The sequence below is a fragment of the Streptomyces sp. NPDC088732 genome (assembly GCF_044751205.1).
Classification (GTDB): Bacteria; Actinomycetota; Actinomycetes; order Streptomycetales; family Streptomycetaceae; genus Actinacidiphila.
Genome location: NZ_JBIVLI010000026.1, coordinates 1 through 111,905, shown reverse-complemented (window position 1 = coordinate 111,905; position 111,905 = coordinate 1). Strand labels below are relative to the sequence as shown.

Genomic DNA, 111,905 nt, shown 5'->3' with positions numbered 1-111,905 from the left:
GTCCAGCGCCGGGGCACCCGGGCCCAGCGGCGGGGGGCCCATGAGGAAGGCCCCTTGGATCTGCTGCTCGTGGTGGTCCAGGAGCGCCACCATCAGCCCGGCGCGGTCGCCGAACCTCCGGAAGACCGTCCCTTTGCCGACCCCCGCGGCGGTGGCCACCGCCTCCATGGTCACGTTGGCGGCCCCGTGCTCGGTCGAGAGCTCGGCGGCCACCTCGAGCAGGCGCTGCCGGTTGCGCGCGGCGTCGGCCCGCAGGGGCGGCTGGTCGCCCGCCGGGGTCAGCGTGATCTCCGAGGCGGCGTCGAAGGCGGAACGGATGGCCGGGGGTGGGTCGGTCATGGCCATAGCGTAGCGGCGGGAATGAAAGTGGACCGCGGTCCGGTTAAGGTGCTACAAAGGAGAAACGGACCACGGTCCGCTTACCCCACCGCTCACCGGGAGTTCCTCACATGTCCGTCCGCATCCTCGCGCTCGTCGGCAGCCTCCGCGCCGGCTCCCACAACCGCCAGCTCGCCGAGGTCGCCCTCAAGCACGCCCCCGCGGGCGTCGAGATCGAGCTCTACGAGGGCCTTGCCGAGATCCCCTTCTACAACGAGGACCTCGACGTCGAGGGCACGCTGCCGGAGTCCGCGGCCCGCCTGCGCGCCGCCGTCCGCGAGGTCGACGCCCTCCTTCTCTTCTCGCCGGAGTACAACGGCACCATCCCGGCAGTGCTGAAGAACGCGATCGACTGGCTGTCCCGTCCGCACGGCCAGGGTGCGGTGACCGGCAAGACGCTCGCCGTCGTCGGCACCTCCTACGGCCAGTACGGCGGCCTGTGGGCGCAGGACGAGGCCCGCAAGGCGGCGCGCATCGCCGGTGCCGCGGTGCTGGAGGACGTCAAGCTCTCCATCCCCGGCTCGGTCGTCCGCTTCGCCGACACGCACCCCATCGAGGACGCCGAGGTGGTCGCGGGCCTGACCGAGGTGCTGGAGCGCCTCGGCTCCACGGCCGCCACCGCGGCCTGACACCCCCGTCCCCCGGGCGTCCACGGCGGCGCGACGCACTCCGTCGCGCCGCCGTCGCGCTTCCCCCGCACGTCGCGTCGGGACGCGGAAGCCGCCGCACGTGCTGCTACAAAGGGACAAAACGTCCACGCCGTGCGCATGGGAGCGAGGTCCCGCGTGGAGTACGCCCTCTCTGTCGGCGCGGGCCTGGCCGTGGGTGTCATGTACGGACTCCTGCGGGTCCGGACGCCCGCACCGCCGTTCGTCTGCCTCGTGGGCCTGGCCGGCATGCTCATCGGCTACGGAGTGCTGGAATCGTTCGCATGAGGGCCCTGCTCAAGCGCTGCGCCGTGTCCTTCTCCGCCGGATTCCTCGCGGGCGCGCTCTACTGGCTGATGGGCGTGCGGTCGCCCGCCCCGCCGTGGATCTCCCTCGCCGGCCTGCTGGGCATCCTGGTCGGCGAGTACGCCGTGCGGACGCTGCTGGACCGGCGGCGGGGCGGCCCGCCCCCTACCAGTACGGCGACCACGACGACTACGACGACTCCGCCGACGAACTGAACGACGACTCGGGACCGGGCCCCAGCCAGGTCGACAGCGCCCACCACCAGTGCAGCGCGGCCATCGGGCCGGCGGCGCCCTCCGGGGCGGGATCCGCGGGGGAGCCGCCCGTGATCTGCCGCAGCCGCGCGAGCCGGTAGCGGACGGTGTTGGGGTGCGTGAACAGGGCCGCCGCGGTCTGGTCCAGCCGCCGGCCGTGGTCGAGGAACGCCCGTGCGGTCAGGACGAGTTGCCGGTGGAAGTCGTCCGCCGGGTCGAGGCCGCCGAGCAGCCGCCCGCTCAGGTAGGCGCCCAGCAGCGGCTGCTCCGCCAGAGCCGTCTCCCCCGCGAGGTCGGTCAGGTCGAGCAGGCCGCGTCGTCCGCCGCGTACGGCGACGCGCAGTGCCCGCAGGCAGAGCCGGTACGCCGCGGCCGCCCCGGCCGGCGGGACGGCGGGGGAGACCACGGCCGCCGGTCCCGCGCCCCCGGCCGCATCCGCCGGACGGCACGGCAGCAGACCGACGAGCCGCCCCTCCACCACGGCGGCGATCCCGCGCGCCGGCAGTCGTACGGCACCGGGGTCACGGGTCTCCGCGACGAGGCAGTGGTATGCGCCGTCCGGCCGCAGGCCCGCCCCGGCCAGGTCCCCCGGGGCCGGCGGCACACCGTGCACGAGCAGCCGGCGCAGCAGCCGTGCCCCGGCCGCCCCCTCCGCCGTCGCCGGCATGCCGCGCTCCGCCGCGCGGTAGCCGTTGACGACATGGCGCTCGACCGCGTCGCCGTACTCCTTCAGCCGCAGGACGGCCGTCAGCAGCATCCCGTCGGGCACCCCGGCCGAGCGGCTGCGGTCGACGGTGATCTCCACCGCGCGGGTGAGGCCGGCCTGCACGCCGCGCAGTACGGAGGTCATGGGGACGCCCTGCACCGCCCGGTCCGTGCCGAGTCCCAGCGCGGCGGCGAAGTCCTGGTCGTCCACCGGGTCGAGGGTGCCGAGCCAGCCTCCGGCGGCGCGGACCATGGCGGTGACGTGCCGGCGGGTGTCGTCCTCGCCGAGTCGCGCCACGTCGGGGGAGTGCGTCCGTGCGGCGTGCACGAGTTCGCCCCGTACGTCCGCGTCGGCGGCCATGGCGCGCAGGATCCCGGCGACGGGCTCGCGCTGATCGGTGACGGTCAAGAGCCTCGCCCCTCTTCGTCCGTGCGCTGTGCGCGGGACACAACGCCGGTGCGGACGCGTTGACGCCGGGCGACTACCGCACCGGCGCGACCTCCTGGTTACCTGTGAGCTACCGAAGGTAACAGCAAGGTCACCGGGACAACAGAGCCTTCGTGCGTTCCGCCCCCCACCGCGTCCGGAAGGCACCCGTGAACAGCATGGACAGTACGGAAAGCACAGCGAGCACGGACAGATCGCCGCAGTCACCCCTGCCCAGCCGCCGCCACCTGCTGACGGTGGCCGGCGGAGTCCTCGCCGGCGCGGCCGCCTTCTCGCAGGCCGCACCCGCCTTCGGCGCGACGGCGGCGCAGGACGCCGACGCGATCGTCATCGGCCACGGCCTGGCCGGTCTGGTCGCGACGGCCGAACTCGCGGAAGCCGGGCGCAAGGTGCTGCTGCTCGACCAGGAGCCGGAGACCAACCTCGGCGGGCAGGCCTTCTGGTCGTTCGGCGGCCTCTTCCTGGTCGACTCCGCCGAGCAGCGCCTCATGGGGGTCAGGGACTCCCACGATCTGGCCTGGCAGGACTGGCAGGGCGCGGCCGGCTTCGACCGGGGCGTCGACGACCCCGCGGGGCACGACCACTGGGCCTACAAGTGGGCCCAGGCGTACGTGGACTTCGCCGCGGGGGAGAAGCGGTCCTGGCTCTACGGGCTGGGCGTGCGGTGGTTCCCGATCGTCGGCTGGGCCGAGCGCGGCGGCGGCCTCGCGGACGGCCACGGCAATTCGGTGCCGCGCTTCCATGTCACGTGGGGGACCGGGCCGGCCGTCGTCGAGCCCTTCGAGAAGAAGGTCCGCGCCGCCGTGGCGCGCGGCAAGGCGGCGTTCAGGTTCCGGCACCGCGTCGACGAGGTCGTACGGACCGGCGGGGTGGTCACGGGTGTGCGCGGGGCGGTGCTGGAGCCGAGCAACGCATCCCGGGGCACGCGCAGTTCGCGCACGGTCGTCGGCGAGTTCGAGTTCCGCGCCCCGGTGGTCGTCGTCACCTCCGGCGGTATCGGCGCCAACCACGACCTCGTCCGGCAGAACTGGCCGGCCCGCCTCGGCGCCCCGCCGAGGAACATGATCTCCGGGGTCCCGGAGCACGTCGACGGCCGCATGCTCGCCATCACGGAGGCGGCGGGCGGACGCATCGTCAACCCCGACCGCATGTGGCACTACACCGAGGGGCTCCAGAACTACGCCCCGATCTGGGCCAAGCACGGCATCCGCATCCTGCCCGGCCCCTCGTCGATGTGGTTCGACGCCACCGGCAGGCGCTTCTCCGCGCCGAATCTGCCGGGTTACGACACACTGAGCACCCTCCAGGCGATCACCGGCAGCGGCCACGACTACTCGTGGTTCGTCACGACGCAGAAGATCCTCGCCAAGGAGTTCGCGCTCTCCGGCTCCGAGCAGAACCCCGACCTCACCAACAAGGACATCCCGCTCACCCTCTCCCGGCTGTGGCAGACCCCGGAGCCCATCGAGCGGTTCAAGAAGAACGGCGCCGACTTCGTCGTGGCGACCAACCTGCCCGACCTCGTCGCGGGCATGAACCGGCTGACCGGGGAAGGGCTGATCGACCTCGCCGACCTGGAACGGCAGATCCGGGCCCGGGACCGGGAGACCGACCACCCTTACAGCAAGGACGCGCAGGTCATGGGGATCCGCAACGCCCTGGCCTACACGGGGGACTTCCTCAGCCGCACCGCCCAGGTGCACCGCATCCTCGACCCGGGCGCGGGCCCGCTGATCGCCGTGCGCCTCAACATCCTGACCCGCAAGACCCTCGGCGGCCTCCAGACCGATCTTTCCGGCCGGGTGCTGGACGCCGGAGGCACCCCCGTCCCCGGTCTCTACGCCGCCGGTGAGGTCTCCGGCTTCGGCGGCGGAGGGGTCCACGGCTACCGCTCCCTGGAGGGCACGTTCCTCGGCGGCTGCCTCTTCTCCGGCCGCCAGGCGGGCCGAGCGGCGGCGGCCGCCACGGCGACCTGACCGGCTCGGCGTCCGGCCGGCCCGGCGGCACCGGGCCGGTCCCCGTACGACCGCCGGCGGGCCGGGCCTCCCTGGCCCGGTCCGCCGGCCGGTCCGCATCTCCTCCCTCGCGGTCGTTCGCCGAAATCCCGTTGCGGCCGGGCCGCATGGGGGGCCACCATCCCCGGGTGCCGACCACCTCTCCGCCCGACGGCCGCGCCGGGATCGACGCCGACCTCGTACGGCGGCTCGTGAGCGCGCAGTTCCCCCAGTGGCGCGACCTGCCCGTGACGCCCGTCGAGAAGGACGGCTGGGACAACCGCACCTACCGCCTCGGCGACGCCATGACGGTGCGGCTGCCGACCGCCCCCGGATACGTTCCCGCCGTGGCCAAGGAAGACCAGTGGCTGCACCGGCTCGCACCCGGCCTGCCGGTCCCCGTTCCGCGGGTCCTGGCGACGGGCGTTCCCGGCGAGGGCTATCCCTTCCCGTGGTCCGTACGCCGCTGGCTGCCGGGGGAGACCGCCGAGCGCGGACGCGTCGACGACCCGGCGCGGTTCGCCGCCTCCCTGGCCGTGTTCCTGCGGGCCCTCCAGCGCTGCGACGCGTCCGGCGGGCCCGTCGCCGGCGAGCACAGCTGGTACCGGGGCGCGTCACCCGCCCACTACGACGACCAGACCCGCCGCTGCCTCGCCCTCCTCGACGGCCGCGTGGACACCGCCCGTGCCACCGCCGTCTGGGACGCCGCCCTCGCCGCGCGATGGCGGGGCGAACCCGTCTGGTTCCACGGCGACATCGCCGCCGGAAACCTTTTGGTGGACGAGGGCGACCTCGCGGCCGTCATCGACTTCGGCACCTCGGGCGTCGGGGACCCGGCCTGCGACCTCGTCATCACCTGGACGTACTTCTCCGGCGCCGGCCGCGAGGCGTTCCGCCGTGACGTCGCCATGGACGACGCGACCTGGGCCCGGGCGCGAGGGTGGGCACTGTGGAAGGCGCTGCTGGTGCTCACCGGTGTCATCGACGGTGATCCGGTGCGCGCCGCCGCGGAACAGCGGGTGATCCGGGAGGTGCTGGACGACCACGACCGGCACGCCTGAGGCGGGCGGCGACCCTGTCGGCGCGGCCGTTCCGGAGCAGCGCCAGGCATGACGTCGACGGCCACCGCGATCCGCGTCAGATCACCTCTGCCAGCTCGCCCCGCAGCCACGCCGCCTCGACGTCGCGCGCGACGGCCTGACCGAGCAGCATCCGCAGGACGAGCACGACGAGCGCGACACCCATGACGGCCACGGCACATCCGCCCATCAGGAGGACCAGGCCCGGGGGGACGGCCTCGCCCGGCGCCAGGAGCGCCCCGAGCGCGACGACCAGGAGGCCGGCGGCCACCATCGCCCCGATGACGACGTGCACGTACCGGAAGGCGGCGGGGGAGAACACCGTCCCGTGGCCCACCATCGTCACCAGTCGCCACACGCAGACCAGGACGACCTGGGCCGTCACGGCGCCCAGCACCGTGATCACGAGGAACGGGACGCGCAGGTACGCGAGGTCCGCGTCGAGCTGCCTCATGTCGATCGCCACCAGCGGCACCATCACGGTCTGCACGAACACCGAACCCGCGAGCAGCACCAGGAGCACCGCGCGCAGCGCGACCACCGTCAGCTTTCCCATCACCCCTCCATCCATCGAACAACGATGGAAAGCTATCGAGATTCGATAGCTCTGGCAAGGTGGACGTGCACGGCGGGTCGCGGATGCCGCTCTACGGCCCGATCCGCGCGAACTCGGCAGGATCGGGCAAGAGTCCGCGTCGATCGGCCTACCGGCCGGGACGCGCCGCGCGCTTCGATGGTCGGGACCGCTACGCAGACCGTTCCGACCTTCACGGGAGCATGTCCATGCCGCTCGACCAGTACGTCACCCTCGGCCGCTCCGGGCTGCGGGTCAGCCCGTTCGCCCTCGGCGCGATGACCTTCGGGGAGGATCCCGGCGGCGCCGGGTGCAGCGTCGAGGAGTCCGAGAAGATCCTCGCGACCTATCTCGACCTGGGCGGGAACTTCATCGACACCGCGAACTTCTACACCAACGGCCACGCGGAGAGCATTCTCGGCGACTTCTTCGCCGCGCGGCCCGGACGGCGCGAACGCACCGTGCTGGCCTCGAAGTTCTTCACCAACCTCCACCCCGGCGACCCCAACGGCGGCGGTGCGGGCCGCCGATCGGTCATCGCCCAGCTCGACGAGACCCTGCGCCGGCTGCGGACCGACTGGATCGACCTGTACTGGTTGCACAATTGGGACCGGAACACGCCGATCGAGGAGACGATGCGCACCCTCGACGACCTCGTCCGGGCCGGCAAGATCCGCTACATCGGCTTCTCCAACACCCCCGCCTGGGTGACCGCCCAGGCCCAGACGACCGCCCTGCTCAAGGGCTGGACCCCGCTGATCGCGCTCCAGGTCGAGTACTCGCTGCTGGCCCGCACCGTCGAGGGCGAACTCGCGCCGCTCGCACGCGACCAGGGCATGGCGCTGGTGCCCTGGAGCCCGCTGAAGAACGGCTTCCTGTCGGGCAAGTACCGGCGCGGCACGCGCACCGCCGACTCGGCCCGTACCTCCTTCGTCGGCGAGCCCACCGAGGAGGACTTCACGGTCATCGACGCGGTCACCGGGATCGCCGACGAGCTCGGGACCACCGCCGCGGCCGTCTCGCTCGCCTGGCTGCGCGCCCGCGAGGGCACGGTCGTGCCCATCGTCGGCGCCCGCCGCCTGGAGCACCTGGAGAGCAACCTCGCCGGTCTGGAGGTCGCCCTCACCCCCGGCCACCTGCGGCGGCTGGACGAGGTGTCGGCCCCCGTCCTCGGCTACCCGGCACCGCTGAACGGCGCGCTGCGGGCGATGCTGCAGTTCGGCGGCACCACCGTGGACGGCGAGTCCTCCACGGTGTATCCGCCCCTGCTCCAGAGCGACGTCCGCTACTGACGCAAGAGCTGACGCCCCGTCAGTCCTCGCGCTCCGCCGCGCTGCGCTCGACGCAGAACTCGTTGCCCTCGGGGTCGGCGAGGACCACCCAGCCCGTGCCGTCCGGGTTCCTGCGGTCGTCGACCAGCGCGGCGCCGAGGGCGAGCAGCCGCTCGACCTCCTCGTCCCGGGTGCGGTCCTGCGGCTGCACGTCCAGGTGCACCCGGTTCTTGACGGTCTTCGGCTCCGGCACCGTGATGAAGAGCAGCCCGGCCCCGTCGGTCCGCACCAGCGCCATCGGGTCCCCCGGTTCGTCCTCCTCGTGCAGCGGACGGTTCAGGACCAGGGACCAGAAGCTCGCCAGCCGGTGGGCATCGGCGCAGTCGATCGTCACATGGCGGATCGCGGAGGTCATGCGCCGAGTCTCGCCGCCCGTGCCGGGCTTCCGCAACGGGGGACCGCCGGCCCGGGCCCGGCCGGCCGCGTCAGTCCGACCGGCCGGTGGCCGCGACCGTGACCCCGAGGCCGATCATGGCGATGCCGCCCGCGCCGCCCAGCAGCGACAGGCGGCGCTCGGAGCGGCCGAGCCAGGCGCGGGCGGCGGAGGCGGTGAGGCCCCAGCAGGTGTCGGTGACCAGGCCGATCCCGATGGGGATGACGCCGAGGAGCAGCATCTGGGCAGGGAGATGGCCGGCCGCGGGATCGACGAACTGCGGGAGCACGGCCGCGAAGAAGACGATGCCCTTGGGGTTGGTGGCGCCGACGGTGAAGCCGTCGGCCACCGTCCGCAGGTCCCCGCGCGCCGCCGGGGCCCCGGCCGCGGGCTCCGCCGCGCCGACCGTCATCTCCCCGCGGTGCCGGAAGGCACGCACGCCGAGATGCACCAGGTAGGCGGCGCCCGCCAGTTTGACGGCCAGGAAGAGCGGCAGGGAACGCTCGAACAGCGAGCCGAGGCCGAGCGCGACGGCCACCACGAGCAGGTACGACCCCAGGAAGTTCCCCAGGACCGAGGCCATCGCGGTGCGCCGGCCGTGCGCGAGCGCCCTGCCGATCACGAAGAGCACGCTGGGACCCGGGATCACGATGACGATCAGGGACATGGCCGCGAACGCGAGCAGCCGGTCGGTGGACACCAATGTCCTCACCTCCGCGGGCCATTGAAGCAGCATCGTGACCCCTGGGGTCAGCGGTCGTCCGTCACTTCCGTACCGCCGCCTCCCCGTACGGGATCAGCCGGACCGGGCCCACGAGGCCGGTGCGCTGCGAGGCGGCGCCCCCGTACACCGACGGATCGCTGACGCGCAGCCGGTTGAGGAGCGTCGTGGCGACCTCGACCTCGACGGTGTTGCGGCCCCGGCGCAGCAGCGGGCCGAGGTCGACGACCGGGTCGATCAGGCTGGTGACCGGTGCGGGGCGGCCGTTGACGGTGACGCGGAAGGTGTCGGTGACCTCCCCGAGGTCGAGGAGGGCGCCGTACCCGCCGCTCCAGGGCCCGTCGAGGTCGACGGTGGCGCGGTAGCGCCCGATGCCGGAGGCGTCGGCGAGTTCGGGGATCGCGTTCCACGGGGCCAGCGCTTCCAGCTCGACCCGGTGGCGGACGACGACGGTGCGGTCCGGGTCGGCGCCCGGCCGCCAGTCCTCCGCGTCCAGTGTCCACGCGGTGAGCTCGCGTTCCGCGGGCACCTCGGCGACGACGGTCCGCACGGTGTCCCCGCCGGAGAGCGTCGTGGCGTAGGTGCCGGCCGTACGGGCGCGCAGCACCAGCCGCCCGCCGTCGAAACGTGCGTCGCCGGCGTCCGTGGCGGTCGCGTGGACGCGTCCGGGCCGGGCGCCGAGCCGCCCGGGCGGGGCGAACGCGACGACCATGGACTCGGCGGGCTGGAGTGCCACCCGGAAGGTGAACCGCTCGCCGTCGCGGCCGTACAGTGCGAGCGGCCGGGCCTCGCCTGTCCACGGATCCAGCAGGTACGGCACGGTGCCGGGGCGGGTGGCGCGCACCGTGATCTCGTGGTCGATCGCGGCGACCGGCGGCTTGACGGTCTCCGCGTGCTTGCCGTTGCACAGGTAGAACCAGTCGGTGCCGTCCTCGTACCGGTGCATCGTCAGCAGCGTCGAGGAGGCCGCGTAGCGGACGTCCGGCTCGACGCCGAGGTCCGCGAGCGCCTGGCCCACGGCCGTCTTGTCAGTGATCTGGCGGACCCGCGGCTGCGCCAGCAACTCGGCCACCACAGAGCGCAGCCCGGCCAGTTCCGCGGCGTCCGCGACACCCGGCGTGGTCACCGCGGACCAGTCCCCGAGCAGGACCACCGGCAGCCCCGCCCGGGTCAGCCGCAGCAGGTGCTCCGCGTCGCGGGGGGTGAGGGTGACGGCGGAGCCCGAGAAGAAGTCGGCCTCCACGAACAGCGCCCGGTACGCGGGCCCGTCGGGTGCCAGCCGCCCGTCCCGCACCCGGGCCGAGGGCAGGTCGAGCAGCGGCCCGCTGAGGAACTGGTGCGTCCAGCCCAGCGGAATCCCCGTCGAGGTGAACCAGGACGCCCCGATACCGGTGGCGGTGTAACCGGTCTGCCGGAACACCGCGACGTCCGCCCGTGCGGTGCCCCGCTGCGTCACGTGGTGCACGCGCGACAGATAGCCGGAGACGTCCCCGATGTGCCGCCACGTCGGATGGCGCGGCCCCCACGACTCGCCGTACCCGACCGTGCCGTTGTACGGCGTGAAGGCCGCGTAGCCCGGCCACTTCACCCCGGGGAGCGTGGCGTACGAGAAGCCGTGCACCACGGTCTGGTTGACGCCCGCGGCGTAGGCGCCGCCCATCGTGCGCAGGAACTTCTCCCAGGTCGTGCTGTAGGCGGAGCCGGTGTAGGCGCCCGCCTCGCACGACAGGACCGTGTGCCCGGCCATGTCGCGGCCGCCGGCCAGGCAGCGGAAGTCGTCCAGGTTCTTGAAGCCCAGCGACTCGCCCTCGGGGATGTCCAGCAGCGCGGCCGAGGCGATGGCGTCGGTCTGCAGTCCGTACGGCTGGGCGCGCAGCCCGAGGCCGAGCGGGTGCGCCCAGTCGCGCAGCGCGGTCAGATGGTGCGTGGTGTACAGCTCGCTGACGGTGTCCCAGAAATCGTGCCGGATCTGCCGGGTGGCGACGGTGTCGTACGCGTACACCTGGTTGCCGCCCGACATCGCGACGACGGGCAGCACGGGCAGCAGGGCGTAGCCGGTGCGCCTCTCGAACGCCGCGGGCAGTCCCGGGGTCCACGGCAGCGCCTTGGTCTCGATCTCCAGGGAGTCCTCGAACAGCATCCCGCCGGCGGCCCGCAGCAGTCCGCGGAACTCCTTTGTGAGCACGTTCCGTTCCCAGAAACCGGTGACGGCGGACGTGCCGGCCGCGCTGAAGTGGTCGACGACGTAGGCGGTCGGCGCGGTGTGCGGACCGCCCTCCGGGGTCTGGCCGGTGCCGCGCCGCCAGAAGGCCGTGAGCACCCAGTCGCCGCCTTCGGGCGCCGTCCAGCTCACGGTGCCGCCGCCGGCGGAGGCCGTCAGGTCCTGGGCGCTCGCGCGGTCCAGGCCGGTCTCCTTGCGCGTGGCGTTGGCGGGATCGACACGGGTGGCCAGCAGCGCTACGAGTTCCTGCCGCGTGACGCCGGAGGCGGGTGCCGCGGCGGGCGGCGGGACAGGGCCGTCGTACGCGGCGCCGGCCGCCACCGTGACGGCGCCGAGGGCGAGTTCCTGGACGGCGGCCTCGCTGTCCGGTGTGATGCCGGGGACGGCCGCGGGCCAACTGGGGCCGATCGTCAGGTCGATGGTGATGCCGCGGCGCCGGGCCTGGTCCAGCGCCGCGCGCACGCCCGCGGTCCACGCGGGGCTTCCCCACCCGTGGTGCTCGGTGTCGAGGACGGAGGTGTCCTTGACGCTGTGGTGGACGGCGGCGATCTCCGCCCCGCCGAAACCGGCGTCCGCGATCTGGTCGACCTCGCGTCTGATCTCGTCCGGGTCCACCAGCCCGTCCGGCCACCACCACCGGAACTTCGGCCGGACGGCCGCGCCGGGCCGCGCGAACGACCCGGCCGCGGCGGTCCCCTGGCCGCGGCCCGGGGCCTCGCCCCTGGCGGCCGGTGCGGCGTTCGCCGGGGCGGCGGGGGCGAGGGCGGCCGCCGTGCCCGCGACGGCGGTCGCTATGAGCAGGGTGCGCCGGGAGACCCCGGCGCCTTCGGGACGGTTCGTGTCGTCATGCATCGGTGCGCGGCTCCCGTGAGGGTGTTGAAACGTTTTAATCGTGAACCACGCGGAGGCTATCCCCCCGTTCCGGTGCCCGGCAAGATCCCCGCGCGCCGGCACCGCCGGGCAGCGGTGCGGGGGCGGGCAGGCGGGCGGCCGCATAGGATCCGGCCATGGCACTGCGACCCGTGCAGGTGAACATCAAGGCTCGTGATCACTTGGCGGTCGGCCGGTTCTGGGCGGAGGCGCTCGGCTGGAACGTCTTCCGGCCCGGCGCGACCACCTACGTCGGACCCGGCGAGGGCTTCGCCTGGCCGGACCCCGTCGCCGTCGGCATCGACGTCGTCCCCGTCCCCGAGCCCAAAACACCGGCGAAGAACCGGCTGCACCTGGATCTCGCCACCACGTCCGCCGCCCATCAGGAGGAGCTGGTCGCCCGCCTCCTGACGCTCGGCGCGACACGCGTCGACGTGGGCCAGGGGGACGTCCCGTGGGCGGTACTCGCCGACCCGGAGGGCAACGAGTTCTGCGTGCTGGAGCCCCGGGAGGTCTACCGGGACACCGGCCCGATCGCCGCCCTGGTCGTCGACTGCGCGGATCCCCGGGCCATGGCCCGGTTCTGGGGCGAGGCGGTGGACTGGACCCTGCGCGAGGTGAACGACGACCACGCGGTGCTGCGCTCCGCCACGGCCGGCGGTCCGTACCTCGACTTCTACCGCACGCCCGAACCGAAGACCGTGCCGGACCGCGTCCACCTCGACCTGCTGCCGTACCCCGGTGACGACAAGGCGGCGGAGGCGCAGCGGCTGCGGGCCCTCGGCGCCCGCGACCTCGACATCGGCCAGGGGGACGTCCCGTGGACCTGCCTGACCGACCCCGAGGGCCATGAGTTCTGCGTCCTCGCCCCGTCCTGATCCGGAGCCCCTGACGCGCTCGGCCGCCCTGTCCGGACGCAGCGGCGCGGCAGTACCCTGAGGTTCCGGGCCGCAGGGCTCCGGACTTCGTGATCAGGGAGGGAACGATGAGCGCACACCCCCACTCCCAGGTCCCGCGGCCCTCGCGCGACGACGACGCCGAGGCCGCTGTGGACGCCGCTCTGCGTGAGGCCCGTTTCGGCAGGCTGCCCGAGCGTGTCCCGCTGGAGAAGACCGTCGAGAGCCGGCCCGTCGCCGCCCCGAACGATCCCGGTTTCGGCCGGAACCCGGACACGGACTGGCTCATCCGCTACTGCGCGTGAGCGGCGGCTGAAGCCGGCCGCCAGGACATCAGACGACGATGAGGTCCCAGGCCGTCATCGCGTCCGCCAGCCGCAGATGGGGCCGCGCCTCCGCGCTGCGCCCCAGGCGCTCCAGCGAGCGGCCCAGCAGCAGGTGCGCGTGGGGGTCGTTCGGCTCGGTGCGCAGAATGTGCCGGAGTTCCTTCTCCGCCTTGGTGAACTGGGCGGAGTAGTAGTAGGACCGCGCCAGGAGCATGCGAACCGCCAGGTTGCGGGGCGCCGCCTCCACGATGCCGCTCAGTTCCTTCGCGGCCGCCCTGTAGTGCTGGCCGTTGAAGTAGAGCGTCGCTCGTTTGAACGTCTCCGCAGTCGAGCTGTTCATGCGGGGGCCCTTTCCGTTTCCGACGTCGCTGTCGTGACAGCGCCCCTCCGAGTGGTGGGTGGTCGCCGGTCCCACGACCGACAGGGGTGCCAACCGCCCGGAGTGTCCGTTTGTTCCGCCCTTGGGTCGGATCTGTCCTTGGCGAGGTGGCGTGTGTCACACGGGCGGCGGGGCGCGGCGCGCGCCGCGAGCCCCCCGTGGGGGGCGGCGGCCGGGAGGGCGCGGGGGGGCCCCGCCCGGTGCGGGTGCGGGGGCCCACCCGCCCGGTGTGTCGTTTGTTCCCGCCCTGGGGTCGTATCTGTCGTGGGGGTGGGGGGGTGTGACACCGGGGGGGGGGCGCGCGGCGCGCGCCGCGCGCCGCCGGTGGTCGGCGACGGCGTCGAGGGCGCGGGCGGCCACGTCCGTGAGCGTGAGCGTGCGGCCTCGGACGGCGCAGGCCCCTGCCGGGCGACGTGACCCGGACCGGACGTGGCCGGGCAATATGCCGCTTCGCTGCCCGCGTGCGCGCCGCGCGCCGGGCCCGCACGCGGAGCGCGCGATGAACCGCCCGCCGCTACCGCGTGGCGCATCGGTCCGCCCCGGAGAGCCCCGGCGAGCCGAGGTCGATCCATACGCCGTTCTCCGCGGAGCGCAGCCGCGCGGCGAGCCCCGCGTCGTCGAAGGCCCGGTCGATGTCGGCGCGGTCCTCGGTGAAGTGGGCCCAGCTGTCGCAGTGCGCGGGGACCACGAGGAGCGAGCCCAGGACGGAGGCCGCCGCGCTCGCGCGCTCCGCGGTCAGCGTCAGCGGGCGGTTGCGGCTGCGTACGGGCACCCGCGCGCCGCCCATGAAGAGCACGGCGATGTCGACGGGCGGCATGCGCCGGGCGATCTCGGCGACGACGCCGACGGAGGCGTTGTCGCCGCTGACGTACACCGTGGGCAGTCCCGTGCCGCTCACGACGAAGCCGGTGACCTCGCAGTTCACCTGGCCCTGCTCGTCCCGTTCGCCGTCGTCAGGACCGTGCTGCGCCGGCACCGCGTGAACGGTGACGGTGTCCCCGCCGGGCCGGGGCAACTCCACGCTCTCCCAGACCGCGAGACCGCGGGCGGGGTGCCCGAGCCGGCGCGCGGACGCGGGCCCGGTGAGCACCAGCGAGGACGCCAGGGCAAAGGCCCGGCCGCGCACGTCGAGGTTGTCGGGGTGGAGGTCGTGGCTGACCAGGACGGCGTCCACGGGGCCGAGTTCGTCCTCGTGGACGGCCGGCCCGGCGGTCTTGGTGAGGTATCCGTGCTCCCCGGCCTCGTCGAAGGTGGGGTCGGTCACCAGCCGCAGCCCCCCGATGTCGAGGACGACGGTGGGGCCGCCGACGACGCAGACCGCGCACGCCCGGCGCTCGGGACTGATGCGAGGGGCCACGGCGGCACCCGCCTCTCTTTCGCGGACCGGTGACCAGGCGGCCCTAGTAGGTCGAGAAGTCGGCCATCATGGCCATGTCCTCGTGCTCCAGGTTGTGGCAGTGGAGCATGAAGTGGCCGGTGTAGTCGGTGAAGCGGACGGCCACGTCGACGGTCTCCCCGGGCCCCATGGCGATCGTGTCCTTCCAGCCGTGGTCGAACGGCCCGGGTGCCTTGCCGTTGCGGGACACCACGCGGAAGGGGTCGAGGTGCACATGGATCGAGTGGAAGAAGACCGATCTGAAGCGCCAGATCTCCACGGTCCCGAGCTTCGCGCGGGTCAGTGAGCGGCCCGGCAGATAGGGCTTGCCGTTGATCGTCCAGCCCTTGCGGCCCGAGTGCCGGAACTCGAAGGTCCGGGTGGCGACTGCCTTCGCGGGGTCGAGGACGGTCTCGGCCCGCATCGCCAGCCGGTCGGGGACGCGGGCGTCGTCGTGGACGGCCCGCGTGGACGGCGAGACGTCGAAGCGCATGACGTCGGCGGTGGTCCGGCTGCCGAAGTGGTTCACCACCCGGACCTTGGTGCCGGGCCGGTAGCGGGAGAAGTCCACGACGATGTCGAAGCGCTCACCGGGTGCCAGCCGCAGGTTGTCGTGGGCGAGGGAGTGCTCCAGCAGGCCGCCGTCGCTGCCGATCTGCACCAGGCCCTTGCCGCCGGGCGGCGGCGGGTCGAGCGCGAGCTTGTAGTAGCGGACGTTGGAGGCGTTGAGCAACCGGAGCCGGTAGCGGCCGCGTTGGACCCGGTGCACGGGCCAGGGGGCCCCGTTGACCAGGATGACGTCGCCCTGGACGCCGGCGGTGTGGTTGCGCGAGACGCCGGGGGCGTGCATGCCCGGGTCGCCCGGGTACATCAGCGAACCGTCCGCCTCGAAGGCCCGGTCGGTGATCATGAGGGGGATGTCCCGCTCGCCGCGGGGGAGGGCGAGGGCGCCGTCCTCGTCGTCGCCGAGCAGGTGGAAGCCCGCCATGCCGTGCCAGACGGCCGATCCTGTGTAGCCCATGCGGTGGTCGTGATACCACATGGTGGACGCGCGCTGCTGCATGGGATACGTGTACGTGCGCTCGCCGTAGGCGATGTTGCCGTGCGTCTCGCCCATGTCGTCCATGCCCGCCATCGCGTCCTCGACGGACAGGCGGCTGTTGACGGGCATCGTCAGGTCGATCGGGTACCCGTCGCTCTCCGACGGGGTGTGGCCGCCGTGCAGATGGACGACGGTCGGCTGCGGCAGCTCGTTGCGGTGCCGCACGATGGTGCGCCGCCCGGCGCGGGACATGATCGTGGGCCCGGGGAAGGTGCCGTTGTACGTCCAGCAGCTCGTGCGCAGGCCCGGCAGGATCTCCAGCTTCGCCTCGCGTTGCACGATCTGGAACGTGTCGGTGCCGCCCGCGCTCTGCAGCGGCGGCGGCGCCGCGGGGATCGGCAGCGGCACCTGGTAGGGGCGGGGAAGCGGGGCCTTGCTCCGCAGGACGCCGCCTGGCGGCACGTCGGCGGGGGACAGGGCCGTGGCACGTGCCGCCACCCCCGCCCCGATGACCGCTGCCGCACCTGTGGCGAGAAAGCGGCGCCGGTCGATACCTCGGATCACGTTGGCTCCCATCCACGCCGATTTGATCGTTTTGCGGCTTTCGTCAGCATAGGGCTGCACCGTACACACGAAAGGGTGGGACACGCGTGCCAGGACGACACCCGTCCCGCCCGGCGAATAGACATATGAACGCACTAAAAGCCCCTGGTCCGGGCCCCGCTCGCGCGGGAACCCGGACCAGGGGCAGCGGTCGTACGGTGCCTCACGCCGACGGCGGGCGCTCCTCGGCCGCCGGGGCGAGGACCGGGCCCAGCAGGTCCGGCAGGCCGAGGCGGTGGTAGAAGCGCTCACGGATGTGGTCCGCGACGACCGACACGACCTCGGACCCGTCGTCGGCGGGGTCGATGTGGGTGCGGAAGGGGCGGCTGCCCGCGGGCAGGCCGACCACGCGGACGATCTCCCGTGCCACGTCGGCGACATCGGCGTCCTCGGGGGTCATCGCCGCGAGCGCCCGGCCGACCTGGTCCGTCATGCCCGCGTACCGCGCCTCGTACGCCTCCGCGACGGCACGGTCGGCGGCGTACCCCGCGTTGGCGAAGTGGTCGGTGCCGCTGGTGAAGGCACCCGGGACGACGATCGTCGACTCGATGCCGAAACGGGCGAGTTCGGCGGCGTAGCTCACGGCCAGCGCGTCCATGGCGGCCTTCGCCGCGAAGTACGGGGCGAGGTACGGCGGGGTGCCGCCGCGGGTGCTGGAGGAGCCGACCCACAGCAGCAGGCCGTGGCCCTGCTCGCGCAGCAGGGGCAGGGCGGCCCGGTTGACGCGCTGGGTGCCCAGCACATTGGTGTCGTAGACCTCGGCCAACTGCTGGGGGGTGAAGGCCTCCGCGGGGCCGAGCACCATGTGCCCGGCGTTGTGCACGAGCACGTCGAGCCGGCCGGTCTCCGCCACGACGCGGGCCACGGCACGGTCGGCGCTTCCCTGGTCGAGCACGTCGAGTTCGACCACGCGCAGGTCGATGCCCTCGCGGGCGGCGCGCTCGCGGACCGCCTCCGCGCGGGCGGCGTTGCGGCCCTCGATGTCGCGCATGCTCGCGTAGACGGTGTGGCCGGCGGCGGCCAGGGCGTGGGCGGTCAGTGCGCCGAATCCGGAGCCGGCGCCGGTGATGAGGATGGTGGAGGACATGTGAACGACTCCTTGGAGCGGGTGGGGCCCGGCCCCGGCGGCGGTGTGCCGGGGCCGGTGGGCGAGGGGGTGAAGGGGATGAAGGGATCGAGGGGTGCGACCGGTGGAGCGGGTCCGGCGGTGCGGGGGCCGTCAGATGGCTCCGCCGTTGGTGTAGATGACCTGGCCGTTGACCCAGCGGCCCGGTCCGGCGAGGAACGAGACGACCTCGGCGGCGTCCTGAGGGGTCCCCAGGCGCCCGAAGGCGGAGACCGAGGAGAGGCGGTCGATGGTGGCCTGGTCCTTGCCCTCCAGGAACAGCGGGCTGGCGGTCGGGCCGGGGGCGACGGCGTTGGCGGTGATGTCGCGGCCGCGCAATTCGCGGGCGAGGATCAGCGTCATGGCGTCCACCGCGCCCTTGGTGGCGGCGTAGGCGGTGTAGCCCGGCAGCGCGAGCTTGGTCACGCTGGTCGAGAAGTTGATGATGGCACCGCCGGCGCGCACGCGCCGCGCGGCCTGCTGGCTGACCACGAAGGTGCCGCGCACATTGGTGCGGTGCATCCGGTCGAAGTCGGCGAAGTCCAGTTCCGCCAGCGGGCTCAGCAGCATGACCCCGGCGGTGTTCACCACCACGTCGACGCCGCCGTAGGCCTGCTCGGCCTGGTCGAACAGGGCGGCGACCTCGTCCTCGTCCGCCACGTCGGCCCGGACGGCCATCGCGGTGCCGCCGGCGGCGACCACGGCCTCGACGGCCTCCTTGGCGCGGCCGGGGCCGCCCGCGTAGCCGATGACGACCTTCATGCCGTCGGCGGCGAGGCGCTCGGCCGCGGCCCGGCCGATACCACCGGAGCCACCGGTGACGATCGCGACCCGGTCGGTGGTGGAGGTGGCGGCGGCGGAGGTGGCGGAGGTGCTCATGGCAAGGGGTCCTTCCGGTGTGGGACTTCCGTGGCCGGGCGGCTGCGGAAGCGTTTTATGGACGCGAGGTCCATATAAGCACACATGTAGACGCTGCGTCCATATAAAATGTTCCCGAGACCCTGGACCGAGGAAGAGGACCGTCATGACATCAGCATCAGAGCCCGTCCGCCGCGGCCGCGGCCGCAGGCCGGCCGACGAAGTACGCGCCGACATCCTCGAGGCCGCGGGCAAGCTGCTGCTCGCCGACGGCATGGCCGCGTTCACCATCGAGCGGGTGGCCAACGCCGCCGGTGCCAGCAAGATGACCATCTACAAGTGGTGGCCCTCCAAGGGAGCGCTCGCGCTGGACGGCTACTTCGCCGCGGTCCGCGGCACGCTGGCCTTCCCCGACACCGGCGACATCGCCGCGGACCTCACCGCCCAGCTGCGTGCCTTCGTGCGCCTGATGACCGGCACCCGCGCCGGGCGGATCGTCGTCGAACTGGTCGGGCAGGCGCAGACCGACCCTGACCTGTCGGCGGCCTTCCGGGAGCACTACTCGGGCCCCCGGCGCGCGTTCGCCGCAGAGGCGATCGGCCGGGCGCAGCAGCGCGGCCAGATCCGCCCCGAGGTCGACCCGCAGGTCCTCGTCGACCAGCTGTGGGGAGCCTGCTACCACCGCCTGCTGATCCCCGACGAGCCCCTCACCGAGGAGTTCGCGGTCGCCCTGGTCGCCAATCTGATGGCCGGCATCGGAACCCGGGGCGGCGGTGCGTAGCGCCCCCGTCCCCGTCCTACGCTGAACCCCGCACCGCCACTGGACTGGACCGCTGCAGGCACCGGGAGCCGACATGCCGCTGTACTTCGAGGACTTCCACGCGGGCCAGGAGTTCACGACCCAGGGCCGTACGCTCACCGAGTCCGACGTGGCCTCCTTCGCCGCGTGGAGCTGGGACACCAACCCCGTCCACACCGACGCCGCCTTCGCCGCGGGCACGCGCTTCGGCGAGCGGATCGCCCACGGGCTGCTCGGCGTCTCCGTGGCGATGGGGCTCGCCTCGCGGCTGGGCGTCTTCGAGGGCAGCTCGATCGCCCTCCTCGGCATCGACGACTGGCGCTTCCGCAGGCCGCTGCTGGTCGGCGACACCGTGCGCTGCCGCGTCGCGATCCTGGCCACCCGCCTGACCGGCCGGGGCGACGCGGGCATCCTGAACCGCAGGTTCGCACTGCTCAATCAGCGCGACGAGGTGGCCCAGGAGGGGAACATCGACCTCATGGTCGCCTTGCGTCCCGCCGGGGACGGCGAGCACTGACGCCGTCCGCGGTGTTCTCGGGGTCCTCAGTGTTCTCGGCGTTCTCGGCGTTCTCGGCGTGCTTGCCTCGCGGCAGCAGCGCCGGCGCCTGCAGCAGCAGCCCGAGGGCGAGCAGCCCGGCACCGAAGCCGGTCAGCGCGTCCCAGCCGCCCAGGTGGTAGGCGACGGAGCCGAGTTGGGACCCCAGCGCGCCGCCGACGAAGAACACCGCGATGTACGCGCTGTTCAGCCGGGCACGGGCGGTGGGGGCGAGCTGGTAGACCGTGTGCTGACCGAGCACAAGGGAGGTCTGGACGGCCATGTCGATCAGTACGGCGGCTGGTGCGAGCAGCAGGATCTCGTGCCGGCCGAGACCGGCCAGGACGAACGCGAGCGCGCCGGTGGCGAAGGCGGCGGCCGTCATCGGCCGGGTCAGTCCGTGGTCTGCCCAGTGGCCGGCCAGGGGTGCCACGGCCGCGCCCCCCGCCCCGGCCAGCGCGAACAGGGCCACCCCGATCTGCGAGTAGTGGAAGGGCGGCCCGGTGAGCACGTACGAGACCGTCGTCCAGAACGCGCTGAACCCGCCGAACATCAGTGACTGGTACAGCGCCCGCCGGCGCAGGACCCCGTGCCGGCGCAGCAGCCCGGCGGTGGAGCGCAGCAGGCGCCCGTACGGCAGGGTGGCCGGCGGCGGCCGGCTGGGGAGCGCCCCGCGCAGTGTCACCGCGAGGACGGCCATCAGCCCCGCCGAGAGCAGGTAGACCGCACGCCACCCCGCGGCATCGGTGATCAGGCTGCTCAGGGTGCGGGAGAGCAGGATGCCGGTCAGCAGCCCGCTCATCACCCGGCCCACGACGCGCCCGCGCAGATGGTCCGGGGCGAGTCCGGCGGCGAAGGGCACCAGGATCTGGGCGACGACGGACACCGCGCCGGCGACCAGCAGCGCCCCGGCGAGTACCCCGAACCCGGGTGCCGTCCCCGCGGCGACGCACGCCGCCGTGGCGACGGCCAGCAGGATCGTGGTCAGCCGCCGGTTCTCGACGCGGTCGCCGAGCGGCACCAGGAGGATCATGCCGGCCGCGTAGCCCGCCTGGCCGACGGTGATCAGCGTGCCGGCCGTCAGCTCGCTGATGTGCAGCGACTGCCGCAGCACGGCCAGCAGCGGCTGGGCGTAGTAGAGATTGGCGACCGTCAGCCCGCACGCGGTCGCCAGGAGCAGGACGAGCCGTCCGGACGGGGCCTGCCCCGCCGCAGGCACGGCCCGGTCGCGCGGGCCGGCGCTGGGCCGGCCGCCGGGGCGGCCGGACGGGTCGGGCGGGTCGGGCGGGTCGGATCGGTGGGTGAGCGGCATCGGCACCTGGGAGGTGAGGGACGGGGCTATATAGGTGTAACAACCACATTCCCTCGGAACTGCCCCGTTACCCGTCCCCGGTGATGATGAGTGGGGCGGGTGCTCCGCTGGTCACCGCACCCTGTCGCCCCGCTGCCCCGCCGCCCGACCGCAAAGGTGCCCCGATGCCCGAGTTGCAGGTCATCGCCCGCTACACCGTCTCCGAGGGTCACGAGGACGAGGTGTTCGCCCTGCTCCCCGCGCTGGCCGAGGCGAGCCGCGCGGAACCGGGCAACATCTCCTTCGAGGTCTTCCACGCGCTCGGTGACGCGCGGGACGTCGTGCTCCTGGAGCGGTACGACTCCCCGCGGGCCTTCGCGGCCCACCGCGACTCCCTCCACTTCAAGGACTTGGTCCTGCGGCGGATCGCACCCCTGCTGGTCAGCCGGGTGGTCGCGACCTACGAGGCCGGCGAATAGCCCCGGGACGCCGTGTCAGGTCTGGAACTGGTTGATCCCGCCGTCCACGTAGATCTCGCCGCCGGTGGTGAAGGAACTGCGGTCGGACGCCAGGAAGAGCACCGCCTCCGCCACCTCCTCGGGCCGGCCGAGCCGGCCGAGGGGAACGCCCTGGGCCAGGGCGGACTGGAAGGCGTCCTTCTCGTTCGGGTCGGGCGCCAGGCCTCCGAGGCCCGGGGTCTCGACCGGGCCGGGGCTGACCGCGTTGACCCGGACGCCGCGGTGGCGCAGTTCGTTGGCGAGGGAGCGGGTGAGGGTGCGCAGCGCGCCCTTGGTGGCGGAGTAGACGCTCAGGCCCTCCTTGGCCGCGGTCCGCTCGGTGGAGGCGTTGATGACGATCGAGGCACCCCGGGGAAGGAGGGGCAGTGCCTTCTGGACGGTGAAGAACACGCCCTTGACGTTGGCGGCGAAGGTCGCGTCGAAGTACTCCTCGGTGACCTCCTCCAGCAGCAGCGTCCGGCCGGTGCCCGCGTTGGCGAAGATCACGTCCACCTGCCGGCCGCGCTCGGTGACGGCGGCGTACAGGCGGTCGATGTCGGCGAGATCGGACACGTCGCCGCGCACGCCCACGGTGTCGCCGCCGATCGCGGCGACGGCGGCGTCGAGGGCCTCCTGACGCCGGCCGGTGACGAAGACGAGGGCGCCCTCCTCCGCGAACCGCCGTGCCGTCGCCAGGCCGATGCCCGTCGTGCCGCCGGTGACGACCGCCGTCCTGCCGGTGAGTTCTCCCATGGTTCGCTCCCGTCCGCTCAGGGTCGGCCATCGCCTTCCCATCGTCGCAGCGGGTGCTGAGGACCGGCGACCGCGGCGGGCTCAGGAACGGGCGGCCGGGCCGGGGGCCGCCGTGCGCTGCCGGTGGCGTGCCGCCTTGGCGCTGTTGCCGCAGCGGTCCATGGAGCACCACTTGCGCGGCCTGCCCTTGCCGGCGCCGTTGTCGAGATAGATCATGCGGCAGATCTCCGCGTCGCAGGTCCGCAGCAGGGCCCGGGTGCGCGGATCGGCCATCACGGCGATCAGGTCGCGGGCCACGGCGGACAGCAGTTCCGCCGCCGTCAGCCGCGGAGCGGGCGGGTGTGCGAGCCGTCCCCGCGCGTCGGTCCGCAGCCGGGGCGCCGGCGGGGCGACCCGGGCCAGCGCGTTGACCAGGTCCACGGATTCCGGTCGCGGGGCGCGGTCGTCCAGGTGGGCCGTGACGACGTCGTGGGCGGCGCCGCGCAGTTCGCGCAGTGCGGCGAGGAGTGCGGCCGGGTCCTCCTCGTCCCTCGGGGCGAGGCCGACCCCCGCGCACCATTCGCGCAGGCGCTCGGGACCGTCGAGGCGTTCGACGGGCGTGCTGGGCCTGCGCCCGACGGTGGCGACCAGGTCGAGCGACAGCGAGCCGGAGTCGAACCGCAGGGACCTTGCCTTGGCGGTGATCCGGGTCCGCGGGGTGGCCGGGACTTCCACGCTCATGCGACAATAGTAACCGGAAAGACGGTTACCAAGGACGGACGATGCGATCCTGGATGCGCGCGGCCTCGGCGATGTTCGTCGTCGGCTGGGGCGCGAACCAGTTCTCGCCGCTGCTGCTGGTCTACCGCGCGGACAGCGGGGTGACCGCGAGCGTGGTCACCACCGCGTTCGCGGCCTACGCCGCCGGGCTGATCCCGGCGCTCCTGCTGGCGGCGCGCTTCGCGCAGCGCTTCGGACGGCGGCAGGTGGTGTGCGCCGCCCTGGTGCTGTCCGCCGTCGCCTCGGCGGTCCTGCTGGTGGGCGGAGACCATTTCTGGGCGCTGATGCTCGGGCGGCTGGTGGCCGGTGTCGCGTCCGGGGCGGCCTTCGGGCCGGGCACGGCATGGATCAAGGACCTGTCGGCGGACGCGGGCCCCGGCGCGGGCCCCGGCGCGGGCGCGCGGCGCGCCGCCGTCGCGCTGTCGGCGGGATTCGGCGGCGGCCCGCTCGTGGCGGGCATCCTCGCGCAGTGGCTGGCGGCGCCCGAGGCACTGCCCTATCTCGTGCACCTGTGCCTGACGGCGGCCGTGACACCGTTCGTGTGGAAGGCGCCCGATCCCGCCGTGCCCGATCCCGCCGTGCCCGGTCCCGCGGCGACCGTCGCCGGCGGTTCCCGGCAGTCACGCCCCCGGCTGCGGACCGCCCTGCTGCAACGGGAGTTCCGCTGGGAAGTCGCCCCCTCGGCACCGCTCGTCTTCGGCGCGCCCACCACGAGTTTCGCCGTGCTGCCCGCGCTCGTGCCGCTGCACGGCCCGGAGATCGCGGCGGGCGGCGGCATCGCCGGACTCACCCTCCTCACCGGCCTGCTCGTCCAGCCGCCGGCCCGCCGGCTGTCCCGTCGCGGGTCCCATGTGACCCGGCACTGGGGCCTCGTCGCCGCCGTCCTCGGGTTCCTCCTCGCCGCGGCGGCCGTCCGGCTGGCGGAACCCGCCCTGCTGATCCCGGCGGCGATGGCCCTCGGGGCCTGCTACGGGCTGCTCCTGGTGGCCGGGCTCAGCCAGGTGGAGGCCTGGGCCGCGCCGCGGGACCTCGCGGGCGCCGCGGCGGTGTTCTACTGCCTGGCCTACCTCGGGTTCGTCACGCCGCTCGTCGTGACCGCGCTGCGCGGCGTCCTGCCGCCCGCGCCCCTGTTCGTCTGCGCCGCCGCCACGGCGGCAATCCTCATCCCGGCGACCGCGCTGCTGCGCAGGGCATCGCCCGGGCACCCGAGTCACACCGGCTGAACCGGAAGGAAAGCACGTCATGCGCATCGTGGTTGTGGGAGCGGGCGGAGTCGGAGGCTACTTCGGCGCCCGGTTGGCCGAGGCGGGCCACGAGGTCACCTTCGTGGCGCGCGGCCGGCACCTGGCGGCCGTACGGGAACGGGGGGCGCTGCTGGTGCGCAGCCCGCTGGGGGACGTCCGGGTCGACGCCGGGCACTTCGCCGAGTCGCCGGCCGACGTGCACGAGGCCGATGTCGTCCTGGTCGCCGTGAAGCTGTGGGACACCGAGGACGTCGCGGCCGGGCTGCGCCATCTCACCGACCGCGGGGCCCGTGTGCTCTCCCTCCAGAACGGCGTGGAGAAGGACACGGTGCTGCGCCGCCACCTGCCGGACGACGCCGTGTGGGGCGGTGTCTGCTACATCGCGGCGGTAATCGAGGAGCCCGGCGTCGTCGTGCACCGCGGGACGCTGCAGCGGATCGTCCTCGGCGCCTACGAAGGGCGGCCGGCGGACGGCGTGGCCGAGTTCCAGCAGGCGTGCGTGAAGGCCGGCATCGACGCCGAGATCGGCGCGGACATCGCGCGGACGGTCTGGGAGAAGTACGTGTTCCTCACCGGGCTGTCCGCGACGACCACCGCCGTGCGGCAGCCGATCGGCGTCATCCGCCGCAACCCCGGCTCCCGCGAGCTGCTGCGCGAGGTGATGGCCGAGGCCGTCGCCGTCGGACGTGCCGCGGGCGTGGACCTCGACGAGGGGTTCGCCGACGCGCAGATGGCCGCCGTCGACAGCCTCCCGGCCGGCATGACCTCGTCCATGGCCCACGACCTGGAGCGCGGCAACCGGCTCGAAGTGCCCTGGCTCAGCGGCGGAGTCGTCTCCCTGGGACAGCGGCTCGGCGTGCCCACGCCGCGCAACCGGACGGTTGCCGACATCCTCGCCCCGTACGAACTCGGCCGCCCGGCGGCCCCGGACGCCTGACCCCGGCCGGCGGGCGGGATGTGTGCCGAAAGCCCCCGCCCCGGCCACCGCTGGGAGGTGGCCCAGGCACGGGACTCCCGCAGCCTTCGGACGAGGGAGTCGACACATCGTGCGAGGGAGCCGGCCACGCCGGCCACGGGACGACTCTCCCCCAGGTGCGATCCACCGCACCTGGGGGAGCCGTGCCGGGCGTGTCAGCCGGCGATCCGGACGGGCAGCTCGTACAGGTCGTTCTGGGTCACGACCGGCTTGTTGCGCAGCTCCGCGGCCGGGACCGCCAGGGACAGGCCGGGGAAGCGCGCGAACAGGGCCGGGAGGGCCACGCCCGCCTCCAGGCGGGACAGAGCCGCGCCGGGGCAGACGTGCGGGCCGTGGCCGAAGGCGATGTGCCGGATCGGCTCCCGCGTGATGTCGAACTCGCCCGCGGTCGGCCCGTGCTGGGCCTCGTCGCCGCCGATGGCCGCGTACGAGACGATCAGTGCCTCGCCCTTGGCGATGACCTTGTCGCCGACCGGGACGTCCTCGGTGGCGAAGCGGATCAGCACGTGCGAGGTCGGCGTGGAGTGCCGGAGCGTTTCCTCCACCACGGCCTCCCAGGCCACCTTGCCCGCCAGGACGAGCGCGAGCTGGTCCGGGTGGGTCAGCAGGTTGACCACCGCGTTCACGATCAGCGAGATGGTCGTCTCGTGACCGGCGGCGATCATCAGCTGCAGGGTGCTCTGGATCTCCGCGTCGGTGAGGTGGTCGCCGTCCTCGGAGGCCGCGATCAGGGCGCTCGTCAGGTCGTCGCCCGGCTCGGCGCGGCGGGCCGCGACCGTGCCGCCCATCATCTCCGCGAGCTCGCCCAGGGTGGCGAGCACCTCCTCGGGCGGGGTCTGGGTCGAGAAGAACTTCTCGAACAGCACCTTCAGCCTCGGCAGGTGCGCCTCGTCGATGCCCATCAGCTCCTGCACCACGTACATCGGCAGCGGGTACGCGAACTCGGCCTTGAGGTCGATCACTTCGGCGTCCTCGGCGGCCTTCGCCACCCGGTCCAGCAGACCCGCCGTCAGCTCCTCGATGCGCTCGCGCATGAGCTCCACCCGGCGGGGGGTCAGCGCCTGGGCCACCAGCGCGCGCAGTCGGCGGTGGTCCGCGCCGTCCACCGTCAGCATGGAGCGGCCCGGGTTGGCCAGGCCGATCAGCGCCCAGTCGGCCGGTATCTCACCGCGGGTGAACGCGTCCCAGTGGGCGATGTCCTTCACCAGCCGCGGGTCGGTGAGCAGCGCCCGCGCCTCCGCGTGGTGCGTGACGGCCCACACGGGTACGCCGCCGGGCAGTTCGACCGCCGCGAGCGGGCCCGCGTCGCGCAGCAGCGCGCTCTCCGCGGCCAGATCCTGGACCAGGGGGTCGAGCACGATGCGCGCGCCGTCGAGGGCGCTCGCTCCGGTGACGGGGCATTTCATGGACGTTCTCCAAGAGCCGGAGTGGGAGTGAAGCGCACGGGGAGTTCGGTCATTCCCCGCAGCCAGGGGGACGCACGCCGCACCAGGGTCTCCGGAGCGACGGCGAGATCGATGTCGGGCAGCCGGTCGAGCAGCACCTCGATCCCGGTCCGGGCGATCACCTCGGCGATCTCCTGGGCGGGGAACGGGCAGCGGTGCTCGCCGTGCCCGAAGGAGAAGAAGGCGCTGTTCCCGTGGGTCGGGCCGCCCGCCTCCAGATGCACCTGGGGGTCCGCGTTGGCCGCCGCGAAGCCGAGGATCAGCAGGTCGCCGGAGCGGATCTGGCGCCCGCCCACCCGGGTATCGCGCGTGGCCCACCGCCCGGCGATGTTCTGCGTGGGCGTGTCCTCCCACAGCACCTCGTTCATCGCCTGGCCCACGCTGTGCCGGCCGCCGGAGAACGACGCGGCGAAGCGGTCGTCGGTCAGCATCAGCCGCAGCGAGTTGCCGATCCAGTCCGCGGTCGGCTGGTGGCCCGCGACGGTCATCACCATCATGTCCTGCACGATCTCCTCGTCCGAGAAGTCGTACCGGTCGGCGAGCATGCGGGAGACGACGTCGGGGCCGGGCCGCCCCTTCTTCAGCTCCAGCAGCCCGGTCATGGCGGTGAAGACATGGGTCTGCCCGGCGATGGCGTCCTCGGTGCTGTCGACCAGGTCGTTGATCGCCTTGACCAGCGCCGGGCCCTGCTCGTCGGTGAAGCCGTAGAGGCGGGCCAGCACACGCACCGGCAGCAGCGTGGCGAACTCGCCCAGCAGGTCCGCCCGGCCGCGGCCGCAGAAGGAGTCGATGAGCCGGTCCGCGTACCGCTCGGCGGTGCGCCGCAGTTCGAACGGGTCGACCGCCTCCATGGCGTGGCTCATCATCGCGGCGCGCTGCCGGTGCCGTTCGCCGACCGTGTAGAGGATCGACGGCTGCTTGCGGCCGATCATCGGCAGCAGCGGCCAGTCGTCCGGGATGCGGTCCCACTGGTTCCACACGTCCGAGTCGCGGCTGAACAGCACCGCGTCGTTGGTGACGTGCAGCAGCTCGCGGTAGCCCAGCACCAGCCAGGCGGGCACGTCGCCGTCGAGCAGGACGGGGGCGACCGCGCCGTGGTCGCGCCGCATCTCCCGGTACAGCTGGGCGGGTTCGACGTGGAAGCGCGGTCCGCTGAAGGGCACGGCGCCCGCGAACGCGTCCTCGGTGGTCGATGGCTCGGTGGTCACGGTGCGGTCGTCTCCCGGGCGCGCGGGCTGGCTGCGGACAGGGTGTGCAGATGCCGGACGAGCGTGATCAGCACGTCCTTGGAGGACTGGCGCGAGCGCGCGTCGCACTCGATCAGCGGGATGCCGTCCGCGAGCGACAGCGCGTCCCGTACCTGCTCCTCGGTGTGCCGCGGGCCGCCGAAGTCGTTGCGGGCCACCACGAAGGGCGTCCCGTGGTGCTCCAGGCGGTCGATCGCGTACCAGGAGTCGTCCAGCCGGCGGGTGTCGACCAGGACGACGGCCCCGAGGGTGCCGCTGAACAGCCGGTCCCACAGGAACCAGAAGCGCTGCTGGCCGGGCGCGCCGAACAGGTACAGCACATTGCGGCGGTCCAGGCTGATCCGCCCGAAGTCGAAGGCCACGGTCGTGGAGGTCTTCGCCTGGACACCGGCGAGGTCGTCCACGGCCTCGCCCGCCTGCGTCATCGTCTCCTCGGTGTTCAGCGGGCGGATCTCGCTGACCGAGCGGACCATGGTCGTCTTGCCCACGCCGAACCCGCCCGTGATCACGATCTTCAGCCCGTTGTCGGCGGTGGCGCTGAGCGGCCGCCGGAACGGCGGACTGTGGTCAGAGGTTGCGTAGTCCAACGAGCACCTGCTCCAGGATCTCGGGGTCCGGCAGTTGGGCCGCCGTACGGACGGTTCGGGGGTGGCGGGCGCTGATCCTGCCGGTCTCCAGCAGATCGCCGAGCAGGACCTTGGTGATGCCGACCGGCAGCGCGAGGTCGGCGGCGAGTTCCACCACCGCCGTCGGCTGCCGGCAGACGCGCAGGATCAGCTGGTGCTCCGACTGCATCCCGGGCGCGGGATCGCACTCGGCGACCACCAGTGTCACCAGGTCGAACACGTCCGACTCGGGACGGCTGCGTCCTCCGGTGAGGGTGTAGAGCCGGTCCGGATCGTCGTCCCGGCCCGGGCGAGGGGTCATCCGAGGTCGCCGTCCGCGCCGGCCTCACGGGGCGGTGCGCTCAGGTGCTCCCCGAGCTGCTCGACCAGTTCGCTCATGTTGTGGCCGATCACGCCGACGTCGGAGTCCTCGCGGGCGACGACGGCCAGGTGGGCGCCGTCCCCGGCCTCCACGATGAAGAGGATGCCGCCGTAGAACTCGGCCATGGCCTGCCGGACGCCGCCGCTGCCGTCGCCGAACTCGACGGACGCGCCCTGCGACAGGCTTTGGATGCCGGCGGAGATCGCCGCGAGCTGGTCCGCCTGGTCCACGGAGAGTTCGGGGGTGCGGCACAGCTTGAGTCCGTCACGGGACAGGACCAGGGCGTGGCGGGCCCCGGGTGTCCGCTCGAGCAGGTTCTCCAGCAGCCAGTTGAGTCTCTCGTCGGTGCTGGTGCTGCTGCCGTGGGTGCTGCCGGCTGCGGTTGCGGTCATCAGGAATCGCTTTCTGGGTCCGTCGCGGTCTGCTGGTGGGGGGCCGCGGAGGGGGCTGATGCGGGGGAGGGCTTGCGCTTGAGGGCTCCCCGGAAGGTGCTGAAGCGGGCGGCGCGGGCCGCCGGCGTGTCGTCGTCGCGGGGGGCGGAGCGGCGGGTGACGACGGACGGTTCGGCGTGACGGGCGGCGGCCAGGGTGCGGCCGCGGCGGCGCTTGGGCAGGCCGCTCTCCCCGAACTCGGTGGGGTCGGCAGCCGTTTCGGTATCCGTGGCGGGCTCCGGCGCTGCCTCACCGGCATTCGCGCGCGAGGGCAGGTCCTCGGGGTCCGGGCGCGGCGCGACGGGCAGCGGGTCGGGGAGCAGGATCTCGGCGGAGTCGGCGTCCGCGGTGCCGCCGGGGCGCGGACGGGTGATCAGTTCCTGGGGGATCATCACCACGACGCCGGTGCCGCCGCGCGCCGAGGGCCGGAACGACACCTTCAGTCTGTGCTTGCGGGCGAGCCGACCGACGACCACGAGCCCGAGGCGCGTGCCGGACAGGCCCGTGAGGTGGTCCCAGCCGTTCGCCGCGACCGCGCCCTCGGCGCGGCGCAGCGCGACCTCGCCCATGACCAGTCCGCTGTCCTCGATGGTGATGACCGCGCCCGCGGGCACCTCCTCGACGTACACGTGGACCTCGGCGGTCGGCGGCGAGAAGTTGGCGGCGTTGTCCATGAGTTCGGCCAGGGCGTGCATCACGCCCTCGGCCGCGTGCCCGACGATCGCCACCTCGCTGCTGGAGTGCAGCCGCACGCGCTGGTAGCCGCTGATACGGCCCATCGCGCCGCGCAGGATCGACTCCATGCGGATCGGCTTGGCCCACCGGCGTCCCGAACGCGCGCCCGCCAGCACGGCGATGCTGTCGGCGAGCCGGCCGGCCTGCGCCGTGCGGTGGTCGAGGTGGAGGAGGTCGCCGAGGACTGCCGGGTCGCTGTGCCGGTGCTCCATCTCCCGCAGGTCGGCCAGCATGCTGGTGGTCAGTGCCTGCATGCGGCCCGCGGCGTTGGATCCGGCGGACATGGCCGCGGCGCGGCGCGACTCGCTGGTGGCCAGTTCCTCGGCGACCAGGGCCAGGGTCCGGCGCCGGGCCTCGTCCAGGGGCACGTCCACCGCGGCGAGGGCGGAGGCGGCGGAGTCGCCGTGCGTCAGCCGGTCGATCAGGGCGGGCAGCACCTCGTCGGCGAACCGGGCGGTGTCCGCTTCCTCTTGGGCGAGGTGCTCGCCCAGACGTCGCGCGCGCCAGGAGGACGTCGCCGCCACGACGGCCGCCGCCGCGAGGAGGACGACTCCTGCCGTGGCGCCGACCGCGGCGGGCACGCGCGCACCGTCGGCGGCGGACACCAGCCAGACTCCCGCCGATCCGGTGACGACCACCGGGGCGGCGACGGTCCGGGCCAGGTAGGGGAGCGGCGGACGCGGCGGCTCTGGCGCTGCTGCGTCGCGCGAACGCCCGGACCACAGGCGGGTGGGCGGGGTGTGCGCTGTCATGGATCGGTGACCTCGGGGCCGTGCGGACGGACGGTGCGGATCGGACGCGAAAGGAGGTAAAGGAGGTGAAGGGGGCAAGGGGGTAAAGGAGGTGATGTCACAAAAGAACACGCGTCCCGTCCGGCGGGGCCGGGGGCGCGTGAACTCCGGGTCACTATATGCGAGTTCCTGACCGTGGTTGATCGGTCTCGCGGTTACTTCTGTTCGCCGATGAGGTTTCGTGGCGGCATCGCGGTCGTGACCTGCTACGACGTCAGCGGGAGGCGCTGTCCAGGGCCGGGTTCGGCATGCGGCGGGGCGGTGAACCGGATGTCCGCGGTGATTACTCGTGTCCGGGGTGCTCCGAGATGTCCGGCGCAAGAGCGCATGGGGTGGTTCGCGTCATCGCGCTATTGACGGGTCCTTTCTTGGAGTGCGGTCGAGGGTGCGCTTTTGTTAAAACTTCGTACATCCGGGTCGACACGCGTAGATGAATGAGGCCAAATGGTGCATACGGCTTCCCGGAAACCCCATCGGCGCTGTTGCGGTCCTCTTGTGAGCGGTCTGTGAGCGGTGGTACGTTCGCGGACGTCAGCGGGGAGTGTGGGCGGAAATGCAGAAAAGGCAATCTGTCGACCAGGTGCAGGAAACGTCCGACGGACCCGGACCGGGTGCGTCATTCGATTCCGGGGAATTCAGTCCGAGGTTTCTCATGTTGGGGCCGGTTCGGATAGCGGACGGCGGCGACGTCATCGCACTTCAGCCGTCGAAACCCGCCAACCTCCTTGCCGCCCTTCTTTTACACCCCAATTCCACGGTGTCCGCGGACTTTCTCCAGCGCGTGGTGTGGGGGGAGGAGCGATCCGGCGGCGCCAAGTCCGCGCTGCACACCTGCGTGCAGCGGCTGCGGCAGCTGTTCGCCCGCTACGGCGTCGCGAGCCGGCTCATCGAGGCCGTCCCCGGCGGCTACCGCATCACCGCGGACGCCACGACGCTCGACCTCATCGCCTTCCGTGATCTGCTGCGCAGCGCCGACGCCGCGGCCGACCCGGAACAGGAGCTGCGCACCCTGCGGGCCGCGCTCGCCCTGTGGCAGGGGCCGCTGCTGGCCAACATCCACTCCGAGATCCTGCAGCGCGAGGTCGTGCCGCGGCTCACCGAGGAGCGGCTGCGCGCGATGGAGCGGGTCTTCGACCTCGAAGTCGCCCTCGGGCGCAGCCGCCAGGTGCTCGCCGAGCTGTGGCCCGCGGCCCGCTCGCACCCCGCCCACGAGCCGTTCTGGGTGCAGCTGGTGGCGGCCCTGCACCGCACGGGCCGCCGCGCGGACGCGCTGCGCGAGTACGGGGTGGTCAAGCGCTACCTGCGCACGGAGCTCGGGGTCGACCCCGGCCCCGCGCTGCAACGGCTGGAGCTCGCGGTGCTGCGGGGCGACGACCTCACGGCCGGTGCGCCCGGCGGCCGCGCCCTCCCGGCGGCCCGCGCCAATGGTCGAGACCATTTCCCCGCTCGTCCCGAATCCGGTGCCAAGGCCGGTGGCGCGGGAAAGTCCTTTCTGGCCGGCGGTGCGGCGCAGGTCCTCGAAACACTCGTCGGCGCGGGGCTGCTCGAAGAGGGCCCCGAAGGCCAGTACCGAATGCACGACTCACTGCGCATCCTCGCCAGGGGCGCACTCGAAATGCGTTCCGAGGCCACCGGCCCCGATATGTCCCCCGGCACGACCTGACCGGATTCCGGACGGTTTCCCCGACCGGCCCGGGAATCCGTGTGTCCCCATGACCGCGCCCCTGCAAGGGAGTAATACGGCATGACCGCTGCGTACGAGGAAGTCGCGCACTCGTATCCCCGTATCCGTCGTGATGTTCTTTTCACCGAGACGCCCGCCGGGGTGGTATTCCACAATGCCCACGGAGGCTTCAATCTCCAGGGCAGATCGGCCTACCGGTTCGCGTCGCTGATCGTGCCCCACCTCGACGGCACGCACCGCGTCGAGGAGATGTGCGCCGGCCTGGGCGACCAGCAGCGCGCCATGGTCGGCGAGCTGGTGGGCGCCCTGTACGGACGGGGCTTCGCCCGTGACGTCACGCCCGGCAGCGACGGCCTGGACCAGCTGGCGCCCGAGGTCGCGCGGCGCTTCGCCCCCCAGATCGACTACATCGACCACTATGCGGGGGAGGCGGGCGGCCGGTTCCGCCGCTTCCGTGAGACCCGCGTCGCGGTGCTCGGCGACGACGACGTCGCGCAGTGGTGCGCGCTGAGCCTGGTCCGCAACGGCTGCGCAGCGATCGCCGTACCCGCGGCCACGGGTGACGACCCGTTCGCCGCCGCCGTCGACGAGGCGGGCGCCCTGGCCGCCGACGGGTGCCCCGTCGGGATCGCCCGCAAGGACCTCGGGCCCGGAGCCGGGTGGGCGGACCTCGCCGGGTACGACGTGGTCGTCACCACGGGCGGCCCGCGCACCGTGCTCGGTCTGCTGGAGGCGGGCGTCCCCGAGGGCGTACGGCTGCTGCCCGCCTGGACGTTCGGCGGCCAGGCGGTGGCCGGCCCCGTCATGACCTCGGCCACGGCGGGCTGCTGGGCGTGCGCGGCGCTGCGGCTGGGCGCCAACGGCGACGCCGGTGCCGCGGCCGACCTCTGGAGCGGCGCGAGCCTGGGCGAGAGCGGCCGGTCCGCCACCGCCGGTGTGTCCGGGCCGCCCGCGGCCATGCTCGGCAACCTCCTGGCGTACGAGGTGTTCCGGCAGGTCACCGGTGTGCTCGCGCCGGAGACCGAGGGCCGCGTCGTCCTCCAGGACCTCGACTCCCTCGACGTCGTCACCGAGCCCCTGCTGCCGCATCCGCGCTGCCCCTTCTGCCGGGACGACGAGGACGGCCGACCGGAACCCGCGCCCGTCGACATGGACGTCGATCTGACGGTACGTCAAGGTGGCGGCGAGGTCGCCCCCGACGCCGACGCCGACGCCGACGCCGACGCGGCGATGGCCGCCTTGGACGCCCGGTCGGTGCTCACCCACCCCCGCGCCGGTGTGCTCGCCGCCTTCGCCGACGACGCATGGGAGCAGACGCCCCTCAAGGTCGGCACGGTACGGCTCGGCATAGGCCACCGAGGGCCGCGCGAGATCACCGCCTTCGACGTGCACCACGTCGCCGGGGCCCGGCTGCAGGCCCTGCACCTCGCCGCCGCGACCTACGCCGAGCACGTGGTGCCGCCGGCGGGCGCCGTACGCGGCGCCGCCCTGGAGGCCGCGCGGGAGAAGTGGCCGCTGCTCGCCCCCGCCACTCTGGACGTGGCCTCGGGCACCGGCGCCGGTGCCGGGCAGGTCCGCACCTGGCTGCCCGCGACCTCGCCGGCCTCGGGGCGCACCGCCCTGGTCCCGGCCGGCGCGGTGCGCACCTTCGGCCCCGACAACCACGACCGGATGTTCCAGCCCACGTCCGCCGGTTCGGCCGCCGCCGGGTCCCCGTCCGCGGCCGCCGCGCTCGGCCTGTACTCGGCGCTGACGCTGCACACCCTGGTCCTCGCGCTGCGCGGCCGCACGGCCGTCACCCTGCTCCCGGCCGGCCGGGAGGACGAGGACCGCGAACTGGTCTTCCTGCGCCGGTCGGCCGTGAACCTGGGCCTGGCCGCCGAACTCCTGGACCTCGGCGGTGCCGACGCGCCAGCGCCGGTGCTGCTCGCCCGCGCGGAGGACCCGCACACCGGGCGGACGCTCTGGGCGACCGGCGCCGGACCCTTGCGCCGCGGGGCCGCCGTCGCCGCGCTGCGCGACCTGCTCGGACTGGTCCAGCTGGGCCGCGAGTCCGCGTCCGCCGCGCTCCCCGACACCGGCGACCCGCTGCTGGGTGACCTCGACCCGATGACCCTCGCCGTCACCGGGGAGGCCGGGCTGCCCGTACGCGAGCAGGAGCCGGGCACGGGCGTTCTCGCCCGACTGGCCGGACACGGCCTGGACGCCTTTGTCGTGGAGACCGGTTCGGCCGACCTGCGGGCCGGCGGCGTGCACGTCGCCCGGGTCCTGCTCGCGCACGGGGCCGTGGATGCGTAACGACACGGCGCCGCGGCCCGCCGCCCCGCGGGGAGCGTCCGACGCCGACGCCGACGCGCCGGCGGTGGAGGCGCTGTTCACCCGCAGCCTGCGCCGCCACCTCGGCGGTGGCGCGAAGGTGCGCGTCGCGGTGCTCGGCCTGCGCGACGAGCAGGCCGCGGCCACCGGCCCCGCCGACGGAGCCCCCGCCGAGGGGGCCGCCGCCGTCCATCTCTACGGGCACCACGCCCTCGTCGGCCCCGCTCCGGCGGACCGGCGGGCGGCGCGGACGCCGTGCCCGCGCTGCCTGGCCCGCCGCTGGCAGGCCGTGCGGCCCGGCACCCTGCGCGACGCCCTCGAACTGGGCTCCGGCACCCGGGCGACGGGGGAGTGGCCCTTCACCACCGCCTTCGCCGTCGACGCGGTCGCCGCCCTGGCCGCGGCGGCCGGTGAACGTGCCCCGGAGCAGGGCCGGTTCGGGGCCGTCCATCTCCTCGACCTGGAGAGCCTCCAGGTCAACCGGGCCGTCCTCGTCCCCGACGCGGAGTGCCCGCACTGCGACCGCCGGGTCCCCGACACCGCCGAGGCGGCCACCGTCACCGTGGCCAGCGTCCCCAAGGCGGACCCGGCCGGCTTCCGCGGCCGGCACATCGACGACTACGACCTCCCGCTGGAGGCCTTCGTCAATCCGGTCACCGGCATGCTCGGCCCCTCCGTCGCCCCGGACCTCACCTCCGCGTCGACCGCCTCCACGGTGGGCTCGTTCACCCTGCGCTCGGGCAGCTACCTGCGCGAGTCCTACTGGGGCGGCCACACGGGCAGTTACGGACGCAGCGTCCGCGTCGGCGTGCTGGAGGGCATGGAGCGCTTCGCCGGCATGCGCGCCCGCGGCAAGCGCACCACCGTCGTCGCCTCCCTGGCCGAACTCGGCGACGACGCCCTGGACCCGCGCACCTGCGGCGTGTACTCCGACGCCTTCTACCGGCACCAGGACCTGGTCCGGCCCTTCGACCCGGACCGGCCCCACCCCTGGGTGTGGGGGTACTCGCTCCGCGACCGGCGGCCGCTGCTCGTCCCGGAAGTGCTCGCGTACTACCACGCACCCGGAGGGCTGGAGAACCGCTTCGTCCAGGAGAGCTCCAACGGCTGCGCCTCGGGCGGCAGTCTGGAGGAGGCCGTCCTGTTCGGGCTCATGGAGGCCGTCGAACGCGACGCCTTCCTCATCGCCTGGTACGCCGGCCTCCCCCTGCCCGAGATCGACCCCGCCACCAGCACCCGGCCCGCGACCCGGCACATGGTCGAACGGCTCGCGATGTACGGCTACCGGGCCCGGTTCTTCGACACCCGGATCACCTTCCCGGTCCCGGTCGTCACCGCCGTCGCCCAGCGCGCCGACGGCGGCACGGGCACCTTGTGTTTCGGCGCGGGCGCCTCCTGGGACCCCGAGGCGGCCCTGGCCGCGGGGCTCGCCGAGATCGCCACCGACGCCGTCAAGCTCCAGCGGCGCACCGAACGCGAGCGGGACCGGCTGGAGGCGATGGCCGCCGACTTCGGTTCCGTCCACGTCCTGCACGACCACCCGCTGCTGTACGGGCTGCCCTCCATGGCCCGGCACGCGGACTTCCTGCTGGACCCGCGGGACGGGCCCGCGGGACCGCCGCCGCGCCCCGTCGCCGCCCTGGCCACCGGCCGCCCGCCCGCCGCCGACCTGCGCGAGGACCTCGACGCCGCCGTGGCGGCCGTCACCGCGCACGGCTTCGACGTCGTCGTGGTGGACCAGACGATGCCCGAGCAGCGCGACGCCGGACTGCACACGGCCGCCGTCCTGGTGCCCGGCCTGATCCCCATCGACTTCGGCTGGCACCGCCAGCGCGCACTGCACATGCCCCGGCTGCGCACCGCCCCGCACACCGCAGGCCTCACCGGCCACGTCCTGCGGGACGAGGAACTCAACCTCGCCCCGCACCCCTTCCCGTGAACCAGCCGCCCACCCGGCGCGGCCGACGCCGCCACAGACAGACCACGGACAGAGAGGAACGGACATGGGGGACACCCATGAGTACGCGACCGCGGTGATGCGGCGCGGCCGGGTCGCGATGGAGCCCGCCGACTTCGTGCCCGACTGGGCGGACCGCCCCCGGAAGGAGAAGTTCTACCCCGGGGCCGAGCGCTTCCCGCTGCCCGACGGCGACTTCCCCGAGGACGCCGGCGTCGGCCGCGGCCTGACCGGTCCGCCCGGCGACGCACCCTTCACCCTGCCGCTGCTCGGCGGCATGCTCCGGGACTCCTACGGGCTGGTCGGCCGCCGCCTCGCCGTGCAGGCCAACACCGACCTGGGAACGCTGCCGATGTACACCCAGGCCAACTGGTCGCGCGGTACGGCCTCGGGCGGCGGCCTCTACCCCGTGGGCGTGCACTGGGTCTCCGGTGCCTCGGGCCCGCTGACCCCCGGCGTCCACCACTACTCGCCGCAGCACCACGCCGTGCAGCGGCTGCTGACCGGGGACGTCACCGGGGAGGTCAGGGCGGCGATCGGCGACGCCGGACTGCACCGGGACGCCGACCAGTTCCTCGTCCTCGGCGTCAAGTTCTGGCAGAACGCGTTCAAGTACAACAGCTTCGCCTACCACGTGGTGACGATGGACCTCGGCGCGCTGCTCCAGACCTGGAGCATGTGGGCGCGGGCCCGCGGCCTGCGGATCGACCCCGTCCTGTGGTTCGACGAGCCGCGGCTGGGCCGGCTGCTCGGCGCGGACGCGGACGACGAGGGCGTCTTCGCGGTCGTGCCGCTGCGCTGGGAGGGCGCCGTCCCCGCCCGCGACGGCATCCCGTCCGCCTCCCGCACCGCCGGTGTCCACCGCGCCGAGCAGGAGCGGTCCCGCCGGGTCATCGCCTTCGACACCGTGCGCACGGTGCACCGCGCCACCACCCGCCACGCGGCGGAGCGCCCCGCGCCCGGCGCGCTGGCGGAAGCCGCCGCCCCCGCGGTGCCCTCCGGCGGCGAACGGGTACCGCTGCCGCCCGCGGCGCCCATGGACCTGAGCGTCCGCCGCGCCCTGCGCTCCCGGCGCAGCAGCTTCGGGCGGTTCACCGGCCTGCGGCCGCTGTCGGCCGCCCACCTCACCGCCGCCCTGCGGGCCGCCGCGGCCGGAACGGAACTCACCACGGACGCCACCCCGCCCGGCGGGCCCCGGCTCGCGTCGCTGTACGTCTTCGTCAACCACGTCGAGGGCGTGCCTCAGGGCACCTACGCCTTCGACCCCGACACGGACGAACTGCGCCTGATCAAACCGGGCGCACCCGGGCCCTTCCTCCAGGCGCACTACTTCCTCAACAACTACAACCTGGAGCAGGCCGCCGCCGCCGTCGTCCCCGCGATCCGCACCCACCACGTGCTCGACGCCGTCGGCGAGCGCGGCTACCGGCTGGTCAGCGCCGCCATCGGGGCGGCCGCGCAGGCCGTCTACACCGCCGCGGCCGCCTCCGGCACCGCGTGCGGCGTGGCGCTCGGCTTCGACAGCGTGGCCTTCGCCGAGGAACTGGGCCTGACCGGGACGGGCGAACTGCCCCTGCTGCTGATGCTGGTGGGCAACGAGCGGCCGCGCCCGGCCGACTTCCACTACGACCTCGCCCACGACCCCGCGCAGCGCACTCAGCGCCCGACTCAGGAGGACGAGGGCCGGTGACCACCTCGCTCACCCCGCCGGGGCTCGTGCCCGCCGCGGCGCTCTCCCCGCGCTTCATGATGCGCCTGGCCGGCCTGCCCGTGGAGGCGGCCGAAGCGCTGCGCAGCCCTGCCGCCCGCGGCTGGGCCGACGAGGTGCTGGCCGAGGAGGCCCGCCTGCGGGAACTCGGCGCGCGCCTCAGCGACCCGCTCGCCGCGGTCGTCGACGGCAACGAGGACGAGGTCATGCGCCGCGAGGTGCTGCGCCTGCGGCGCGCCGTGTTCAACAACCGGCTCCCGCAGGACGTGCCCGCCGCGCTCGGCCTCGCCGCCCGCCTCGACGGTCCCGCGGGCCGCGACCTGGCCGACTGGCTGCATGAGCGCCGGAACCTGGCCGAACTGCACGCCAAGGGGCCCGGGTTGCTGGCGGAGGAGTTCGCCCGCGGGCGCGACGCACTGCGCGGACTCGCCGGCTCCGACCAGTTGCGCCTGGGCCTGCTGCTGGCCTCCCCGACGCTCGACGGGCAGCTCGACGCGTACATCCGGGGCGACGCGTCCGCGTCCGGCAAACGCGGCCGCAAGATCGAGCGGTCGCTGCTCGCCTACCTGTACCGCACGGCCTGCAAGACCAGCCCCTTCAGCACCTTCACCGGCGTCGCGCTCGGCGCGTTCGGGCCGGAGGCGGACCCTTCGGGCGGCATCGAGGTCGCCGAGCGCTGGACCGGGCACGCCCGCCTCAACGTCGTCGTCCTGCGCCGCATCGCCGAGGCCGTCGCGGCCGACCCCGAACGGCGCGGCGACCTGCTCGTCGGCCCGGCCTCGGGCTGGGAACTGGACGACGAACGGGTGCGCTTCGTCCGCCGGTCGGTGACCGCCGGCGACGACAGCGCCCCCGTCAGCTTCGACGCCGCCCGCGACCGGCTGTTCTTCCTGCGCCGCAGCGGCGCGCTCGAAGGGCTGCTCGCCCTGCTGCGCGAGCGGCCCCGGCTGCGCCACCGGGACCTCACGTCCTGGCTGACCACCGAGCGCGACGCCAGTCAGGAGGACGCCGAGCGCTACCTGTCGGCACTGCTGCAACTGGGCATGGTGCAGCTCGACGGCCTCTACCCCGACGTGCACAGCCCCGACCCGGTGCGGGCGTTCCAGGCCGCGCTGCGCGATGTCGGCCGCCCCTGGGCGCTGGACGTCGCCGCCCGCCTGGACGGCGTGGCCGCGGCCGTCGACGCCTACGCCGCCGCGCCGCTCGCCCGCCGCCGCGAACTGCTGGCGGGTCTCAGGCGGGACCTGCCCGCGCTCGTGGAGTCCCTCGGCGCTTCCGGCACGACCCTGCCGCAGACGCTGCTGTACGAGGACGCGCGAGCCGGCGCGGAACCCGTGACCGCCGACGCGCGCACCTGGACCGAGCTCGCCGCCGGCCCGCTGCGGTCGCTGGCGCGCATCCTGCCCGCCTTCGACGTCTCCCTGGCGCAGCGGCTCACGTTCAAGGGCTTCTTCCTGGCCCGTTACGGCAGCGGGGGCCGCTGCGACGACCTGCTGCGCCTCGTCCACGACTTCCACGAGGACCTCTTCGAGCAGTACCTGCTGTTCACCTCGCAACGCGGCCCGCACGACCCCGCGCAGGGCCACGCCCCGGAGGAGAACTGGCTCGGGCTGCCGCAGATCGCCGCCCTGGACCGGGCCCGCGCCGCCTTCGTGACCCGGATGCGCGCGCTGTGGCAGGACCTTCCACCGGGCGCGGGGGAACTGCGGCTGGACGAGGTGTTCGTGGCGGAGGTCGCGGCCGAACTCCTGCCGCTCGCCGAGGGCTTCGCCGCGCAGAGCCACTTCCTCCAGCTCGCCGCCCGGGAGGAGGACCCCCTCGTCGTCCTCAACGGCTCCTACGGCGGCCTCTGCTTCCCCTTCACCCGCTTCACCCACTGCTTCGACACCGCGGGCGACACCCCGGGACTGTCGGCGGCACTTCTGGCGGACCTGCGCGCGGCGCAGCCGGAGGGCGCGGTCTTCGCGGAGATCACCGCGGGCTCGGCGACCACGAACCTCAATCTCCACGGACGCATGACGGACTATCAGATCCTGTGTCCCGGCGAGACCGGCTCCGCCCCGCCCGAGCAGCGCATCCACCTGGACGACCTGTACGTGGAGCACGACGCCGCCGAGGACCGCCTCGTCGTGCGCTCCCGGCGGCTCGGCAAGGAGGTCCTCCCGCTCTACCTCGGCTACCTGGTGCCCATGGTGCTCCCGGAGATCCCCCGCACCCTGCTGCTGCTCTCCCCGACCTCCAAGACCGCCCTCGACGTGTGGACCGGCGTGCCCGAGGCGCCCGCCACCGGCGGGGTCACCGCCCGGCCCCGCGTACGGCACGGGTCCGTGGTGCTCAGCCGGCGCAGCTGGACCGCCGAGGCCGCAGCCCTGCCCGTCCGGCCCGCTGGGCAGGACGACTCCGGCTGGTTCCTGGCCTGGCAGCGCTGGCGGCGCGAACACGGCCTCCCCGCCCGGGTGTTCGCCACCGTGCACGCCCCGCGGGGCGCGGCGGGCGGCGGCTGGGCGGGCGGCGGCTCCAAGCCGCACTACGTCGACTTCGACAGCCCCCTGAGCCTGGTCGCCCTGGAGGGCCTGCTCAAGGAGCGCGCCGGACGCGTCGTCCTGGAGGAGATGCTGCCGGCGGAGGACGACCTCCACGTCCGCACCGCCCGCGGCCGGCACGTCGCCGAACTCGCCGTCGAGATGTTCCCCGCCGCCCCGGCACACCCCGTACCCGACGAGGAAGGACACGGTGAGCGGTCATGACCTCACCCGCGCAGACAGGTGCCGCCGCCACCGGGGCCGCCCCCGGCGAATGGCAGGCACTGCACGTCTTCTACGCCGCCAGCCCGCGCCCGCTGCTGCTGGACTGCGTCCGGCCGCTGGTCGCCGGACTCGAGTCCGAGGGGCTGCTGTCGGGGTGGTTCTTCATCAACTACTGGCTCCAGGGACCGCACGTGCGGCTGCGCCTGAAGCCGTCCTCCGAGGCCGTCGCCGAAGAGGTCGGCGAGCGCGCGCTGCGGGCCGTCCAGGACTTCCTCGCCACCCGCCCGGCCCTGTACGAGGTCAAGGCGGGCTTCCTCGCCGACCTGTACAACCAGCTGTTCGAGCTGGAGTACCCGCGCGAGCAGCGCGACCGGCTGGTCGGCCCGGACGGGCGGATGCTCCTGCGGGACAACAACTCCGCCGGCGTGGAGCCCTACGAGCCGGAGTACGGCAAGTACGGCGGCCCGGCGGGCGTCGCGCTCGCCGAATGGCACTTCCAGCGCTCCAGCGAGCTGGTGGTCGAGGCCCTGCGCACGATGAACCTGCATGTGCGCACCGTCCTGCTGGGCACGGCCGCGCAGCTCATGATGGTCATGTCGGCCTCCTTCCTGGCGGACGACGAGGAGCTGGCGCACTTCCTGGAGCGCTACCACGCCTTCTGGGACGGCGCGTTCTCCGAGACCGAGTTCACCGCCCGCAGGGGCTACGACCGCGCCTTCGGCGACATGGGCAGCGAACTCGGCCGCCGGTTCGCCGGGGTCCGGTCCGCCGTCGCCGCCGGCGCCGAGGACGAACTCCCCGGCTTCCTGCGCGGCTGGGCGCGGCACTGCCGTGAACTGGCGGACCGGGTGCGGGAGCTGGCCGCCGGTGGCGAGCTGGTCTTCCGGTCCTGGAGCGGCGACGAGGAGTTCGGGGTCACCGAGCCGGGCCGGGCGCTGGCGATGCTCATGTCCCCATACATGCACATGACCAACAACCGGCTCTCGGTCACCATTCGCGACGAGGCGTTCCTCGCCTACGTGCTCGCCCGCGCCCTGCGCGAGGGCACCGGCACGCCCGAGGGGGAGCGGTGACCGCACCGCCGGACCTGCCCGACCTGCTCGGGCTGCGGCCGCGGCGGCGGCCCGACCTGCTGATCGGGCCGTCCGTGCTGCGCGGCACGACGCCCGTCCACCCCCTCAAGGACCCGGTCGGCGGCCGCCGGTTCGAGCTGCGGCACAAGGAGTTCTTCGTCCTGTCCCGGCTCGACGGCGAACAGACCCTCGGCGCCATCGGCGAGGCCTACGCCCACGAGTTCGGCGCCCGCCTCGACGACGCCCGCTGGCAGCAGATCCTCGGGCTCTTCGGCGCGCGCCGGTTGCTGGACGGCGGCCCGCTCCCGGAACCGGCCGCGCCCGCCCCCGCCCCGCGCGTGCAGGACGGCAGGTCCACGCTGCTCAACGGCCATGTGCGCATGGCGTCCGACGCCGGCGCGCTCATCGAGACCCTGCACCGGCGCACCGCCTTCGCCCGCACCCCGGCCTTCCTGGGCACACTGCTGGTCCTGGTCCTCGGCATGCTCGTCCACCTGTCCGTGCGCCTGGGCACCCTCGTCCACGACGTGACCCAACTCGCTCAGCGCCCCGTGCTGCTGATGGCGGTCGGCGTCGTGCTGTGGGTGAGCCTGGCCCTGCACGAGCTCGCGCACGGCCTGGTGGGGCGGGCCTTCGGCGGCACCGTCGCGGAGATCGGGCTGCGCTGGCGGCTGCCCGTCACCTATCTGTACTGCCTCGTGCAGGACGTGGCGTTCTTCGCCAGGCGCCGCCACCAGGTGGCGACCGCCGCCGCGGGACCCGCGGCCAACCTTGTCTTCCTGCTGCCGTTCTGGCCGCTGTGGGCCTGGGCGCCGGACGACGGCCCCACCCACTACGCCCTCGGCGGGACGCTGCTCCTCGGCGTCGCGGTGGCGCTGGCCAACCTCGTCCCGCTGCCCCCGCTCGACGGCTACAAGCTGCTCGGCTACGCCCTCGGCATCGGGCAACTGGCCGCCGGCAGCCGCACCTTCCTCGCCCAGGCCGTGGCCGGACGGTTCGGTCGCGGGCCGGGCACGAACGCCTACCCGCGCCGGGCCCGGGCGGCCTACACGCTCTACGGACTGCTGGCCGGAGCCCTCACCACCGGCACGGCCGCGGCCGTCCTGGCCGCCGCCGGACGGTGGCTGGCCGACCGGTACGGTGCCCTGGCCGGCGCGGCCCCCGTGCTCCTCCTCGTGGCCGCCGCCGTGCTCCGGCGGCTCGGCCTGGCCGCCCGCGCCAGGCGTACCGCGCACACCTCCCAGGACGGGGAGCCGACGGCACCGGACGCCGCCGCGCCCCCCGGCACCAGCACCACCCCCTCCGGCGACGACCCCCACACGGCACACACAGCAAGGGAACGGCAGATGACGGCAGTGGACACGGCCCCCGAGGCCGTGGTGATCGACGACGTGCACAAACGCTACGGCCCAATCCAGGCCGTGGACGGGGTGTCGTTCACCGTGCACCGCGGCGAGTTCTTCGGCATCCTCGGGCCGAACGGCGCGGGGAAGACCACCCTCATCGAGATGGTCGAGGGACTGCGCCGCGCCGACAGCGGCACCGTCTCGGTCCTCGGTGCCTCCCCGTGGCCGCGCAACACCGCGCTGCTGCGGCGCCTGGGCGTCCAGACCCAGGCCTCCGCGTTCTTCACCCGGCTCACCGCCCTGGAGCACCTGGAGACCGTCGCCGTCCTCTACGGCCTCGGCCCCGAGGCCGCCGTCCGCGCCCTGGACCTGGTGGGCCTGTCCGCGCAGCCCCGCACCCGCGTCGACAACCTCTCCGGGGGCCAGCGCCAGCGGCTCGCCATCGCCACCGCGCTCGTCCACGACCCCGAACTCATCATGCTGGACGAGCCCACCGCCGCCCTCGACCCCGAGGCCCGCCGCTCGCTGTGGACCGTGCTGCGCGAGCTGAAGCGCGAGGGACGCACCATCGTCCACACCACCCACCACCTGGACGAGGCCGAGGCGCTCTGCGACCGTGTCGCGATCATGTCGGCCGGCAAGGTCATCGCGCTCGACACGCCCGCCAACCTGGTCCGCTCCCTGAAGGCCCCCACGCGGGTCCTGGTCCCCGCCGACCGCATCACCGTCGAACGCGCCCGCGCCATCGAGGGCGTGGACCGCGCCGAGGTCGAGGGCGGCGAGGTGGTCATGGAGACCCGCGTGGCCGGACAGGTCATCGTCGCCGTGAACGACATCGCGGGACCGGACGCGGTGCAGACCCGCACCGCGACCCTTGAGGACGCCTACCTCGCCCTGACCGGATCGGAGCACTGACCGTGAGCGCGTACGCAGCACTGACCAAGGCCAACTACCGCGCCTACGTCAGGGACCAGACCACCGTCTTCTTCACCTTCGCCTTCCCGCTGATCTTCCTCGTCGTGTTCGGGCTGATCTTCAAGGGCCAGACCGTCGAGGACGGCGGCCCCCCGTACATCAACTACATCGCGCCCGGCGTGCTGTCCTGGGGCGTCGGCAACGCGGCCATGTTCGGCGTGGCGTTCACGATGATGCACTGGCGCCGCGACGACATCCTCCGGCTGATCTGGCGCACGCCCACCTCGCTGCCGTCCGTGCTGGCCTCCCGCTACGCCATCGCCATCGGCGTGGGCCTGGTGCAGGCCGCGCTGTTCGTCGGCGTCGCCCTGCTGCCGCTGTTCGGGCTGAAACTCGCCTCCGGTTGGCCGCTGGTGATCCCGGTGCTGGTCCTCGGCATCACCACGTTCATGGCGCTGGGACTGGTCGTCGGCAGCCTCGCCAACACGCCCGAGGCCGTCGCCGCCATCGCCAACTGCATCATGGTGCCGATGGCGTTCCTGTCCGGGTCGTTCTACCCCAGCGACCTGATGCCCGGCTGGCTGCGGGACATCGCGCTCGCCCTGCCGCTGCGCTACTTCAACGACGGCATCCTGGGCGTGCTCTCGCAGACCCACCACGGCAGCGCCTCCGACCTCGGCCTCGCCTGCGCCGGACTCGTCGGCTTCGCCGTCCTGTTCGCGCTCGTCGCGGCCCGGATCTTCCGCTGGAGCAACCGGGGATGACCGCCGAACCCGCCGCCGCGCCCGCGGCCCCGCCGCCGGACCTGCCCGGCACGCCCACCGACACCGCGGCCCGCGCCCTGCGGGACGCCCTCGCCGCCCGCCTGCCCGCGGCCGTCCCGGACGTGGTGCCGCTCGGCGCCGTCGACACCCTCAACCCCGGCCGCGACCCCCACGGGGACCGCCGGCCCGGCGCCCGCGTCCACCTCGCCCACGACGCCGTCCTCATCGGCCCGTTCGGCGGCACCGACCCCGCCGAGGACGCCTGCGGACAGTGCCTGGCGATGCGCTGGCAGCGGCTGCGCACCCGCTCCGAGCGCGAGGCCTGGGAGACCGGCACCTCCGCGGGCGCGGCGGGGCGGTGGCCGGTGCTGCCGGAGTACGTCGTCGACGCCGTGGCGTCCCTGTACGCCGCCGCGTCAGCCCGCCGCGCCGACGGGCCCCTGCCCCGCGTCGTCCGGCTCGACCTGGCCACCCTCCAGGTCGCGGCGGTGCCGCTGCTGCGCGAACCGCTGTGCCCGCACTGCGCCCCGGCCGACGAGGCGGTGCCGGCGCCGATCGGCACCGTCCCCCGCCCCAAGCCCGCGCCGGACGCCTACCGCCTGCGCTCCCCGCGCTCGTACGAACTCCCCGCCCAGGCCCTCGCCAACCCGGTCTGCGGTGTGCTCGGCGCCGCGACCTGGACCGACGTCAAGTCCCCGACCACCGCGCCGGTCGCGGGCAGCGTCTTCATGCGCGGCTACGCGGGCCTGACCGACGTCACCTGGAGCGGCCAGGCCAACTCCTTCCGGGCCAGCCGCGACCTGGCCTTCCTGGAGGGCCTGGAACGCTACGCGGGCACCCACCGCCGGCGCCGCGCGCCACTCATCACCGCCGCCTGGGACACCCTCGGGGACCGCGCCCTCGACCCGCGCGAGTGCGGCCTGTACGCGCCGGAGACCTACCGCGACGACCCTCTGCTCAGCCCGTTCGCCCCCGACCGGCCGATCCCCTGGGTGGAGGGCTGGTCGCTGCGCGACGAACGGCCCGTCCTCGTCCCGGCCCGCCTGGTGCACTACAGCGCGGGCCTGGCCGCCGACAACTTCGTTTTCGAGTGCTCCAACGGCTGCGCCATCGGCAGCTGCCTGGAGGAGGCGATCCTGTTCGGGCTGCTCGAACTCATCGAGCGCGACGCCTTCCTGCTCGGATGGTACGGCAACGCGCCGCTGACCGAGATCGACCTCGGGTCGCTCGCCCGCGGCACGACCCGCGCCATGGTCGACCGGGCGGCGCTCCAGGGCTACGACGTGCACGTCTTCGACAACCGCGTCGACCTGCCGGTGCCGGTCGCCACCGGACTTGCGGTCCGCCGCGACGGCGGCCCCGGCACCCTGGCGTTCGCCGCGGGTGCCGCCTTCGACCCGGAGACGGCCGTGGAGTCCGCCGTCTCCGAGATCCTCACCTACATCCCGCACCTGCCCGGGCAGGTCCGCGAACGCCCGGACGAACTGGCCGCCATGGCAGAGGACTTCAGCCTCGTGCGCCGGCTGCCCGACCACGCGGCGCTGTTCGGGCTGCCCGATATGGCCCGGCATGCCGCGAGCTACCTCGAACCGGCCGCCGTACGGCCGCTGCGGGAGCTGCACACCGAATGGGAGCGGATGCGCCCGCGCACCGGCGACCTCCGCGACGACGTCGCGCTGTGCCGGGACCTGCTCGCCGGGGCGGGCTTCGACGTCATCGCCGTCGACCAGACCACACCCGAACAGGCGCGCATGGGCCTGCGGACGGTGTGCACGCTGGTGCCCGGCCTGCTGCCGATCGACTTCGGCTGGTCCCGGCAACGCGCCCTGCGCATGCCCCGGTTGCGTACGGCCTTCCGCCGGGCCGGGCTGCGGGAGACCGACCTCGCCGGCGCCGAACTGCGCCGCGTGCCGCACCCGTTCCCCTGATCGCCGGGGCGGGCACGGCGAAGCCCCCTGCCCGGCGGCGCGAACCGCCGGGCAGGGGGCCGAGGGCCGGGTCAGGCCGTGCAGCTGGTGGTGCTGGTGGTGCTGCTGCAGGTGCTGGTGCTGCTGCAGCTGGTGGACGAGCCCAGCATGACCTCGCTGGCGTCGGAGTAGTCGGTGATCTCGAAGGTCTCGGACTCGAGCTCCAGGATCTCGTCGGCAAGCGACGCGAGGGACTTCGGCTGCGGCGACATGGTGGTCCTCCTCAACGTGAACGTGGCGGGAGCGGCGGCCCAGGCCCGGGTGGGACGAGCGAACACCCGTGCGCTGTACCGGAGTCATTTCTAACGACCCCCACTGGCAGATCCGCCCACGTCCCGCTGTCACCTCGCTGTCAGGTCCCTTCAGCTCTACGTCTTCCTCAAGGAGCCCGGCGTGCACCCCACCGCCCCCGCCACCACCGCGGTCCTCGACGGCCTGCCCGGCGTGCTGCGCGCGGCCGTCGAGGACCATCTCGACATCCACCGCCACCCCGAGCTCTCCGGCGCCGAGGAGCGCACGGCGGCCCGCGTCGCCGCCCGCCTGACCGCCGCCGGCTACGAGACCGCCGGCGGCGTCGGCGGGCACGGCGTGGTGGGCCTGCTGCGCAACCGCCCCGGACCCGTGGTCATGCTCCGCGCCGAACTCGACGCGCTGCCCGTGCAGGAGAGCACCGGCCTCGCATGGGCCAGCGAGCGCCCCGGCGTCATGCACGCCTGCGGCCACGACCTGCACCTCGCCTGCCTGACGGGCACCGCGGACCTGCTGGCGGGCGCCGCGGCCCACTGGTCGGGCACGCTCATGGTCGTCGGCCAGCCCGCCGAGGAGACCCTGAGCGGCGCCCGCGCCCTGCTGGAGGACGGCCTGTACGAGCGGTTCGCCACCCCCGACGCCGTGCTCGCCCAGCACGCCGCGCCCCTGCCGGCCGGGATGGCCGCCCACGCCCCCGCGCACGGGCCGGTGCTGGCGGGCAGCCGCCTGCTGGAGGTGGTCGTGCACGGCTCCGGCGGGCACGCGGCCGCCCCGCATCTGGCGGTGGACCCGGTCGTCGCCGCCGCGGCGATCGTGCTGCGGCTGCAGACCGTGGTGTCCCGGGAGACCGCACCGGCCGAGCAGGTCGTGCTCACCGTCGGCTCCCTGCACGCCGGCGTCCGGGGCAACATCGTCCCGGACCGCGCGACGCTGGAGGTCTCGGTGCGGGCCTTCACCGATGCCGCCCTCGACCGCGTGGAGTCCGCCGTGCGGCGCATCGCCACCGCCGAGTGCGCGGCCTCTTGGTGCCCGCGCGAGCCGTCGGTCCGGGTGCTGGCCCAGTCGCCTCCCACCGTCCCGGACGCCGGGGCCGCGGAGACGGTGCGCCGCGCCCACGAACAGGCCCTCGGCGAACGGCGCGTGGCGCTGTGGCCCGCGTCGACGGCCACCGAGGACTTCCCGCTGTTCGGACCCGCCGGGGCCGCTCTGCACGGCGTCCCCGGTATCCGGACCGCCTACTGGATGTTCGGCTGCACCGGCCCCCGCCAGTGGGCGGGGACCCCCGGGGGCAGCGCCGCCGAGAAGATGGCGGCGCTGCCCCCGAACCACGCCCCGGACTTCCGCACCGACCCGCGGCTGGCCGTCCCCGCGGGCATCACCGCCCTGACGGCGGCCGCCCTGGCGTTCCTCGGCCCCGGGGTCACGCCGCGCTGATGGTCTTCTGCTCGACGTACTGGCCGAGGCCCGCGGCACCGAACTCGCGTCCGATGCCGCTGGTCTTGTAGCCGCCGAACGGACCGTCGAAGCCGCCGAAACCGCCGTTGACGGAGAACGTCCCGGTGCGGATGCGCCGCGCCACGGCGAGCCCGCGCTCGGTGTCCGCCGTCCACACCCCGCCGCTGAGGCCGTACGGGGAGTCGTTGGCGATGCGCACCGCGTCGTCCTCGTCGTCGAAGGGGATCACGACCAGGACCGGGCCGAAGATCTCCTCCTGCGCGATGCGCATGGAGTTGTCGACGTCCGCGAAGAGCGTGGGCCGCACGTAGTAGCCGTCCTCCAGGCCCTCCGGCATGCCGGGGCCGCCGGTCACCAGGCGGGCGCCCTCCTCAATCCCGAGGTCGATGTACGACCGCACGCGCGCCTGCTGGTCGGCGCGGACCATCGGGCCGAGATAGGTGGCCGGGTCGGAGGGGTCGCCGACGGTGATGCCCTCCATCATCGACGCCACCGCCGCGACGACCTCCTCGTACCGCGAGCGCGGCGCGAGGATGCGGGTGTGGGCGATGCAGGCCTCGCCGTTGTTGCCGAACGAGGCCGACTTCAGCCCCTCGGCGACGGTGGCGAGGTCCGCGTCCTCCAGGACGACGGCCGCGGACTTGCCGCCCAGTTCCAGGCTGACGCGCTTGAGCTGCTCGCCGGCGACGGAGGCGATCGCGCGGCCGGCCGCGGTGGAGCCGGTGAACGCGATCTTGTCCACGCCGGGGTGCGCGACCAGGTACGCGCTGGTCTCGCGCCCGGCGGGCAGGATGCTCAGCACGCCCTCGGGCAGCCCGGCCTCCGTGAACAGCTCGCCGAGCACCAGGGCGTCCACCGCGGTCTCGGGCGCGGCCTTGAGGATCACGGTGCACCCCGCGAGCAGCGCCGGGACGACCTTCGCCAGCGCCGACTGGTGCGGCGCGTTCCACGGGATGACCGCGGCGACGACGCCGACTGCCTCGCGCCGCACCAGGGTGCGGCCGGCGCCGGCGGAGGGCAGTTCCTCCTCCCAGCCGAACGCCTCCGAGGCCCGCAGGTACGCGGCCGTCTGCTCGGCGATGCCGCCGTTGTGCAGCCAGTGGGTGAACCACAGGGGCGAGCCGTTCTCGGCGGTGACGAGCGCGGCCAGCTCCTCGCCGCGCGCGGTGTGCAGTTCGTTGAAGCGGCTGATCACCGCGCGGCGCTCGGCGGGCGTCGTCAGCGGCCAGGGCCCGTGGTCGAAGGCCTCGCGGGCGGCGGCCACGGCCCGGTCGACATCGGCGGGGACGGCCTCGGGGACGACGCCGACCAGGCGCCCGTCGTGCGGCGAGCGGACCTCGATGGTGCCGTCGCCGGCGGGGGCGGTCCAGCGGCCGCCGATGAACAGCCGGTCGAAGGAGGTGGCGGACGGGGTTGCGGTCATGGGAGTTCGCTCCTGAGGGGAGGGTGCGCCGCAGCCGTCCCAAATAACGGGACGGTGGGCTCTTATGTGCTCCACGTTAACAGACCGCTGGGCCGTTAATAAAGTTCCGGCGGTCCGTTACGATGTAACGGTGGCCACACCGGCCGGAGGAAGCCCGAGGAGAGGGGGACCGGAACCGTGACGCAGACCGAGACCCAGGACCAGGACCAGGGCACCGCCGCGTTCCAGCGCGCCCGCCGCCCGGAGCAGCGCGAGCAGCGCCGCGAGGCGATCCTCGACGCCGCCGGGGCGCTGCTCCGCGAAATGCCCGCGTCCGAGGTCAGCCTGCGCGAACTCAGCCGCCGCGTCGGGCTCTCCAAGTCCAACGTTGTGCGCTACTTCGAGACCCGCGAGGCGGTCTTCCTCGAACTCCTCGACCGCTCCATCGGCGAGTGGCTCGACGCCCTGGAGGACGAACTGCCGCCCGTGCCGGGGCCGGACGGGCCGCCCGTCGCGTCCGGCGCGCTCGCCCGGGCCTGGGCCGGCTCGCTCGCCCGCCGGCCGCTGCTGTGCGAGCTGTGGAGCATCCTGGCCGCGGTCCTGGAGCGCAACGTCTCGGTCGAGTCCGTCCGCGCGTTCAAGCTCCGGGAGGCGGACCACCGCGCCCGGCTGGCCCGCATGGCGGGCGACCGGCTGCCCGGCCTGGACGAGCCCGCGGCGATGGAACTAACCCGGATCTCCGTCGTGCTGACCGCCGGGCTCTGGCCGTTCGCCAACCCCTCGGCCGCGGTCGTCGAGGCCACCGGGGACCCCTGCCTCGCCGAGGCCCGTGTCAACTTCGGCGAGTCACTCGGCACCATGCTGCACGCCGCCCTCAAGGGCCTCCTGTGCGGGCACGCGACGCCCTGAGGGCCCGGCCGCCGCGGGCTCGCGCAGCTTAGCCGGATTCGTCACCCTGGGTGGCGGCTTCGCCCCGGTTGCCCGGGCCGGCCTCCGCCGCCGTACCGTGGGCACATGGCCGTCCCTGACCTCATCCGCATCGTCTCCCGCTCCTCACCCATGGCCCTCGCCCAGGTCGAGCGGGTCCGCGCCGAACTGACCGCGCTCCATCCCGGCATCGCCATCGAGGTCGTGCCCGTGACGACCTCGGGCGACCGCTGGATGGGCGACCTCGGCCGGCTCGGCGGCAAGGGCGCGTTCACCAAGGAGGTCGACGCCGCGCTCCTGGAGGGCCGGGCCGATCTCGCCGTGCACTGCGTGAAGGACATCCCCGCCGACCGCCCGCTCCCGGCGGGCACCGTCTTCGCCGCGTTCCTCAAGCGCGACGACATCCGCGACGCCCTCGTGCACCCCGGCGGCCTCACCCTGGACGCGCTCCCCGACGGCACCCGGATCGGCACCTCGTCCGTCCGGCGCGTCGCGCAACTGGCGGCCTCGCACCCCCAGTTGACATGCGTACCGCTGCGGGGCAACGCCAACCGCCGCCTGGAGAAGCTGGAGCAGGGCGACGCCGACGCGCTCCTGCTCGCCGTCGCCGGCCTCGAACGCATCGGCCGCACCGGCGCCATCACGGAGATCCTCCCCGTCGAGGCGATGATCCCGCCCATCGGCGCGGGCGTCCTGGCCCTTCAGTGCCGCGAGGACGACTCCGCCACCATCGACGCCGTCAGCGACCTCGGCGACCCCGACACCCACCGCGAGACCACCGCGGAACGCATGCTCCTCCACGTCCTCCAGGGCCACTGCAACAGCCCCATCGCCGGCTACGCCCGCGCGGAGCGCGACGGCCGCCTCTCCCTGCGAGCCCGCGTCTTCTCGCCCGACGGCAAGACCGTCCTGGACGCCCACGAATGGGCGGGCCCGCTGGACCCCGCCACACTGGGCACTTCGGTCGCGGTCGCCCTGCTGCGGCAGGGGGCGCGCGAAGTGATCGACAGCATCCCCCATTGAGAGGCTGACGTACCGTCAGGGAACGGCTACAGCGCCACCACCCGGGCGATCAGCCCGACGGCGATGAGGGCCGCCACGGCGAAGATCAGGAAGAGGGAGACGACCTCCCACGCCGTTCGCACCTCCGGCGGCTCGGTGTAGGAGATACCGGCCGTGGTGCTGCCCTCGCACGGGGGAGTGGGCGTGGGCGGCACGCCTTCACGGTGCGGCCGCAGTTGCGGGGCGAGCTTGGGGCCGTCGTTCGTGGTCGCCATGCCTATCACTCCCGATGTGCTCCCGGTGTGCGGATGACCGCGGCGTCCCGGGCCCGCCCGGGGACGGCGGCCCTGCCGCGCTCCCCCCTGTCCTTCGATGGTAGGCCGCGCGGCGGGACCGTGCCCGTCGCGGTGGCGATGACCTGCGGATTCCACTGGACGGCCGCCCCGTACGCCGCGGGCCCCCGTCCGCTGTCGAGGGGTCAACCCCGCGCGGAGAGCGGCCTGTCGGCGCGCGCCGCGTCCGGGCCCGGCTGCGGCACGGACGAGTCCTCACGCAACGGGCGTATTCCGCGCAGGCCGCTCCGAAAACCGGAAAACACGCGAGCCGGGCATCACGACAGTTGACGGAAGTCAACCTATGGGGCGCCTGAGGGACGTGTGGCGCGACAGAGTAATCTGCGCGCCAATGGCATCGGATAACGACAGCCTGGAGATCCAGTGACCCAATCCCCCCGATTCCGGCCGCGCCCCGGCGTGCTCATAGCGGCCGCAGCAACCAGCATCATCGGGCTCGGCCTCTGCGCCGCGCCCGCCTCGGCGCACACTCCCAACTGGGAGGTGAGCTGCTCCGAGGTGACGGTCGTCGACCTCGAGGCCTACAACGGCCGCGTGGAGAACACGGTGACCATCACCGTGGACGGCAAGGACCTTCTGCCGACCGAGACCTTTGGCTCGTCGTTCAAGAAGGAGCACCTGACCCTGCCCCCGCACACCAGCGCGGTTCAGGTCAGCCTGGTCGTCAAGGCCGGCGACGGCCAGCAGTACTCGTTCAGCGACACGAAGACCGCTCCCGCCTGCGAGGGCACGCCCCCGCAGACTCCGGAGACCCCGTCGCAGAGCGCGACCCCGTCGGCCAGCCCGACCACGGAGTCGCCCGCGCCGAGCGCGACCCCGACCGTCGAGGCGAGCCAGAGTGCCTCTGAGGCGGCACCCTCCCCGGCCGGTGGCGAGTCCTCGCCCGCCGCCGATCTCGCCGAGACGGGTGCTTCCAGCTCCACCCCGCTCCTCGCCGGTGCCGCGGCTGTCGCGCTGCTCGCCGGTGGCGGTCTGCTCTTCGCGAACCGCAAGCGTCGCGCCGCCCGTCACTGACGAGCCCCGCACGACACCTCGTTCATAGGCCCGGGTGCCGGCTCCTCCGCACGGAGGACCGGCACCCGGTTGCTGTTCCGGCCGCCCCGACCCGTCCCGGAAGGACCGAAGGACACCGTGACCACCCCGACCCAGTCCGCCCCCGCCTCAGGAACGGCACTCGACGAACACGCCGACACCGTCACGCCGTCCTCGTGGGCGGTGCTGCTGTGGAACGACCCGGTCAACCTCATGGGATACGTGGTCCGTGTCCTCGTCCGCGTCCTGTCGGTCAGCGAGGACGAGGCGCGCCGGCTCATGCTGCTCGCCCACGCCGAGGGCCGGACGGCCGTCTTCAACGGCGACCGCGACGCGTGCGAGGTCGTCGCCGCACGCCTGATGGCGGCGAGCCTGTGGGCGACGGTGCGGCATGGCTGACTCCGTCTTCACCTGCGACGGCGACACGATCCTCGTCGCCCTGCGGCAGCCGCTGCCGCGCACCCTTCTCCGGCTGGCCGACCGCGTCGCCGCCGCGCCGAGCCCCGTGCAGGGGCCGGACCACCTCGTCGAACTCACCCAGGACGCGGCCGACGACCCGCTGCGGCGCTGGGAGGCCGACGCCGCCGCCGAGTCGCTGCGCGGCCGGGTGGCCGACCGCGTCGCGGACTCCGACTGCTCCGTCACGGACGTCCTCGCGGCATCGGGCCCCGTGGTCCACGCCCGGCTCGACGACGAGGCGGCGGACCTGTGGCTGGAATGGCTCAACCGCCTCTACGTCGCCGTGCGGGCGGCCGAACTCGACGGCATCGCGGTCGGCGACGGCCAGCCCCTCGACGTCCCGGGCAGCTACCTCCGCGAGCCCGACGTCGTCGCACCGCCCGGCTTCGGCCCCGAGGGACTGCTCGTCGGATCGCTGATGGCGCAGTTCATGGACGCCCTCGACGAACGCGACACGGGACGCCCGTAATTGGACGCGGCCACCGGGAGGCGGCGGTAAATCCTTGGCCCACCGGTGCGCTCCCGTGCCACAGTGAGCGCACCGAGGGGCGTAGCTCAGCCCGGCCAGAGCAGCGGACTCCAAACCCGCACGCCGCAGGTTCGAATCCTGCCGCCCCTGCAGAAGCGGCGCACCGCATGCCCTCTGCGGCGCCGGAACCGCCGGGAGCCCCGTCGGCGTCCGAGCGGGCACCACCACGGGCAAGACCTGACTGACGTCCCGAAGCGAACGCTCGCCCCATCCCTCGGTCTCCTGCACCGTCGACCTGTCGGATCTGCTGCTGCCCGGAGCTCCCGGAGCCAAGACCCTGACCAGCATGTTCACCGGCGTCGTTGACGCGCACCGCGCGAGGCGGCACTGATGGACACCACCACGTGCACCCCACGAGCCGGAACAGAACGGGCTCATGGACGGGCCCACGGTGAGCGCGGCGGGATCGCGGTGTTCCCCGCCGGTGCACCGTCGCGTTGCCGGCCATCACAGGCCTGGTCCTGGGCGGCGGAGGCAAACTGTCCGCGACGGAGCGAGCCGATGCCCTCGCGCTGGAGGCCGCCCGCGCCGGCGGGCAGGCCCTCGACCCGGCCGCGGCGATCACCGGCATGGCGATCCGCGTCGACCCAGTAGCCGCCCGGGCCGCCGCAGCAGCCTGGACCACCAGATGCTTGCCGCGATACGACGCGAACCAGACGGCACATTAGGGGCATTCTAGCCAGCACGACCCAAGGGGCTCCTGCCGCCGTCGATCAACGGTGGCAGGAGCCCCTTCGTGTTCTCGCGGAGGCGTCAGCCGACGCCTCCCGGTTCCCTGCGCCGGGCCCAACGGCTTGCGTCAGCGCGGACGGCCTCGCAGCGTCCGGCGATGAGCCCCGCAGACCACTGAGCGCCAGGACCGCCATCATCACCGCGGCCCCCGCCGCCACGCCGAAACCGCCGTGGGCACCGCCCGCGTCCACCACCCGTCCCGCGACCGCCGCGGCTCCCGCTACTCCCGCCGCGCTTGCGGAGTTGCCCCAAGTGAACGCCTGGGTGAGAACGGCACGGGGGACCGACGACTCGGTGAGAACGGAGGTGAGAATCAGGAGGACCGGCACGGCGAGCCCGGTCAGGGCGAGGGTGGCGCCAACGGCGAGGGGGGAGCCGAGGAACGCCAACGGGAGGCTCGCGAGGGTGAGGCAGGCGGCGGCTGCGGCTTGGTGGTGTGGGAGAGAGCCGCCGCGACGCCGTGCTCCGTAGGCCCAACCGCCGACCAGGTTGGTGCAGTTGGAGGCGCAATACAGCAGCGCTGCCTCGTCCGGTGTGCCGCGTCCGACGGCATACGCGGCAACGGACACCTGCGTCGCGCCGAAGAACACCCCGAGCGCGAGGCCGAGCGCGACCTGCCGCAGGAATGCTGAGCGGAGCAGGGCGCGTCCGGCGTGTCGGCGTTCGGCGTGCTCGCTGAGGGGCGGCGTGGTGCGGCGCTGGACGGCGAGGACGAACCCGCCGCCGACGACGAGAGCGGCGGCCAGCAGTACCCCGGCACCCGGGTGGCCCGCCGCACCGAGGACGCTCACCAGGGCCGGTCCCGCCAGGTAGGACACTCCGTTGGCGAGGGCTTCCAGTGCGAAGGCGGTGGGCAGCGCGGCAGCCCGTTCACCGGACAGAAGGGCGGACCAGCGAGCGGCGGACAGGGCACCGAGCTGAGGCAGCGTCGCCCCGACGAGCACTCCGGCGACGACGTTCGGAACGGCGCCGGCGAGCAGCAGTGCCACGGCCCCGGCATGGGCGCCCAGGGCGCAGAGAAGTACCCGGCTCTGCCCGAACCGGTCGACGAGGCGTCCGATTTGAGGCCCGGCGACAGCGTCCGCGACAGCGAAGCCGCCAGTGACGAGACCGGCTGCGGCATACGACCCGGTGCGTGCGTGCACCAGCCAGACGATGCCGATCCCCGTCATGGCGATGCCCAAGCGTCCGACAGCGGCCGGAAGGAAGAAGGCCGCGGCACCCGGAGTGCGCAGCAGAGTACGGTAGTTCGCCGACGCCGAAGGCACGTCGCATCCCTTTCGCCGCCCGGCGGGACGCGCCACACGGGGTCGTCGGCGTCCGGATGTGCCGACCCGTGGCTGCGCCTGAAGCCGTCCAGTGTGGCGCGGAGCGGGGACGCGCACCCCACGCCGACTCCGTCACCGGGCAGAAGTCATGCGGTAGTTGATGACTTCCTGGAGCGTAGAGGAACAGCGCCCGGAAACGAACAGCGGAGCCGTGGTTCCTCTGAACAGCGCGATCGTCGCTGCGGGGCGTATGCGGGGCTCGAGGCCGGCCATTCTTACAGCAAGGCCTCGTACTGCCTGGGCGGGCGGTCCGCCGAAGTCCTCTACCGCGACTGGATGGCCATCGAGCACACCGCCGGCAGCGTCTCAGGCGTCCGCAGAGCCATCGCTCGGGTTCAGCAGGTCACCAGGGCCTACGACGTCTCGATGGACGCGCGCACCGAGTACGCCATCACCGAAGTCCTCCAATCGCAGGCCCTGGCGTCCGCCGGCGGACCGGGCCTGCGAGGCCAGCAACGCGGTTACCGGACCGCGACGGGGATGCACGGTCCGGCAACCACTGATGCGCTGCAGGTTCCAGTGGCGTCCTTGGCCATCAACATCGCAGGCAACCGCGTCGCGCACCCGCTCAGTTCGTCATATGTGGGTGAAGATCTTCTCGGCGTCGAAGCGCGAGACCGGCTGGCGGGAGACGCGCGTCTCGTCCGGGTACCCGAGCACGACGAGCAGCGTCGTGGTGAAGTCGGTGTCGGTGAGGCCGAACGCTTCGTTGATCGTCGCGCGGTCGAACCCTTCCAGCGGGGTGGCGGCGACTCCGAGAGAAGCGGCGGCCATCATGGTCGCGCCGACCACGAGGTACGTGTTCTTCTCCAACCAATGGAGCACGTCGCCGCCATAGTTTTCCGATTGGATCTCCACGAAGTCGGACGCTCCGGTCTCCCATCCCTTCTGGATCTCCGGGTCCGGGAAGCGACCGTCCGCGCGCTCCTTCGCGAAGATCTCCTGCAAGTGCTCGTCGGGAATGGTCTTGCGGGTCGTGAATACGATCGCGTGCGACGCGTTCCGCACCTTCTCCGCGTTGTCCGCGAAGCGGCCGACGAGAGCGTCCGCAAGCTTGTCCTTACCGGCCTGCGTCTCCAGCACATGGAAGTGGTTCGGCTGGATGTTGACCGTCGTCGGCGAGGTGCGTAGGTAGCGCAGCAGGAGCTGGAAGGTCTCTTCCGGGATCTTCTTGTTCGGGTCGAAGTAGCGGGTGAGGTGCTTGGTGATCAGGTTTTCGAGATCCATGATCGGCTTTCGTTTCGTTGTCGGGAAGATGGGATGGGGTCAGGAGTCGGTTCCGGGGCCCTGGAGTCACGTCGGTGCGTGGTGAACGTCGCTCTCATTGGGGTGACCTGCGTGCCGGTCGACGCGGTCGCGACATCGCTGGTTACGCGCCGGCACCGGGGATGTCGACGACGGTGTCGTTGACGTTGTTGAGGTAGTTCGTGAGCAGCGTGACGACCACGACGGTGACGATCGCCTGGATCTCGGGGTCCGAGTACCCGGCCTCGCGGACCGCGGCGATGGCCTCGTCACCCACCTGACCGCGGGTCTCGATCACCTGCTGGGAGAAGTGAGCGACGGCGGCGCGCTTGGGATCGGTGGAGCCGCCAGTACGGGCCAGTTCGATCTCCTCGGTGGACATGCCTCCGAAGTTCGCGGAGGTGTATCCGTGCAGCGCAGAGCAGTAGTCGCAGTTGTTGGAGTGCGACGTGGCCAGCGCGATCGTGTGGCGGGTCTTCGCGTCGAGGAGCTTCGCGATGCCGCCCTGCAGGCCCATCACGATCTCGAGGACGCTGGGGTTGGCAGCGAGCATGGTGAACATGCCCGGAGCGAAGCCGAACTGCTCGGCGATGGCGTCGAGCGTGCCCTGCGTCTTGGCGTCGACGTCGGTGAGCTCGGGCGTGGTGAGACGAGACATGGTGGTGGCCCTCCGGGCGGTATCAGTCTGGGCTGCTCAGCCCAGTCACAGTGAACGCGACCCAGAATGGGCTGTCAAGCCCAATCCGTGCCCGTTGGGTCGCTGAGCCCAATCCGTGGGTAGGGTGGTGTCATGCAGATGGACGATGGATCGCGTGATGTTCGGGGGCGCACAGGCAAGGGGCTGGCGACGCGAGGTCGCATCCTCGAGCACGCTGCGGACTTGATCTACACGCGGGGGGTCCACGCGACGAACAACGAGCTGGTGCGAAGAGCAGCGGGGGTCAGCGGCTCGCAGCTGAGCCACTACTTCCCGAACAAGGAGAGCCTGGTGCGCGCCGTCATCGACTGGCAGGCCGACAGCGTGCTCGGCTTCCACCGAAGCGAACGGTTCGCCGGCTTCGATACGATCGAGGCGTACCAGGAGTGGGCGGAGTTCTACGTCGTCTCCGGTCGCCCGTTCGAGAACGGCTGCAGCCTCGGATCCCTCGCGAGCGAGATCGTCAAGACCGATCTGGATGTCCGCGACGACCTCATTCGTGTCTTCGCCGAATGGCGGGACATCTTCCGAGCGGGGCTCGAGCGGATGCAACATGAAGGACGACTCGACGCGTCGGCGGATCCGGAGCGACTCGCTCACATGTTGATCGCCGCCTACCAGGGAGGCAGCCTCCTCGCGCAGATCGCCCGCGACGTAGCGCCATTGCGTGACGCGCTGTATGCCGCGGTCGAGCAGCTTCGCGCTTACACAACGTCAGACCACGTCGTGTGAACCTGACACGAAGCCCGGGCCTCGTGTTCTGGAGTGTGAACGTCTCGTGACGAGGTCGGTAAGGCCGCGGCGTCGGTAGACGCTGACGCAGTCGGGCGGCAGCGTAGCGGGCCTGACGACCCTGACGGTGCTCTTGTGCACGTTGTGGGAGGGCGAGGACAGGGTGATGAAGACGGGCAGGTCCTCGGGAAGGAGGCCGCGGGCGCGCGCGGCCAGGACATGCTCCAGGGCGGGACTTGCGAGAGCGGCCACCGTGCCCTCCGAATCCACGCCCAGCCGGACCCGCCGGGTGTGCCAGGTCCACAGGTCCACAGGTCCATCCTCCCGACCGCGGGCCGGGTCAGGCGCCGGGTGGCCGGGCCCTCCCTCTCCCGCACCGGTGCATCGCCCTCCGCGCGCACGGGCGCAGGCACATCGATCCAGGCTCGATTCCTCGGGAACCGACGCGGCGCGGGAGCGACATCCGAACGCTTCCGTGTGTCGTAACCTCTCCTCGTGGGCGTATCGGGCCGTAGCTGACTGCGCTCAACTGGTGCCGGCCCGGGAGTGCGCCCCGCTGGCAGTGCTGACCGACACCTCTGCCCAGACAGACTTTCCGTCAGAGTGGTAGCGGGTGCCCCATCGATCGGCGAGACTCGCGACGATGAAGAGGCCCCGCCCGGTTTCATCGACAGCACGGGCATGCTTGACGTAGGGAGAAGTTCGCGCACCGTCGCGGACCTCATAAGTAAGGGTCTGGTCCAGGATCACGCGGAGTCTCAGCGGGGGGCTTCCGTAGCGGATGGCGTTGCCAACGAATTCGCTGACGATGAGTTCGCCGGTGTAGATGATTTCCGCGTCGCAGCCCCATACTTCCAGCTGACGACGAGCCGCCCTGCGAGCGATCGACGCCGCCTCAGGACCGTCCGGCAGAATAAGCGTGAGCGCCTGGTCCGCGGGCAGTGCCTTGGTGCGGGCAATCAGCATCGCGGTCTCTGCTGGAAGTGGGCCATCTCCCAGCTCTTGAACGAGAGCGTCCGACAAAGCCATGAGTGACCAAGCACCGCCCGCTTCCAGCAGCGGGCGCAGAAATCCGGCCGACGCTTCGACGGTCGTACTCATCACGATCGTGCTTCCCACAGGCAATGTGAACGTCGCAGCGGGAAATGGTGCAGTGTCGCATGCTGCAAGCTGAGGTCCGGACTGCGATAGGAGCCTGGTTGAGGTGCCGTCGGGAAAGATCGCGAAAGATTCAGGAAGTCCAGCGCACGCGGTGGTGCAGATGCGGTCTACAGGGTTATAGACGGAGATGGCGCAGCTGGCGGTGAGAGGTTCGCGATGCAGCGGATCCACAGGCGGCAATGCGGCGCGCGCATTGACGAGACGCGCCGTTGTCTCGCTCAACCGGGCGAGCAGCTCGTCGGGCTCCAGGTCAAAAGAGGCAAGCGTATGGATGGCTGTTCGTAAAAGCCCCATGGTGATGGCCGCGGGGATCCCTTTGCCAACTACGTCCCCGACAATCAGTGCCGTGCGCGCTCCGGGGAGCGCGATTGCGTCAGACCATGTGCCGCCACCTTCTTCGCCAGGGACGCACAGATGACGGACCTCCAGAGTGGCCTGTGTATCGGGCTGTGGTGGGAGAATCCTGCTCTGAATGGTAGAAGCGATGATCCATTCGTGCATATACCTGCGAGCGTTGTCGATACACAGTGCGGCATGTGCGGCGATCGCGGACGCCGTGTCGAGGTCGCCTCCATCAAAGGGTGCTTCCCCCTCGTGGCGGAAGAAGCTGACCACCCCAAGCAGTTCACCGCGTACCGTCAATGGGGCCACGATCAGAGAGTGAGCATCAGATCGCCGGACCTCATCAGCATGCTCCGGCTCCCTCCACGCACATGCTTCCTCGACAGACATCAGGTGGGCCCGAGGGACAGACAGGATGCGCGCAGTGGGAGTGCCGGCATCTAGCGAGTGAACTGTTCCACTTGCCGGAATTCGGCCCCGAATGGCCGCTTCGCGCAGCGAAACGACCCTCTTGACAGGCGTCCGCGGGGGGCTCTGTCCGCGAACAACCTCTTCGACCACCTCAACAACTGCAGTCCCGGCGAAGGCGGGTACCAGGGCCTCGACCAACTCCCAGCAGTCGTCCATGACACTCAGACGATGCCCTACATTCGCGCGAATCTGCTCCAGAAGCGCTCGGTGTTCCTTGGCTCTCTCGCGCTCAGTCACGTCAAGCGTGCAGGCAACGAGCCCCTGTACGTTTGCGTTCGAGTCTTCCAGGCGGAAGTACGAAACTGCGTAGATGCCGTAATCAGGCCGGCCTGATGGGCGCTTCCGGCGGACGAGCCGGTTCACCGCCGCGTCCCCGCTTTCGAGGACCGATCGCGCAACAGCGGTTTCCTCCTCGACGTTCCTGAATGCCCAGGATTCGGGGAAAGAGCCGCCCAGCAAGCTTTCCGCGGACGTGTCGCTTGACGCCTCGGGGACTGCGCTGGTCCGGACGATGCGCAACTGCTCGTCGAGAACATACAGCGTCACCGGCAAATGATCGAACACGGCCGCCAAGATCGCCGTATCCCGGGTTGCCGACGGCTCAATCGCGAGAACTCGCCACACGACAGCAGTAGCCTGCACAACAGGCTTCACTACGACCGCGGCCGCCTTCGCTCCCTCTCCGTCCCGCCCTCTTGCGTCAGTGGAGATCTCGTGCAAGAGAGCAGTCACGGACCGTCCGATGGTTTCAGCGGCAGAGAGTCCAAACAGCTCCTCAGCTGCACGTTCCCACGCAATCACCCGGCCCGCCTCATCGACGAGGGCGAGCACCTCACCGCTGGGCATGTGAGCACCTCCGGCCTATACCTTTCCGCATCACAAACGCCGCAGCCGCACCAGCGGATGGCTTCACCTCTCGGCTCTGACCGCTAAAGCCGCCGCTATCGATCATTGCCGCTACAGAGGGCTCTGGTTCGATGCCGCGCCGTAGTGTCCGTCCGCGACCGGCACGGTCCGCGGGCGTCGTATTCCTTACCGGCCAGCCGTGAAGGTTGGAGGCATCGATAAGTTCGACCTCGCCCGGTACGAGCCGACGCATTCTGACGTTAGAGTGCAGCCGACCGGACCTTGGGCAAGGCCAGCCGCGGCGTCGCGCACAGTTGCATTTTCCCTCCGCGACCCGCTTTAACACCCCGGCCATGGGCCGATTGGCCCCGATTGCTACACCGGCAATGACATCGATGAGTAACAGGACAGTCACAGTCCGGCTCACTTCAGCGAGAGCCTGGTAGTGATCTGCAGGCTTTCGCTACTGCAGGCCAGCGTGAGGTTGACGATCTCGGCCGCGGGCGTCAACGAGCAGGACGGTGCGGTGGGGTGAATGAGGGCGTCCTCACTGCTAGGTGCGGCGCATGGGCGCGGACAACCCCGCGGTCATCCGTCGGTCTCCTGATCGCGTTGATAGGCGGCGAGAAGAAAGAGCCAGATCTCGCCGATGGTGGGAAAGGCGGCGGTCGCGTGTCGGAGTCGTTTGAGCGGGATCTCACCTGCAACCGCAATGGTTGTCGAGTGCAGGAGCTCACTGACGCCTGGGCCGACAAAGGTCGCTCCGAGGAGGACTTCGCGGTCGACGTCGACAACCGGCCTGGCGTGCCCCTGGTAACCGTCGGCGTAGAGCCTGGCGCCCTGGGCGATGCTGAAGCCGAGGTCGACAGTCCCTGATGCGGCAGTCGGAGCACTCCGCCTGCTCGGCGCTCAGGCCCACTGCGGCCGCCTCGGGGTCGCTGAAGAACACCTGGGGTACAGCCTGCTCGTCGGCGGTGGTGGCGTGATCGCCCCAGGGCGTGTCGTCCAGCGGGCAACCGGTGGCGCGGGCACCGATGGCGTCGCCGGCGGTCCGGGCTTGGTATTTGCCCTGATGAGTGAGCAGGGCACGATGGTTGACGTCACCAAGGGCGTACAGCCATTCGCCCTCGACCAGGCAGGTGGTGTCCACATCGAGCCAGGACCCGGGGATGAGGCCGACCGTGTCCAAACCGATGTCGTCGGTGGCGGGCGTACGTCCGGTGGCGCACAGCACCTCGTCGGCCTCCAGCTCGCCGCCGCTGTCCAGGGTGAGGGTGACCGGCCCTTCCGGGTCGGGGCGGCGCAGGGCGGTCACCTGGACGCCGGTCCGGACATCCGCGCCCGCGTCTCTCAAGCCCTGAGCGACCAGTTCGCCGGCGAAGGGTTCCATGCGCGGGATCAAGCGGTGCCGGGCGAGCAGCGTGACCTGAGAGCCGAGGCCCTGCCAGAGGGTAGCCATCTCGATACCGACTCCGCCGCCGCCGCCGATGATGGCGAGGCGAGTAGGCACGTTGCTCGATTGGGTGCCCTGCGGTTCGTCCAGGGACGGGCCTCGGCGATGCCGAGGATGTCGGGCATCGCCGGCCGACTGCCCGTGGCGATGGCCACCGCGTGCCGGGCCGCGAGTGTCAGCCGGGAGCCGTCGTCGCGGGTGACGCTGACTCGACGGGACCCGTCGAGACGGCCGTGGCCACGGAAGAGGTCGGCTCCAATGGACTCGAGGAACGACGCCTGTCTGGTGTCGTCCCAGTCGGAGACCGAGCGATTGCGACGGGCGAAGACGCCACCGGCGTCGACGCGACCGGTGACGGCCTCTCGGGCACCGTCCACACGCCGGGCGTCAGCGATCGCGATGACCGGCCGCAGCAGCGCCTTACTGGACACGCACGCCCAGTACGCGCAGTCGCCGCCGACCAGTTCCTGCTCCACCACCGCTACGGAGAGACCGGCCGCACTGGCGCGGTCAGCGACGTTCACACCGGTCGGCCCTGCGCCCAGCACGACCACGTCGTAACGCGCGACTCCTTGGGTACCGCGCGGTTCGCTCATGTCTGCCTCTCATTCCTGGGAAGGTCTGACGACGGGCGAGGCGGTGGTGATACCGCGCGGCGAGTCCGGCCTGGCCGGGCGGTCGGTTCGGCCTGGCCGTCATGGGTGAAGAGCGGCCATTCGGTGGCGTTGGGGTACCCGACGCTCCTCGGAGACACGTCACTTGCGCCCCCGGGATCCCGGCGGCATCACGAGGGAGTCACCCCAGGGGCGGATAGTCGCCGGCGGCACGCAGGGCTGTGGCGTCGTCCGGATCGGCTTTCAGGATCAGGACGGGACGTCCCGGCATGTCGGTCATGAGCATGAAGACCTTGCCGCCCACCTTGTGGAGCTCCCAGTCGGGGTCCAAGCGATGCTCCTGGTCGGTGCCGGGCAGTTCCGCGGTGACATCGCGCGCGATCTTCTGCAGTTGCTGACCGTCCAAGGTGATCAACTCCTCTGCCGGGTTCGCGTGCACGGCGTCTGTCGGTTCGGGGTCCTTGCGCCGGTCGACGGCCGATGGCCGTGGCGCGGATCGGAGGGGGACGCCCACTGCCTACAGGAGGATGCGGATGACGGTCTTCCCGAGGCGTCGCGCGGTCGGGTTCAGGGTGCCGATGGCATCGTCGAGGCTCGCGATGTCACCAATGTTGGTCCGCAGCCGTCCGTTTTGCACCCGCTGCACGATCCCACCGAGTCCGAGGCGGTCGGCCTCGACGACGAAGTCCATGGCCAGGCCGTCGGCGGGCCGTGCCTCGACCGCGCCGACGACGGACACCAGCGCTCCTCCGGCCCTGATAGGCCCGCGAAGGCCAGCACGAAGGTCACCCGCCGAGCCGTGGAAACGCTACGGTCCGCAGCTCCCTTGCGTATGCCGGCGCCAAGGTCGTGATGCGAACTCGTCATGATGTCGGTCGTGCCGTCAGGCGACGCGGACGACGGTTTTGCCGATCCGGGTACTACGCAGGCTCGCAACAGCCTGGGGGACGGCACGGAAATCGTGCACGCTGCCAAGCGGTGTGGTGATGAGACCGTGTTCGGCAAGGTCGCAGAGAGTGTCGTATGCCTCGGCGTCTTCCCGCGCGTCGAACCCTCCCGCGTACACGCCGGAGACCGAGTAGTTTCGCATCACCAGGTCCATCGGGTCGACAGTCAGCCAAGATCCCGCGGCATAGCCGAGGAGGGCTACCCTTCCACCGCGTGCGACTGCTTTGAGAGCCTGGGTGCCTGGTTCCGCGCCCACGCTGTCACAGAACACGTCGACCCCGCGGCCGCCGGTGAGTTCACGTGCAGCCTCGGCCACATCAGTGGCAAAAGGATCAATGGTGTGGTCGGCACCGATCTGGGCGCAGAAGTCTCGCTGCTCCTGGGTCCGGGCCACCGCAATAACGGTGGCGCCGAGGGCCTTGCCGAGCTGGACAAGCGCGGTGCCGGAGCTACCGGAGGCCCCGTTGATCAGTACTGTCTGTCCCTCGGTCACGGGCACCCGCTGGACCAACACGGCAAAGGCGCTACGGAAGGCGAGCATGAATCCCGCTGCCTGCTCGTCACTGAACACCTGCGGCACTCGTCGCGTCTTGTTCTCACGTACGTACGTGTACTGCGCGCATCCCCCGATGCCCTCGGTGAAGGGCGTGAGGCCCATGACCCGATCTCCTGCGGTGAAGGCGGAGCCGCGTGGTGCTTCGACGACCACGCCGACCGCTTCTTGTCCCGGGGCCGGCAGGGCATCCATGCCGGGGTAGGCGCCCTCCAGCATCAGCAGGTCGGGCAGGCCCAGGCCGGCTGCATGTACTTTGATCAGGAGACGCCCCTCCTCCGGGGCGCCGTAGGTGCGCTCGATGAGTTCCAATACCTGGTCGGGCGCGCCCAATGACCGCGCCTGCCATGCTTCAGCTGTCAACATCGCCCGGGGGCCTCTTCTCGTAGTGGGGTGGCTGCCGCCGTACCGGCGGGAATGAATGCCGGACCGGTGGGTGTGGACGCAACGTCCGGGGCTGACTCCGAGCCGTGTCGGGGCACGCTCGTGCAGCGGTCTCCCTCCCTTCAGCGGGTCTGGTGGATGACTTGGATCTCGGTGAAGCCTTCCAGCGCCCAACGGCCGGGGCTCGGCGATGCATTCGAGGAACGATGCGCGGTTGCGTGTGATGCCCGGAGTCTGAACGACGAAGTCCTAGGCGAGGAACTCGCGGAAGCGCGGCGCGTCGCAGCCTAGATCAAGAGGACCAAAAGGTCCAGTCTGGGCCTGGCTGGTAGCTCCCCGCCGTGCCCGAAAAGGGGGGCACCCCTCCGGATCCCGCACAGGTCGACGCGCGACCCGCTCTGTGGCAGATAGGGTTGATAGGTCTATAGGGGTCTTAACGCTCGACCGCGGTCAGGGAGCGGCAGATGCGCGCCTCGGACGAACTCCTGCAGCGGGACACCCCGCCGGCTTTTAGACACTGAACCGTATCGTCCGCTGCTTCAACGCCGCCATGGCTACGAGCCCGCGCCGGCAACCGTGTTGACGCGCACCAACGAGTTGCTCACCACGATGGACGCACCATGCTGCGCGTCGATCCGCGCGACGGTCGGGTCATCGGCACCAGCGCCGGCCACGTCCCCCTGCTCCACGCACGCGACGACGGGCTCGACGTCCAGGCGACAGCGGATCTCACTCGACCCCGTCGTCGCCGTGCACCACCCGGACTGCGTGGCCGTCCCGGTCGGCGGGTGGCGGGTCCTGTCCCAGTGAATCGGCGGGCTATCACGCTGATCATGGCCCAGCAGATCATGGTTTCGGCGTGCGCGGGACGTGGTCGTAGTCGCGTGCCTGGCGTCGGTGGGCGGCGAGCCAGGCGAACGTTCGCTCGACGGCCCACCGCTTGGGCTGGACCAGCCCTCGTTCTCCAACGCCTACTGGGACAACAAGGCACCCGGTATCTATGTGGACGTCGTGTCCGGGGAGCCGCTCTTCGCCTCAGTCGACAAGTACGACAGCAGCACTGGCCGGCCCAGCCTACGGGCGTCGAATATCGTCTTGTACAGCGTGTTGCGGTTCGTCTTCAGCTCGCTGGCCAGCGTTTCCAAGGGGACCCCGTTGGTGACGGCGGTGAAGACCCGCCGCTGGCGGGGGGTCAGTGCTGTCTCGACTGCATTGCGCGTGGCTTCGACCAGCTCTCTCGCCTGCGAGTGACCTGCTGGGTCGATACCGGAGCGGTCCGGCACTTGCGCCAATTCATCAATGTCGAGTTGGGTGTTTGAAACACGCCGGAAGTGGCGGTCCAAGACGTTGGAAACTTCGAGCACAACGAATCGGAATGCCCATGTGGTGAACTTGGCGTCGCCTCGAAATTGCTGAATCTTTTTCGTAATTCTCATCAGTGCGTCGACTGCCGCCTGGTAGGCGAGATCGTTCAGCTCGGGCCCGCCAATTCGGTATCGGGGCCCCCGGCGGAACATTTCGTTCATGGCGATGCCCACCAGCAGTTCGTGGAGCCGTGCGCAGGCCTGTTCGTACTGCGGCCCGCTACCGGCCCCGAGCGCTTGCGCCAATGTGGCGGATTCCGGGTCGAGTTGCTCTCTACTCATGGCGAGTCCTGCTGCCGGTGCGCTACCGCCGGCGCCTTGTGAGTCCGGAGCAGGGTGTCCTGCTGGCGAGCTCGCACGATGGTGGGCTCGGCCGCCGCCATCCAATCGACGGCACCGGCAACGTCCGCCGACGCTTGGAGGGCCCTGAGCATCCGATCGAAGGTGCCGTCGGCCGCCCAGCGGCGGAACTGCGTGTGCAAGGTGGTCCAGGCCCCGTATCGCCCGGGTGCTTCCCGCCAGCCGGGCCCGATGCGGAACTTCCACACGATCCCGTTCCAGACCATCCCGTCGTCCAGCCGCTTCCGCCGCGACGCATCATCGAGCAGCAGCGGCCGCACGAACTCCGGCTCGGCATCGGACAGTTTATGGCGACACATGGCTCAACCCTGATCTACGAGACGTGATCGTTCGACGACGCGCTCCAACTGGACTGGCGGTCACTCCAGAGCCCCTCGGGCGTCTGGTACCACGTGGACGGCTGCCTCCTCGGCGGAGGCGGCGCCGTCGTCGATGCCCACATCCCGCGCCCAGTAGTCGTCGCCGTCGTATCCCGCAGCGAGAACGTCCGTGTCCCAACCGAGGAGTCGCCCCGCACGCTCGTCGCCGACCTGGTCGTCGATGAGCTCTCCATCCGTGCCGATTGTGTCGCCCAGCCCGTCGCCTTCGTCCAATGCGCTGACTTCCGGCACCTCGCGCCTCAGCCGATGCTCCAGGTCCTCGTGGGAGGCGGCCTCCCGCGCGGTGACGCCCCAGTCGTTGACAGCGAGGGGTGTCTCGGCGGGTGAAAAGCCCCTGTCGAAGACGTCCTCGCCCAGCTCGTCCTCGTCGTACTCCTCCTGAGAGCGCAACGGGTTGGAGTCCGTGAGGTCTTCGTAGGGTGGGGGGTTGTCTGGTGACGCCATTATGGCCTCCATGTCGTCGGAGCCCGGTGACGGGCTCGGTGCTTGCGCCTCGGTGACGGCGCAGCGGAAGTAGGGCAATCCAAGCGGCCCGGTATCGACGCGGCGTCTATCCGGCGTGGTCACCCGGGTGATGAGTCGGCCGCCCTTCTGATGCGCACCCCTGCTCGGCCGACCGACGGGGCGCGTCCTCGGGAGCCGCGAGCCAGAGCGCCACGTGTGGCCTTCAGTCACACTGCAAGAGGAAAGGCGGCGATGTCGGGGCTGCCACGGATCAGGTCGTGGCACAGGCCGGCGGATCGATCGGCGGCCAAGCGCGCGAGGATCTGCCGAGTGATCATCCTGTCTGGCACGAGTGTGCCCGAGTCTCTGCGGCCGGTGGGTCTCTCGGCGACGAGGACGGCATCGGTGTCGACTGCGGTGTTGCGACCACAGTCGAGGTCGGTGGCGAGTTGGTGGGAGGAAGCAGCGGTGTCCCCGGGGCGAGGTGACCGGTGCGACGACGCTTTGACGTGGGGCCCGGCGCGCCGGGCCCCGCGGGGGCTGGACGTGTTGGCCCGACCCCCGGGGTCCCGTCCCCGTCAGCCGGGCACGATGTTGTGGTTGACCCGGAACATGTTGGTCGGGTCGTATGCCTTCTTCGCGGCGGTCAGACGCCGGTACCGTTCGGCGCCGTAGACCTGGCTCAACCGCTCAGGGTCGGTGGCCTCCTCGACGGAGAGAAAGTTGACCACCCTGCGACCGTCCGCCCAGGGCTCCATCGCCTTCATGATCTCCTCGAGTGCGCCGCCGAGGAACCCGGCCTGCTCCGGGGAGCCCACGCCGAAGCCGAAGAGGACGAAGGGAAGCCCTCGACTGGAGACCGCGTTGGGCACCGCGGGCTCACGGTCGAGCGCACCGCCCAGCATCCGGATCTCGACGCTCACCAGCGGGGAGTCCGACCCGGGACCGAGCAGTTCGATCAGCTTGTCGGCCGCCTCAGCGGGAAACGCGCGCAGCATCGTGGTGCGGTCGTAGTAGGGCATCGGCGCCGGAGGGTCCATGTGGATGGCGCCCATGGCGGTGTAGGGCATCTCACCAACGGCGTCGACGAGCGCCGGGGCGGCCGCGCGCAGCGGGGTGATCAACCGCTCGCCCTCGGCCATCGGACCGAGGAAGGCGAACCGCACGTGCACCACGAACGCCCCCCGCAGCGGCTCGGGCAACTCGGGCAGCGGGGGCAGCCGTTGCACGGCCAGCGAGGAGGACATCTCCTCCGGCATGTCCGACTGCCAGCTGCGCCAGGCGTGCAGCACATCGGCGAGGTGTTCGCCGGGGAAGTAAATGCCGCCGCCGTAGAAACGGGTCAGCGGGAACAGGTCGAACTCCAGCGCGGTGACCACGCCGAAATTGCCCTTGCCTCCGAGCAGGGCCCACCAGAGCTCGGGGTCGCTCTCGGCCGTGACGTGTCGCAACTCCGCGTCGGCGGTCACCACCTCCAGCGAGCGGACATGGTCGGCCGCGTATCCCAGGCTCCGGCCAAAGACCGGACTGAGTCCGCCTCCCAGGGTGTAGCCCGCCACGCCCACCAGCGGAGCCGACCCACTCACCGGGGCGAGGCCGACGGCGGCCGCCCGGTCGATGACCTCCTGCCAGATCACCCCGGCTTCGACCCGTGCGCTTCGCCTGTCGGCATCGACGCAGATGCCCTTCATACGCCGGGTGGAGATCAGAACCCCGCCCCGGGCGGGATCGACCTGCTGGTGCCCCGTGGTCTTCACCGTTACGGGCCGGCCCTGACAGGCCGCGAAAGAGATCGCCGCCTGCACATCGGCCGCGTCGGCCGCACCGACCGCGAGCGCCGGTTCAAGGGAGAGGTTTAGGTTGTATATCTGACATTCGGTGTCGTAACCCTCGTCGCCGGGCAGCAGAACCGGGCCACTCACCAGCGATGCAAGTTCGGCAGCCTCCGCAGCCGACACGGGTATGAACGGATCGTCAAAAGTCATGAGTTCCTCGTGAAATATGCCGCGGGATGGGTGGGCGGTCGCCCGTGAGTGATCCCGCGTATGCAAGTAGGTGCCGCAGTGGTGCTGGTAGGGCCGTGTACCCGACCGGCAGGCAATGGGCCCATTTGTGATATCTGTAATCTGATCTAAGAATCTCCCTGGGGTGCCATGAGGCAGGCCGATCGACATCAAGGCGTCCTGCAATCCCGGGACGGGGCACCTGGCCAGCGTTCGTCGCGGCGGTCACATCAACGGCGAAAACGTCGCTCCGAGGTCCTACCCTTGGCGTGGGTGTCGTTCTGGGTTGCTGGCCTCTGAGTGCTATCTCAACCTGCACTGTCGCCGAAGCGTTCGGTACGTATGCGCTCAGGTGCGTGTCCCAGGAGCACCAGGTAGGCGGCCGTCTTCTCGACGAACCCGGCGGGCCCGCACACGTAGCAGGTCGGTTCGAAGTCCGGGGGCCAGCCGCCGCGGGCCAAGTCCTCGGGGGTGATGCGTCCCGGCGGGCGTGGTGAGTCGTTCGGGGCCTCTCTGCTGTATAGGTACGTCGTGTCCAACCCCGGCGCCCCTTGGTTCAGCTCCGAGCGGTACAGCAGGTCGGACGGAGTCCGCACTGCGTAGAGCAACCGGAAGGGGGTCCGGCTGGCGGCGGCCTCCCGTGCGCGGACCATGCACATGAGAGGCACGAGTCCTGATCCGCCCGCCACCAGCAGAACTGGTTCCGTCTGCTGCAGCCTCCAGATGAACCAGCCGCCGACAGGCCCGCGCAGTTCGAGTCGATCCCCGGGCACGAGCTCGTCCACGAGGTAGGGCGACACCTCACCGCCGGGTGTGCGTTGGACCGTCAGATCGAGGGTCAGGCCGTTGGGGGCAGAGGCGATCGAGTAGCTTCGCTGAGTGCTGTAGCCGTCCTCCGCCGTCAGTCTGACGTCCACATGCTGGCCGGCCAGGTGCCCGGGCCAGCCCGGCACGTCCAATGTCAGAGTGACGGCCGTCGCCGACTCCACGCGTCGACTTGTCACCTCGGCGATCCGCCACCGGAGCCGGTCGCCTAGTCTCCCTGGTACCGCTGCTCTCGCCATGGGTCTCCGTAGTTGTGATAGCCGGCCCTCTCCCAGAAGCCGGGCAGGTCGCTTCGCCGCAGCTGCATCTCGTGGACCCACTTCGCGGACTTCCACAGGTACAGATGCGGCACCAACAGCCGGGCAGGGCCGCCGTGTTCGGCGGTCAGGTCTTTGCCCCCGCAGCCGTAGACGATCCAGGCCCTGCCGTCGACCAGGTCGGCGAGGGGGATGTTCGTGGTGTAGCCGCCGTACGACGTGACGAGGACGTGCTCGGCGGCCGTCTCCACGTCCGCGAGCAGTACGTCCAGCGACACGCCCCGCCATTCGGTGCCGAACTTCGACCACTTCGTCACGCAGTGCAGATCGACGGTCGGGGACTCTGCCGGGAGTGCCATCAGACCTGCCCAGTCCCACACGTGCTCCTTGTCGACCTCCGTGGTCACGGACAGTTTCCAGTCGTCCCGCCGGATGCGGGGCGTCGGCCCGGCAGACAGCACCGGGAATCCAGTCGTCTCGTACTGCCCGGGCGGCAGCTTCGTGCCGGGCGACGGCCTTCGCCCATGGAAGCCACGCGAGATCAACGCCATGTTCCTCGCCATCCCTAGTCGTCCAGTGGTGCCCTGCTGGCCCCATCGGAAGTGAGCGCAGGCCCGCCCTACTACTCCTCGTGCGTATGCAGCCTGATCGACGCCCTCCGACCGACCTGCCCGGGGTATGCGCCCCGGGCGGGGCGCACGGATCCCACGGCCGACGGCGGGGCCTCGTCGCCCCATACGTCTTCCACCAGTCTCGAAAGGCTCACAGGCTTGCCGGCGTGAACAACAGCGCAGCAGGCACGGCGCACTGGCTCGGCTGACCGGCTCCGGCCCCTACTCCATCTTTCTGCAGCCGGACCGGGCCGAGCACGAGAGCTCGACGCCTGCATCCATGTTGCCTACCGCCTTGGAGATCCTTGAGGCTTTGCTGCTTGACCGTCCGCGGGGGACTGCCTTCCTCAAAGATACAGCACGTCGGACCGATTTTCGGGACCAGATCGTCCATTGTTGGAGTAGCGGATCACGCGTCTCTGCAGGTGGACGCTTCCCTACTGGCGGCCGCGGTCCCGGGTTGCGGACGAAGGCGTCTCCGTTCTCCACACAACGCACCGGCCACGTGATCACCCGGGTACTGACCGGGCGCCGCCCGATCGCGACCTCACGCCCTTTCGCCCCGAGCTGCCTCTGCCCGGCCGGAGGGCAGTGCGTTCGGTCGACCCCACAAGGAATTGAGCCGCTGCGGCAGCTGGTGCTGACGTTCGAGTACTGACGTAGCCTGCAGCGCGATCACATCCCGCGCCAGTGCGTCCTTGTCGGGGTAGTGACGGTAGAGCTGGGACTTGCTGGTCCCACTGGCGGTTCTGATGTCGTCAAGCGTCGTGGCCGCAACGCCCTTGACGTACATCACGTCGGCAGCGGCCCCCCACGATGCGCTCTCGCGTCGCCCGGCCGCGCGCGGTCAGTCGGGAGTCGCGTCGGTCGTGTACCTCTTCCGCCACATTGGCCGGCCTACCGCTGCAGATGGACCTTACAGTCCCCTTACTGCTTTCCGCCCTCAGGTGCAGGTTGCCAAGGCTGCGGTGGGTTGTGGTCCGTGACCGGGGCAGAGGATCTTTCCGACGCGGCCGGAGGCAGTGCCGCAGCGCGGGCAGCATCTCCGCGTGAACCGTGCCGCCCGCGGGCTGTTGGGGCCGTCCGGCGCCGATACCGACGCGGGACGGGGCAGGGGGGAACGTGACACACGCAGCGTCGTGAAGGGTCCGGTCGAGTCAGGCAATCCGCGTCGCCGCGGTCCGGTAAAGGTCGAGCAGTACGGCGCGGGCTGGGCAGCGGGGCAGGTCAGCCACCACTTGGCGCCCTTTGCTCGCTTCCCGCGCGGTGTACTCGCGGGCTTGCTGGAACGCGGTGTGGCGACGAAGGAGCTCGAGGGCTTCTTGGTGATCGCGGTCGTCGTGGAGGCTGTCGTAGAGCAAGGCGCGCAACCGGCGGTCTGCGGGGTCATGGGGATCGGGGGCATTGCGCGCAGAAGCAGTACGGGGAGCGTGTCGACGCCTTGGCGCAGGTGGGTGCCGGCTTCCTTTCCGGAGGAGGTGGGGTCGCCTGATATGTCGAGGAGATCGTCGGCAAGTTGGAAGACGCGACCGAGGGTTTCACCGAAAGTGTCGAACGCCTTGACGATGTCGGGTTGGGCGCCTGCGGCCATGGCGCCCGTGCGGCCTGCGAGGGCTATGAGGGAGCCGGTTTTGTCATCGACCACCTTCAGGTAGTGGGTGAGGAGGTCTTCTCCTGGGCGGGGCCCTTGGACTTCGAGGGCTTGTCCTTGTACGAGGCGGCTGAGTGCCGATCGTTGGGCGCGGATGACCTCCGCACCCAGCTGCGCGGTCAGTTGCGCGGCGCGCGCGAGGAGGAAGTCGCCGGAACGTACGGCGATCCGGTTTCCCCATGGGGCGTTGACGGTGGGGACGCCACGCCTGACGTGGGTTTGGTCCATGACGTCGTCGTGGTGGAGTGATGCCAGGTGGATGAACTCGACGACTGCGGCGGCTTTGATGACGGCGGGTGCGTCGCACTGGCGCCAGACCGGTGAGAAGCCAAGTGGCGTCATGGTGCGGACCCCTGATCAGATCGGAGCCTTCCTCGATGCTGCCGAGGAGTCCCGGCTTTACGCGTTCTTCCACCTCATCGCTTTCCGGGGACTGCGCCGAGGGGAGGGTCTGGGTCAGGACTGGCGAAACGTCGACCTTGACGGCGGGCACATCACCATCGCCAAGGAGATCATCGTCGACAGTCGGTCAGTCTTCGAGGACGAGCCGAAGACCGACGGCAGCGCGGCGACGATCGCCTTGGACTCCTTGACGGTGGACGTCTTGCGTGAGCATCGGGCGCGAAAACTCGCCGAGCGCGAGGTGTGGAATGCAGAGGCCGCTCGGGCTCGAGCGGCCGACCGGGAGGTGACGGACTGGCCGGTGACAGACAAGGTGTTCGTCGAACCGGACGGAACCTGGCTGCACCCCGAGCGGGTGTCACGCGAGTTCCGACGGATCTGTCGACGTGCGGATCTGCCGCCGATCAACTTGCGGGATTTGCGGCACTGTGCTGCCACTCTCATTCACGCGGGAGGGGGGTGACCTCCATGCCATCAAGGAGACGTTGCGACACTCGACCATTCAACTCGCCTCCGAGACGTACACCTCACTGCTTCAGGACGTGGACCGGACCATCGGAGAAAGAGCTGCTGCTCATCCTGCCGCCCCTGCAAGAAGCGGCGCACCGCATGCCCTCCGCACCAGGCCGCGCCGCTACGTTGTGGACCAGGTCCCGCTTGCCACCTCCGAGCGGTGACGACCGCTCCTCGCCAGGACGGGCGCGTAGATTCCCGCCATGACCGGTGACTGGCGAATGGACCGAATCGGGGCTGCGCTGAGGGGTGGGAACCCGACTGTGCTGCGTCGACTGACGGCGGGGTTCGCGGTGATCGGAGATGTGCAGTTCCTGCCCGGCTACTCGGTTCTGCTGGTGGACGAGCCAGAGGTGCAGCGGCTCTCGGACTTGCCGAGGGCGAAGCGGCTGTCGTTCCTGTCGGACATGGACCAGCTCGGCGAGGCGGTCGAGCGTGCCTGTCGGCGGTTGGACCCGGCCTTCCGGCGGATCAACCTGGAGATCCTGGGAAACACGGACCCGTTCCTGCACGCGCATGTCTGGCCGCGGTTCGAGTGGGAGCCGGCAGATGCAGCGGGCGCCCCGGTGTGGCTCTATCCGCGAGAGCGGTGGAGTGACGAGCAGTTCAGGCTCGGTCCGCAGCACGACGTACTGCGGGATGCGATCAGCGGCGAACTGGACCGGCTGCGCTCGGTGGCCTGACCACGACAGCGGCCCCCCACCCGCCACGGATGGCAGGCCGCTCGCTCAGCCGCCCGGTCAGGCGGGCGGCTCGGTCCGCTCGACCGAGGCTGCGGAGGTGGCGGCCCGAAAATCGGGTTCAGTCGACCCAGGTGACGACGGCGAGGCCTCGTTGGGCGGCGGTGTTGTAGAAGCTCCGCAGCGCGGTGAAATGCTGGACCAGGTAGTCGTGAGGGTGTCCGTTGAATCCCTCGAATCCGCAGGCTTGGGCCGCTTCCGCGCTGTTCGAGGGAAGCAGGCTCAGAGCCTGGTCCAGGTCGATGGCGTTGAGGGTGTCGGCGATTTGGGCAACTTCCGTGTGCGTGAGCAGTGCGGGTGGGGCATCGAATCCGTCATAGACCTCGGGATGGTCGAGACATGCCACGTCACTGCTGTTGTCCCCGGAGATGCTTCGGTCGAGCGCGTCGAGGTGCTCCTTGTCGACGTGAGCCCACCGGAAGAAGCTGATCAGACCCCAGATCGCCCAGTCCAGGTCAAGGGTGTCGTCCCGCGGCGGGTCCCATTGAGGATCATTGTCGGGAGAGGCTGCCGCGTTCTGCCGGCATTGCTCCAGGTAGCGGGGGGTGACTCGTGCGAGCTGCTGCGTCAACGCCATGCGGTGCAGTATCGCGAACGCCGCTCGGGGTGAGGGAAGCCCCCTGGGCACATGGGCGACTGCACCTCGTGGCGGGCTCGGGGTCTTCGCCGCGTACGTCCGCCACCCGGGCACCAGGTCCGACGACTTCATGCTGCGGGGCCTCGAGCGCGGCCGGTAGCCGCGAGTCTTCCGTCCGCCCAGGTCAGAAGAGAGGCAGTGCCGGCTCCTCAGCGGCGGGGGCGGCCATGTCGGCGCCGAGCTCCAGCTGGTGCGCACCGGTCGGCAGGTCCACGACCAAGCGGGAGCTGGAGCACGACACCAGAGCCCCGCCGTACTCGGACCGCATCCCGGGCTCGTCGTGACGCGACAGCCGGCCCCGGCCGAGGGTGCCGGCCACCGGGCGGGCCGCGATGGGCCTGCCGCATGTCGGGCAGGGGATGCGAGGCAGTTTCATGGCTCCAGTGTGCCGGGACCGTCTGACAGGTGGAGCAGCCGCATCCCGGCCGTGCGCGCATCGAGCGTCGGCAGGACGAGTCCTGCCCGATTCGGGTCATGAGCGCTTTACGTCGTAAACCCGGCTGATGAGCCCCTCCGTCGCCAGCCTCCAACTGTCGAGGCCGGCCCTGCTCGCGATATCCCGCATAGCCGCCTCGCCGGCGTGGTTGCCCAGTGCTTGAGGTCCCTTTTGTGCCATCGCGGACGGGAGGCACAGGGCAGTGGACAGACCCGCGAACGCCCGGCCCACCGGGTTGATGTTGTCCTGGGGCCGATGCGAGGTATTCGGTTCCACAATCATGCAGGTCCCGTCCTTCGCCAAGGCCTGCTCGGCACGGTGCAGCGCCTCGCCGGGATTTCCCATGTCGTGGAGGCAGTCGAAAAAGGTGATCAGGTCGTATTTATCACCCGGGAAGTCGCCGACTGTCGCAGCCTCGAAGGTCACGCGGTCAGCCAGACCGTGCTCCTTTGCCAGTTCACGTGCCGCTTTGATCGACGGTTCGTGGAAATCGAAACCGTAGAAGCGGGATTTCGGGTAGGCCTCGGCCATCAGGAGAGTGGAGTATCCGTAACCACAGCCCACGTCCGCCACCGACGCCCCATGCTCCAGCTTGTTCACGACGCCGTCGAGTGACGGCAGCCATTCATCCACCAGCGATGCTGCGTACGTGGGGCGGAAGAACGCCGCAACGCCTTCGAAGAGCGCATCGGAGTGGTGCTGCCACCCCACATCCTGTCTCCCGAGGAATGCCTCCACCAGGGCTTCCTCTGTGGCGTACAGGGCCTTCAGCAACGCGAACAGGCCCATGGCGTAGGCAGGCGAAGCAGGGTCGGCGAGAACCGCCGCGTGCTCGGCCGGCAGAGAATAGGTGTTCGCCTCGGCATCGAAGAGTACGTACTCGCCTGCCACCTGGGTGTCCAGCCACTCCCGCACGTATCGCTCGACAAGACCGGTCCGCTCGGCCAGCTGCGCTGAGGTCATCGGACCTGCCCCCGCCATCGCCGTGTACAGTCCGAGCCGCCCTCCTATTGAGGTCGACAGTCCGGCAACGGCGGCCGCACCATCTCCGACGACGCGTCCCAGAAACGCCATCACCCGCTCCGGATCCACGGCTTCAGAACTTTGCGTCATGACCGCAACCCTCTCCGTGTGCAGTGATTTGCCACACCATGGAAACAGTAACAGCGGTCTTCGATACGGGCGTTTGTTCCCGCACGTCGAAGTAGGTGATCCGGGCACGGCCGACACGCAGTCGCGCCGACGCCTCGGAGGGTGAACGGAGCTGTGGTTCCTGCGTGTTCCGGCCTGGTCGGCATCCCGCCTCACGCTGGGGCCGCTCGATTTGCGCATCGCGTGACATCGCCTAGCCTGGTGTTCCAGGGCTTATGGAGGATTCCATGTCGCTCATTCAAGTGAAGGCAATTGAAGGCGTTTACGACGAGCAGCAGAAGCGGGAGATCATATCCAAGCTGACGGATGCGCTCGTTGAAATAGGCGGAGAGCATCTTCGGAGTGTGGTGGTGGTCACGTTCGAGGAGGTGGAGAGCGGGTCCTGGGGGATTGCCGGAACCCCCGTGACAAAGGAGGACGTGCAGAAAATGTCCGGAGGTTGAGCATTGACCTCAGAGGAATCGAGGTCAACCCGGCCGGCCCGACGATCATAGGAATGAGCGCCTCAGACCCACGCTTGGACCATGTATGGCGACTTTGTTTTCCCGTATCATCGCCGGTGAGCTGCCTGGACGTTTCGTCTGGCAAGATCCAGAGATCACCGCATTCCTCACCATCGCCCCGTTGCGGCCCGGCCACACTCTTGTTGTGCCCCGCAGTGAGGTCGACCGATGGACGGATGTTGACGGGGTCCTCCTGGCGCGTTGCTTCGAGGTGGCTCAGGCTGTCGGGCAGGGGGTGATGCGGGCCTGGAATGCTCCGCGGGCCGGGCTCGTGATCGCGGGCTTCGAGGTGCCTCACCTGCACATACATGTGGCTCCCGTCTGGGGCATGCCCGACTTCGACTTCAGTGACATCAGGGAGGCAGAGGCATCAGCTTTGGACGAGGCCGCGGCAAAGCTCCGTGCCGCCTTGCTCGAGCTCGGTCATGAACAAGCTCGAGACGCCGGAGCCGGGCCGTGAACTTTGACCCGGCAAGATGTCTCCACGTTTCCATCCATGTGTACGCCCCCAACGCTGATCCACTGGGGGCCGAGAAGTCTTTCTGGCCGCCAGTCAGGGTGGCGCACCCCGGCGTCGGGCCCAACCCGTGAAGAGGACCTTCGCACTGTACGTCGAGCCGCACGTCGCGGACGTTGACGGCACAGGACGCGCTGAGCAGGCACTTGGCTGAACTGCCCCCGGTGTTGTGGAGTTTCGCCGCACACTGGCCGTGGTGGCTCCGTCGTTTCTCCCCCGTCGCGACGGGGCCACCGTCGTGCGCCGACCGTGAGGAGTCCCGGGTATGCGGGTGGATGACTGGCAGCTCACCGAAGACGTCGACGGCTTCCTTGCCGGGGCCGGGGACTTCCTGCACTCCCGTCCCGCCCTGCACACGCTGCTGCTCACGGTGACGGAGGTTTTGCGCGCGCGTGGAGCGGCCTCGAACGGCGCCCAGGCCCCCGTCTTCGGCAGCCTGGAGCACGGGGGCGATGTGGCCGCCGCCTTCTTCCGCACACCGCCCCGCCGGCTGAACCTCACCGAGCTCACCGTCGACCAGGCCGACGTGCTCGCGGCCCGCCTGTCTCACCTCGGCCACCGACTGCCGGGCGTCACCGCGGTCGACGACACGGCGGTCGCGTTCGCTGATGCCTGGGGGCGCCGCACCGGGGCGGTGCCGGTACTCGTTCAGCGGCGACGCCTGTACCGCCTCGGAACGTTCACCTCGCCCGAGCCCGCCCCGGAGGGCCGCAGCCGCGTCGCCGGCGTCGAGGACAAGGAGCGCCTGGCCCAGTGGCACGACGACTTCGCGGTGGCGACCGGAGAGGCCCCCGCCGGGGGCACCGGCCCGTCGGCCGGTTACCGGCGCTTCACGTTCTGGGAGACCTCGGACGGCACCCCCGTGTCGATGGCGGGCGTGACGCCGATGGTCGCGGGCCAGGTCCGCGTGGAGCCCGTCTACACCCCGGCCGAGCTGCGCGGTCGCGGGTACGCGGGCGCGGTGACGGCAGAAGTGAGCCGAGCCGCGCTGGCCGCCGGAGCAGCGGAGGTCGTGCTGTTCACGGACCTGGCGAACCCGACGAGCAACGCGCTCTACCAGCGCATCGGGTACCGTCCGGTCGCCGACTTCGCCTCGTTCGACTTCGCTTGAGCCACGGTTCGCCCTGGTAGCGCGTGCCCGGGCAAGCGAACCTTAGGGGCTGGTCGTTGTCGGCTGCCGATGCGGCGGCCATCCAGTGACGCCGGCCGCGGAATGTGGGACAGGCGCTTGAGAGGTGTCCTGTGGCTGCGTCTCGACCTCCTCTTGACCTGTGGCTTTTCCTCGGCTGAACTGCTCGCACCGTGTGTATGAGTGGCGAACTGTTGGGGGCGGGCATGACGGCGTATCTGACTGAGGCTGATCCACTGTGGACCAGGCACTCCGGGGAAGCGGGGCACTACGGAGCGCCTGAATGGGGCCCGGAGGACTTGGAGCGCGCCGCGATGTTCCTGGCCGAACTCGCGCCGCAGGCGCGGCAGGTGTTCCACCACCTGCTGTGCAACCCTGGCAGGAGAATCCACTGCACGGAGTTGGTGGACAAGGCCTTGGGCGGCCCGAACGAGAGCGATCCGGCGCGGCGCGTCGCAGGGGCGCTGTCCGGGATGAGCAAGGGACACACCAACAGTGAGCGGCGGCTCCCGTTCTACTGGTGGGAGGCTCCTGAGGGCAGCGCCGGTGCGACGTACGCAGTCCGCCCCTCGGTGGCAGCGGTGTTCCTGGCCGCTCAGTTCAACTCCGCCTGATTGTACGGCTGCTGACGGCTTTGGAGCGGTGCACACCGAGTGGGAACCGGCTGTTCCTTCGGTGCATGCGTCGGATCGACGTGCGTCCGGGCCAGGGCGAGGTGTCCGCGAGGGTGCGAGGGGAGTTCAGCCGATACAGCCTGGTACGGCACCCGTCGGGGCGCAGTTGTTCGGCGTGTTGTCGGTGACCCGTGTGCGGTTCAGTGTCGCCGTGCCTCCTGGGTCGACGTTGACGCCGCCGCCATTGCTCGCGGTGTTGTTGCGCACCTTCGAGTCGTTCAGCGTCGCCACGGCATTTGCACCGACGCTGACTCCGCCGCCCGTGGCTGCCGTCGTGTTGTGACGCACCAGCGTGTGGTTCAGGGTCAGCCTGCCATTGGCGCCTGTGACGCGGATGCCGCCACCGGAGCCGACAGGGGACGTATTGTCACTCACCTCGGAGTAGTCCACCGTGGCCGTGCCGTCGTTGAAGATGCCGCCCCCGTTGACGGTGTTGACTGTGTTGTGATGCACCTTCGATCGGCTGACCATCATCGTGCTGGGGCTGACGTTGTCGATCCCGCCGCCGAGTGTCTGAGCGGTGTTGTGGTGCACTGAGGTGGATTTCACCGTCAGCGTGCCTTGGTTACGGATGCCGCCCCCGGTACCCGTGGAGGTGTTCTTGGCCAGCGTGGAGTCCTCCACCGTCACCGTGCCGCTCTCGTTGTAAATGCCTCCGCCCCCAGGACCGGTGGAGGAGTTCCCGGTCACCGTGGAATGAGTCACTGTCAGCGTGCCGCCGGAGTTGCGGATGCCTCCGCCCTGACCTCCCTGGCCACCGGTGATGGTCAGGCGGGTCAACCGCACCTGCACGGCTGCGCTGATCGTCACGGTGGTGCCTGTGTGATTGCCGTCGAGCACTGCCTGTTTCCGGCCGATGAGGGTCAGGGCTTTCCCGATGGTGAAGGGACCGGTGCACGTCCCTTGCACGGTGAGTTTCGCCCCCGGAGCAGCAGCCGCGATGGCGGCCTGCAGGGCTGAGGAGTTGCTGCGGCAGTCCACCGCGGTGTCTCCACCTGCCGCGGTGGCACTCACCCCCGCCAACGTCACTGCTCCCGCCGTCGCCGACACTATGGTCCACCGCAGCCACACAGCCCGGTTCGCTCGCCTGAACACCCAGATCCTCCTGTCACGGCGCAGGGCGTGCCGAACGGCCCCGCACTACTGTCGTCGTCAAGAGCCGCGTGAGTTCCCTTGACCGGCGGGAGGGGTTCCCCACCGGGTGACGACTTTCGCGGTGCCGCGCCGTGGATTCCCCCGTACGGCCGAGGAAATTGACCACCACGGCCCATGGTGGCCGGAGTCGTCTCTCGGAGTGCATTGGGGCGACCCCGCGCTGCGCAGCACTCCACGGATACATTCGAAGCCCGCCGCCGAAACTGTCGCCAAGCGGTACCCCGACAGCGAGGTCCGCGAGAAGCCGAAGACGCACGCTGACGCGAAGACCGGGGAGGCCTCCGCCTCCTGACGGGTCAGGCCCGGCACACTACATGGCGCGCCGGGCCTCACACGGTCTACCACCAGATGACCACGTATCCGTCGCGGCCGTTCTCACCCGTGGTGACCGAGCCGCCCGCGCCGCCGGAGCCGCCGACGCCTGCATCCGAGGGCGCTGGTTGTACGACGCCGTCCACCGTCGGGCGGCCGCCCAAACCGGGCGGCTGGATCGACGCCGACGGAGCGTCTCCGCCACTGGCGCCCTGTCGGGCCGTGCCCTCGTTGCCCTCACAGCTGGCCGTGCCACCCGCACCACCAGTTAGTGTCGAGAGATTCCCGCCCACACCGCCGTCGGCGATCACAATGCCGCCTAGGCCATTGAGCGCCCCGCTGGGGTTGCCCCCGAATCCGTTCCCGGTTTGACCGGGGCCTCCTATGCCCACGACCACGTCGACGGGAGTGCCCGGCTGGACCGGAAGGACACACCAGACAAAGCCTCCCGCGCCACCACCGGCCCCGGCGGTCGTGCGGTTGCCTCCAGAACCGCCTCCACCGCCGCCCCAGGCTTGGATGAAGACTGTGGTCACGTTGGCGGGCGGCACGAATTGACCGTCGTCGTCGAAGACCCTCAAGCCGTGCCCCGGAGCGACACCGGGCGGCCCCGCAGGACCCTGACCTCCCGGATCACCCTTGGGGCCGGTCGGTCCAGGGGGGCCCTGAGGCCCTGGACCGCCAGGGTCACCCTTGGGTCCTGCTGGCCCGTCCGGACCCTGTGGTCCGGCAGGCCCTGCGGGGCCTTGCGGCCCGGGAGGCCCAGGAGGGCCAGGAGGGCCAGGAGGACCGGGGCGTCCAGGACGGCCCGGGTAACCGGGGCGGCTCGGGCAGAATCCGGGGAAGTCCGGGAAACTGAAGCACGGGTCTTCAAGACCGGCATAGGCAGGGGGCTTCACGGCATCGGCCTCGCCACCGCCGGCGCTTCCCCCGTACGCCGCACCCGTCATGGCGCTGGACGCCAAGGCCGCACTCGCGGCCACCGCCCACATCCGCATGCTGCCTCTGTGCCCCCGAACGGGCATCCGAGGCATGGCTATTCGGGACAACACGTCACCTCCAGGAAAGGGCCCGCAGCGGGCGGCAGACGCCGCTCACCAGGAGAAAAGAGCTGACATGCACAGCAGCGAGCCCACAGCAAGAATCGCCCTGCCTCTTGCGGCGTGCACATTGGGAAGCCGACCGAGTGACCTGCGGAGTTGCAACGCGTCCTGCTCGCAGCCGACCGCCGACGCCGTAGCGAAGCGCAGCCTCGACAGCGAAGTCCGCGAGAAGCCGAAGACGCCTGCTGACGCGCCCGCTGAAGGGGCTCCCACCGCCTGACGACGCAGGACCGGCGTGCCCGCGCGGTCCGCCGGGCCTGCCGTCACTCTGATGAGCCCAATGGGGTCGAAGCAGCGACGTACGTTGCGCTGGAGGACCGCGGCCGCCACGAAGACCGCGACGGGCACCATGACGACCGACTCGGCCTCGTCCGGCACAAGTGCGAAGCGCTGCAACCACGCGATGCTCAGGTGGCGTGGACGCGCGGTCTACGGGGTCGTCTTCCGGCTCTGCGACGCCATCGCGGCGGGCGGTGGAGGCGTGGGACAAGAGTCTCGTCCACCAAGGGGCCCGGCCCGGGTCTAACGGGACTGCGTCAGCTGGCCCGCGTGCTCGTGCTCGCAGGCGTCGTTCACCTCGTGGACGAGCCACTCGGGAAACGGGTCGCTCGCCGGAACGTCGTCCTCGTCGGCCATGAGGCAAGCGGACAGCGCCGCGTGCAAGGCCTCCGAGCGCAGGCCCACTCCGATGAACACCAGCTCCTGGGCGTGGGGCGAGTCGGCCTCAAGGGCGCCGGACGGTTCGAACCGTGCGACGGAACCGGCCTGCGACCACAGCCCCGTCACCTGCGGCCTGCTGGCCAGGCGAAAGAAGCCCTTGGAACGCAGGACCTGTCCGAAGGCGCCGCTGTCGAGACCGCCCGTGACGAAGGCCCACAGGCGACCGGGATGAAAGGGGCGGTCGGAGCGGAACACCGTGCTGGAGATGCCGTACTCCTCGGTCTCCGGCACATGGTCCCCGTTGAGTTCCATGACCCACCCAGGAGCTTGCTGAGCCCGTTCCAGGTCGAATCGCCCGGTGCCGAGCACCTGACGGACATCGACCCGACCGTGCCGGGCCGGCACGATGTGCGCGGCCGGGTTGAGGCGCGTGAGCGTCGCCTGAAGCCGGTCGGCGTCGCGGTCGTCCACGAGGTCGAGCTTGTTGAGCACGATGACGTCGGCGAACTCGATCTGGTCCACGAGCAGGTCGCTGACCGTACGCTCGTCGTCCTCGTACTGGTCGAGTCCGCGTTCGGCGAGGCCGTCCCCGCCGGTGAGCTCGGTGAGGAAGTTTGCCGCGTCGACGACGGTGACCATGGTGTCGAGACGGGCCAGATCGCCGAGCGTCGCGCCGTCGTCGCGGGGGAAGGCGAAGGTCGCGGCCACCGGCATCGGCTCGGAGATGCCGCTGGACTCGATGAGCAGGTAGTCGAAGCGCCCCTCCCCGGCCAGCCGGGCCACTTCTTCGAGCAGGTCGTCCCGCAGGGTGCAGCAGATGCAGCCGTTGGTCATCTCGACCAGGCGTTCCTCTGTGCGGGAGAGGACCGCCTGGCCGCCACGCACCAGTGCGGCATCGATGTTGATCTCGCTCATGTCGTTGACGATCACCGCGACACGAAGGCCGTCGCGATTGCGGAGCACATGGTTGAGCAGCGTGGTCTTGCCCGCGCCGAGGAAGCCCGACAGCACCGTCACCGGCAGTCGATCGTGTGCCACGCCCGTCAGCCTTCCGGGCGGAGCAGGCCTCGCTCGTAGGCCTTGGCCAGCCTGCGAGGTACCCGGTACACCGATCCGTCCACCACGACGGGGACCAACTCGGCCGGGGCGGCCTTCCACTGGGCCCGGCGATGGCGGGTATTGCTCCGAGACATCTTGCGCTTCGGTACGGCCACGACAGATCACTCCTCGTTGAAGTCGGGGCCACGTTATATGAAAACGGTTTCCATTACAAAAAGCGGCGCTGCCGAGGAATGATCAGCGCAGTGTCGGCTGGGTCGTGCGCGTCGAGTGGGACAAGGACTTGCCCCGGGTGCTGGTCACGAGGAACAGCAGCAGACCGGCCGTGGTCAGGGCGAAGCCGGCCCAGACGGTGGACAGGGGTCCCCAGCCGGCGTCGAGGGTGATGGCGCCACCGATCGCGCCGAACGAGTTGGCAAGGTTGAGCGCGGCCAGGTTGAGCGCGCCCATGAGGGTGGGGGCGTCCGGGCTGAGGGCGGTCAGCCGGACCTGGATGGTGGGGATGGCGAACATCATGGTGGCGCCGACGCCGAACAGGCAGGGCAGAAGGATGGTCAGGTTGCTGCCGCCCACTCCGATCAGTACGAGGAGCACCAGGACGCCGCCGTAGCCCCAGACGAGGCCGCGGCTCTCGTGCCGGTCGGCTACGCGTCCGCCGTAGTAGTTGCCCACCCCCATGCCGACGCCGAAGACGGCGAGTGCGATCGGGACAAGAGAGGCGTCGCGCAGGGCCGCGTCGGTGATGAACGGGCCGATGAAGGTGTAGACGGCGAAGATGCTGGAGATTCCGAGCGCCGCAACGGTGACCATCAGCCAGACGTCGACCCGGCGCAGCGCGCCCAGTTCGTTCGTGATGGAGTTGCCGCGCAGGTCGCTGGTCCGCGGCAGCCAGGCGACCAGTGCGGCGCCGGCGACGAGGCCGATGGCGACCACGGTCCAGTACATGGCCCGCCAGCCGACGCTCTGACCGATGAACGTGCTGAGTGGCGAGCCTACGATGGTGGCGACGGTGAGCCCGCCCATCACCGTGGCGAACGCCGTGCCGCTCCTTCCGGGGCCGTACACATATGCCGCGACGACGGCTCCCGCGCCGAAGAACGCCCCTTGGACACTTCCGGTGATGAACCGGAAGGCCACCAGCAGGGCGATGTTCGGCGCCAGCGCGGAGAGAACGTTGCCGACCAGGAACAGCACGATCAATCCGAGCAGCAGGGTGCGCCGGTTGACCCGGGCTCCCAGCAGGATGATCGCAGGGGAGCCGATCACCACGCCGACGGCGTAGGCGGTGACCGCGTAGGTCGCGACGGGAATCGCTATGTGCAGATCGGCCGCGAAGAGCTGGATGATGCCGTTGCTGCCGAACTCACCGGTGCCGATCGCGAAGGTGCCCAGCGCCAGGGCGAGCAAGGCCAGCCTCGGATTGCGGATCGGCGCTCTTGCCGAGGTGTGGCGGACCTCCTCGGCGGCACACTGGCCCTTGTACGCCCGTTGATACATCTTTCGTCCTTTCAGGAGCGGTGCGCCCGCCCGGCGTTGGCGCCGGCACGGGACGGCTCTCACCGCTGTGGAAGTCGGTTCTGAGGCAGCGTCAAACGGCTGCGGCCGAGCGAAGCGCGGTCCGTTGGGGGAGACGCTCCGGTTCGTGGCCGGAGCGTCCACCGGGCGGGCTTGCCCGAAGGCCGCGGCCGGGTCCACGACCCACCGCTCGCGGCAGGAGTCGACCCGACCGCCCTTGGGCCCGTCAGCGTGCGGCGCGCTTGATGAACTCGGCCGTCACGGCGGGCTGCGAGATCATCGCGACGTGCGAGGCGCCGACCTCCTGGACGTGCGCGCCGGCCCGCTGCGCCATGAAGCGCTGGGCCGCTGCCGGCAGCACCTGGTCGTCGCGAGCCACGAGAACGTGGGAGGGAATGCTGCGCCAGGCCGGGACAGCGGAGGGCTCGCCCAGGGTGCGGGTGTCGGCCGGTCGTTGGCCGGCCCACATCAGTTCGGTCGTGGCTCTCGGCACATCGCGGGCGAAGACGTCCCGGAAGACCTCTCTCTTGATGTAGCCGTCGACCAGCCCGTCGCCGTAGGGACGGAAGTCCAGCGCGGCCTCGTTCAGCCGGCTTCCCGGGTACCGGGTCTGCAGGCCCAGCAGCGTCTCGTCCTGGTCCGGCATGAAAGCCGCCACGTAGACCAGTGCCGTGACGCCGGTGTTCCCGGTTGCCGCGTTCGTGATGACCATCCCGCCGTACGAGTGCGCCACGAGCACGACCGGTCCCTGCAGGGTGGCCAGGATGCCGCGCAGGTAGGCGGAGTCGGCGGAAACACTGCGCAGCGGGTTCGCCGGTGCGATCACCGGGTAGCCGTCGCGGATGAGCCGGGTGGCGACGCCGTTCCAGCCGGACGCGTCGGCGAACGCACCGTGCACGAGCACGATGGTCGGCTTGGGTCCCTTCCTCGGAGTGTGCGCCTGGGCGCTTGGTGTACTGAGCAGGCCGGTGGTCGCGATTGCGGCGGATCCGGCCAGCAGGGTCCGGCGAGTGGTGGTCATCCGGTGCACGTCCTTCAATTCCGTTGCTCGTCGAAGTGATCGTGGGCGAGCGTAGGTGCGGCCACTTGACGTGCCGTGGACGGTGCGGAGCGCGCGTCGAGCGACGCCTCCATTGAGGATTCAGTGCTCATCAAGTCCGTGGATCCGGATACGCGCAGCCGACCACGTCCGCGGGAGCGGACACCGGCCTTACCGCTGGTCCGCGGCCTGAGCCCATCAGCCGGTGCGGCCATCGGGCGGTAGCTCAGGGGCAGTTCCGTCCCCGAGCCGCACAGCCCGGAGTCGCGGGCACGGCTGTCAGCGGGACGTGCCGTCCGTGAGCTCGGCCAGCAGTTCCTCGGCACGGCGGGCGAACAGGTGGGCCTCGCGCTCGACGGACAGTGCGTGCGCCCGCTCGGCCAGGGCCCGAACCGTGGCGACCGGCTCGCCGCGTGCCCGCAACACCCGTGCCCGGAACAGGAGCAGGAGGCTTTCGGCGTAGCGCTGGCCGTACGTCGCGACGGCCCGGTCCGCCCGGTCGAGTGCCGCGTCGGCCTCGTCCAGCTTTCCGGCCGCCAGCCACATCTCGGCAAGGAACCCGTACCAGGTGGCCAGCCCCGAGCACGGCGGGTCGGAGAGCGACGAGACGATCAGGTCCTGCGCCTCCGCCGCTGCCCCCGCCGCGGCCACTCCGGTCACGGCGTGCGCCCAGCAGCGGGCCAGCCGTTGGTAGCTGCCGAGGAAGCCGAACGAGAACGTGGGGTCCACGGCGATACCGCACTCGGCCGCGTGCAGGGCCCGCGCCGGGTCGCCGATCAGAGCACCGATTCTCGCGGAGTACGCCGCCCAGACCGTGATCGCATAGGGGTCGCCTCCCGAGGCGGCCTCCATCGTCGCGAGCTGGGCCAATGCCGCGTCGACGTCGCCGTGCAGCGCGGTCGTCATCGCGAGCATCCCGGCCGCGATCAGTCGCAGATCGCGCCGCAGCGGCTCTTCCCCACGATGGGCCAGGTCGTCGAGAACGGTCCAGTCGGTCCGGCTCAGGTACCGGAACGCCTCTCCGATGTTGCCGACACCCCACTGGTGGATGCCCCAGGCGTACCAGCCGTAGGCATGCAGGGCAGGGTCGTCGGACGCCTCCCCCTGCGCCAGTAACTGGCCGGCCAGCCGGCCGGCGCGATCCACTTGCAGGCCCTGGGCGTACGCGGCCCAGCGGGAGTAGAGGAAGCCGGCGGCCTCCCGTTCCCTGCCGAGTCCGCGGGAGAGGTGTTCGGCCCGCTCCAGCACGTCGACCGTCGCGCCCACGTATCCCGCGCGCATGCCGTCCACCGCGGTGAAAAGCGACAGGCCGGCCAGCTCCAGCTCGGCCAGGCCCGCAGTCCGTGCCACCCGCGCGGCCGAGTGGAGCTGCCGCGCTGCCGCATCGAGCGACAGTTTGGCCGCGGCGCAGCGGCCGGCCCGGACGAGCGCCGTCGCCGTCCGGGCCGGATCCGCGAGCGGTCCGGCGGACCACAGGTGATGGGCGAGACGCTCGGCCACCATTTCGGTGTCCGCGGCCTTGTCCTCCAGGGCGTCGGCGACCAGTAGATGCAGCCCGGCCGCGCGCTGCGGCGACACGGTCTCGACCACCGATTCGCGGATCAGGTCGTGCGGGAATCTCCATGAGTAGGGGTCGCCGGGCGAAGGTTCGAGCAGGCCCAGCCCTTCGCAGGCCTCCAGGCGGTCCAGACACGTCTGGTGCTCCAGGTCGGCGGTGCGGGCGAGGAGAGCGAGGTCGACGGTACGGCCGATCAGCGCGGCGATCTGCAACAGGCTTCCGGCGTCGGCACCCAGTCCGGTCATCCGGTCGCGAATGACGTCCCGGACGGTTACCGGTACCGCGGTCCGTGCCGCCGTGGCTTCCGTGAGGACATCGCCGTCGGCGAGGAACCGGGACAGCTCGCGGACGAAGAAGGGGTTGCCTCCGCTGCGGCTGTGGATGAGGCGGGTGGCCCCCGGGCCCGGGTCCTGCCCCGTCTCACGGCGGACGAGTTCGGCCACCTCGGCCGGGCCGAGCGGGCCCAGCGGGATCCTGCGGTGACCGGGCAGCCGACTCGCCGCGGCGAGCGTGCGCCCCAGATCCGAGTTCGGCGCGGGCGCACGGTCGCGGAGCGCCCCGATCACGGAGGTCCCGCCCGGCAGCCGGGCCATCAGGTGACCGAGCAGATCCAGCGAGGCGGCATCGGCCCACTGGAGGTCGTCGACGACGAGCACCACAGGTCGCCGCGCCGCTATCTGACGGATGAGCGCCACGGCCTGCTCGAAGAAACGGAACCGGACGCCGCTGTCCGGCAGGGCCGACGTTGTGCGGCCGCCGCCGCGCGGCGTCACGAGCCGACCGAGTTCGCCCGCCTGCCATTCCCCTCGGGCCGCGGCCGGCACGTCGTCCAGGAGCGCGCCGACGACCTGCGACCACGGCCACATCGACGGCGTGCCGTCCCCTTCCAGGCACCGGCCCCAGACAACGAGTGCGCCCCGCCGGTTCGCCTCGGCGCCCGCCGCCTCGAGCAGGCGGGTCTTGCCCACTCCGGGCTCTCCTTCGACGAGCACAAGCCCCGTGGATCCGGCGAGTGCCGACTCCACCGCATGCCGCGCCACGGCCAGTTCCTCGGCCCGGCCGACCAGGCAGTCGGTGGTGGGAGCCGCCGGAGGTTCGGAGGGCATCTCCTCAGCCGGTGCCCGTTCCAGCACCCGCAGGTGAGCGGCGACCAGCGCCGGGCCCGGGGCGACGCCCAACTCCTCGGCCAGCCGGGCGCGGACGGTCCGGAACACCGACAGCGCCTCGGCCGGCTGGCCGGCGGCAGCCAGGGCACCGATGAGACTCGCCTGCACTCGCTCGTGCAACGGCGCCATCCGGGCGGCCATGTGCAAGGACGGGAGCACGCGTTGGGGCCGGCCGAGCCTTGTCGCCAACTCGGCTGCCGCCAGGCAGGCGTGGTGGAACTCGTCGTCCAGCCCGGCGAAGATCGCCATACCGGTCGAGCCGTAGGCGACCCCGTCGCCCGCCGAGCCCTGCCAGAGCCCCACCGCTTCCAGGTACCCGTCGAGTGCCGCGGCGGGTTGCCGCTCCGCGACGCGACCCTCGGCCTCGGCGACCAGTTCACGGAACCTCACGACGTCCAGCGTCCCGGGGGCAGCCTCGAACAGGTACGCGCTGCCGCGACGCCGCAGGTACGAGCCGGGTTCACGCGCGGCCAACGCCGGTTCCAGCAGCCGCCGCAGCGCACCGACGTACTTCTGGAGGATGTTGACCGCCGAGGCCGGGACGTCCTCGGCCCAGATCAGGTCCACCAACTCGCCGATGCTGACCGGCTCGCCCGCGCGGGCGAGGAGAACGGCGAGCAGATACGCCTGTTGCGGAGGACCGGGGTCCAGTTCCGCACCGTCCCGCCAGATCCGCAACGGACCGAGCACCTGCAGACGCAGAGAGGCGCCGGAGGAGGCCATTCCCTTTTCCACTCCCAGTCCCGGGTCGCCCCCGCTGCCGTCCGCTGCCCGTGGCGACCGAAGTTACGCTGCGGGGACAGCGATGACTACCCCTGTTCGTCCGGAAGGGCCGGGCGACGGCCAGGGGCGACAGCAGGGCTCGCGGCAGGTCCTCCGGCCGGGCGACGCACCGAACGTCACCGGACCGGACAGGCGCGGGTCGCGCGGACGGTGACCGCGCCGCCTACGAGACCGACGACCGGGGGATGTTCTCCACCGACGAGTGGGCGGCAGGGCCGTCTGTCCGCCGATGCACGCAGCCTGGCCGAACCGGCTTGATGCCGACTGAATGATCACTGAAGGCCACCCGGAACCAGGTCCCGGTCTCGTTCCATTCCTGTCCAGTGCCACGCCCTAGCTTTGCGTCGAGCGTGAGGGTGCCGAGCCGTGGCGCACGCGCCCCGCAAGCGCGGTTCGAAGAAGAGGCCGTCAGCCGGACGGTGGGGGAGAACCCGAAACCCACTCCGGTCCTTGTCGGCCGTCATCCGAAGGAGAGACAGGTCCATGGTGAGCGGGAATCCGACGATCGTGCTCGTACACGGAGCCTTTGCCGACAGCAGCGGCTTCAATACGGTGGCGAAGAGGCTTGTCGCCGATGGCTATCCCGTGGTCGCCGCGCCGAATCCGCTGCGGGGGCTCGCCTCCGACGCGGCACACGTGAAGGCGCTGCTGGAGAGCATTGCCGGACCGATCGTGCTGGTCGGGCACTCCTACGGCGGAGCGGTCATCTCCACCGCCGCCGCGGGGAACACGAACGTGAAGGCACTGGTCTACCTGGCGGCGTTCGTGCCGGAGACAGGTGAGAGCGCGCAGGCGCTGGTCGAGAAGTTCCCGGGCAGCACCGTGGGCGAGTCCCTGAAGCCGGTGCCGCTGCCCGACGGTCAGGTCGATCTGTACATCGACCCGAAGGTTTTTCACCCGCACTTCGCGGGGGACGTGTCGGCCGAGGAGGCCGTCCTCTACTCGATCACGCAGCGCCCGGCCACCGGCGCCGCCCTGGGTGAGCCCGCCGCCGGTCCGCAGGCGTGGCACACGATTCCGAGCTACAACCTGATCAGCGGATCCGACCGGATCATTCCGCCGGCGGCGCAGGAGTTCATGGCCCAGCGCTCCGGTGCCAAGGTCCAGGTCGTCGAGGGTGCCTCGCACATGGTGTTCGTCTCCCGGCCGGGCGCGACGGTGGCTCTCATCAAGGCGGCGGTGCAGGAGCAGGGACAGGGACAGCCGCAGTGACCTTTCCGTGCAGCGCGAGTGCACCGACCCGACCTGAGGGGACGACATGCACAAGAGCTTGAAGGCGATGACCTGGGCCCTGCGGATCCACCTGCTGTGGTACGTCATCGCCAATCTGGCGCAGGTACTGCTGTGGTGGCTCCTCACGCCGGACCGCTTCTTCTGGCCCCTGTGGTCGATTGCGGGATGGGGCGTCGGGCTGGTGATCCATTTCTGGGTCTTCCGTTCGAAGTCCCGTTCGCTCGCCCACCCGCCCGTGATGTGAGGCTCGGCACCGGCGCGTGCGCCCAGCGGCCGCAGCCGGGCTCAAGCCGGCTGCGGCCCGGGCCGTACCCGAGTACGCAGTGTTCATTTCAACCAACAGAGGAGAATTGTGTCCGCGAAAGTACTGCCGGGCCGTAACACCGCCGCGATCGAAAGTGGCCTGGTCGTCTTCCACATCGGGCTTCGGATCAACCGGTTCCGGGCGCTGCGCAGTTGGGTTCCCGCGTTCAGGTCGATGCCGAAAATGCTGCGCGAGCTGTCGGAGGAGAAGAGCCGCGGTCTTCTCGGGTACCAGCTGCTCTTCGCCGGCCCGCGGGACTTCTACGTCACCCAGTACTGGGCGGACAAGGAATCGCTCCTTGCCTACGCCCACCAGCAGGATGCGGTGCACAGGCCCGCTTGGGCGGCGTTCAACCGACGGGCACGTGACGGAAAGGGCAATGTGGGCATCTGGCACGAGACGTTCATCGTGTCGGCGGGCTCCTACGAGTCGGTGTACGTCGACATGCCCGAGTACGGCCTCGGTGCCGCGACGGGTGTCGTCCCAGTGGGTCGACGCGGGGACACGGCGGCTCAGAGACTGAAGGGAGCGAAGGACTAGTCGGGCAGTGCAACCACGCGTCATCGCCGAACCGATCGGCTGCACTCGGGCAGCCGGATTCTCCTGGTCGCACGGCGGTGACACTGGTGCTGTTCCGCTGGATCACGGAGGCCCGCCGGCTGCGGCACTCCCTGGCCGTCGGCGCAGCCGTCCCGCCATGGCTCCGGGACTCAGCCGGCCGGCAGTCGCAGTCGCCGAGGAACCACAGGTACAGGTGGTGTCCACCGAGCGCTGTCCGCCCCGGCTTGATCGGCGCGCGGGAACCGATCGGGCCGGAGTCGGAGTGCACGAATGCATCCGTGACGCGGCTCCTCGATCACGCTCGGCCCTCGTCGTCGGCCCGGCATGAGTTGCCCGCCGCAGGTAACTACCGTTCCGTCAGGCGCCGATGCCACCAGCCGAGCCCGGGTTTCACCGGAGCGGTCGGATCGGGCAGGGTCCGCCGTTCGAACTCGTCGTCCAGCCGCCCGACGACCGCTCGCAGTTCACGCCGAGCGCGCGACGGCAGGGCGTTCAGCATCACTTCGACGGTGTCGCGGCCGGAGACCGGATCGTGGCACGGGCAGTTGGCCAACGGGACGTAGAGCCATCGCCCCGGGCCCCGAAGGAACTGCTCGAACTGGTCGTGTCGACGTTCCCGCATTTCCCCACGATCTACATGATCGGCGTCACGCAATTCCCCGCCCGCACGGTCACGCTTCCCCATGGGGATGATGGATGTGAGTGGATGCCCAACGGCGCGGCCCGAGCCCGCGTCTTCCTGCTGTTCACATGAACGGCGGGTCGACCGGCGGCCATGGGTAGCCCAATCGCTCGGCATCGTGCGAACCTCCCCAGACCTCGGCGGTGGCACGGGGATCGCCTGCGGTCAACCGCGCTTCAAGGCGCTCGGACTGGTCCGATGGATCTTCCGCAGAGATCGGGAGAGTCATCCCGAACTGGATCCAGGGCAGATCTGTATCGGGCCCGCTAGGGGGGTGCATCAGGATGACGTGGATTTGGTCGGGTTGCTTGCGGGAGGCCCAGACGTCTTGCAACTCGCACTCCCACCGGAGGAGCCAGTCCCCGCGTCCCCTCAGCGCCGCCTCGAGCAGCCGCGCGACTGCTCCCGCGGGCCACTTCCAGCCGCGGTCCTCCCCGGCTCTCAGGACTTCGGCCTCGTACTGAGCTGCGGTGAACCGAAGCTCCGGCAGGGCGACATCCTCATTGGCCGGATCGCGCCAGCCCGCCCAGACAACATGATCCCCGTTACGCGTGACCGTTACGTACAGGGCCCCGCAGCACTCCTCCGCGCCGCACCCGGACCAAGCGAGACGGGCCTCGTGCAAGGTCGCGGTGGCATGCAACGGCCCGTTCCGGTCCAACAGATACCGGGGGCCCACTCCCAGGTACCGGGAGCCTCCCACGCCACCGGGGACCATCTCGGCCAGAAGATCCCGGCCGTTGACGATCGGGCGGACCTCCAAGCCGCCCTTGTCGGGCGGTGGGCACACGATGCTCAGGCTGAGAAGGTCCGGTTGTGTGGTCATCGGCCAATGGTCGTGGAGTCAGCCACAGCTGTCATGTGGATTCGCTGGGCCCTGCTCGAGTCGGTAGTTCGTGCTGCTGTCAGGCAGGCCGGCCTTCGGACCCCCCTCCGGAAGGTCGGGATGACAGCCTGGGGAATTACGCGGGCTCTGGCGCTGATCTTGTGACGCTGCGTCGGCCTGACGGCCTTGGTGTGCTGGCAGAAGTGGTCGGGTACCTCTAGCTGGACGACGGGCTGATCGCCCTGCAGGCCATGCATCAGCCGCTCGCCCAAGGTCAGCGTGCCCGGGCGAGGTCCAGCAGGTGGTGCATGACCGCCACCGGCAGTGCCGGATTGCCTGCGGCAGCCGCAGCATGTGCCGGCAGGGTGAGCCGCCGGAGCAGTTCGTTGGTGGGCAGTCTGGGGTCGCGGATCGCCCAGTGGCCCACCTCGGGGTCGTCGGCTAGCCGCAGCACCAGCTCTGGCCCGGCCTCCGGGTCGTCCAACGAGGCGTGCCGCAGCCGTGGGTTGGGGTCGTCGGCGAACCGGGCCAACCCGGGCCGGGAGAAGTTGCGGTGGTAGCGGTACCCCGACCAGTACCGGTCCTGCACGGTGGCGTACAGCTCCACCAGCAGGTCGTGCGGCGCGTCCTCGCACGACTCGGCCAATCTGCGCCGCACCCACTCGTCCTCGTCCGCGGCAAGTAGGGCCGCCACGTCCGGCGCCAGGTGCGGCTGAGCCGCGAGCACCCGCCGCAGCCCCACGTGCGCCGACCTCGCGATCCGGCGGGCCGCCTCCGGGTCCGTCGCATGCCGTGCGATCCAGGGTGGCGGAGACCAGAAGTCCTGCCACACCGTACAGGGGATGGCCGTGCGCTGTTCCTCCGTCAGCTCCTCCCGCATCGACACCGCGAGCCGGACGTCGTTCTCGGGATCCTCCGCCAGTCGCAGGGCCAGGACGGTCGGTACCGCGGGATCAGCGGCGGCCTTCATCCGCACCGTCGGATCCGGGTGTGCCACCCGCTGCTCCGACGTCAGCACGGACGGCGGCTCCCGCACCGCGACGGGCGGCTTCTCACTCCCGCTGACGATCCGCCGGATCTTCGGGTCCGGGTCCTGCGCAAGGATCTCCAGCACCCCGGCAGGGATAGGGCGCTTGTACTCGAAAAGCATCACTGCGTATACGAACCGGACCCGGGGCTCCGGATCCCGCGCGAGCCGGGCCAGAACGTCGCCGTCGGCCGTCGCGTTGTCCGTCACGTCCAGCCGGTGCTGGACCTGCGGCGAAGCCACCAGCAGCTCCGTCGCTGCGGCATCCAAGGTCCTGTACCGGAGCCAGCTGCCCGGTATCGGCAGCTCGTCGAACTCCAACAGCCGGGCCAGCGCCTCCACCGGCAGCGCCTGATTGCTCGCCAGCCCCTGGAGCCAGCCGTCCACCACATCGCCATCCGCAGCTGCCCGCGCCAGCGCCCCACCCAGTCCGTCCATCCCGCCATTCTCGCTGTCGAGCCGTGGGCTCGCCGCTGGCCAGCGCGACCAGGCCCGTCCAGCACTGGCGCACGCCCGGCTTGGAGGAGCCGGAAAGGGAAGCTGGGGCCCGGTCGCGGCTGCCGTCGCGGTTTCTTGATCGGCACTTGCGGGGCTGTGTGTTCGTGTCGCTGCTTCGTGAAGGTTCAGAGAGCGTTGACAGTTCGGGCCGGTGGTCCGGCCGGACACCGGTCCTGGTGCAAGTAGATGTGGTCGGCCGGTCCGTTTGGTGCCCGCAGGCAATGGGGTGCGGGACCAGCGGCGATCGTTGCATGGGGGACTGCCAGCGCTGGTCCGGTTGGTCTCCGCGCGGGCCCTTGTCGGTGATCACGTAACTCGTCTCAGCGCTGATCTTGTGGCTGGTCATCAGGTTCTATGCAGGATCCGCTTGCGTAGAAGGTCGAAGTTGGCGCGGCCGTATCCGGTCCGCTCGATGAGCTTGACTCTCGTGTTCTCTCCCTCGACCTGGCCGGAGCTCCAGGGAGTGGACAGTCCGGCAATGACGGCGTCCTGGTCCCGGCGGAGCCCGTTGGTCAGGGAGTGCAGCGCGGGCAGGGGGTCTTGCTCGAGGCGCTCCATCCAGTCGGGCAGCTGGTCGCCGCGCAGGTCGCGCATCATCTCGGCGAAGTCGCGGACGTGGTCGGTGACGGCGTCGAGCTCGGGGCAGCCGGCGCGGATCTCCTTGAGAGTTCGGTCATGCGCGAACAGCGGTCCGCAATCGCCGCAGCGCTTCAAGCCCGGGCGGGGAAGTCAGGGGGCCGGCGTAGGGGGAGGCAAGGTCGCGCAGGACGAGGGCCGGGTCGTGCAGGGCCACATGCAGAGCGATCGTGGGGTGGAAGCCGGAGACGTCGACCTGACCCGTCCCCGACAGTCCTGTTCGGCGGGCTGAGACGGCGTTCCTCCGGAAAGCCGGTGACCGGCGCTGCGGTGGCAGCCCGGGAAACCCGGCACCGTACTGTGTGTCGCGCGGGACGCCGAAGGCCTCCGACGCCCACGACAGAGAAGAGACGCCATGCACACCGCGGCCAATGGGACATGGCCCTCACCGTGGTTCCGGCAGTTGCGGAACTGCCCGGCCCCGCGGCTGCGTCTGCTCTGCTTCCCGCACGCCGGAGGCGCGGCCAACTTCTTCCGGCCCTGGTCCGGGCTCGTGCCCGACGACGTCGAGCTGCTGGCCGTACGGTACCCGGGACGCGAGGACCGCATTGCCGAACCGCCGGCGCGGAGCATGGAGGAGCTCGCCGAGCCGATCGCCCAGGCATGCGCGGGGCTCGCCGACAGGCCGCTGGTGTTCTTCGGGCACAGCATGGGCGCGTCCGTGGCATTCGAGGTCGCGGCACGCCTGGCGGCGGGTCCCCTCGCGCCCGGACTCGCGGCGTTGTGCGTCTCGGGCAGGCCCGGACCGGGAAAGACCCGCTCACGGGGGCTCGCCGACGCCACTGACGAGGAACTGGTCGCGGACCTGGTCTCCATGAGCGGCACCAACGCGGAGGCCCTGGCCAACCCAGAGCTCCGTGAGCTGTTCCTGCCGATGATCCGGGCCGACTACCGCCTCCTGGACCGCTACGGGGACCATCTCGCGCCCGGGAGGCTGGATGTCCCGGTCGTCGCCTACTACGGCGACCAGGACGAGCACGTCGACGAGGACGCAGTGAACGCCTGGTCCGCGGTGACCCGGTCGGGCTTCGCCGCGCGCTCCTTCCCCGGCGGGCACTTCTACCTCGAACAGCACGCGGCGGCCCTGGTCGCCGACCTGTTCGCCCGCCTCGACGCGAGTGCTCCGCACCCGACTTCGGCCTGAGCACGTGATGCCGGGGGCCGCGAGCGCACGGCCTTCGGTACGGCAATCAACGCATGGTCCCGCCAAAACGGCGGGGCGTTGCAGGGCCGCCGGAAAACCCCTTGCTCTGTGAGGCGCCGCTTGGTGGGATGCAGGCGCTTCGACCGCGGGAGGGGACAGGTTGGCGGTATTCGGGTGTGCGGGCTGCGGGGCGGTCCTGACGGAGGCGGTGTCGGAGGTGGCGTTGCCGATCCACCTGGCCGACACCCACTGGGAGACGCTGCATCCGCCCTTGCTGGAGTCCGGTTCCTACGCCGTAGATCCCGCGCTGTACGCGTTGTCGGACACTGTCATCCTCGCGCCCGGCGACATGCGCGGCACACGGTTGATCCTTGAGCGGGCCGACGGCTACTGCATGGGGATCGACGGGAGGGACGGGCCGAACCTCGCGTGCCTGGGCTGTGATCTGCCGGTCGCGACGAGGATGGACGACTGCGGGTACTGGCAGCTCGTCCAGCTCGAACCGCAGGCAGTGGTGCGGCTGCCGGGCCCGCCGGAGCGGCCGGTCATGGACTGGGCGGAGCTGCCGAGTGCCGGGGCGCTGGAGAACCGGCTGAGCGAGTTCCGGGACATCCCGGCGGGCGTGGCTCTCGCACGGGTGGTGGTGGCCGCCGGGGGTATGCCGGTCGAGGTGGCGCCGGGACCGGTGGACGAACTCCTGGGCCGGGCACTCGGCGCGCTGTTGCCCGCCGGGGAAGGCGCGAAGCGGTTGGACTTGGCGGGCCCGGGGTTCGGCGAGCCGGCCGCTGACCTGGTGCTGGTCCCGGTCCATCCGCAGACCGGAGAGGTGTGGCAGCCGGGTGGCGACGCGCTGCCGGTACCCATGGACGCCGGGCTCTGGGCCGAGCTCGCCTTTCCGCCGTACCGGACCCGGCTGCCGGCGGTCGGTGGGCTGCCGGCAGGCGTGGAGCGGGACGATCCGCTGCCGCCGCACCCGTCGTACCTCTTCCAGCCGTCCGGGAAAGCGTTCCAGTACACGCTCGCGCGGATGCCCGCCGCCAGGGAACCGTGGCTGCGAGAGAGCTACGACCGGGCCGCCCGATTGCGCTGAGTGGACCCGGGCTCCGGTGCCGCCGACGTGCTGCTCACTCACGCCCCTCCGCACCGGAACGGCCCTGCTTGAGCAACGACTTCCAGGAACGGTGCCGCTTGAACGGCGTCTCGAAGAACCGGGCGAACAGCCACGCGCCCAGCACCGAAACGGGCAGCGCCACGGCGAGGGCGAGCAGGAACGTGGGCAGGCCGGGGGGCACGAACCGCGGGGCGATGCGCCGGACGACGGTCATGACGATCGGCAGATGGATGAGGTAGAGGCTGTACGAGAAGCCGCCGAGGCTGCTCAGGGGCCGTGCGGTCAGGAGGCGTACGAGAACGGCGGGGCGTCCCGTGGCGACCGCGGCGAGCAGCATCGCCATGGCGGGCGCGATGGCCAGGTCGATCCAGAAGTAGTGGTTCACCGTCCACACCGGTCCCTTGGCGATGCCGAGAGCGAGGACGGGAACGACCGCCGCGGAGGCCAGCCAATGCCAGGGCAGGCGCCGCACCTTGGCCGATGCGGCGACGACCCCGGCAGCCGCCACGCCGGCGACGAACGCGGGTGCGAGGTGCGGGGTCAGCCAGTTGTCGCCCTCCACGGGGGAGGCGTTGGCCGCCGTCAGGCCGCGGACGACGACCGGGAGCGCCACGCCCGCGACCAGGGCCACGGCACCCAGTCTGCGCCGCACGAACAGGAGGAGCGGGAAGACGAGGTAGAGCTCCGCCTCGACGCCGATCGACCAGAACGCCCCGTTCGGCGTCGGCGCGGTGACCATGTCCTGGGCGAGGAGCCCGTACACCAGGACGGACCTGCCCGTGGGCGGACCGAAATGCGAGGCCGGCACCACGAACCACGCGATGAGCAGGCTCATCACGAGTGCCGCCCAGTACGGGGGCAGGATGCGCCAGGCCCGGCGGCGCAGGAAGCGGGCCAGTCCGTCGGTCCGCCAGCCGTTGCGTGCCGGAGTGACGGCGAGGGAGAAGCCGGAGACCACCAGGAAGAAGACGACGGCGAGCCGGCCGAACATCAGCCCGTCGAGCCACCAGGGAGCCGAACTGTCGGGGTAGCCGGGGAACGTGTAGAGCCAGCAGTGGAAGAGGACCACGTACAGAGCGGCCAGGCCGCGGAGGCCGTCGAGGCCCGCCACGTGCTGCTGCCGCACGTGTCCCACCGGAACGGGAGCGGGCACGGGAGCGGGCACGGGCACGCCGAGGGTGCTGCTCGCGGGAGGACGGCTCGCCTGCACTGAGATCGTTCGGCCCCTTCTGTCGCCGGGCGGCACACCGCCGACCCGGCGCGACCCGCAGTGACGGATACGCGGCGGGCGGCCGAGCGGTTCAACGGATCGACGTCGCCCGTCACCCGTTTTCCCCGAGTGCCCGCCCGTTGCCCCTTTCCACACCGAATGTCACGTTTTCGGCTGGTGCTTTGTCGTAAGGGGTGTGAGCAGGGCGGAGCCTGGCGATTGTGCGGGCCGACCCGCCGTTGTCCGGTGCCGGGATCCCCGCGTCGCCGCATCCGAAGGACCCGCAGCCCCGCGGCTGTTCGCCCTGCACGGCTGAACCATCCGCTCGGAAAGGACTTCCCATGACCCGTCTCTCGATGGACCCCCGTGCCCGTACTCCGCTCGTCCTGCTGGCCGCGGCCGCGGCCGCCGCCGGCCTCCTCGCCACGTCGGTCGATGCGGCGAGCGCGACGAGCACGGCGAGCACGGCGAGCACGGCGAAGGCCGCTTCCCCGCAGCGCGCCAAGCCGACCGTCGTGCTCGTGCACGGGGCGTTCGCCGACTCCTCCAGTTGGAACGGTGTCATCAAGAAGCTGAAGAAGGACGGCTATCCGGTGGTGGCCGCGGCCAACCCGCTGCGGAGTCTGAGCGGCGACGCCGCCTCCGTCAAGAGTGTGCTGGCCGCCGTCGACGGGCCGGTGGTCCTGGCCGCGCACTCGTACGGCGGCGCGGTGATCAGCAACGCCGCCCGGGGCTCCGACAAGGTCAAGGCGCTGGTGTACACGGACGCGTTCCTCCCCGACAAGGGCGAGAGCGCCGACGATCTGGCGGGCAAGTTCCCGGGCAGCGTCATCGGGCAGGTGCTCCGGCCCGTCCCGATCACGAATCCCGACGGTTCCAAGGACGTGGACCTGTCCATCGACCAGTCCCAGTTCCGTCAGGCGTTCGGTGCGGACGTGCCCGCGGGCACCGCCGGGCTGATGGCCGTCACGCAGCGGCCGGGGACGGGCACGGCCCTGCACGAGCCTTCCGGTGAACCCGCCTGGAAGACGATCCCCTCCTGGGCCCTGGTCGGCACCGACGACCGGATCATCCCTCCGAAGCTTCAGGTGTGGATGGCCGAGCGCGCTCACGCCCACATCGCGACGGTCCGCTCCTCCCATGCCGTGACCGTGTCCCACCCGGACGCCGTCGCCCGCGTCATCGAGCAGGCGGTGCGGACGGTGCGCTGACCGGCACACGGGGCGGAGTGGGGCGGCTGCAGGTCAGGTGCGCCGCCCCACTCCGTGTCGCGGTGGCTCACCACCACGTGGTGGGGTAGACCTCTCGTTGCAGGCGGGACGAGGCCATCTGTGCCATGACCAGCAGGGCCAGTCCGGCGGCCAGCAGGGGCACGAAGAGATGGGCCGGCGGGTTCGTGAGCATGATCATGACGGCGGTCGCCATCGCGGGCGGGTGGGCCGCCTTGAGCACGAGGACGAGGCCGCAGGCGATGCCGCAGGCCACGGCTGCCGCCCAGGGCCCGTGCCAGCCGAAGGCGAGCACCACGAAGCAGACGAGGCAGGACAGCAGGTGGCCGCCGAAGACATGGCGCGGCTGCGCGAGGGGCGAGCCGGGGGTCGCCGTGACGATGGCCGTCGTGGCCGCGAGCGGCGGTATCAGCACCGTCTGGTGGATGAGCGTTCCCAGGGCCACCACGAGGGCCAGTCCCACCGACGTGGTGACGGCCGCCGACACGACCGTGCGCCGCGCCGGCCGCGGCTCCGTGGAACGCCACCACCGGGCCGGCGCCCGCTCCGCGGGGCCGGCCGGGGCATGCGCGGTCACGGTGGTCTCGGGCGGGCTAGTCGCCATGGCGCCGCCTCTCCCGATCGCGGCCCGTCGTGGGGCGGGATCCGGACGCGGCGCAGGGTGGGGGAATGCGCGGGAGCAGCACGGGAACACCTCGGATTCGGCCCCGACTCCCGGACACGGCGGGTTCGTCGTCCGTGGTGCGGGGCACGCAGAAAATCCTGAGGTCCCGGCCCTCCGCGTGTCCAAATGCGGCTTTTTATCGCTTGATCGATACCGCCTATCGAGGCACTTCCGCCCGCTTGCCCCGGCGCGGCGGTGGGGGTTGCTACGACGCCGCGACCCCGGCCTCCCGGCCCGCCTCCTCAGGGGCACCGGCCGTGAACGTGACCGGCAGCCACGACGGCCCGCGCAGTCCGCCCATCCGCCAGCGGATCTCCTCCGGCGGCACGGCGAGCGCGAGCCCGGGGAGGCGGCGCAAGGCCGTGCCGATCGCGATCTGGCCCTCCAGGCGGGCCAGCGGGGCGCCGAGGCAGTAGTGGATGCCGTGGCCGAACGCCAGGTGGGCGCTGTCGCCGCGGGTGATGTCGAGCCGGTCCGGGTCGGGGAAGCGCTGCGGGTCGCGGTCGGCGATGGCGGAGGCGATCAGGACGGTCGCGCCGCGCGGAACGGCCGTGCCCGCGATCTCGACGTCCTCCCGCGCGAAGCGCGCGATGCCGGGGCTGACGGGACCGTCCCAGCGCAGGAACTCCTCGATGGCGCCGGGCAGCAGTTCCGGGTCGTCCCGCAGCATGCGCAGCTGCTCCGGGTGGGCGAGCAGCGCCGTCACGCCGCCGCCGATCAGGTTGACCGTGGTGATGTAGCCGGCCACCAGCAGCAGGAAGCACATGGCGATCAGCTCGTCCTCGTCGAGCCGGTTCTCCTCGTCCCGGGCGGTGATGAGGGCGCTGAGCAGGTCGTCGCCGGGCCGGGCGCGCTTGTCGTCCAGGAGGCCGACCAGGTAGGCGCGCATCTGCCGCCAGGCCGCGTCGACCTTCACCGGGTCCGGCGGCTCCGCCCCGCGCATGATCATCTCGTCGGTCCACCGCTGGAAGTCGTCCTGCTCGGTGGACGGCACCCCGAGCAGCTCGCTGATCACGGTGACGGGGAGCGGCAGCGCGAAGTCGGCGACGAGGTCGGCGCGCCCCTCGGGGACGATCGCGTCCAGCAGGCGGTCGGTGACCTCCTGGATCCGCGGCCGCAGCTCGGCGATGCGGCGGGCGGTGAACGCCTTCGAGACCAGCCGGCGCAGACGGGTGTGGTCGGGAGGGTCGGAGCGCAGCATGCTGCTCAGCATCGACTCGCGCTCCGTGACGGGCAGCATCTCCATGAGGCGGGGGTCGGACGCGTCGCGGACGTCGCTGCTCAGCCGGGGATCGGAGAGGGCGGCGAGACCGTCCTCGAAGCGTGTCACCAGCCAGGCCTCGACACCGCCCGCGATGACGGCCCGCCGTACCGGGCCCTCCTGGCTGAGTTCCCGGTACAACGGGAAGGGGTCCGCCACGAAGGCCGGGTCGGCGTAGGGGAGAAGGACCGGTTGCCGGCTCATCGTGCCTCCGGAACGTGGGGGCGCGCGTCGGGACCGGCGCGCGAGGCTGTGATCACAATAAGAATATTATGTACCGATATGGCGGTGTCTGTGCACTGCCGGAGGGGCAGGGCGCGGATGGAACGGACCACGTGCTGTGTGGTGGGCGGCGGCCCCGCGGGCATGGTGCTCGCCCTGCTGCTCGCCCGGGCCGGGATCGCGGTCACCGTGCTGGAGAAGCACGGCGACTTCCTGCGCGACTTCCGCGGCGACACCGTGCATCCCTCGACCCTCGCCCTGCTGGACGATCTCGGCCTCGCCGAACGCTTCGCGGCGCTGCCGCAGCGCCGGGTGCGCACCCTCCAGCTGCCCGTCGGGACCGACGGGTCGCTGGTCACCGTCGCCGACCTCGAAGTGCTGCGCGGCCCCTACAACTATGTGGCGATGGTGCCCCAATGGGACCTGCTCGGACTTCTCGCGGACGAGGCCGGGCGCGAGCCGTCCTTCGACCTGCGGATGAACACCGAGGCGACCTCCTTCCTCATCGAGCGCGGCCGCGTCACCGGGGCGCGCTACCGCACCTTGGAGGGACGCACCGGCGAGCTGCGCGCGGACCTCACCGTCGCCTGCGACGGGCGGGGATCACTGGCGCGCTCCCGGCCGGAACTGGGCCTGCGCCGCTACGACTGCCCCATGGACGCCTGGTGGTTCCGGCTGCCCCGGCACGACGGCGACCCGCACGGACTCGTCGGCGGCGCCGGCGACCGCTTCCTGACCGCGATGATCGACCGCGGCGACTACTGGCAGTGCGCCGCGCTCATCCCCAAGGGCAGCGACGCCGAGCGCCGCGCCGACGGACTCGAGCGCTTCCTCACCGACTACGCCACCGCCGTGCCGTGGCTCGGGGACCGCACCGGCGCCCTGCGCTCCTGGGACGAGGTCAAGCTCCTCGACGTACGCCTGGAACGGCTGCGCCGCTGGCACCGCCCCGGACTGCTGTGCATCGGCGACGCCGCGCACGCGATGTCCCCGGTCTTCGGCATCGGCATCAACCTCGCCGTCGAGGACGCCGTGGCCACCGCCCGGCATCTCGTCGAGCCCCTGCGCCGCGGCGGCGTCGGCCTGCGCGACGTACGCGCTGTGCAGCGCCGCAGGCGGCCCACCACGGCCGCCACCCAGACCCTCCAGCGGATCGCCCACGCCCGGGTCATCGCCCCCGTGCTGCGCGGGGAGCCGCCGTTCGGCAGCGCCGCGCGCGGTCGACGCGTGGCCAACGCGCTCGCCGGCTCGCGCCGGCTGCGGCGGCTCCCGGCGTACTTCTTCGGTTACGGCGCCCTGCGCGAACGCCCCCCGGCCGCGTCCGTACGGTGAACTCCCGGGCGGAACGGGAGGTTTCGCCGCGCGGCCCACGGCCCCGCTGCGACACTGGGGGCGTCCGGCGCACAGCTCGCGCGGTCGCCCCACGCGAAGGAGCAGAACCCGATGCCGCTGAAGTCGTACGGAGTCCTGGTCGCCCGCGCGACCGGCGTTCGCCGGGAGGGTGCCTCCGACACCCCGCACTATCAGATCCACCTGACCGACGGCGGCGGCACCCACTACCGAGCGGCCGTCAACGTCAGGTCCCAGGAGGAGCCCTCCGAGCTGCTGTACCTCGTCGAGGACGACCTCCGGCACCCCCTCACCGAGCCCCTCGGCGACCTCGGAAGCGGCTGGAACACCCTCCCGGCCGGTCCCGGCGGCGCCAACCTCGACTACATCCGCGGCAATCTCCTCGACCCCGCACGGATGCGCACCCTGCCGCCGGACGCCCAGGGCCCCGACAACGACCTCGCCGACCTCCTCGACCACTACGTGCAGCGCGCCGTCGCCGACCCGGACGCGCGGCTGTACGTCTTCGGCGAGCGCTGGGGACCCGAACCGGGCGTCAAGGACAAGGTGTTCGGCTTCCTGCCCGGCAACGGCGTGCACGACATCCACATGAACCAGGGCAACAGCGGCCGGTTCCGCGGCGACGACGGCGTCTGGCAGGACGGCGGCCTCCTGATCCGCTTCCCCGGCGAGCCGCGCTGGGTCGGCATCTTCCTCGCCTTCCAGAGCCAGGCCTGGCACACCGACGACATCACCGGCCACGCCCTGGAGGACGCGGGCCCGCGACCCGGCGCGGGCGAGGAGCGCGTCCGGATCGTGGCCGCCTTCGCCAATCCGCCCGGTCCCGCCCCCGAGACGGAGACCGTCACGCTGCTCAACGCCTCACCCGCCCCGGTCGACCTCACCGGCTGGACCCTGCTCGACCGCCTGAAGAACGGCTGCGCCGTGCCCGCCGGACCGCTCCCGGCCGGGGCGGCCCTGGCGTTCACGCTCGCCGCCCCGCTCCAACTGGGCAACCGCGGCGGCGCGATCACACTCCTCGACGCGGACGGCCGCAAGGTGCACGGCGTCTCCTACACCGCGGAGCAGGCCGGGCGCGAGGGCTGGACCATCGTCTTCTGAGGAGCCCTCGCGACACACCGGGCGGCTCCGCGCGGGGATGATCGCGACGGACTTTATCGGCTGATAAAGTCCGTCGTTGCGCGGGTGAACCGGCCGGAACGGCCGGACGGCCCGCCCCCGGTCGGAGTCGGAGGAGTGCATGCTTGCGGTCGACGTCCGGCAGTCGCTGCGCGACGGCCGGACCGTGGCGGAGGGCGCGGGGCGCGGATGGCGCTTCGCGGCGCGCACCGTCGCCACGCACGGCGACTTCCTGCTCGCCTTCGTCGACGGAGGGGTGTGCGTCGGCGCCTTCGAGATCCGGGGGAGCCGCTGCGACGACGCGGCGGACGGCCGCTACGTCTTCGACCTCGCCCCGGCCCGCCGCTTCCAGTGGGCCCTCGGCCACCGGCTGCCGCTGCCCCCGGGACGCAACCCCGCGCGCATCCTCACCGGCCAGCACTTGCGCGCGTTCCTCGACGCCGCGCCGCGCGAGGTCCACCGCTCCGGGGAGGCATGAAGCGTGACGAAGTCCCAGCGCCCCGACCCCGTCGACGCCCTCCTGCGGTCCGGACCCCGCCGCACCGCCCTCCCCGAGCCCGCCGAACGTTCCCGGCTGCGCACCGCGTACGGCCTCACCCAGGCCGAGATCGCCGAGGCGCTCCAGGTCACCCGTACCACGGTGGCCGGCTGGGAGGCCGGCCGCAGCGAACCGCAGGGCGCCACACGGGCCGCGTACGCCAAGCTCCTGGACGGCATCGCGGGGCAGCTCGCGCAGGACGCGGCACCGCAGCCGCAGCCGCAGCCCCAGCCGGAACCGCAGCCGCAGTCACAGCCACAGGCCCCGGCCGCCCCCGCCGCGCGGGCGCCGCAGGCGGGACGCCGCACCCGGGACGCCGAACAGGAGGCGCCCGACCCCCGGTTCGTGAACGGCCCACTGGCGGTGCTGGACGGCGACGGATCGGCGTACGGAGCCGGCGGCCTGGTGCTCAGCTGCCCGGCACAGGACATCCCGTCCCTGGTGGAGTGGACGCTGGCGGAGGCACGTCTCGGCGCGGCGCGGCTGCACCGCAACGGCAAGGACGCCGACCCGCTGATCGTGCTCACCGACGCGGCGGCACAACGACTCGGCCTGCCCGCGGAGTTGGAGGACCGCCGCGGTCTGAGGCTGCCCGCGGACCACGCGGTCGTGCGGCGGATCACGCGGGCCGGATGGCAGCTGACCCAGCGCGGCTTCGGCCCGTGGGCCCGGGTGTTCCGGCCCGCGGAGGGCGGCCGGCGCCAGTGCGTGCAACTGGCCGTCCTGCCCTGGGGGGCGCTGGACACGAGGTCGTGGGGCGGTGCCGCCGGCCTGCCGGCGCCCGAACTCGCCCAGATGCTCGCCGCGTACGCCTCCCGCGTGCTGACCCCGCGCGGCTCGACCGCCGTGTCCGGCCTGGAGCTGATGACCGCCCTGCGCCCGCCCACCCGGGCGGTGAAGGACCCGGCGACCGGGGCATGGGTGTCGGGGCCGAACCCCGGCGCGCTCACCGGCCCGGCCGACCCCGCACCGCCCGAGGCCCCCGACGAGCACCCCGTCGTCGCCGCGCTCCACCCGCGCGGTCACCAGCGCACCCCGGACCAGGTACTGGACGAGGAGGCGTACGACTGGATCCGCGACCCGGAACTCCTCACCGACGCCGAGTGCGCGCAGCCGTACGCCGTCGGCGTCGATGTCAACATGGCCTTCGCCGCCGCCGCGAACCGGCTCACCGTCGGGCTCGGCGAGCCCGTGCACGTGAAGGCCCCGGCCTTCGACAAGGCCCTGCCCGGCTGCTGGCTGGTCGACCTGTCCGGCGTCGACCTCGACCCTCGGCTGCCGAACCCCTTCACCCCGCACGGCGGCCGCCCCGAGGGCCCCGCCTGGTACGCCACGCCGACGGTGGCCTACGCCGCCGAACTCGGTCACGGCGTCGCCCCCTTGGAGGCGTACGTGCGGCCCGAGCACGGACCGTACCTGGACGCCTGGTACACGCGTCTGCGCGACGCCTATCTGGCCACCATGGGCGAACTGGGAGTGGTTCCGGGCATGCCGGAAGGCGAGTTCCTCGCCGCGATGGAGCGCCACAAGCGGACCGACCCGGCGCGGGTCGCGCTGCTGTCGGCGATCAAGGCCACCGTCAAGGGCGGCATCGGCAAGCTCCGCGAACGTCCCCAGGGCGCCGGCTACCGGCCCGGCGAGCGCTGGCCGGCCCTGGAACGCCCCACCTGGCGCCCGGACATCAGGGCCGCCGTCATCGCCACCGCCCGCGTCAACATGCACCGCAAGATGCTCAGGCTCGCCGCCGTCGGCCTGCACCCGATCGCGGTGCTCTCCGACTGCGCCGTCTATCTGTCCGACGGCCCCGGCCCCCTGGACTTCCTGCCGTACAGCGCCGACGGCAAGCCCCTGGCGGGCGGTTTCCGCCTCGGGGTCTCGCCCGGCATGGTCAAGCACGAGGGCACCCAGTCGCTGATGTGGGCCGCCGAACTCCTGGAGGACGGGCACAATCCCGCCCGCCACATCAAGGGCACCGACGCCGCCGCCGACGGCGAGTAGGGAGAGTACCCATGGGCGTCCTCGGCGACAGCCTCGACAAGGCGAGCGCGGCGACCTTCACCCGTCCTCTCCCCCAGTCGGCCCCGTCGCGCATGCGGTTCCTTGTCAAGCACGAGAAGGGCACCCGCGCCGTCGCGGCCCTCCTGGGGGTCTCCCAGCGCACCGTCGAGCGGTACGTCACGGGCCAGTTGAAGCATCCCCGCAAGGACCTCGCCGCCCGGCTGGAGAACGCCGTCCGCGAGCGCTGGCAGCCCCGTGTCCGCGAGCGTGCGAAAAAGCGCGCCGCCACCACGGGCGGGATCGTCATCGAGACCCGCGCCCGCTTCGGCTTCACCGCCGCGCCCGGCTCCACCGACGACAGCCGCGTGCGCCTCATCACCCAGTCCCTGCCGCCCGCGTACGCCGCCCGCCTCTTCGCCGCCCAGGACGCCGGGGCCACCGAGCAGCAGCTGCGCGCCATCGCCGCCGAGGGCCTCCAGGAGATCTACTTCAAGGACCGCGGCCGCCGCGCCCAGGGCCTGAACGTCGAGTTCACCGACATCGACTACGTCGAGCTGGAGTTCTGACCGGGCCGCGGCCTACCGCGTGGCGCCAGCGCCTGAGACCGGGCGCGGTACATGCCCGGACGGACAACTCCGATGCACGCATTCGGCCCGACGGTGACGACGGGCGCAAGCCGGCCCGTTTGCTCGTGTTACGGGCGTGAGGTGATCAGCGCAGCAGAAGAACGCCGTGCACCTGCTTGTCGAAGAGTTCGGTCATCCGGTCGAAGACCGTCTGATCCTCGCTGCCACGAGCCGCGGAGAGCTCCTTGCGGCACTGGTGTCGGATGGTCGGCGACCGGGCGAAAGGGTCTGTTCTGTGCTGGGTATCAGCTGCTGAGGTCGAACACGCCCCACGCGGTGAATGGCTCGGCCTGGACGTAGATCCTGCTTCCTCGGCCGACGACCCGTCGGCGGCCGGGAGCAAGGCCATTGGGCAGGGTGAGCACGCTGACCTCCGTTGGCTCGACGGATGTTTCGGTGAGCTCACCGTGGGCGAGTCGGTCCTGCCTCTCGCCGTAGCCTCCGTAGAAGGTGACTCGGTCGCCGTGGACAGCCAGCGCTTTGGCCCCCCGTACGCGGTTCGACCGCACCCTCACGGGCTGGGCGGTGCGGTCGGGGCGTATCTCGACGAGCGGGAAGTCCGTGTAGGGGCACGCCCAGGCGGTGGTACGCGACACGTTCAGCGCGTAGCAGTCGAAGAGGCCGGGGATATGGGCACCGTCCGATGTCCAGGCGAGTCGGCCCGTGGCGCTCCAGCGGCGGATTCCGGCCGGGTTCTCGTCGAAGTGACCGACCCAGATATGGCCGGACTCGTCAACGAGCAGGTGCTCGATGGCGTCCCCGACGGAGAAGGACGAGGTCTCGCGCCCGAGCGCGTCGAAGACCTGGACCTGGTTCGCGTTCTCGTGCCGGCGGGCCCGCGACGCGGCGACGACGAACCCACCGTCCGGCAGGCGGTCCAGGCGCGGCCAGCGGGCTCGCACGGCGCTCAGCTCGGTGAGTTCGACGTTGCCGCTCGGATGGACGGAGACGATCAGCGCGTCGTAGGGCAGGACATCGCCGCCGCGCTGCGGAGCGCGCTCGGCAAGCAGCCAGTGGGCGGCGCCGAAGACGTCGACGGTACTGGTCAGGACGTGGCGGCGGTGGTGCGCTCGGGGGAGGTGGGCGTAGGGAATGAGGGCAGTCTTCTGCACGGGCGGGCTCTCCTTGGTGGGCGGTCATGGCCATCGGTCGATGCGGTGAGTTGCGGCCGGCGGCGCGCGAGCGCTGGAGAGCGGAGCGGGGCACCTAGAGGGCATGGCCCTTTCTGGTCGTCATGAGGTGATCATTGTCGGCATCCAGCCTCATGACAAACCCTTTTGGCGCATTGCGAGGGAAGCGGCCCGCCGCAGCCGGCGGCTGCCGCTCAAGCTCGAGCGGATCGGCCATCGGACGGCGCCGCACCGACAACGCGTCGTCCGGTACCTTGCTCAACTCGCCAAATGAAGTGCTCAGTCACAGCGCGGATGCGCCGGAGCACGACAGTCATCACATCTGGGCGCTTGTCGTCACCAAGGTGGATAGAAGACACAGTGCCCCGGTCAGGGGGTGGGCGAGGCGTCGGTGAGTGACATCCACTGCCGGACGGTCCCCTGGTGGGAGCCGTTTGCCGTGCTTGCGGCCACCGCATCCGCGTCCACGCCGGAGCACGGCGTCCCTGAGCGGGTCAACAGTACAAGCGGCCACTCGGGCCCCGCTCCCGCCGGCGATCCGTCGAAGGCGGTCCAGTCCCAGGGCCCTTCGAAGCGCCAGGCCCGCCCTACTGCGTCGGCGACCTCATCGCCCGGCTGGAGAGCCGAGTACGGCCTCATCAGCAGTTCAAAGGTGTACGGGATCCCGTTGCCGGGGTGGAGGCTGTAGCCCGTGCCGTCGAGATGGCTGTGGTCCGGGAACTCGCGGTAGGACAGGCCGCGGCGCAGCACGGACACGGTGAGGTGGGGGCGCGGTAGCCAGCCGGTTTCCAGCGGCGGGTCGTGATGATCGACAGCTGTCACGTGCACCACCGTCGGGGGTATTCCGACCTGGCAGAGGTCACCCGCCTTCAGCTGCTCCGGCGGCGGGTCGGTTCTGAACAACTCCGTCTCCACGTCGCACGAGACGTGCCCGTCGCCGTTCACGCCAAGGGCGACGATCCCGCTCCAATCCACGAAATCGCTGCCTGTGTCGATGTCCCACCACGGCCACCGCACTGACACGTGACCCCAATTCAAGGACTGTTCGACTTCGGCCAGGGCGAAGGGGCAGGCGACCGACAGTACGTCACCGACCCGGAATTCCCCCACATCCGTCATGACGTCATGCTAAAGGGTGTTGCACAAGCCTGCGCGCGGGCAGGTCAGAGTGGGCGCCGGGCTCGTCTTCTCATGACACGAGGGCGAGGTTGTGCATGTGGGC

The 111,905-nt window shown here is 71.5% G+C and carries 104 protein-coding genes, 1 tRNA gene and 4 pseudogenes (1 of these 109 running past the window's edge); 50 read left to right on the top strand and 59 right to left on the bottom strand.

Annotated features, from left to right (window positions below; genetic code table 11):
• A protein-coding gene (locus ACIP9H_RS34685) for a TetR/AcrR family transcriptional regulator (RefSeq protein WP_401585858.1) crosses the window boundary here: on the bottom strand, positions 1-339 show its 5' portion. It extends 303 nt beyond the left edge of the window; only the first 339 of its 642 coding nucleotides appear in the window; the start codon lies at positions 337-339; the stop codon falls past the left edge of the window.
• Between the two features lie 110 nt (positions 340-449).
• Between ACIP9H_RS34685 and ACIP9H_RS34680 the strand changes: the two genes are divergently transcribed.
• The 3 genes from ACIP9H_RS34680 to ACIP9H_RS34670 all read left to right on the top strand — a co-directional run bounded on the left by ACIP9H_RS34680 (position 450) and on the right by ACIP9H_RS34670 (position 1,546).
• Positions 450-1,007: an NADPH-dependent FMN reductase gene (locus ACIP9H_RS34680; RefSeq protein WP_401585856.1), complete on the top strand. Its 558-nt coding sequence runs from the start codon at positions 450-452 to the stop codon at positions 1,005-1,007.
• A 138-nt stretch (positions 1,008-1,145) separates the two neighbouring features.
• On the top strand, positions 1,146-1,313 hold the full coding sequence (locus tag ACIP9H_RS34675; RefSeq protein ID WP_401585854.1) for a DUF1427 family protein: 168 nt from the start codon (positions 1,146-1,148) through the stop codon (positions 1,311-1,313).
• Positions 1,310-1,546 carry a DUF1427 family protein gene (locus ACIP9H_RS34670; protein WP_401585851.1) on the top strand — a complete coding sequence of 79 codons (237 nt, stop codon included), beginning with the start codon at positions 1,310-1,312 and terminating at the stop codon, positions 1,544-1,546. Before ACIP9H_RS34675 ends, ACIP9H_RS34670 begins: the two co-directional genes overlap by 4 nt.
• Here ACIP9H_RS34670 and ACIP9H_RS34665 read toward each other — a convergent pair.
• Positions 1,521-2,699, bottom strand: coding sequence for a PucR family transcriptional regulator (locus ACIP9H_RS34665; protein WP_401963051.1), 1,179 nt, complete (start codon positions 2,697-2,699; stop codon positions 1,521-1,523). The two genes, ACIP9H_RS34670 and ACIP9H_RS34665, sit on opposite strands and share 26 nt — an antisense overlap.
• Positions 2,700-2,896: 197 nt before the next feature.
• Between ACIP9H_RS34665 and ACIP9H_RS34660 the strand changes: the two genes are divergently transcribed.
• Entirely contained in the window at positions 2,897-4,714 is a 1,818-nt protein-coding gene (locus ACIP9H_RS34660; RefSeq protein ID WP_401963049.1) for an FAD-binding dehydrogenase, read from the top strand.
• Positions 4,715-4,860: 146 nt separating this feature from the next.
• Complete coding sequence (locus tag ACIP9H_RS34655) at positions 4,861-5,793, top strand: aminoglycoside phosphotransferase family protein (RefSeq protein WP_401585844.1); 933 nt, start codon at positions 4,861-4,863, stop codon at positions 5,791-5,793.
• A 76-nt stretch (positions 5,794-5,869) separates the two neighbouring features.
• Here the strand turns inward: ACIP9H_RS34655 and ACIP9H_RS34650 are convergent, their stop codons facing one another.
• Positions 5,870-6,367 (bottom strand): DUF2975 domain-containing protein, encoded by a 498-nt coding sequence (locus ACIP9H_RS34650; protein ID WP_401963047.1) that lies wholly within the window; start codon positions 6,365-6,367, stop codon positions 5,870-5,872.
• 227 nt (positions 6,368-6,594) lie between these two features.
• Between ACIP9H_RS34650 and ACIP9H_RS34645 the strand changes: the two genes are divergently transcribed.
• Positions 6,595-7,677: an aldo/keto reductase gene (locus tag ACIP9H_RS34645; RefSeq protein WP_401585838.1), complete on the top strand. Its 1,083-nt coding sequence runs from the start codon at positions 6,595-6,597 to the stop codon at positions 7,675-7,677.
• A gap of 19 nt (positions 7,678-7,696) precedes the next feature.
• Here the strand turns inward: ACIP9H_RS34645 and ACIP9H_RS34640 are convergent, their stop codons facing one another.
• The 3 genes from ACIP9H_RS34640 to ACIP9H_RS34630 all read right to left on the bottom strand — a co-directional run bounded on the left by ACIP9H_RS34640 (position 7,697) and on the right by ACIP9H_RS34630 (position 11,883).
• Positions 7,697-8,071, bottom strand: a complete 375-nt coding sequence (locus tag ACIP9H_RS34640) for a VOC family protein (RefSeq protein WP_401963045.1) — start codon at positions 8,069-8,071, stop codon at positions 7,697-7,699.
• Between the two features lie 70 nt (positions 8,072-8,141).
• Positions 8,142-8,792 carry a LysE family translocator gene (locus ACIP9H_RS34635; protein ID WP_401586503.1) on the bottom strand — a complete coding sequence of 217 codons (651 nt, stop codon included), beginning with the start codon at positions 8,790-8,792 and terminating at the stop codon, positions 8,142-8,144.
• A gap of 61 nt (positions 8,793-8,853) precedes the next feature.
• Entirely contained in the window at positions 8,854-11,883 is a 3,030-nt protein-coding gene (locus ACIP9H_RS34630) for a glycosyl hydrolase (protein ID WP_401963043.1), read from the bottom strand.
• A 155-nt stretch (positions 11,884-12,038) separates the two neighbouring features.
• Here ACIP9H_RS34630 and ACIP9H_RS34625 point away from each other — a divergent pair, with 155 nt between their 5' ends.
• Positions 12,039-12,779 carry a VOC family protein gene (locus tag ACIP9H_RS34625; RefSeq protein WP_401963041.1) on the top strand — a complete coding sequence of 247 codons (741 nt, stop codon included), beginning with the start codon at positions 12,039-12,041 and terminating at the stop codon, positions 12,777-12,779.
• 107 nt (positions 12,780-12,886) lie between these two features.
• Positions 12,887-13,102, top strand: coding sequence for a hypothetical protein (locus ACIP9H_RS34620; protein ID WP_401585828.1), 216 nt, complete (start codon positions 12,887-12,889; stop codon positions 13,100-13,102).
• 28 nt (positions 13,103-13,130) lie between these two features.
• Here ACIP9H_RS34620 and ACIP9H_RS34615 read toward each other — a convergent pair whose 3' ends face one another.
• The 5 genes from ACIP9H_RS34615 to ACIP9H_RS34595 form a co-directional block, all read right to left on the bottom strand.
• On the bottom strand, positions 13,131-13,463 hold the full coding sequence (locus ACIP9H_RS34615; RefSeq protein WP_401585825.1) for a tetratricopeptide repeat protein: 333 nt from the start codon (positions 13,461-13,463) through the stop codon (positions 13,131-13,133).
• Positions 13,464-14,016: 553 nt separating this feature from the next.
• Positions 14,017-14,859, bottom strand: a complete 843-nt coding sequence (locus ACIP9H_RS34610) for an MBL fold metallo-hydrolase (protein ID WP_401963039.1) — start codon at positions 14,857-14,859, stop codon at positions 14,017-14,019.
• A 43-nt stretch (positions 14,860-14,902) separates the two neighbouring features.
• A complete protein-coding gene (locus ACIP9H_RS34605; protein ID WP_401963038.1) occupies positions 14,903-16,495 on the bottom strand; it encodes a multicopper oxidase family protein in 1,593 nt (530 codons plus the stop codon).
• Positions 16,496-16,685: 190 nt separating this feature from the next.
• The gene (locus ACIP9H_RS34600; protein ID WP_401585816.1) at positions 16,686-17,609 is read right to left on the bottom strand and encodes an SDR family NAD(P)-dependent oxidoreductase; all 924 of its coding nucleotides are present in this window, start codon (positions 17,607-17,609) and stop codon (positions 16,686-16,688) included.
• Positions 17,610-17,741: 132 nt separating this feature from the next.
• Positions 17,742-18,506 (bottom strand): SDR family oxidoreductase, encoded by a 765-nt coding sequence (locus ACIP9H_RS34595; protein ID WP_401585814.1) that lies wholly within the window; start codon positions 18,504-18,506, stop codon positions 17,742-17,744.
• A gap of 145 nt (positions 18,507-18,651) precedes the next feature.
• Here ACIP9H_RS34595 and ACIP9H_RS34590 point away from each other — a divergent pair, with 145 nt between their 5' ends.
• Together ACIP9H_RS34590 and ACIP9H_RS34585 are read left to right on the top strand one after the other, a co-directional pair.
• On the top strand, positions 18,652-19,266 hold the full coding sequence (locus tag ACIP9H_RS34590) for a TetR/AcrR family transcriptional regulator (RefSeq protein WP_401585812.1): 615 nt from the start codon (positions 18,652-18,654) through the stop codon (positions 19,264-19,266).
• Positions 19,267-19,339: 73 nt separating this feature from the next.
• Complete coding sequence (locus ACIP9H_RS34585; RefSeq protein ID WP_401585810.1) at positions 19,340-19,801, top strand: MaoC/PaaZ C-terminal domain-containing protein; 462 nt, start codon at positions 19,340-19,342, stop codon at positions 19,799-19,801.
• Here the strand turns inward: ACIP9H_RS34585 and ACIP9H_RS34580 are convergent.
• Positions 19,761-21,131, bottom strand: a complete 1,371-nt coding sequence (locus ACIP9H_RS34580; RefSeq protein ID WP_401963035.1) for an MFS transporter — start codon at positions 21,129-21,131, stop codon at positions 19,761-19,763. The genes ACIP9H_RS34585 and ACIP9H_RS34580 overlap by 41 nt on opposite strands.
• Before the next feature lie 164 nt (positions 21,132-21,295).
• Here ACIP9H_RS34580 and ACIP9H_RS34575 point away from each other — a divergent pair, with 164 nt between their 5' ends.
• Complete coding sequence (locus tag ACIP9H_RS34575; RefSeq protein ID WP_401585804.1) at positions 21,296-21,589, top strand: putative quinol monooxygenase; 294 nt, start codon at positions 21,296-21,298, stop codon at positions 21,587-21,589.
• Positions 21,590-21,604: 15 nt separating this feature from the next.
• Here the strand turns inward: ACIP9H_RS34575 and ACIP9H_RS34570 are convergent, their stop codons facing one another.
• On the bottom strand, positions 21,605-22,360 hold the full coding sequence (locus ACIP9H_RS34570; protein WP_401585802.1) for a glucose 1-dehydrogenase: 756 nt from the start codon (positions 22,358-22,360) through the stop codon (positions 21,605-21,607).
• An 81-nt stretch (positions 22,361-22,441) separates the two neighbouring features.
• Positions 22,442-23,080 (bottom strand): CGNR zinc finger domain-containing protein, encoded by a 639-nt coding sequence (locus ACIP9H_RS34565; RefSeq protein WP_401585800.1) that lies wholly within the window; start codon positions 23,078-23,080, stop codon positions 22,442-22,444.
• A 41-nt stretch (positions 23,081-23,121) separates the two neighbouring features.
• Here ACIP9H_RS34565 and ACIP9H_RS34560 point away from each other — a divergent pair, with 41 nt between their 5' ends.
• Both ACIP9H_RS34560 and ACIP9H_RS34555 read left to right on the top strand, forming a co-directional pair.
• The gene (locus tag ACIP9H_RS34560; protein ID WP_401963033.1) at positions 23,122-24,342 is read left to right on the top strand and encodes an MFS transporter; all 1,221 of its coding nucleotides are present in this window, start codon (positions 23,122-23,124) and stop codon (positions 24,340-24,342) included.
• Between the two features lie 19 nt (positions 24,343-24,361).
• Entirely contained in the window at positions 24,362-25,300 is a 939-nt protein-coding gene (locus tag ACIP9H_RS34555) for a ketopantoate reductase family protein (RefSeq protein ID WP_401585796.1), read from the top strand.
• 194 nt (positions 25,301-25,494) lie between these two features.
• On the opposite strand, the gene ACIP9H_RS34550 is transcribed toward ACIP9H_RS34555, so the two are convergent.
• Genes ACIP9H_RS34550 through ACIP9H_RS34525 form a run of 6 tightly spaced genes read right to left on the bottom strand, consistent with a single transcriptional unit; the run spans position 25,495 to position 30,936 of the window.
• A complete protein-coding gene (locus ACIP9H_RS34550; RefSeq protein WP_401585793.1) occupies positions 25,495-26,745 on the bottom strand; it encodes a cytochrome P450 in 1,251 nt (416 codons plus the stop codon).
• Positions 26,742-27,992: a cytochrome P450 gene (locus ACIP9H_RS34545; RefSeq protein ID WP_401585790.1), complete on the bottom strand. Its 1,251-nt coding sequence runs from the start codon at positions 27,990-27,992 to the stop codon at positions 26,742-26,744. The genes ACIP9H_RS34550 and ACIP9H_RS34545 overlap by 4 nt, the downstream gene beginning before the upstream one ends.
• Positions 27,989-28,618: a GTP-binding protein gene (locus tag ACIP9H_RS34540; protein WP_401585787.1), complete on the bottom strand. Its 630-nt coding sequence runs from the start codon at positions 28,616-28,618 to the stop codon at positions 27,989-27,991. The genes ACIP9H_RS34545 and ACIP9H_RS34540 overlap by 4 nt, the downstream gene beginning before the upstream one ends.
• Positions 28,599-28,958, bottom strand: coding sequence for a DUF742 domain-containing protein (locus ACIP9H_RS34535; RefSeq protein ID WP_360908523.1), 360 nt, complete (start codon positions 28,956-28,958; stop codon positions 28,599-28,601). Before ACIP9H_RS34535 ends, ACIP9H_RS34540 begins: the two co-directional genes overlap by 20 nt.
• Entirely contained in the window at positions 28,955-29,410 is a 456-nt protein-coding gene (locus ACIP9H_RS34530) for a roadblock/LC7 domain-containing protein (RefSeq protein WP_360908525.1), read from the bottom strand. Before ACIP9H_RS34530 ends, ACIP9H_RS34535 begins: the two co-directional genes overlap by 4 nt.
• Complete coding sequence (locus tag ACIP9H_RS34525) at positions 29,410-30,936, bottom strand: sensor histidine kinase (protein ID WP_401585784.1); 1,527 nt, start codon at positions 30,934-30,936, stop codon at positions 29,410-29,412. Before ACIP9H_RS34525 ends, ACIP9H_RS34530 begins: the two co-directional genes overlap by 1 nt.
• A 796-nt stretch (positions 30,937-31,732) precedes the next feature.
• On the opposite strand from ACIP9H_RS34525, the gene ACIP9H_RS34520 reads away from it, so the two are divergent.
• The 9 genes from ACIP9H_RS34520 (at position 31,733) to ACIP9H_RS34480 (ending at position 47,413) form a co-directional block, all read left to right on the top strand.
• Positions 31,733-32,638, top strand: a complete 906-nt coding sequence (locus tag ACIP9H_RS34520; RefSeq protein ID WP_401585782.1) for a BTAD domain-containing putative transcriptional regulator — start codon at positions 31,733-31,735, stop codon at positions 32,636-32,638.
• 81 nt (positions 32,639-32,719) lie between these two features.
• Positions 32,720-34,957 (top strand): TOMM precursor leader peptide-binding protein, encoded by a 2,238-nt coding sequence (locus ACIP9H_RS34515; RefSeq protein ID WP_401963030.1) that lies wholly within the window; start codon positions 32,720-32,722, stop codon positions 34,955-34,957.
• The gene (locus ACIP9H_RS34510; RefSeq protein WP_401963028.1) at positions 34,950-36,914 is read left to right on the top strand and encodes a TOMM precursor leader peptide-binding protein; all 1,965 of its coding nucleotides are present in this window, start codon (positions 34,950-34,952) and stop codon (positions 36,912-36,914) included. The genes ACIP9H_RS34515 and ACIP9H_RS34510 overlap by 8 nt, the downstream gene beginning before the upstream one ends.
• Positions 36,915-36,978: 64 nt before the next feature.
• Complete coding sequence (locus ACIP9H_RS34505; protein ID WP_401585774.1) at positions 36,979-38,622, top strand: nitroreductase family protein; 1,644 nt, start codon at positions 36,979-36,981, stop codon at positions 38,620-38,622.
• Positions 38,619-41,387, top strand: coding sequence for a lantibiotic dehydratase (locus ACIP9H_RS34500; protein WP_401585771.1), 2,769 nt, complete (start codon positions 38,619-38,621; stop codon positions 41,385-41,387). Before ACIP9H_RS34505 ends, ACIP9H_RS34500 begins: the two co-directional genes overlap by 4 nt.
• Positions 41,384-42,460: a lantibiotic dehydratase C-terminal domain-containing protein gene (locus tag ACIP9H_RS34495; RefSeq protein WP_401585768.1), complete on the top strand. Its 1,077-nt coding sequence runs from the start codon at positions 41,384-41,386 to the stop codon at positions 42,458-42,460. The genes ACIP9H_RS34500 and ACIP9H_RS34495 overlap by 4 nt, the downstream gene beginning before the upstream one ends.
• 1,346 nt (positions 42,461-43,806) lie before the next feature.
• Positions 43,807-44,721 (top strand): ABC transporter ATP-binding protein, encoded by a 915-nt coding sequence (locus ACIP9H_RS34490; RefSeq protein ID WP_401586500.1) that lies wholly within the window; start codon positions 43,807-43,809, stop codon positions 44,719-44,721.
• A 2-nt stretch (positions 44,722-44,723) separates the two neighbouring features.
• A complete protein-coding gene (locus ACIP9H_RS34485) occupies positions 44,724-45,485 on the top strand; it encodes an ABC transporter permease (RefSeq protein WP_401585766.1) in 762 nt (253 codons plus the stop codon).
• Positions 45,482-47,413 carry a TOMM precursor leader peptide-binding protein gene (locus ACIP9H_RS34480; protein WP_401585763.1) on the top strand — a complete coding sequence of 644 codons (1,932 nt, stop codon included), beginning with the start codon at positions 45,482-45,484 and terminating at the stop codon, positions 47,411-47,413. The genes ACIP9H_RS34485 and ACIP9H_RS34480 overlap by 4 nt, the downstream gene beginning before the upstream one ends.
• A gap of 71 nt (positions 47,414-47,484) precedes the next feature.
• On the opposite strand, the gene ACIP9H_RS34475 is transcribed toward ACIP9H_RS34480, so the two are convergent.
• Positions 47,485-47,664 carry a thiazolylpeptide-type bacteriocin gene (locus ACIP9H_RS34475; RefSeq protein ID WP_319659509.1) on the bottom strand — a complete coding sequence of 60 codons (180 nt, stop codon included), beginning with the start codon at positions 47,662-47,664 and terminating at the stop codon, positions 47,485-47,487.
• A 181-nt stretch (positions 47,665-47,845) separates the two neighbouring features.
• Here ACIP9H_RS34475 and ACIP9H_RS34470 point away from each other — a divergent pair, with 181 nt between their 5' ends.
• Entirely contained in the window at positions 47,846-49,135 is a 1,290-nt protein-coding gene (locus ACIP9H_RS34470; RefSeq protein WP_401585760.1) for an amidohydrolase, read from the top strand.
• On the opposite strand, the gene ACIP9H_RS34465 is transcribed toward ACIP9H_RS34470, so the two are convergent.
• Positions 49,122-50,579: an aldehyde dehydrogenase gene (locus ACIP9H_RS34465; RefSeq protein WP_401585757.1), complete on the bottom strand. Its 1,458-nt coding sequence runs from the start codon at positions 50,577-50,579 to the stop codon at positions 49,122-49,124. The two genes, ACIP9H_RS34470 and ACIP9H_RS34465, sit on opposite strands and share 14 nt — an antisense overlap.
• Positions 50,580-50,756: 177 nt before the next feature.
• Between ACIP9H_RS34465 and ACIP9H_RS34460 the strand changes: the two genes are divergently transcribed.
• Together ACIP9H_RS34460 and hemC are read left to right on the top strand one after the other, a co-directional pair.
• Positions 50,757-51,467 (top strand): TetR family transcriptional regulator, encoded by a 711-nt coding sequence (locus tag ACIP9H_RS34460; RefSeq protein ID WP_401585754.1) that lies wholly within the window; start codon positions 50,757-50,759, stop codon positions 51,465-51,467.
• Positions 51,468-51,572: 105 nt separating this feature from the next.
• Positions 51,573-52,508, top strand: a complete 936-nt coding sequence (gene hemC, locus ACIP9H_RS34455; protein WP_401585752.1) for a hydroxymethylbilane synthase — start codon at positions 51,573-51,575, stop codon at positions 52,506-52,508.
• A gap of 26 nt (positions 52,509-52,534) precedes the next feature.
• Here the strand turns inward: hemC and ACIP9H_RS34450 are convergent, their stop codons facing one another.
• Positions 52,535-52,762 carry a DUF6480 family protein gene (locus ACIP9H_RS34450; protein WP_360908556.1) on the bottom strand — a complete coding sequence of 76 codons (228 nt, stop codon included), beginning with the start codon at positions 52,760-52,762 and terminating at the stop codon, positions 52,535-52,537.
• A gap of 441 nt (positions 52,763-53,203) precedes the next feature.
• On the opposite strand from ACIP9H_RS34450, the gene ACIP9H_RS34445 reads away from it, so the two are divergent.
• From ACIP9H_RS34445 to ACIP9H_RS34420, 6 genes and pseudogenes are all read left to right on the top strand, one after another.
• Positions 53,204-53,854 (top strand): LAETG motif-containing sortase-dependent surface protein, encoded by a 651-nt coding sequence (locus ACIP9H_RS34445; RefSeq protein ID WP_401963023.1) that lies wholly within the window; start codon positions 53,204-53,206, stop codon positions 53,852-53,854.
• Positions 53,855-53,971: 117 nt separating this feature from the next.
• Entirely contained in the window at positions 53,972-54,271 is a 300-nt protein-coding gene (locus tag ACIP9H_RS34440; protein WP_401585746.1) for an ATP-dependent Clp protease adaptor ClpS, read from the top strand.
• Positions 54,264-54,800: a hypothetical protein gene (locus ACIP9H_RS34435; RefSeq protein ID WP_401585744.1), complete on the top strand. Its 537-nt coding sequence runs from the start codon at positions 54,264-54,266 to the stop codon at positions 54,798-54,800. Before ACIP9H_RS34440 ends, ACIP9H_RS34435 begins: the two co-directional genes overlap by 8 nt.
• A 75-nt stretch (positions 54,801-54,875) precedes the next feature.
• Positions 54,876-54,950 (top strand) — tRNA-Trp (locus ACIP9H_RS34430).
• A gap of 124 nt (positions 54,951-55,074) precedes the next feature.
• Positions 55,075-55,191: pseudogene (locus tag ACIP9H_RS34425) on the top strand (pilus assembly protein); the annotation flags it as partial.
• A gap of 106 nt (positions 55,192-55,297) precedes the next feature.
• On the top strand, positions 55,298-55,528 hold the full coding sequence (locus ACIP9H_RS34420; protein ID WP_401585741.1) for a hypothetical protein: 231 nt from the start codon (positions 55,298-55,300) through the stop codon (positions 55,526-55,528).
• Between the two features lie 45 nt (positions 55,529-55,573).
• Here ACIP9H_RS34420 and ACIP9H_RS34415 read toward each other — a convergent pair whose 3' ends face one another.
• The 3 genes from ACIP9H_RS34415 to ACIP9H_RS34405 all read right to left on the bottom strand — a co-directional run bounded on the left by ACIP9H_RS34415 (position 55,574) and on the right by ACIP9H_RS34405 (position 58,823).
• Positions 55,574-56,860 carry an MFS transporter gene (locus ACIP9H_RS34415; RefSeq protein ID WP_401963020.1) on the bottom strand — a complete coding sequence of 429 codons (1,287 nt, stop codon included), beginning with the start codon at positions 56,858-56,860 and terminating at the stop codon, positions 55,574-55,576.
• Positions 56,861-57,496: 636 nt separating this feature from the next.
• The gene (locus ACIP9H_RS34410) at positions 57,497-58,147 is read right to left on the bottom strand and encodes a nitroreductase family protein (protein WP_401585735.1); all 651 of its coding nucleotides are present in this window, start codon (positions 58,145-58,147) and stop codon (positions 57,497-57,499) included.
• Between the two features lie 142 nt (positions 58,148-58,289).
• Entirely contained in the window at positions 58,290-58,823 is a 534-nt protein-coding gene (locus ACIP9H_RS34405; protein WP_401585733.1) for a carboxymuconolactone decarboxylase family protein, read from the bottom strand.
• Positions 58,824-58,955: 132 nt separating this feature from the next.
• Between ACIP9H_RS34405 and ACIP9H_RS34400 the strand changes: the two genes are divergently transcribed.
• Positions 58,956-59,594, top strand: coding sequence for a TetR/AcrR family transcriptional regulator (locus tag ACIP9H_RS34400; protein ID WP_401963017.1), 639 nt, complete (start codon positions 58,956-58,958; stop codon positions 59,592-59,594).
• A 525-nt stretch (positions 59,595-60,119) separates the two neighbouring features.
• Here the strand turns inward: ACIP9H_RS34400 and ACIP9H_RS34395 are convergent.
• From ACIP9H_RS34395 to ACIP9H_RS34370, 6 genes and pseudogenes are all read right to left on the bottom strand, one after another.
• Positions 60,120-62,414: a SpoIIE family protein phosphatase gene (locus ACIP9H_RS34395; RefSeq protein ID WP_401963015.1), complete on the bottom strand. Its 2,295-nt coding sequence runs from the start codon at positions 62,412-62,414 to the stop codon at positions 60,120-60,122.
• A gap of 588 nt (positions 62,415-63,002) precedes the next feature.
• Positions 63,003-63,263, bottom strand: coding sequence for a hypothetical protein (locus ACIP9H_RS34390; protein ID WP_401963063.1), 261 nt, complete (start codon positions 63,261-63,263; stop codon positions 63,003-63,005).
• Positions 63,148-64,463 (bottom strand): annotated as a pseudogene (locus ACIP9H_RS34385) (FAD-dependent oxidoreductase). Before ACIP9H_RS34385 ends, ACIP9H_RS34390 begins: the two are co-directional and overlap by 116 nt.
• 199 nt (positions 64,464-64,662) lie before the next feature.
• Complete coding sequence (locus ACIP9H_RS34380; protein WP_401585726.1) at positions 64,663-64,920, bottom strand: MmcQ/YjbR family DNA-binding protein; 258 nt, start codon at positions 64,918-64,920, stop codon at positions 64,663-64,665.
• Between the two features lie 78 nt (positions 64,921-64,998).
• Positions 64,999-65,220 carry a hypothetical protein gene (locus ACIP9H_RS34375; protein ID WP_401585723.1) on the bottom strand — a complete coding sequence of 74 codons (222 nt, stop codon included), beginning with the start codon at positions 65,218-65,220 and terminating at the stop codon, positions 64,999-65,001.
• Between the two features lie 144 nt (positions 65,221-65,364).
• Positions 65,365-66,348 (bottom strand): zinc-binding alcohol dehydrogenase family protein, encoded by a 984-nt coding sequence (locus ACIP9H_RS34370; protein ID WP_401963013.1) that lies wholly within the window; start codon positions 66,346-66,348, stop codon positions 65,365-65,367.
• 987 nt (positions 66,349-67,335) lie between these two features.
• Between ACIP9H_RS34370 and ACIP9H_RS34365 the strand changes: the two are divergent.
• Positions 67,336-67,440 (top strand): annotated as a pseudogene (locus tag ACIP9H_RS34365) (peptide-methionine (R)-S-oxide reductase); the annotation flags it as partial.
• 568 nt (positions 67,441-68,008) lie between these two features.
• Here ACIP9H_RS34365 and ACIP9H_RS34360 read toward each other — a convergent pair.
• The 7 genes from ACIP9H_RS34360 to ACIP9H_RS34330 form a co-directional block, all read right to left on the bottom strand.
• The gene (locus ACIP9H_RS34360; protein ID WP_401963012.1) at positions 68,009-68,389 is read right to left on the bottom strand and encodes a transposase; all 381 of its coding nucleotides are present in this window, start codon (positions 68,387-68,389) and stop codon (positions 68,009-68,011) included.
• Between the two features lie 60 nt (positions 68,390-68,449).
• Positions 68,450-68,914 (bottom strand): DUF5709 domain-containing protein, encoded by a 465-nt coding sequence (locus ACIP9H_RS34355; RefSeq protein ID WP_401963011.1) that lies wholly within the window; start codon positions 68,912-68,914, stop codon positions 68,450-68,452.
• Positions 68,915-69,492: 578 nt separating this feature from the next.
• Entirely contained in the window at positions 69,493-70,899 is a 1,407-nt protein-coding gene (locus ACIP9H_RS34350) for an FAD-binding oxidoreductase (RefSeq protein WP_401963009.1), read from the bottom strand.
• 326 nt (positions 70,900-71,225) lie between these two features.
• A complete protein-coding gene (locus ACIP9H_RS34345) occupies positions 71,226-71,981 on the bottom strand; it encodes a ferredoxin reductase (protein ID WP_401585710.1) in 756 nt (251 codons plus the stop codon).
• A complete protein-coding gene (locus tag ACIP9H_RS34340; RefSeq protein ID WP_401585708.1) occupies positions 71,951-72,550 on the bottom strand; it encodes a molybdopterin-dependent oxidoreductase in 600 nt (199 codons plus the stop codon). The genes ACIP9H_RS34345 and ACIP9H_RS34340 overlap by 31 nt, the downstream gene beginning before the upstream one ends.
• A gap of 607 nt (positions 72,551-73,157) precedes the next feature.
• Positions 73,158-73,403 carry a TetR/AcrR family transcriptional regulator gene (locus ACIP9H_RS34335; RefSeq protein WP_401963062.1) on the bottom strand — a complete coding sequence of 82 codons (246 nt, stop codon included), beginning with the start codon at positions 73,401-73,403 and terminating at the stop codon, positions 73,158-73,160.
• A 150-nt stretch (positions 73,404-73,553) separates the two neighbouring features.
• Positions 73,554-74,603: a polyprenyl synthetase family protein gene (locus ACIP9H_RS34330; protein WP_401963006.1), complete on the bottom strand. Its 1,050-nt coding sequence runs from the start codon at positions 74,601-74,603 to the stop codon at positions 73,554-73,556.
• Here ACIP9H_RS34330 and ACIP9H_RS34325 point away from each other — a divergent pair.
• Positions 74,569-75,340 (top strand): annotated as a pseudogene (locus tag ACIP9H_RS34325) (site-specific integrase); the annotation flags it as partial. The gene ACIP9H_RS34330 and the pseudogene ACIP9H_RS34325 sit on opposite strands and share 35 nt — an antisense overlap.
• A gap of 39 nt (positions 75,341-75,379) precedes the next feature.
• Positions 75,380-75,859, top strand: a complete 480-nt coding sequence (locus tag ACIP9H_RS34320; protein ID WP_401585701.1) for an HIT family protein — start codon at positions 75,380-75,382, stop codon at positions 75,857-75,859.
• A 118-nt stretch (positions 75,860-75,977) separates the two neighbouring features.
• Here ACIP9H_RS34320 and ACIP9H_RS34315 read toward each other — a convergent pair whose 3' ends face one another.
• The 3 genes from ACIP9H_RS34315 to ACIP9H_RS34305 all read right to left on the bottom strand — a co-directional run bounded on the left by ACIP9H_RS34315 (position 75,978) and on the right by ACIP9H_RS34305 (position 78,102).
• Positions 75,978-76,493 carry a DUF1877 family protein gene (locus ACIP9H_RS34315; RefSeq protein ID WP_401963004.1) on the bottom strand — a complete coding sequence of 172 codons (516 nt, stop codon included), beginning with the start codon at positions 76,491-76,493 and terminating at the stop codon, positions 75,978-75,980.
• Between the two features lie 184 nt (positions 76,494-76,677).
• Positions 76,678-76,929, bottom strand: a complete 252-nt coding sequence (locus ACIP9H_RS34310; protein WP_401585695.1) for a hypothetical protein — start codon at positions 76,927-76,929, stop codon at positions 76,678-76,680.
• Between the two features lie 96 nt (positions 76,930-77,025).
• A complete protein-coding gene (locus ACIP9H_RS34305; RefSeq protein ID WP_401585692.1) occupies positions 77,026-78,102 on the bottom strand; it encodes a class I SAM-dependent methyltransferase in 1,077 nt (358 codons plus the stop codon).
• A 266-nt stretch (positions 78,103-78,368) separates the two neighbouring features.
• On the opposite strand from ACIP9H_RS34305, the gene ACIP9H_RS34300 reads away from it, so the two are divergent.
• The 4 genes from ACIP9H_RS34300 to ACIP9H_RS34285 all read left to right on the top strand — a co-directional run bounded on the left by ACIP9H_RS34300 (position 78,369) and on the right by ACIP9H_RS34285 (position 80,904).
• Complete coding sequence (locus ACIP9H_RS34300; protein WP_401585689.1) at positions 78,369-78,584, top strand: tautomerase family protein; 216 nt, start codon at positions 78,369-78,371, stop codon at positions 78,582-78,584.
• 85 nt (positions 78,585-78,669) lie between these two features.
• Positions 78,670-79,104, top strand: a complete 435-nt coding sequence (locus ACIP9H_RS34295; protein WP_401963002.1) for an HIT family protein — start codon at positions 78,670-78,672, stop codon at positions 79,102-79,104.
• 322 nt (positions 79,105-79,426) lie between these two features.
• Complete coding sequence (locus ACIP9H_RS34290) at positions 79,427-80,272, top strand: GNAT family N-acetyltransferase (protein ID WP_401963001.1); 846 nt, start codon at positions 79,427-79,429, stop codon at positions 80,270-80,272.
• Between the two features lie 224 nt (positions 80,273-80,496).
• Positions 80,497-80,904, top strand: coding sequence for a DUF6416 domain-containing protein (locus ACIP9H_RS34285; RefSeq protein WP_401962999.1), 408 nt, complete (start codon positions 80,497-80,499; stop codon positions 80,902-80,904).
• 126 nt (positions 80,905-81,030) lie between these two features.
• Here the strand turns inward: ACIP9H_RS34285 and ACIP9H_RS34280 are convergent, their stop codons facing one another.
• From ACIP9H_RS34280 to ACIP9H_RS34250, 7 genes are all read right to left on the bottom strand, one after another.
• On the bottom strand, positions 81,031-81,978 hold the full coding sequence (locus tag ACIP9H_RS34280; RefSeq protein ID WP_401962997.1) for a hypothetical protein: 948 nt from the start codon (positions 81,976-81,978) through the stop codon (positions 81,031-81,033).
• Between the two features lie 1,547 nt (positions 81,979-83,525).
• A complete protein-coding gene (locus ACIP9H_RS34275; RefSeq protein ID WP_401585674.1) occupies positions 83,526-83,930 on the bottom strand; it encodes a hypothetical protein in 405 nt (134 codons plus the stop codon).
• Positions 83,931-84,056: 126 nt separating this feature from the next.
• On the bottom strand, positions 84,057-85,241 hold the full coding sequence (locus ACIP9H_RS34270) for a GTP-binding protein (RefSeq protein WP_401586498.1): 1,185 nt from the start codon (positions 85,239-85,241) through the stop codon (positions 84,057-84,059).
• Positions 85,238-85,408 (bottom strand): 50S ribosomal protein L32, encoded by a 171-nt coding sequence (gene rpmF, locus ACIP9H_RS34265; protein WP_401962996.1) that lies wholly within the window; start codon positions 85,406-85,408, stop codon positions 85,238-85,240. The genes ACIP9H_RS34270 and rpmF overlap by 4 nt, the downstream gene beginning before the upstream one ends.
• Positions 85,409-85,490: 82 nt before the next feature.
• Entirely contained in the window at positions 85,491-86,750 is a 1,260-nt protein-coding gene (locus ACIP9H_RS34260; protein WP_401962994.1) for an MFS transporter, read from the bottom strand.
• Between the two features lie 244 nt (positions 86,751-86,994).
• Positions 86,995-87,789 carry an alpha/beta fold hydrolase gene (locus tag ACIP9H_RS34255; protein ID WP_401962992.1) on the bottom strand — a complete coding sequence of 265 codons (795 nt, stop codon included), beginning with the start codon at positions 87,787-87,789 and terminating at the stop codon, positions 86,995-86,997.
• Positions 87,790-88,086: 297 nt separating this feature from the next.
• On the bottom strand, positions 88,087-91,254 hold the full coding sequence (locus ACIP9H_RS34250) for an ATP-binding protein (protein WP_401962990.1): 3,168 nt from the start codon (positions 91,252-91,254) through the stop codon (positions 88,087-88,089).
• 543 nt (positions 91,255-91,797) lie between these two features.
• On the opposite strand from ACIP9H_RS34250, the gene ACIP9H_RS34245 reads away from it, so the two are divergent.
• From ACIP9H_RS34245 to ACIP9H_RS34235, 3 genes are all read left to right on the top strand, one after another.
• Entirely contained in the window at positions 91,798-92,526 is a 729-nt protein-coding gene (locus tag ACIP9H_RS34245; RefSeq protein WP_401962989.1) for an alpha/beta fold hydrolase, read from the top strand.
• Between the two features lie 46 nt (positions 92,527-92,572).
• Positions 92,573-92,791 (top strand): 2TM domain-containing protein, encoded by a 219-nt coding sequence (locus ACIP9H_RS34240; protein WP_401585659.1) that lies wholly within the window; start codon positions 92,573-92,575, stop codon positions 92,789-92,791.
• Positions 92,792-92,899: 108 nt separating this feature from the next.
• Positions 92,900-93,391, top strand: coding sequence for a DUF4188 domain-containing protein (locus ACIP9H_RS34235; protein WP_401962988.1), 492 nt, complete (start codon positions 92,900-92,902; stop codon positions 93,389-93,391).
• Between the two features lie 367 nt (positions 93,392-93,758).
• Here the strand turns inward: ACIP9H_RS34235 and ACIP9H_RS34230 are convergent, their stop codons facing one another.
• From ACIP9H_RS34230 to ACIP9H_RS34215, 4 genes are all read right to left on the bottom strand, one after another.
• Positions 93,759-94,034 (bottom strand): hypothetical protein, encoded by a 276-nt coding sequence (locus ACIP9H_RS34230; protein WP_401962987.1) that lies wholly within the window; start codon positions 94,032-94,034, stop codon positions 93,759-93,761.
• Positions 94,035-94,158: 124 nt separating this feature from the next.
• Entirely contained in the window at positions 94,159-94,920 is a 762-nt protein-coding gene (locus tag ACIP9H_RS34225) for a hypothetical protein (RefSeq protein WP_401962985.1), read from the bottom strand.
• Between the two features lie 274 nt (positions 94,921-95,194).
• Positions 95,195-96,385, bottom strand: a complete 1,191-nt coding sequence (locus tag ACIP9H_RS34220) for a hypothetical protein (RefSeq protein ID WP_401962984.1) — start codon at positions 96,383-96,385, stop codon at positions 95,195-95,197.
• 405 nt (positions 96,386-96,790) lie between these two features.
• Positions 96,791-97,039 carry a transposase gene (locus ACIP9H_RS34215; RefSeq protein WP_401963060.1) on the bottom strand — a complete coding sequence of 83 codons (249 nt, stop codon included), beginning with the start codon at positions 97,037-97,039 and terminating at the stop codon, positions 96,791-96,793.
• Between the two features lie 397 nt (positions 97,040-97,436).
• Between ACIP9H_RS34215 and ACIP9H_RS34210 the strand changes: the two genes are divergently transcribed.
• Together ACIP9H_RS34210 and ACIP9H_RS34205 are read left to right on the top strand one after the other, a co-directional pair.
• Entirely contained in the window at positions 97,437-98,225 is a 789-nt protein-coding gene (locus ACIP9H_RS34210; protein ID WP_401962982.1) for a thioesterase II family protein, read from the top strand.
• A gap of 217 nt (positions 98,226-98,442) precedes the next feature.
• Positions 98,443-99,315 (top strand): hypothetical protein, encoded by an 873-nt coding sequence (locus tag ACIP9H_RS34205; protein WP_401962981.1) that lies wholly within the window; start codon positions 98,443-98,445, stop codon positions 99,313-99,315.
• 34 nt (positions 99,316-99,349) lie between these two features.
• Here ACIP9H_RS34205 and ACIP9H_RS34200 read toward each other — a convergent pair whose 3' ends face one another.
• Entirely contained in the window at positions 99,350-100,462 is a 1,113-nt protein-coding gene (locus tag ACIP9H_RS34200; RefSeq protein ID WP_401583787.1) for an acyltransferase family protein, read from the bottom strand.
• A 425-nt stretch (positions 100,463-100,887) separates the two neighbouring features.
• Here ACIP9H_RS34200 and ACIP9H_RS34195 point away from each other — a divergent pair, with 425 nt between their 5' ends.
• Positions 100,888-101,757: an alpha/beta fold hydrolase gene (locus ACIP9H_RS34195; RefSeq protein ID WP_401583784.1), complete on the top strand. Its 870-nt coding sequence runs from the start codon at positions 100,888-100,890 to the stop codon at positions 101,755-101,757.
• A gap of 67 nt (positions 101,758-101,824) precedes the next feature.
• On the opposite strand, the gene ACIP9H_RS34190 is transcribed toward ACIP9H_RS34195, so the two are convergent.
• Complete coding sequence (locus tag ACIP9H_RS34190) at positions 101,825-102,379, bottom strand: HPP family protein (protein ID WP_401583781.1); 555 nt, start codon at positions 102,377-102,379, stop codon at positions 101,825-101,827.
• 265 nt (positions 102,380-102,644) lie between these two features.
• Positions 102,645-103,904, bottom strand: a complete 1,260-nt coding sequence (locus tag ACIP9H_RS34185) for a cytochrome P450 (protein ID WP_401583778.1) — start codon at positions 103,902-103,904, stop codon at positions 102,645-102,647.
• Between the two features lie 117 nt (positions 103,905-104,021).
• Here ACIP9H_RS34185 and ACIP9H_RS34180 point away from each other — a divergent pair, with 117 nt between their 5' ends.
• The 5 genes from ACIP9H_RS34180 to tpg all read left to right on the top strand — a co-directional run bounded on the left by ACIP9H_RS34180 (position 104,022) and on the right by tpg (position 109,493).
• Positions 104,022-105,254 carry an FAD-dependent oxidoreductase gene (locus ACIP9H_RS34180; protein WP_401962979.1) on the top strand — a complete coding sequence of 411 codons (1,233 nt, stop codon included), beginning with the start codon at positions 104,022-104,024 and terminating at the stop codon, positions 105,252-105,254.
• A gap of 111 nt (positions 105,255-105,365) precedes the next feature.
• The gene (locus tag ACIP9H_RS34175) at positions 105,366-106,373 is read left to right on the top strand and encodes a DUF2278 family protein (RefSeq protein WP_401962977.1); all 1,008 of its coding nucleotides are present in this window, start codon (positions 105,366-105,368) and stop codon (positions 106,371-106,373) included.
• A 139-nt stretch (positions 106,374-106,512) separates the two neighbouring features.
• The gene (locus tag ACIP9H_RS34170; protein WP_401962975.1) at positions 106,513-106,869 is read left to right on the top strand and encodes a hypothetical protein; all 357 of its coding nucleotides are present in this window, start codon (positions 106,513-106,515) and stop codon (positions 106,867-106,869) included.
• 3 nt (positions 106,870-106,872) lie between these two features.
• Complete coding sequence (gene tap / locus ACIP9H_RS34165) at positions 106,873-108,927, top strand: telomere-associated protein Tap (protein WP_401962973.1); 2,055 nt, start codon at positions 106,873-106,875, stop codon at positions 108,925-108,927.
• 11 nt (positions 108,928-108,938) lie between these two features.
• Positions 108,939-109,493, top strand: a complete 555-nt coding sequence (gene tpg / locus ACIP9H_RS34160; protein ID WP_401962971.1) for a telomere-protecting terminal protein Tpg — start codon at positions 108,939-108,941, stop codon at positions 109,491-109,493.
• A gap of 305 nt (positions 109,494-109,798) precedes the next feature.
• Here tpg and ACIP9H_RS34155 read toward each other — a convergent pair whose 3' ends face one another.
• From ACIP9H_RS34155 to ACIP9H_RS34145, 3 genes are all read right to left on the bottom strand, one after another.
• On the bottom strand, positions 109,799-110,665 hold the full coding sequence (locus ACIP9H_RS34155) for a hypothetical protein (RefSeq protein ID WP_401962969.1): 867 nt from the start codon (positions 110,663-110,665) through the stop codon (positions 109,799-109,801).
• 94 nt (positions 110,666-110,759) lie between these two features.
• Positions 110,760-110,945, bottom strand: coding sequence for a hypothetical protein (locus tag ACIP9H_RS34150; RefSeq protein ID WP_401962968.1), 186 nt, complete (start codon positions 110,943-110,945; stop codon positions 110,760-110,762).
• A gap of 107 nt (positions 110,946-111,052) precedes the next feature.
• Positions 111,053-111,802, bottom strand: a complete 750-nt coding sequence (locus ACIP9H_RS34145; RefSeq protein ID WP_401962966.1) for a hypothetical protein — start codon at positions 111,800-111,802, stop codon at positions 111,053-111,055.
• Between the last annotated feature and the right edge of the window lie 103 nt (positions 111,803-111,905).

Coding starts and splice junctions, on each gene's coding strand:
- ACIP9H_RS34515 (WP_401963030.1), top strand. CDS start 32,720: ATGACCGCTGCGTACGAGGAAGTCGCGCACTCGTATCCCCGTATCCGT.
- ACIP9H_RS34260 (WP_401962994.1), bottom strand. CDS start 86,750: ATGTATCAACGGGCGTACAAGGGCCAGTGTGCCGCCGAGGAGGTCCGC.
- ACIP9H_RS34370 (WP_401963013.1), bottom strand. CDS start 66,348: ATGTTGACAGCTGAAGCATGGCAGGCGCGGTCATTGGGCGCGCCCGAC.
- ACIP9H_RS34405 (WP_401585733.1), bottom strand. CDS start 58,823: ATGTCTCGTCTCACCACGCCCGAGCTCACCGACGTCGACGCCAAGACG.
- ACIP9H_RS34410 (WP_401585735.1), bottom strand. CDS start 58,147: ATGGATCTCGAAAACCTGATCACCAAGCACCTCACCCGCTACTTCGAC.
- ACIP9H_RS34195 (WP_401583784.1), top strand. CDS start 100,888: ATGACCCGTCTCTCGATGGACCCCCGTGCCCGTACTCCGCTCGTCCTG.
- ACIP9H_RS34570 (WP_401585802.1), bottom strand. CDS start 22,360: ATGGGAGAACTCACCGGCAGGACGGCGGTCGTCACCGGCGGCACGACG.
- ACIP9H_RS34400 (WP_401963017.1), top strand. CDS start 58,956: ATGCAGATGGACGATGGATCGCGTGATGTTCGGGGGCGCACAGGCAAG.
- ACIP9H_RS34660 (WP_401963049.1), top strand. CDS start 2,897: ATGGACAGTACGGAAAGCACAGCGAGCACGGACAGATCGCCGCAGTCA.
- tpg (WP_401962971.1), top strand. CDS start 108,939: ATGGGCGTCCTCGGCGACAGCCTCGACAAGGCGAGCGCGGCGACCTTC.
- ACIP9H_RS34170 (WP_401962975.1), top strand. CDS start 106,513: ATGCTTGCGGTCGACGTCCGGCAGTCGCTGCGCGACGGCCGGACCGTG.
- ACIP9H_RS34600 (WP_401585816.1), bottom strand. CDS start 17,609: ATGTCCTCCACCATCCTCATCACCGGCGCCGGCTCCGGATTCGGCGCA.
- ACIP9H_RS34350 (WP_401963009.1), bottom strand. CDS start 70,899: ATGACTTTTGACGATCCGTTCATACCCGTGTCGGCTGCGGAGGCTGCC.
- ACIP9H_RS34330 (WP_401963006.1), bottom strand. CDS start 74,603: ATGACGCCACTTGGCTTCTCACCGGTCTGGCGCCAGTGCGACGCACCC.
- ACIP9H_RS34450 (WP_360908556.1), bottom strand. CDS start 52,762: ATGGCGACCACGAACGACGGCCCCAAGCTCGCCCCGCAACTGCGGCCG.
- ACIP9H_RS34310 (WP_401585695.1), bottom strand. CDS start 76,929: ATGAAACTGCCTCGCATCCCCTGCCCGACATGCGGCAGGCCCATCGCG.
- ACIP9H_RS34475 (WP_319659509.1), bottom strand. CDS start 47,664: ATGTCGCCGCAGCCGAAGTCCCTCGCGTCGCTTGCCGACGAGATCCTG.
- ACIP9H_RS34655 (WP_401585844.1), top strand. CDS start 4,861: ATGGGGGGCCACCATCCCCGGGTGCCGACCACCTCTCCGCCCGACGGC.
- ACIP9H_RS34585 (WP_401585810.1), top strand. CDS start 19,340: ATGCCGCTGTACTTCGAGGACTTCCACGCGGGCCAGGAGTTCACGACC.
- ACIP9H_RS34465 (WP_401585757.1), bottom strand. CDS start 50,579: ATGACCGCAACCCCGTCCGCCACCTCCTTCGACCGGCTGTTCATCGGC.
- hemC (WP_401585752.1), top strand. CDS start 51,573: ATGGCCGTCCCTGACCTCATCCGCATCGTCTCCCGCTCCTCACCCATG.
- ACIP9H_RS34255 (WP_401962992.1), bottom strand. CDS start 87,789: ATGACCACCACTCGCCGGACCCTGCTGGCCGGATCCGCCGCAATCGCG.
- ACIP9H_RS34490 (WP_401586500.1), top strand. CDS start 43,807: ATGACGGCAGTGGACACGGCCCCCGAGGCCGTGGTGATCGACGACGTG.
- ACIP9H_RS34495 (WP_401585768.1), top strand. CDS start 41,384: ATGACCTCACCCGCGCAGACAGGTGCCGCCGCCACCGGGGCCGCCCCC.
- ACIP9H_RS34360 (WP_401963012.1), bottom strand. CDS start 68,389: ATGTGTCGCCATAAACTGTCCGATGCCGAGCCGGAGTTCGTGCGGCCG.
- ACIP9H_RS34180 (WP_401962979.1), top strand. CDS start 104,022: ATGGAACGGACCACGTGCTGTGTGGTGGGCGGCGGCCCCGCGGGCATG.
- ACIP9H_RS34225 (WP_401962985.1), bottom strand. CDS start 94,920: ATGACCACACAACCGGACCTTCTCAGCCTGAGCATCGTGTGCCCACCG.
- ACIP9H_RS34300 (WP_401585689.1), top strand. CDS start 78,369: ATGTCGCTCATTCAAGTGAAGGCAATTGAAGGCGTTTACGACGAGCAG.
- ACIP9H_RS34565 (WP_401585800.1), bottom strand. CDS start 23,080: ATGAGCGTGGAAGTCCCGGCCACCCCGCGGACCCGGATCACCGCCAAG.
- ACIP9H_RS34230 (WP_401962987.1), bottom strand. CDS start 94,034: ATGCGGGAACGTCGACACGACCAGTTCGAGCAGTTCCTTCGGGGCCCG.
- ACIP9H_RS34625 (WP_401963041.1), top strand. CDS start 12,039: ATGGCACTGCGACCCGTGCAGGTGAACATCAAGGCTCGTGATCACTTG.
- ACIP9H_RS34580 (WP_401963035.1), bottom strand. CDS start 21,131: ATGCCGCTCACCCACCGATCCGACCCGCCCGACCCGCCCGACCCGTCC.
- ACIP9H_RS34320 (WP_401585701.1), top strand. CDS start 75,380: ATGACCGGTGACTGGCGAATGGACCGAATCGGGGCTGCGCTGAGGGGT.
- ACIP9H_RS34185 (WP_401583778.1), bottom strand. CDS start 103,904: ATGAGCCGGCAACCGGTCCTTCTCCCCTACGCCGACCCGGCCTTCGTG.
- ACIP9H_RS34630 (WP_401963043.1), bottom strand. CDS start 11,883: ATGCATGACGACACGAACCGTCCCGAAGGCGCCGGGGTCTCCCGGCGC.
- ACIP9H_RS34290 (WP_401963001.1), top strand. CDS start 79,427: ATGCGGGTGGATGACTGGCAGCTCACCGAAGACGTCGACGGCTTCCTT.
- ACIP9H_RS34645 (WP_401585838.1), top strand. CDS start 6,595: ATGCCGCTCGACCAGTACGTCACCCTCGGCCGCTCCGGGCTGCGGGTC.
- ACIP9H_RS34435 (WP_401585744.1), top strand. CDS start 54,264: ATGGCTGACTCCGTCTTCACCTGCGACGGCGACACGATCCTCGTCGCC.
- ACIP9H_RS34595 (WP_401585814.1), bottom strand. CDS start 18,506: ATGAGCACCTCCGCCACCTCCGCCGCCGCCACCTCCACCACCGACCGG.
- ACIP9H_RS34650 (WP_401963047.1), bottom strand. CDS start 6,367: ATGGGAAAGCTGACGGTGGTCGCGCTGCGCGCGGTGCTCCTGGTGCTG.
- ACIP9H_RS34395 (WP_401963015.1), bottom strand. CDS start 62,414: ATGCCCAGCGGTGAGGTGCTCGCCCTCGTCGATGAGGCGGGCCGGGTG.
- ACIP9H_RS34620 (WP_401585828.1), top strand. CDS start 12,887: ATGAGCGCACACCCCCACTCCCAGGTCCCGCGGCCCTCGCGCGACGAC.
- ACIP9H_RS34340 (WP_401585708.1), bottom strand. CDS start 72,550: ATGGCGTTGATCTCGCGTGGCTTCCATGGGCGAAGGCCGTCGCCCGGC.
- ACIP9H_RS34530 (WP_360908525.1), bottom strand. CDS start 29,410: ATGACCGCAACCGCAGCCGGCAGCACCCACGGCAGCAGCACCAGCACC.
- ACIP9H_RS34190 (WP_401583781.1), bottom strand. CDS start 102,379: ATGGCGACTAGCCCGCCCGAGACCACCGTGACCGCGCATGCCCCGGCC.
- ACIP9H_RS34220 (WP_401962984.1), bottom strand. CDS start 96,385: ATGGACGGACTGGGTGGGGCGCTGGCGCGGGCAGCTGCGGATGGCGAT.
- ACIP9H_RS34145 (WP_401962966.1), bottom strand. CDS start 111,802: ATGACGGATGTGGGGGAATTCCGGGTCGGTGACGTACTGTCGGTCGCC.
- ACIP9H_RS34675 (WP_401585854.1), top strand. CDS start 1,146: ATGGGAGCGAGGTCCCGCGTGGAGTACGCCCTCTCTGTCGGCGCGGGC.
- ACIP9H_RS34175 (WP_401962977.1), top strand. CDS start 105,366: ATGCCGCTGAAGTCGTACGGAGTCCTGGTCGCCCGCGCGACCGGCGTT.
- ACIP9H_RS34680 (WP_401585856.1), top strand. CDS start 450: ATGTCCGTCCGCATCCTCGCGCTCGTCGGCAGCCTCCGCGCCGGCTCC.
- ACIP9H_RS34525 (WP_401585784.1), bottom strand. CDS start 30,936: ATGACAGCGCACACCCCGCCCACCCGCCTGTGGTCCGGGCGTTCGCGC.
- ACIP9H_RS34245 (WP_401962989.1), top strand. CDS start 91,798: ATGGTGAGCGGGAATCCGACGATCGTGCTCGTACACGGAGCCTTTGCC.
- ACIP9H_RS34640 (WP_401963045.1), bottom strand. CDS start 8,071: ATGACCTCCGCGATCCGCCATGTGACGATCGACTGCGCCGATGCCCAC.
- ACIP9H_RS34510 (WP_401963028.1), top strand. CDS start 34,950: ATGCGTAACGACACGGCGCCGCGGCCCGCCGCCCCGCGGGGAGCGTCC.
- ACIP9H_RS34615 (WP_401585825.1), bottom strand. CDS start 13,463: ATGAACAGCTCGACTGCGGAGACGTTCAAACGAGCGACGCTCTACTTC.
- ACIP9H_RS34305 (WP_401585692.1), bottom strand. CDS start 78,102: ATGACGCAAAGTTCTGAAGCCGTGGATCCGGAGCGGGTGATGGCGTTT.
- ACIP9H_RS34250 (WP_401962990.1), bottom strand. CDS start 91,254: ATGGCCTCCTCCGGCGCCTCTCTGCGTCTGCAGGTGCTCGGTCCGTTG.
- ACIP9H_RS34555 (WP_401585796.1), top strand. CDS start 24,362: ATGCGCATCGTGGTTGTGGGAGCGGGCGGAGTCGGAGGCTACTTCGGC.
- ACIP9H_RS34505 (WP_401585774.1), top strand. CDS start 36,979: ATGGGGGACACCCATGAGTACGCGACCGCGGTGATGCGGCGCGGCCGG.
- ACIP9H_RS34550 (WP_401585793.1), bottom strand. CDS start 26,745: ATGAAATGCCCCGTCACCGGAGCGAGCGCCCTCGACGGCGCGCGCATC.
- ACIP9H_RS34560 (WP_401963033.1), top strand. CDS start 23,122: ATGCGATCCTGGATGCGCGCGGCCTCGGCGATGTTCGTCGTCGGCTGG.
- ACIP9H_RS34240 (WP_401585659.1), top strand. CDS start 92,573: ATGCACAAGAGCTTGAAGGCGATGACCTGGGCCCTGCGGATCCACCTG.
- ACIP9H_RS34210 (WP_401962982.1), top strand. CDS start 97,437: ATGCACACCGCGGCCAATGGGACATGGCCCTCACCGTGGTTCCGGCAG.
- ACIP9H_RS34535 (WP_360908523.1), bottom strand. CDS start 28,958: ATGACCCCTCGCCCGGGCCGGGACGACGATCCGGACCGGCTCTACACC.
- ACIP9H_RS34345 (WP_401585710.1), bottom strand. CDS start 71,981: ATGGCGAGAGCAGCGGTACCAGGGAGACTAGGCGACCGGCTCCGGTGG.
- ACIP9H_RS34355 (WP_401963011.1), bottom strand. CDS start 68,914: ATGGCGTCACCAGACAACCCCCCACCCTACGAAGACCTCACGGACTCC.
- ACIP9H_RS34590 (WP_401585812.1), top strand. CDS start 18,652: ATGACATCAGCATCAGAGCCCGTCCGCCGCGGCCGCGGCCGCAGGCCG.
- ACIP9H_RS34575 (WP_401585804.1), top strand. CDS start 21,296: ATGCCCGAGTTGCAGGTCATCGCCCGCTACACCGTCTCCGAGGGTCAC.
- ACIP9H_RS34315 (WP_401963004.1), bottom strand. CDS start 76,493: ATGGCGTTGACGCAGCAGCTCGCACGAGTCACCCCCCGCTACCTGGAG.
- ACIP9H_RS34335 (WP_401963062.1), bottom strand. CDS start 73,403: ATGTACGTCAAGGGCGTTGCGGCCACGACGCTTGACGACATCAGAACC.
- ACIP9H_RS34295 (WP_401963002.1), top strand. CDS start 78,670: ATGGCGACTTTGTTTTCCCGTATCATCGCCGGTGAGCTGCCTGGACGT.
- ACIP9H_RS34285 (WP_401962999.1), top strand. CDS start 80,497: ATGACGGCGTATCTGACTGAGGCTGATCCACTGTGGACCAGGCACTCC.
- ACIP9H_RS34605 (WP_401963038.1), bottom strand. CDS start 16,495: ATGGGAGCCAACGTGATCCGAGGTATCGACCGGCGCCGCTTTCTCGCC.
- ACIP9H_RS34670 (WP_401585851.1), top strand. CDS start 1,310: ATGAGGGCCCTGCTCAAGCGCTGCGCCGTGTCCTTCTCCGCCGGATTC.
- ACIP9H_RS34480 (WP_401585763.1), top strand. CDS start 45,482: ATGACCGCCGAACCCGCCGCCGCGCCCGCGGCCCCGCCGCCGGACCTG.
- ACIP9H_RS34215 (WP_401963060.1), bottom strand. CDS start 97,039: ATGCGCGACCTGCGCGGCGACCAGCTGCCCGACTGGATGGAGCGCCTC.